The organism is Pseudomonas sp. USHLN015 (assembly GCF_037153275.1).
Taxonomy (GTDB): domain Bacteria; phylum Pseudomonadota; class Gammaproteobacteria; order Pseudomonadales; family Pseudomonadaceae; genus Metapseudomonas; species Metapseudomonas tohonis.
This window is the reverse complement of record NZ_JBBCKP010000008.1, coordinates 57,672-170,969: the sequence shown is the minus strand read 5'-3', so window position 1 is coordinate 170,969 and position 113,298 is coordinate 57,672. Positions and strand designations below refer to the sequence as shown.

Annotated in this window: 99 protein-coding genes and 1 pseudogene (2 of these 100 running past the window's edge); 52 read left to right on the top strand and 48 right to left on the bottom strand. The window is 67.3% G+C overall.

The annotated features are described in order from the left end of the window. Both treS and WFQ67_RS17605 read right to left on the bottom strand, forming a co-directional pair. Positions 1-2,067 carry the 5' portion of a maltose alpha-D-glucosyltransferase gene (gene treS, locus WFQ67_RS17610; RefSeq protein ID WP_337057711.1) on the bottom strand. 1,254 nt of this gene lie to the left of the window's left edge, so 2,067 of the gene's 3,321 nt are visible here — the first part of the coding sequence; its start codon is at positions 2,065-2,067; the stop codon falls past the left edge of the window. A 10-nt stretch (positions 2,068-2,077) separates the two neighbouring features. Then, a complete protein-coding gene (locus WFQ67_RS17605; protein WP_337057709.1) occupies positions 2,078-4,087 on the bottom strand; it encodes an alpha-1,4-glucan--maltose-1-phosphate maltosyltransferase in 2,010 nt (669 codons plus the stop codon). Positions 4,088-4,299: 212 nt separating this feature from the next. Here WFQ67_RS17605 and WFQ67_RS17600 point away from each other — a divergent pair, with 212 nt between their 5' ends. The 6 genes from WFQ67_RS17600 to WFQ67_RS17575 all read left to right on the top strand — a co-directional run bounded on the left by WFQ67_RS17600 (position 4,300) and on the right by WFQ67_RS17575 (position 13,525). Then, a complete protein-coding gene (locus WFQ67_RS17600; RefSeq protein WP_337057708.1) occupies positions 4,300-5,820 on the top strand; it encodes a sigma-54-dependent transcriptional regulator in 1,521 nt (506 codons plus the stop codon). 521 nt (positions 5,821-6,341) lie between these two features. Next, positions 6,342-6,716 (top strand): glycine cleavage system protein GcvH, encoded by a 375-nt coding sequence (gene gcvH / locus WFQ67_RS17595; RefSeq protein WP_173179622.1) that lies wholly within the window; start codon positions 6,342-6,344, stop codon positions 6,714-6,716. An 11-nt stretch (positions 6,717-6,727) separates the two neighbouring features. Next, on the top strand, positions 6,728-9,592 hold the full coding sequence (gcvP, locus tag WFQ67_RS17590) for an aminomethyl-transferring glycine dehydrogenase (protein ID WP_337057707.1): 2,865 nt from the start codon (positions 6,728-6,730) through the stop codon (positions 9,590-9,592). A 181-nt stretch (positions 9,593-9,773) separates the two neighbouring features. After that, positions 9,774-11,150, top strand: a complete 1,377-nt coding sequence (locus WFQ67_RS17585) for an L-serine ammonia-lyase (RefSeq protein ID WP_213630280.1) — start codon at positions 9,774-9,776, stop codon at positions 11,148-11,150. Between the two features lie 106 nt (positions 11,151-11,256). Then, positions 11,257-12,372, top strand: a complete 1,116-nt coding sequence (gene gcvT, locus WFQ67_RS17580) for a glycine cleavage system aminomethyltransferase GcvT (RefSeq protein ID WP_213630278.1) — start codon at positions 11,257-11,259, stop codon at positions 12,370-12,372. Positions 12,373-12,970: 598 nt separating this feature from the next. After that, entirely contained in the window at positions 12,971-13,525 is a 555-nt protein-coding gene (locus WFQ67_RS17575; protein WP_111262645.1) for a hypothetical protein, read from the top strand. Positions 13,526-13,871: 346 nt separating this feature from the next. Here the strand turns inward: WFQ67_RS17575 and feaR are convergent, their stop codons facing one another. The 3 genes from feaR to paaY form a co-directional block, all read right to left on the bottom strand. Beyond that, positions 13,872-14,792 (bottom strand): transcriptional regulator FeaR, encoded by a 921-nt coding sequence (gene feaR / locus WFQ67_RS17570; protein ID WP_337057705.1) that lies wholly within the window; start codon positions 14,790-14,792, stop codon positions 13,872-13,874. 151 nt (positions 14,793-14,943) lie between these two features. Further along, complete coding sequence (gene paaX, locus WFQ67_RS17565; protein WP_337057704.1) at positions 14,944-15,867, bottom strand: phenylacetic acid degradation operon negative regulatory protein PaaX; 924 nt, start codon at positions 15,865-15,867, stop codon at positions 14,944-14,946. A 67-nt stretch (positions 15,868-15,934) separates the two neighbouring features. After that, positions 15,935-16,531, bottom strand: a complete 597-nt coding sequence (paaY, locus tag WFQ67_RS17560) for a phenylacetic acid degradation protein PaaY (RefSeq protein ID WP_337057703.1) — start codon at positions 16,529-16,531, stop codon at positions 15,935-15,937. 418 nt (positions 16,532-16,949) lie between these two features. Here paaY and paaF point away from each other — a divergent pair, with 418 nt between their 5' ends. The 6 genes from paaF to paaK all read left to right on the top strand — a co-directional run bounded on the left by paaF (position 16,950) and on the right by paaK (position 23,119). Beyond that, positions 16,950-17,723, top strand: a complete 774-nt coding sequence (gene paaF, locus WFQ67_RS17555) for a 2,3-dehydroadipyl-CoA hydratase PaaF (RefSeq protein ID WP_337057701.1) — start codon at positions 16,950-16,952, stop codon at positions 17,721-17,723. A gap of 38 nt (positions 17,724-17,761) precedes the next feature. Then, complete coding sequence (gene paaG / locus WFQ67_RS17550; protein WP_213630270.1) at positions 17,762-18,553, top strand: 2-(1,2-epoxy-1,2-dihydrophenyl)acetyl-CoA isomerase PaaG; 792 nt, start codon at positions 17,762-17,764, stop codon at positions 18,551-18,553. Positions 18,554-18,557: 4 nt separating this feature from the next. Next, on the top strand, positions 18,558-20,081 hold the full coding sequence (gene paaH / locus WFQ67_RS17545; RefSeq protein WP_337057700.1) for a 3-hydroxyacyl-CoA dehydrogenase PaaH: 1,524 nt from the start codon (positions 18,558-18,560) through the stop codon (positions 20,079-20,081). Next, on the top strand, positions 20,068-20,517 hold the full coding sequence (gene paaI, locus WFQ67_RS17540; RefSeq protein WP_337057699.1) for a hydroxyphenylacetyl-CoA thioesterase PaaI: 450 nt from the start codon (positions 20,068-20,070) through the stop codon (positions 20,515-20,517). The genes paaH and paaI overlap by 14 nt, the downstream gene beginning before the upstream one ends. Then, complete coding sequence (gene pcaF / locus WFQ67_RS17535) at positions 20,510-21,715, top strand: 3-oxoadipyl-CoA thiolase (RefSeq protein ID WP_337057698.1); 1,206 nt, start codon at positions 20,510-20,512, stop codon at positions 21,713-21,715. Before paaI ends, pcaF begins: the two co-directional genes overlap by 8 nt. Positions 21,716-21,805: 90 nt before the next feature. Further along, positions 21,806-23,119, top strand: coding sequence for a phenylacetate--CoA ligase PaaK (gene paaK / locus WFQ67_RS17530; protein ID WP_337057697.1), 1,314 nt, complete (start codon positions 21,806-21,808; stop codon positions 23,117-23,119). 119 nt (positions 23,120-23,238) lie between these two features. On the opposite strand, the gene WFQ67_RS17525 is transcribed toward paaK, so the two are convergent. Beyond that, on the bottom strand, positions 23,239-23,805 hold the full coding sequence (locus WFQ67_RS17525) for an NAD(P)H-dependent oxidoreductase (protein ID WP_337057696.1): 567 nt from the start codon (positions 23,803-23,805) through the stop codon (positions 23,239-23,241). Between the two features lie 87 nt (positions 23,806-23,892). Here WFQ67_RS17525 and WFQ67_RS17520 point away from each other — a divergent pair, with 87 nt between their 5' ends. Together WFQ67_RS17520 and WFQ67_RS17515 are read left to right on the top strand one after the other, a co-directional pair. Further along, complete coding sequence (locus tag WFQ67_RS17520) at positions 23,893-24,780, top strand: LysR family transcriptional regulator (protein ID WP_337057695.1); 888 nt, start codon at positions 23,893-23,895, stop codon at positions 24,778-24,780. Between the two features lie 190 nt (positions 24,781-24,970). Next, a complete protein-coding gene (locus tag WFQ67_RS17515; RefSeq protein ID WP_173179653.1) occupies positions 24,971-25,324 on the top strand; it encodes a DUF1428 domain-containing protein in 354 nt (117 codons plus the stop codon). A 172-nt stretch (positions 25,325-25,496) separates the two neighbouring features. On the opposite strand, the gene WFQ67_RS17510 is transcribed toward WFQ67_RS17515, so the two are convergent. Both WFQ67_RS17510 and WFQ67_RS17505 read right to left on the bottom strand, forming a co-directional pair. Further along, complete coding sequence (locus WFQ67_RS17510; RefSeq protein ID WP_337057694.1) at positions 25,497-25,679, bottom strand: hypothetical protein; 183 nt, start codon at positions 25,677-25,679, stop codon at positions 25,497-25,499. A gap of 12 nt (positions 25,680-25,691) precedes the next feature. After that, on the bottom strand, positions 25,692-25,916 hold the full coding sequence (locus WFQ67_RS17505) for a hypothetical protein (protein ID WP_213630258.1): 225 nt from the start codon (positions 25,914-25,916) through the stop codon (positions 25,692-25,694). Positions 25,917-26,457: 541 nt separating this feature from the next. On the opposite strand from WFQ67_RS17505, the gene paaA reads away from it, so the two are divergent. From paaA to WFQ67_RS17430, 15 genes are all read left to right on the top strand, one after another. Next, on the top strand, positions 26,458-27,450 hold the full coding sequence (gene paaA, locus WFQ67_RS17500) for a 1,2-phenylacetyl-CoA epoxidase subunit PaaA (protein WP_337057693.1): 993 nt from the start codon (positions 26,458-26,460) through the stop codon (positions 27,448-27,450). Between the two features lie 50 nt (positions 27,451-27,500). Further along, positions 27,501-27,782, top strand: a complete 282-nt coding sequence (gene paaB, locus WFQ67_RS17495) for a 1,2-phenylacetyl-CoA epoxidase subunit PaaB (RefSeq protein WP_111262632.1) — start codon at positions 27,501-27,503, stop codon at positions 27,780-27,782. Positions 27,783-27,792: 10 nt separating this feature from the next. Then, positions 27,793-28,554, top strand: a complete 762-nt coding sequence (gene paaC / locus WFQ67_RS17490; RefSeq protein WP_337057692.1) for a 1,2-phenylacetyl-CoA epoxidase subunit PaaC — start codon at positions 27,793-27,795, stop codon at positions 28,552-28,554. Next, on the top strand, positions 28,541-29,074 hold the full coding sequence (gene paaD, locus WFQ67_RS17485; protein WP_337057691.1) for a 1,2-phenylacetyl-CoA epoxidase subunit PaaD: 534 nt from the start codon (positions 28,541-28,543) through the stop codon (positions 29,072-29,074). Before paaC ends, paaD begins: the two co-directional genes overlap by 14 nt. A 76-nt stretch (positions 29,075-29,150) precedes the next feature. After that, entirely contained in the window at positions 29,151-30,227 is a 1,077-nt protein-coding gene (gene paaE, locus WFQ67_RS17480; RefSeq protein WP_337057690.1) for a 1,2-phenylacetyl-CoA epoxidase subunit PaaE, read from the top strand. A gap of 165 nt (positions 30,228-30,392) precedes the next feature. Then, complete coding sequence (locus tag WFQ67_RS17475) at positions 30,393-30,701, top strand: DUF485 domain-containing protein (protein WP_173179668.1); 309 nt, start codon at positions 30,393-30,395, stop codon at positions 30,699-30,701. Continuing rightward, positions 30,698-32,344 carry a cation acetate symporter gene (locus WFQ67_RS17470; protein WP_337057689.1) on the top strand — a complete coding sequence of 549 codons (1,647 nt, stop codon included), beginning with the start codon at positions 30,698-30,700 and terminating at the stop codon, positions 32,342-32,344. The genes WFQ67_RS17475 and WFQ67_RS17470 overlap by 4 nt, the downstream gene beginning before the upstream one ends. A 75-nt stretch (positions 32,345-32,419) precedes the next feature. Continuing rightward, positions 32,420-34,474: a phenylacetic acid degradation bifunctional protein PaaZ gene (gene paaZ, locus WFQ67_RS17465; protein ID WP_337057688.1), complete on the top strand. Its 2,055-nt coding sequence runs from the start codon at positions 32,420-32,422 to the stop codon at positions 34,472-34,474. Between the two features lie 274 nt (positions 34,475-34,748). Further along, positions 34,749-36,086: a hypothetical protein gene (locus tag WFQ67_RS17460; RefSeq protein ID WP_337057687.1), complete on the top strand. Its 1,338-nt coding sequence runs from the start codon at positions 34,749-34,751 to the stop codon at positions 36,084-36,086. A 45-nt stretch (positions 36,087-36,131) separates the two neighbouring features. Further along, the gene (locus WFQ67_RS17455) at positions 36,132-38,276 is read left to right on the top strand and encodes a methyl-accepting chemotaxis protein (protein WP_337057686.1); all 2,145 of its coding nucleotides are present in this window, start codon (positions 36,132-36,134) and stop codon (positions 38,274-38,276) included. Between the two features lie 367 nt (positions 38,277-38,643). After that, positions 38,644-39,789: an amine dehydrogenase large subunit gene (locus WFQ67_RS17450; protein WP_337057685.1), complete on the top strand. Its 1,146-nt coding sequence runs from the start codon at positions 38,644-38,646 to the stop codon at positions 39,787-39,789. 9 nt (positions 39,790-39,798) lie between these two features. Further along, positions 39,799-40,338 carry a MauE/DoxX family redox-associated membrane protein gene (locus tag WFQ67_RS17445; protein WP_173180356.1) on the top strand — a complete coding sequence of 180 codons (540 nt, stop codon included), beginning with the start codon at positions 39,799-39,801 and terminating at the stop codon, positions 40,336-40,338. 3 nt (positions 40,339-40,341) lie between these two features. Beyond that, positions 40,342-40,959, top strand: a complete 618-nt coding sequence (gene mauD, locus WFQ67_RS17440) for a methylamine dehydrogenase accessory protein MauD (RefSeq protein ID WP_173180355.1) — start codon at positions 40,342-40,344, stop codon at positions 40,957-40,959. A 15-nt stretch (positions 40,960-40,974) separates the two neighbouring features. Continuing rightward, complete coding sequence (locus WFQ67_RS17435; RefSeq protein ID WP_021217250.1) at positions 40,975-41,496, top strand: methylamine dehydrogenase light chain; 522 nt, start codon at positions 40,975-40,977, stop codon at positions 41,494-41,496. A gap of 14 nt (positions 41,497-41,510) precedes the next feature. Beyond that, complete coding sequence (locus WFQ67_RS17430) at positions 41,511-42,032, top strand: cytochrome c (RefSeq protein ID WP_263154313.1); 522 nt, start codon at positions 41,511-41,513, stop codon at positions 42,030-42,032. Positions 42,033-42,517: 485 nt separating this feature from the next. Here WFQ67_RS17430 and WFQ67_RS17425 read toward each other — a convergent pair whose 3' ends face one another. From WFQ67_RS17425 to WFQ67_RS17400, 6 genes are all read right to left on the bottom strand, one after another. After that, entirely contained in the window at positions 42,518-43,117 is a 600-nt protein-coding gene (locus WFQ67_RS17425; RefSeq protein ID WP_337057684.1) for a LysE family translocator, read from the bottom strand. A gap of 93 nt (positions 43,118-43,210) precedes the next feature. Further along, entirely contained in the window at positions 43,211-44,047 is an 837-nt protein-coding gene (locus WFQ67_RS17420) for an AraC family transcriptional regulator (protein WP_271103003.1), read from the bottom strand. 126 nt (positions 44,048-44,173) lie between these two features. Further along, positions 44,174-44,791, bottom strand: coding sequence for an isochorismate family cysteine hydrolase YcaC (gene ycaC, locus WFQ67_RS17415; protein WP_337057683.1), 618 nt, complete (start codon positions 44,789-44,791; stop codon positions 44,174-44,176). 98 nt (positions 44,792-44,889) lie between these two features. After that, entirely contained in the window at positions 44,890-46,728 is a 1,839-nt protein-coding gene (locus tag WFQ67_RS17410; protein WP_337057823.1) for an amidohydrolase, read from the bottom strand. Positions 46,729-46,881: 153 nt separating this feature from the next. Beyond that, a complete protein-coding gene (locus WFQ67_RS17405) occupies positions 46,882-47,448 on the bottom strand; it encodes an antibiotic biosynthesis monooxygenase (protein WP_337057682.1) in 567 nt (188 codons plus the stop codon). 49 nt (positions 47,449-47,497) lie between these two features. Next, positions 47,498-47,935: a DoxX family protein gene (locus WFQ67_RS17400; RefSeq protein WP_337057681.1), complete on the bottom strand. Its 438-nt coding sequence runs from the start codon at positions 47,933-47,935 to the stop codon at positions 47,498-47,500. Between the two features lie 263 nt (positions 47,936-48,198). On the opposite strand from WFQ67_RS17400, the gene WFQ67_RS17395 reads away from it, so the two are divergent. The 3 genes and pseudogenes from WFQ67_RS17395 (at position 48,199) to WFQ67_RS30425 (ending at position 51,948) form a co-directional block, all read left to right on the top strand. Then, the gene (locus tag WFQ67_RS17395; protein ID WP_337057680.1) at positions 48,199-49,620 is read left to right on the top strand and encodes a mechanosensitive ion channel family protein; all 1,422 of its coding nucleotides are present in this window, start codon (positions 48,199-48,201) and stop codon (positions 49,618-49,620) included. 435 nt (positions 49,621-50,055) lie between these two features. Continuing rightward, a pseudogene (locus tag WFQ67_RS30430) lies at positions 50,056-51,090 on the top strand (HAMP domain-containing protein); the annotation flags it as partial. A gap of 93 nt (positions 51,091-51,183) precedes the next feature. Then, a complete protein-coding gene (locus WFQ67_RS30425; protein ID WP_442969605.1) occupies positions 51,184-51,948 on the top strand; it encodes a methyl-accepting chemotaxis protein in 765 nt (254 codons plus the stop codon). 178 nt (positions 51,949-52,126) lie between these two features. Here WFQ67_RS30425 and WFQ67_RS17385 read toward each other — a convergent pair whose 3' ends face one another. Together WFQ67_RS17385 and WFQ67_RS17380 are read right to left on the bottom strand one after the other, a co-directional pair. Further along, positions 52,127-52,480 (bottom strand): winged helix-turn-helix transcriptional regulator, encoded by a 354-nt coding sequence (locus WFQ67_RS17385; protein WP_337057678.1) that lies wholly within the window; start codon positions 52,478-52,480, stop codon positions 52,127-52,129. A gap of 243 nt (positions 52,481-52,723) precedes the next feature. Beyond that, entirely contained in the window at positions 52,724-53,608 is an 885-nt protein-coding gene (locus WFQ67_RS17380) for a LysR family transcriptional regulator (RefSeq protein ID WP_337057677.1), read from the bottom strand. Positions 53,609-53,707: 99 nt separating this feature from the next. Here WFQ67_RS17380 and WFQ67_RS17375 point away from each other — a divergent pair, with 99 nt between their 5' ends. Both WFQ67_RS17375 and WFQ67_RS17370 read left to right on the top strand, forming a co-directional pair. Beyond that, the gene (locus WFQ67_RS17375; protein WP_337057676.1) at positions 53,708-54,694 is read left to right on the top strand and encodes a cyclase family protein; all 987 of its coding nucleotides are present in this window, start codon (positions 53,708-53,710) and stop codon (positions 54,692-54,694) included. Positions 54,695-54,822: 128 nt separating this feature from the next. Beyond that, entirely contained in the window at positions 54,823-55,668 is an 846-nt protein-coding gene (locus WFQ67_RS17370; protein WP_173178124.1) for an EamA family transporter, read from the top strand. 4 nt (positions 55,669-55,672) lie between these two features. Here the strand turns inward: WFQ67_RS17370 and WFQ67_RS17365 are convergent, their stop codons facing one another. The 5 genes from WFQ67_RS17365 to WFQ67_RS17345 form a co-directional block, all read right to left on the bottom strand. Beyond that, entirely contained in the window at positions 55,673-56,329 is a 657-nt protein-coding gene (locus tag WFQ67_RS17365; RefSeq protein ID WP_173178123.1) for a DUF2848 family protein, read from the bottom strand. 249 nt (positions 56,330-56,578) lie between these two features. Then, positions 56,579-56,920, bottom strand: a complete 342-nt coding sequence (locus WFQ67_RS17360; RefSeq protein ID WP_213630222.1) for an I78 family peptidase inhibitor — start codon at positions 56,918-56,920, stop codon at positions 56,579-56,581. Between the two features lie 166 nt (positions 56,921-57,086). Continuing rightward, a complete protein-coding gene (locus WFQ67_RS17355; protein ID WP_337057675.1) occupies positions 57,087-58,346 on the bottom strand; it encodes a type II toxin-antitoxin system HipA family toxin in 1,260 nt (419 codons plus the stop codon). Beyond that, positions 58,339-58,656, bottom strand: a complete 318-nt coding sequence (locus WFQ67_RS17350; RefSeq protein ID WP_244863042.1) for a helix-turn-helix domain-containing protein — start codon at positions 58,654-58,656, stop codon at positions 58,339-58,341. Before WFQ67_RS17350 ends, WFQ67_RS17355 begins: the two co-directional genes overlap by 8 nt. 187 nt (positions 58,657-58,843) lie before the next feature. Then, entirely contained in the window at positions 58,844-59,272 is a 429-nt protein-coding gene (locus WFQ67_RS17345) for a hypothetical protein (RefSeq protein WP_337057674.1), read from the bottom strand. Positions 59,273-59,740: 468 nt separating this feature from the next. On the opposite strand from WFQ67_RS17345, the gene WFQ67_RS17340 reads away from it, so the two are divergent. Together WFQ67_RS17340 and lpdA are read left to right on the top strand one after the other, a co-directional pair. After that, complete coding sequence (locus WFQ67_RS17340; protein ID WP_337057672.1) at positions 59,741-60,628, top strand: pseudouridine synthase; 888 nt, start codon at positions 59,741-59,743, stop codon at positions 60,626-60,628. A 537-nt stretch (positions 60,629-61,165) separates the two neighbouring features. Beyond that, positions 61,166-62,566 (top strand): dihydrolipoyl dehydrogenase, encoded by a 1,401-nt coding sequence (lpdA, locus tag WFQ67_RS17335; protein WP_337057671.1) that lies wholly within the window; start codon positions 61,166-61,168, stop codon positions 62,564-62,566. A gap of 359 nt (positions 62,567-62,925) precedes the next feature. Here the strand turns inward: lpdA and WFQ67_RS17330 are convergent, their stop codons facing one another. Continuing rightward, positions 62,926-64,212 carry a sigma-54-dependent transcriptional regulator gene (locus tag WFQ67_RS17330; protein ID WP_173178116.1) on the bottom strand — a complete coding sequence of 429 codons (1,287 nt, stop codon included), beginning with the start codon at positions 64,210-64,212 and terminating at the stop codon, positions 62,926-62,928. Positions 64,213-64,528: 316 nt separating this feature from the next. Between WFQ67_RS17330 and WFQ67_RS17325 the strand changes: the two genes are divergently transcribed. The 5 genes from WFQ67_RS17325 (at position 64,529) to WFQ67_RS17305 (ending at position 72,076) form a co-directional block, all read left to right on the top strand. After that, positions 64,529-66,406 carry a di-heme-cytochrome C peroxidase gene (locus tag WFQ67_RS17325; protein ID WP_213630211.1) on the top strand — a complete coding sequence of 626 codons (1,878 nt, stop codon included), beginning with the start codon at positions 64,529-64,531 and terminating at the stop codon, positions 66,404-66,406. A 69-nt stretch (positions 66,407-66,475) separates the two neighbouring features. Then, positions 66,476-67,639 (top strand): catalase family protein, encoded by a 1,164-nt coding sequence (locus WFQ67_RS17320; protein WP_337057670.1) that lies wholly within the window; start codon positions 66,476-66,478, stop codon positions 67,637-67,639. 208 nt (positions 67,640-67,847) lie between these two features. Further along, complete coding sequence (locus tag WFQ67_RS17315; protein WP_337057669.1) at positions 67,848-70,247, top strand: SIR2 family protein; 2,400 nt, start codon at positions 67,848-67,850, stop codon at positions 70,245-70,247. A gap of 324 nt (positions 70,248-70,571) precedes the next feature. Further along, positions 70,572-71,081: a BRO-N domain-containing protein gene (locus tag WFQ67_RS17310; protein ID WP_337057668.1), complete on the top strand. Its 510-nt coding sequence runs from the start codon at positions 70,572-70,574 to the stop codon at positions 71,079-71,081. A 368-nt stretch (positions 71,082-71,449) separates the two neighbouring features. Beyond that, on the top strand, positions 71,450-72,076 hold the full coding sequence (locus tag WFQ67_RS17305) for a hypothetical protein (RefSeq protein WP_337057667.1): 627 nt from the start codon (positions 71,450-71,452) through the stop codon (positions 72,074-72,076). Positions 72,077-72,354: 278 nt separating this feature from the next. Here the strand turns inward: WFQ67_RS17305 and WFQ67_RS17300 are convergent, their stop codons facing one another. From WFQ67_RS17300 to WFQ67_RS17255, 10 genes are all read right to left on the bottom strand, one after another. Then, the gene (locus tag WFQ67_RS17300; protein ID WP_337057666.1) at positions 72,355-72,732 is read right to left on the bottom strand and encodes a cupin domain-containing protein; all 378 of its coding nucleotides are present in this window, start codon (positions 72,730-72,732) and stop codon (positions 72,355-72,357) included. 75 nt (positions 72,733-72,807) lie between these two features. Further along, positions 72,808-73,617, bottom strand: coding sequence for an AraC family transcriptional regulator (locus tag WFQ67_RS17295; protein WP_213630202.1), 810 nt, complete (start codon positions 73,615-73,617; stop codon positions 72,808-72,810). After that, a complete protein-coding gene (locus WFQ67_RS17290; RefSeq protein WP_337057665.1) occupies positions 73,614-74,039 on the bottom strand; it encodes a DUF1801 domain-containing protein in 426 nt (141 codons plus the stop codon). Before WFQ67_RS17290 ends, WFQ67_RS17295 begins: the two co-directional genes overlap by 4 nt. Positions 74,040-74,098: 59 nt before the next feature. Continuing rightward, on the bottom strand, positions 74,099-74,692 hold the full coding sequence (locus WFQ67_RS17285; RefSeq protein ID WP_263154287.1) for a GNAT family N-acetyltransferase: 594 nt from the start codon (positions 74,690-74,692) through the stop codon (positions 74,099-74,101). A 374-nt stretch (positions 74,693-75,066) separates the two neighbouring features. Continuing rightward, positions 75,067-76,107 (bottom strand): hypothetical protein, encoded by a 1,041-nt coding sequence (locus WFQ67_RS17280; protein WP_337057664.1) that lies wholly within the window; start codon positions 76,105-76,107, stop codon positions 75,067-75,069. A gap of 107 nt (positions 76,108-76,214) precedes the next feature. Next, complete coding sequence (locus WFQ67_RS17275; RefSeq protein ID WP_213630194.1) at positions 76,215-76,991, bottom strand: APH(3') family aminoglycoside O-phosphotransferase; 777 nt, start codon at positions 76,989-76,991, stop codon at positions 76,215-76,217. 145 nt (positions 76,992-77,136) lie between these two features. Then, entirely contained in the window at positions 77,137-78,657 is a 1,521-nt protein-coding gene (locus tag WFQ67_RS17270) for an MFS transporter (RefSeq protein ID WP_337057663.1), read from the bottom strand. Further along, a complete protein-coding gene (locus WFQ67_RS17265) occupies positions 78,654-80,078 on the bottom strand; it encodes an efflux transporter outer membrane subunit (protein ID WP_213630190.1) in 1,425 nt (474 codons plus the stop codon). The genes WFQ67_RS17270 and WFQ67_RS17265 overlap by 4 nt, the downstream gene beginning before the upstream one ends. A 5-nt stretch (positions 80,079-80,083) precedes the next feature. Next, entirely contained in the window at positions 80,084-83,215 is a 3,132-nt protein-coding gene (locus tag WFQ67_RS17260) for an efflux RND transporter permease subunit (RefSeq protein WP_337057662.1), read from the bottom strand. A gap of 27 nt (positions 83,216-83,242) precedes the next feature. Beyond that, positions 83,243-84,391 (bottom strand): MexC family multidrug efflux RND transporter periplasmic adaptor subunit, encoded by a 1,149-nt coding sequence (locus tag WFQ67_RS17255; RefSeq protein WP_337057661.1) that lies wholly within the window; start codon positions 84,389-84,391, stop codon positions 83,243-83,245. Between the two features lie 169 nt (positions 84,392-84,560). Here WFQ67_RS17255 and WFQ67_RS17250 point away from each other — a divergent pair, with 169 nt between their 5' ends. Next, on the top strand, positions 84,561-85,124 hold the full coding sequence (locus WFQ67_RS17250) for a TetR/AcrR family transcriptional regulator (RefSeq protein ID WP_213630184.1): 564 nt from the start codon (positions 84,561-84,563) through the stop codon (positions 85,122-85,124). 224 nt (positions 85,125-85,348) lie between these two features. On the opposite strand, the gene WFQ67_RS17245 is transcribed toward WFQ67_RS17250, so the two are convergent. Beyond that, positions 85,349-86,479, bottom strand: coding sequence for a M14 family metallopeptidase (locus tag WFQ67_RS17245; RefSeq protein WP_337057660.1), 1,131 nt, complete (start codon positions 86,477-86,479; stop codon positions 85,349-85,351). Positions 86,480-86,578: 99 nt separating this feature from the next. Further along, positions 86,579-87,232, bottom strand: a complete 654-nt coding sequence (locus WFQ67_RS17240; protein WP_173178100.1) for a YceH family protein — start codon at positions 87,230-87,232, stop codon at positions 86,579-86,581. A 378-nt stretch (positions 87,233-87,610) separates the two neighbouring features. Here WFQ67_RS17240 and WFQ67_RS17235 point away from each other — a divergent pair, with 378 nt between their 5' ends. Beyond that, positions 87,611-88,174, top strand: coding sequence for a hypothetical protein (locus WFQ67_RS17235; protein WP_337057659.1), 564 nt, complete (start codon positions 87,611-87,613; stop codon positions 88,172-88,174). A gap of 130 nt (positions 88,175-88,304) precedes the next feature. Here the strand turns inward: WFQ67_RS17235 and WFQ67_RS17230 are convergent, their stop codons facing one another. Continuing rightward, positions 88,305-88,793: an Lrp/AsnC family transcriptional regulator gene (locus WFQ67_RS17230; RefSeq protein ID WP_442969604.1), complete on the bottom strand. Its 489-nt coding sequence runs from the start codon at positions 88,791-88,793 to the stop codon at positions 88,305-88,307. Positions 88,794-88,891: 98 nt separating this feature from the next. Here WFQ67_RS17230 and WFQ67_RS17225 point away from each other — a divergent pair, with 98 nt between their 5' ends. Then, positions 88,892-89,512: a LysE family translocator gene (locus tag WFQ67_RS17225; RefSeq protein WP_173178097.1), complete on the top strand. Its 621-nt coding sequence runs from the start codon at positions 88,892-88,894 to the stop codon at positions 89,510-89,512. Here the strand turns inward: WFQ67_RS17225 and WFQ67_RS17220 are convergent. From WFQ67_RS17220 to WFQ67_RS17210, 3 genes are read right to left on the bottom strand one after another with little or no spacing between them, the layout of a single operon-like run. Beyond that, positions 89,509-90,633 (bottom strand): ABC transporter permease, encoded by a 1,125-nt coding sequence (locus WFQ67_RS17220; protein ID WP_337057658.1) that lies wholly within the window; start codon positions 90,631-90,633, stop codon positions 89,509-89,511. The genes WFQ67_RS17225 and WFQ67_RS17220 overlap by 4 nt on opposite strands. 3 nt (positions 90,634-90,636) lie before the next feature. Further along, complete coding sequence (rbbA, locus tag WFQ67_RS17215; RefSeq protein ID WP_337057657.1) at positions 90,637-93,366, bottom strand: ribosome-associated ATPase/putative transporter RbbA; 2,730 nt, start codon at positions 93,364-93,366, stop codon at positions 90,637-90,639. Then, on the bottom strand, positions 93,366-94,436 hold the full coding sequence (locus WFQ67_RS17210) for an HlyD family secretion protein (RefSeq protein WP_271103028.1): 1,071 nt from the start codon (positions 94,434-94,436) through the stop codon (positions 93,366-93,368). The genes rbbA and WFQ67_RS17210 overlap by 1 nt, the downstream gene beginning before the upstream one ends. A 219-nt stretch (positions 94,437-94,655) precedes the next feature. Between WFQ67_RS17210 and WFQ67_RS17205 the strand changes: the two genes are divergently transcribed. Beyond that, entirely contained in the window at positions 94,656-94,844 is a 189-nt protein-coding gene (locus WFQ67_RS17205; RefSeq protein ID WP_213630172.1) for a hypothetical protein, read from the top strand. Between the two features lie 63 nt (positions 94,845-94,907). On the opposite strand, the gene WFQ67_RS17200 is transcribed toward WFQ67_RS17205, so the two are convergent. Together WFQ67_RS17200 and WFQ67_RS17195 are read right to left on the bottom strand one after the other, a co-directional pair. Then, the gene (locus WFQ67_RS17200; protein ID WP_173178092.1) at positions 94,908-95,204 is read right to left on the bottom strand and encodes a hypothetical protein; all 297 of its coding nucleotides are present in this window, start codon (positions 95,202-95,204) and stop codon (positions 94,908-94,910) included. A gap of 174 nt (positions 95,205-95,378) precedes the next feature. Further along, the gene (locus WFQ67_RS17195; RefSeq protein ID WP_416367113.1) at positions 95,379-95,822 is read right to left on the bottom strand and encodes a bleomycin resistance protein; all 444 of its coding nucleotides are present in this window, start codon (positions 95,820-95,822) and stop codon (positions 95,379-95,381) included. Between the two features lie 132 nt (positions 95,823-95,954). On the opposite strand from WFQ67_RS17195, the gene WFQ67_RS17190 reads away from it, so the two are divergent. Then, positions 95,955-96,185, top strand: a complete 231-nt coding sequence (locus tag WFQ67_RS17190) for a DUF2789 domain-containing protein (protein WP_337057656.1) — start codon at positions 95,955-95,957, stop codon at positions 96,183-96,185. Positions 96,186-96,278: 93 nt separating this feature from the next. Here WFQ67_RS17190 and WFQ67_RS17185 read toward each other — a convergent pair whose 3' ends face one another. Beyond that, positions 96,279-97,022 carry an SDR family oxidoreductase gene (locus WFQ67_RS17185; protein WP_173178090.1) on the bottom strand — a complete coding sequence of 248 codons (744 nt, stop codon included), beginning with the start codon at positions 97,020-97,022 and terminating at the stop codon, positions 96,279-96,281. A gap of 138 nt (positions 97,023-97,160) precedes the next feature. Here WFQ67_RS17185 and WFQ67_RS17180 point away from each other — a divergent pair, with 138 nt between their 5' ends. Further along, complete coding sequence (locus WFQ67_RS17180) at positions 97,161-98,075, top strand: LysR family transcriptional regulator (RefSeq protein WP_213630168.1); 915 nt, start codon at positions 97,161-97,163, stop codon at positions 98,073-98,075. 93 nt (positions 98,076-98,168) lie between these two features. Here the strand turns inward: WFQ67_RS17180 and WFQ67_RS17175 are convergent, their stop codons facing one another. Beyond that, positions 98,169-99,173, bottom strand: a complete 1,005-nt coding sequence (locus WFQ67_RS17175) for a zinc-dependent alcohol dehydrogenase family protein (RefSeq protein ID WP_337057655.1) — start codon at positions 99,171-99,173, stop codon at positions 98,169-98,171. 230 nt (positions 99,174-99,403) lie between these two features. Between WFQ67_RS17175 and ptrC the strand changes: the two genes are divergently transcribed. After that, positions 99,404-99,595 carry a type III secretion system co-regulatory protein PtrC gene (gene ptrC / locus WFQ67_RS17170; protein ID WP_173178088.1) on the top strand — a complete coding sequence of 64 codons (192 nt, stop codon included), beginning with the start codon at positions 99,404-99,406 and terminating at the stop codon, positions 99,593-99,595. A 24-nt stretch (positions 99,596-99,619) separates the two neighbouring features. Here the strand turns inward: ptrC and WFQ67_RS17165 are convergent, their stop codons facing one another. From WFQ67_RS17165 to WFQ67_RS17150, 4 genes are all read right to left on the bottom strand, one after another. Then, positions 99,620-101,857, bottom strand: coding sequence for a xanthine dehydrogenase family protein molybdopterin-binding subunit (locus tag WFQ67_RS17165; protein ID WP_337057654.1), 2,238 nt, complete (start codon positions 101,855-101,857; stop codon positions 99,620-99,622). Between the two features lie 11 nt (positions 101,858-101,868). Continuing rightward, the gene (locus tag WFQ67_RS17160; protein WP_213630162.1) at positions 101,869-102,327 is read right to left on the bottom strand and encodes a (2Fe-2S)-binding protein; all 459 of its coding nucleotides are present in this window, start codon (positions 102,325-102,327) and stop codon (positions 101,869-101,871) included. 139 nt (positions 102,328-102,466) lie between these two features. Then, complete coding sequence (locus WFQ67_RS17155; RefSeq protein ID WP_213630160.1) at positions 102,467-103,393, bottom strand: AraC family transcriptional regulator; 927 nt, start codon at positions 103,391-103,393, stop codon at positions 102,467-102,469. Between the two features lie 218 nt (positions 103,394-103,611). Then, positions 103,612-104,631: a zinc-dependent alcohol dehydrogenase family protein gene (locus tag WFQ67_RS17150; protein WP_111262690.1), complete on the bottom strand. Its 1,020-nt coding sequence runs from the start codon at positions 104,629-104,631 to the stop codon at positions 103,612-103,614. Between the two features lie 166 nt (positions 104,632-104,797). On the opposite strand from WFQ67_RS17150, the gene WFQ67_RS17145 reads away from it, so the two are divergent. The 4 genes from WFQ67_RS17145 (at position 104,798) to WFQ67_RS17130 (ending at position 112,123) form a co-directional block, all read left to right on the top strand. Further along, positions 104,798-105,715, top strand: a complete 918-nt coding sequence (locus WFQ67_RS17145) for a LysR family transcriptional regulator (protein ID WP_228723450.1) — start codon at positions 104,798-104,800, stop codon at positions 105,713-105,715. Between the two features lie 575 nt (positions 105,716-106,290). Continuing rightward, the gene (mexE, locus tag WFQ67_RS17140) at positions 106,291-107,532 is read left to right on the top strand and encodes a multidrug efflux RND transporter periplasmic adaptor subunit MexE (protein ID WP_173178082.1); all 1,242 of its coding nucleotides are present in this window, start codon (positions 106,291-106,293) and stop codon (positions 107,530-107,532) included. Positions 107,533-107,543: 11 nt separating this feature from the next. Beyond that, positions 107,544-110,732, top strand: a complete 3,189-nt coding sequence (locus WFQ67_RS17135) for an efflux RND transporter permease subunit (protein WP_213630158.1) — start codon at positions 107,544-107,546, stop codon at positions 110,730-110,732. Then, complete coding sequence (locus WFQ67_RS17130) at positions 110,729-112,123, top strand: efflux transporter outer membrane subunit (RefSeq protein ID WP_213630157.1); 1,395 nt, start codon at positions 110,729-110,731, stop codon at positions 112,121-112,123. The genes WFQ67_RS17135 and WFQ67_RS17130 overlap by 4 nt, the downstream gene beginning before the upstream one ends. A 436-nt stretch (positions 112,124-112,559) precedes the next feature. Here WFQ67_RS17130 and WFQ67_RS17125 read toward each other — a convergent pair whose 3' ends face one another. Together WFQ67_RS17125 and WFQ67_RS17120 are read right to left on the bottom strand one after the other, a co-directional pair. Continuing rightward, positions 112,560-113,183, bottom strand: coding sequence for an NIPSNAP family protein (locus WFQ67_RS17125; protein WP_271103035.1), 624 nt, complete (start codon positions 113,181-113,183; stop codon positions 112,560-112,562). 82 nt (positions 113,184-113,265) lie between these two features. After that, positions 113,266-113,298: the 3' portion of a 3-hydroxybutyryl-CoA dehydrogenase gene (locus WFQ67_RS17120; protein WP_442969601.1), read on the bottom strand. 957 nt of this gene lie beyond the right edge of the window; the window shows 33 of its 990 coding nt (coding positions 958-990); the start codon falls outside the window, past its right edge; the stop codon is at positions 113,266-113,268.

The window sequence follows — 113,298 nt, the reverse complement described above, 5'->3', positions numbered from 1 at the left end:
CAGGCCGACCTGGCGCCCCCGGCGCAGGCGCGCCAGGGCCAGTTGCTCGGGCACGGCGCTGCCCGCCTGGTGTTCGGCGACGAAAGCCAGCGGCAACTGGTAGTGCTCGCGGCGCTCGCCGTCGCGGCTTTCCACCTCGGCCAGCACGCAGAGCTCGTCCGCCTCGCCGAAGGGCACGGCATAGAGCAGGCGCACCTCGCCCGCGCCGTCGCCGGAGAACCAGCGGCGCTTGGGCAGGTAGGCCGGCAGGGATTCCCGCGCCAGGGTGCCGCCGGCAGCGCCGCGCAGCAGCTCCTGCAGGTCGTGCTTGATGACCAGGGTGGGCAGCTCGGGCAGCCGGTCCACGGGGGGTACGTGCCAGGTGGGCATTTGCGCCTCGTCTGCGAGCAGGAACCAGTAGAAGCCGTACGGCGGCAGGGTCAGCAGGTAGTTGAGCTGGCCGATCGGCGGGAATGGCGAGCCACCGACCATCTCGACCGGCACCTTGCCGTCGTAGGCGGAGAGCTCGAGTTCGGCGGCCTGGGCGGCGCGGGACAGGTTGGCCACGCAGAGGACGATCTCGTGGCGGCCGTCGGGCCCGGTGTACTCGCGCAGGTAGGCGAGGATGCGGCGGTTGGCCGGTGACAGCATCTTCAGGCTGCCGCGCCCGAAGGCCTTCTGCTGCTTGCGCACGGCGAGCATGCGCCGTGTCCAGTTGAGCAGCGAGTGCGGATCGCGCGCCTGGGCCTCGACGTTGATGGTCTGGAAGCCGTAGAGCGGGTCCATGATCGGCGGCAGCACCAGGCTCGCGGGGTCGGCGCGGGAGAAGCCGCCGTTGCGGTCGATGGACCACTGCATGGGCGTGCGCACGCCGTCGCGGTCGCCGAGGAAGATGTTGTCGCCCATGCCGATCTCGTCGCCGTAGTAGAGGGTCGGCGTGCCGGGCATGGACAGCAGCAGGCTGTTGAGCAGCTCGATGCGCCGGCGGTCGCGCTCCACCAGGGGCGCCAGGCGCCGGCGGATCCCCAGGTTGATGCGCGCGCGGCGGTCGGCGGCGTAGTAGTCCCAGAGGTAGTCGCGCTCCTGGTCGGTGACCATTTCCAGGGTCAGCTCATCGTGGTTGCGCAGGAAGATGGCCCACTGGCAGTTGGCGGGGATGTCCGGGGTCTGCCGCAGGATGTCGGTGATGGGGAACCGGTCTTCCTGGGCGATGGCCATGTACATGCGCGGCATCAGCGGGAAGTGGAAGGCCATGTGGCATTCGTCGCCCTCGCCGCTCTCGTTGCCGCCGAAATACAGCTGGGTGTCCTCGGGCCACTGGTTGGCCTCGGCCAGGAGCATGCGGTCGGGGTACTTGGCGTCCAGTTCGGCGCGGATGCGCTTGAGCACCTGGTGGGTCTCGGGGAGGTTCTCGTTGTGGGTGCCGTCGCGCTCGATCAGGTACGGGATGGCGTCCAGGCGCAGGCCGTCGACGCCCAGGTCGAGCCAGAAGCGCATCACGGCGAGCACTTCGCGCATCACCTGGGGGTTGTCGAAATTGAGGTCGGGCTGGTGGGAGTAGAAGCGGTGCCAGAAGTACTGCCCGGCCACCGGGTCCCAGGTCCAGTTGGACTTCTCGGTGTCGAGGAAGATGATCCGCGTGCCCTGGTAGTGCTGGTCGGTGTCGGACCAGACGTAGTAGTCCCGCGCCCGGGAGCCCTTCTTCGCCTCGCGGGCGCGCTTGAACCAGGGGTGCTGGTCGGAGGTGTGGTTGATGACCAGCTCGGTGATCACCCGCAGGCCGCGGCGGTGGGCTTCGGCGATGAAGCGGCGGGCGTCGGCCATGCTGCCGTAGTCGGGGTGCACGCCGCGGTATTCGGCGATGTCGTAGCCGTCGTCGCGCCGTGGCGAAGGGTAGAACGGCAGCAGCCAGATGGTGTTCACGCCCAGCTCGGCGATGTAGTCGAGCTTGTCGATCAGGCCGGGGAAGTCGCCGATGCCGTCGTTGTTGGAGTCGAAGAACGACTTCACGTGCACCTGGTAGATCACCGCGTCCTTGTACCAGAGCGGGTCGTTGAGGAAGGCGGCGGGCCGCTGTCTCTTCGCCATGGCTCTGCCCTCAGGTCGCGGCGCGGATGCGCCAGATGCCGAAGGGCTGGTGCCAGGGCTCGATGCGCATCCACTGGGTCTTGCCGTGCCAGGTCCAGGTGTGGCCGTTCATCAGGTCCTCGCCGTGGGTGGCGGCGTCCTCGGGCAGGCCCAGTTCCCACAGCGGCAGCTCGAAATGCGCCTCCTGGGCGTTGTGCGGGTCGAGGCTGATGGCGATGAGGATGAAGTTGGAGCGGTCGGCGGTGCGCTTGCCGAAGTACAGGATATTGTCGTTCCAGGCGTTGTAGACCTGCAGCCCCAGGTGGGTCTGCAACGCCGGGTTGGCGCGGCGGATGCGGTTGAGCTGGGCGATCTCGCTGACGATGTTGCCGGGGGCCCGGTAGTCGCGCTGGCGCAGCTGGTACTTCTCCGAATCCAGGTACTCCTCCTTGCCCGGCACCGGTGCCGACTCGCAGATCTCGAAGCCCGAGTACATGCCCCAGAGGCCGGAACCCATGGTCGCCAGGGCGGCGCGGATGAGGAAGGCGGCGCGGCCCTGGCCGTGCAGCGGGAAGGGGTTGATGTCCGGCGTGTTGACGAAGAAGTTCGGCCGGTAGCAGTCGCACAGGGGCGGCTGGTTGAGCTCGGTGAAGTACTGGGCGAGCTCCTCCTTGGTGTTGCGCCAGGTGAAGTAGGTGTAGCTCTGGGTGAAGCCGACCTTGCCCAGGCGCGCCATGACCGCCGGCCGGGTGAAGGCCTCGGCGAGGAAAATCACCTCGGGATGGGCGGCGCGGATGTCGGCGATCAGCCATTCCCAGAACGGCAGCGGCTTGGTGTGAGGGTTGTCGACGCGGAACAGGGTCACGCCCTGCTCCACCCAGCCCTTGACCACGTCGCGCAGGGCCAGCCACAGGTCGGGCTGGGCATCCCGGGCGTAGAAGTCGACGTTGACGATGTCCTCGTACTTCTTCGGCGGGTTCTCGGCGTGGCGGATGCTGCCGTCGGGTCGCCAGCTGAACCAGCCGGGGTGCTGGGCCAGCCAGGGGTGGTCCGGGGAGCACTGGATGGCGAAGTCGAGGGCGATCTCCAGGCCGTGCTCGCGGGCGGCCTGGACCAGGGCCTGGAAGTCCTCGCGGCTGCCCAGTTGCGGGTGGATGGCCTCGTGGCCGCCCTCGGCACTGCCGATGGCGTAGGGGCTGCCGGGGTCGTCCGGGCCGGCCTTGAGGGAATTGTTCGGCCCCTTGCGGTGGGTACGGCCAATGGGGTGGATGGGTGGGAAGTAGAGCACGTCGAAGCCCATGGCCTGGATGTCCGGCAGCCGCGCGATGACGTCGCGGAAGGTGCCGTGGCGCTTGCCGTCGTTGGCCGCCGAGCGCGGGAACAGCTCGTACCAGCTGGCGAACTCGGCCCGCTTGCGTTCCACGTCCAGCGGGTACAGCGGGCTGCGCACACGGTGGGGATGGGCCTCGACCCGAGTCACGGCGGCCACGGTCCCGGGCGCCAGCAGCAGGGCCACGCGCTCGTCGATGGACGGGGTCTCCTCCAGGCGCGTGAGCAGCGCCTGCAGCTCGTCCACCAGGGCCGCCGGGGCCTGTTCCAGGGCCTGGCGCAGCAACAGCTCGCCTTCCTGCAGCTCCAGCTTGATGGGCACGCCGGCGCCGTGCTTCTTCGACAGCTCGTAGCAGTAGCTGCCGTAGAGGTCCCACCAGGCTTCCACGGCGAACACCATGCGGCCCACGCGCGGCGGCACGAAGCTGGCCTGCCAGTGGTCGTTGCCGAGGAACTCCAGGGGCACGCGCTGCCACTCGGGGTCCTCGACCAGGCGCCAGAGCACCTGGCCGGCGAGCTTGTCGTGGCCATCGGCGAAGATCACCGCCGTGACGGTGCGGGCCTCGCCCTCGATGGCCTTGGCGGCGAAGCGGCCGCCCTCCAGCTGGGGCTCGACGGACTCGATGGCGATACGCGGGAAGGCCAGGGCCTCATCCAGTTGCAGCGCCCCGGAAAGGCGCGCGGCGGACTCGGCTGGGGTGTTCAGGGACATCGGTCTGGCTCCTTCTGACCGGCGCATGGAGGCCGGCTGGGGCCGCGCCGGGTTGCGGAAGTGGTGTGCTAGTTCCGAACCCCCTCGCGGGGCAAAGTTCGAACTTTCTCCGGGGCCACCGGCGGCCGGTTCCGCTGCACGGCACAAGCCATGGCCCCGCACCACCCCGAGCGGGCATAATCTGCGGCTTTCATCCAGCGGCTCCGCCTTCCATGCGCATTCACGTCACCTTCATCGATCGCGTCGGCATCACCCAGGAAGTCCTCGCCCTGCTGGGCGGGCGCAACCTCAACCTGGATGCGGTGGAGATGGTCCCGCCGAACGTCTACATCGACGCGCCCACCCTCAGCGCCGAGGTGCTGGACGAGCTGCGCGGCGCGCTGCACAAGGTGCATGGCGTGCAGGAGGTGACGGTGGTGGACATCCTCCCCGGCCAGCGCCACCGGCTGCAGCTGGATGCACTGCTGGCGGCCATGACCGACCCGGTGCTGGCGGTGGACCGGGACGGCCGCGTGCTGCTGGCCAACCCGGCGCTGCTGGCCCTGCATGGCGGTGAACTGGAAGGCGCGACGCTGGCCCAGCTGTTCGCCGACGACAGCCTGCACAACGTGCTGCGCGAGCAGGGTTTCCGCCTGCCGCTGCGCGAGGTGACGCTCAAGGGCCAGGCGCTGATGCTCGACGCCGTGCCCATCACCGAAGGCGAGCACCTGGCCGGTGCGCTGCTCACCCTTTACCTGCCCAACCGCATCGGCGAGCGCCTCTCGGCCCTGCACCACGATCACGCCGAAGGCTTCGACGCGCTGCTGGGCGACTCCCAGCCCATCCGCACCCTCAAGGCCCGCGCCCTGCGCGTGGCGGCCCTGGACGCGCCGTTGCTGATCAACGGCGAGACCGGCACCGGCAAGGAGCTGGTGGCGCGGGCCTGCCACGCCGTCAGCGCGCGGCACAACCAGCCGTTCCTGGCGCTGAACTGCGCGGCATTGCCGGAGAACCTCGCCGAAAGCGAGCTGTTCGGCTATGCCCCGGGCGCCTTCACCGGCGCCCAGCGCGGCGGCAAGCCGGGGCTGCTGGAGCTGGCCAACCAGGGCACGGTGTTCCTCGACGAGATCGGCGAGATGTCGCCCTACCTGCAGGCCAAGCTGCTGCGCTTTCTCAGCGATGGCTGCTTCCGCCGGGTGGGCGGCGATCGCGAGGTGAAGGTGGACGTGCGCATCCTCAGCGCCACCCACCGCGACCTGGAGAAGATGGTGGCCGAGGGCAGCTTCCGCGAGGACCTGTTCTACCGACTCAACGTGCTCAACCTGGACGTGCCGCCGCTGCGCGAACGGGGGCAGGACATCCTCCTGCTGGCACGCTTCTTCATGCAGCAGGCCTGCACCCAGATCCAGCGCCCGCCCTGCCGCCTGGCGCCGGGCACCTATCCGGCGCTGCTGGGTAACCGCTGGCCCGGCAACGTGCGCCAGTTGCAGAACGTGATCTTCCGCGCCGCGGCGATCTGCGAGAGCAGCATCGTCGAGATAGGCGACCTGGACATCGCCGGCACCGCCGTCGCCCGCCAGAACGACGGCGAGGTGAACAGCCTGGAAGAGGCCGTGGAGAACTTCGAGCGCGCGCTGCTGGAAAAGCTCTTCACCCGCTACCCCTCCACGCGCCAGCTGGCGGCACGGCTGCAGACCTCGCACACCGCCATTGCCCACCGCTTGCGCAAGTACGGGATACCCGGCAAAAATTGATGTAACACCTCAATATATTTCCATATCCAACTGTTTTAATTGACTATTTTAAAAAGAATCGCCACGTAGGATGGGTAGAGCGAAGCGAAACCCATGCTGGCTCCCGGCACCTTCTCGATGGGTTTCGCTTCGCTCTACGCCATCCTACGGCTTAAAACCTCATATTTCTTCTACAAAACAATACTAATTTATTGATTTATATGGATTTTAATTCATGACAATCTTGACCCGTAGCGAATTCGCTACAGCGTAACGACTCCGTAACATCCGGCCCCGCACCCCGCCGTTCCTGACACGCCCCCTGCGCCCCGTGGAAAACCCTCATTTTCTGTAGCGTTTTCGCTACACCCATCTTCGTGCAAGACCTCTCGAATCACCTCCAACCCCTTGTTTTATCTGGCCATGACCATCCTGGCACCACCCTTGCTAACTAGCCGACCAGACAGCACGGGACGTCGTTCCGTGCGGGGGTCCATAGAGCGCCCGGCAAAGAACCGGGCCAAAGCATCGAGGAGTTCCGAATGAGCGAGTTGCGTTTCACCGCCGAACACGAATGGCTGCGCCTGGAGGCCGATGGCCAGGTGACCGTGGGCATCACCGAGTACGCCCAGGAGGCGCTGGGTGACGTGGTCTTCGTGCAGCTGCCGGAGCTCCAGGCCTATGCGCAGGGCGCGGAAGTCGCGGTGCTGGAATCGGTCAAGGCCGCCAGCAACATCGTCATGCCGCTGGACGGCGACGTGCTCGAAATCAACGAAACCCTCAACGACAGCCCCGAACTGGTCAACGAAGACCCGCTCGGCAAGGGCTGGTTCTTCCGCATGCGCCTGGCCGACAACGCCGTGCTGGCCGACCTGATGGACCGCGCCGCGTACGAAGCCCTGATCAAGAACGCCTGAGGAGCCCGACCATGCCCACCCAGACCAACGCCCTCGGCACCACCAACGAATTCATCGCCCGCCACATCGGCCCGCGCGACGCCGATACCCAGGCCATGCTCGACCTGCTCGGCTACGCCGATCTGGAAGCCCTGAGCACCAGCGTCATCCCGGACAGCATCAAGGGCACCAGCGTGCTCGACATGGGCCCGGGCCAGAGCGAGGCCGACGCCCTCGCCGCGATCAAGGCCATCGCCGGCAAGAACCAGCTGTTCACCAACTACATCGGCCAGGGCTACTACGGCACCCACACGCCCTCGCCGATCCTGCGCAACCTGCTGGAAAACCCCGCCTGGTACACCGCCTACACCCCGTACCAGCCGGAAATCTCCCAGGGCCGCCTGGAATCGCTGCTGAACTTCCAGACCCTGATCAGCGACCTCACCGGCCTGCCGATCTCCAATGCCTCGCTGCTCGACGAAGGCACTGCCGCCGCCGAGGCCATGACCTTCTGCAAGCGCCTGTCGAAGAACAAGGCCGGCAATGCCTTCTTCGCCTCCCGCCACTGCCACCCGCAGACCCTCGACGTGCTGCGCACCCGCGCCGAGCCGCTGGGCATCGAAGTGGTAGTAGGTGACGAGCGCGAGCTGACCGACGCCAGCCCCTACTTCGGCGCGCTGCTGCAATACCCGGCCAGCAATGGCGACCTGTTCGACAACGCCGAGCTGGTGGAGCGCTTCCACGCCGCCGGCGCCCTGGTGGCCGTGGCCGCCGACCTGCTGGCCCTGACCCTGCTCAAGGCCCCGGGCGAGTTCGGTGCCGACGTGGCCTTGGGCAGCGCCCAGCGCTTCGGCGTGCCGCTGGGCTTCGGCGGCCCGCACGCGGCCTACTTCGCCACCCGCGACGCCTTCAAGCGCGACATGCCGGGCCGCCTCGTCGGCGTCTCCATCGACCGCCACGGCAAGCCGGCCCTGCGCCTGGCCATGCAGACCCGCGAGCAGCACATCCGCCGCGAGAAGGCCACCAGCAACATCTGCACCGCGCAGGTGCTGCTGGCCAACATCGCCAGCATGTATGCCGTGTACCACGGCCCGCAGGGGCTGACCCGCATCGCCAAGCGCGTGCACCAGCTCACCGCCATCCTCGCCCAGGGCCTGGCCAAGCTGGGCGTCACCGTCGAGCAGCAGAGCTTCTTCGACACCCTGACCCTGGCCACCGGCGCGCGCACCGCCGAGCTGCACGCCAAGGCCCGCGAGCACCGCATCAACCTGCGCGTGGTCGACGACCAGCGCCTGGGCCTCTCCCTCGACGAGACCACCACCCAGGCCAGCGTCGAAGCGCTGTGGGCGATCTTCGCCGACGGCCAGGCACTGCCCGCCTTCGCCGAGCTGGCCGCGACCATCCCCAGCCGCCTGCCCACCGCGCTGCTGCGCGAGTCGGCGATCCTCGCCCACCCGGTATTCAACCGCTACCACTCCGAAACCGAGCTGATGCGCTACATGCGCAAGCTGGCCGACAAGGACCTGGCGCTGGACCGCAGCATGATCCCGCTGGGCTCCTGCACCATGAAGCTGAACGCCGCCAGCGAGATGATCCCGGTCACCTGGGCCGAGTTCGGCAACCTGCACCCCTTCGCCCCGGCCGAGCAGTCCGAGGGCTACCAGCAGCTGACCACCGAGCTGGAAGCCATGCTCTGCGCCGCCACCGGCTATGACGCCGTGTCGCTGCAGCCCAACGCCGGCTCCCAGGGCGAGTACGCCGGCCTCCTGGCCATCCGCGCCTACCACCTGAGCCGTGGCGACGACCAGCGCGACATCTGCCTGATCCCGCAATCGGCCCACGGAACCAACCCGGCGACCGCCAACATGGTCGGCATGCGCGTGGTCGTGACCGCCTGCGACGCCCGCGGCAACGTCGACATCGCCGACCTCAAGGCCAAGGCCGAGGAACACCGCGACCGCCTCGCCGCGATCATGATCACCTACCCCTCCACCCACGGCGTGTTCGAGGAAGGCATCCGCGAAATCTGCGAGATCATCCACGCCAACGGCGGCCAGGTGTACATCGACGGCGCCAACATGAACGCCATGGTCGGCCTCTGCGCCCCGGGCCAGTTCGGCGGCGACGTGTCCCACCTGAACCTGCACAAGACCTTCTGCATCCCCCACGGGGGCGGCGGCCCGGGCGTCGGCCCGATCGGCGTCAAGGCCCACCTGGCGCCCTTCCTGCCCGGCCACGGCCATCTGGCGCGCAAGGAAGGCGCGGTCAGCGCCGCGCCCTTCGGCAGCGCCAGCATCCTGCCGATCACCTGGATGTACATCCGCATGATGGGTGGCGCCGGCCTGCGTCGCGCCTCGCAGATGGCGATCCTCAACGCCAACTACATCGCCCGGCGCCTGGAAGAGCACTACCCGGTGCTCTACACCGGCACCAACGGCCTGGTGGCCCACGAGTGCATCCTCGACCTGCGCCCGCTCAAGGACAGCAGCGGCATCAGCGTCGACGACGTGGCCAAGCGCCTGATCGACTTCGGCTTCCACGCCCCCACCATGTCCTTCCCGGTGGCCGGCACGCTGATGATCGAGCCGACCGAGAGCGAGTCCAAGGAAGAGCTGGACCGCTTCTGCGACGCCATGATCCGCATCCGCAACGAGATACGCGCGGTGGAGACCGGCGCCCTGGACGCCAACGACAACCCGCTGAAGAACGCCCCGCACACCGCGGCGGAGCTGGTCGGCGAGTGGACCCACCCCTACAGCCGCGAACAGGCCGTGTACCCGACCGCCAGCCTGGTGGACGGCAAGTACTGGCCGCCGGTGGGCCGTGTCGACAACGTCTTCGGCGACCGCAACCTGGTCTGCGCCTGCCCGTCCATCGAGGCGTACCAGGACGCCTGACCGACCCAGCGGGTTCCCGCCTGCGCGGGAATGACGATGCACGGGGCGCCTTGCGGGTGCCCTGTCACTCCCGCGAACGCGGGGGCCCACCGAACGACCGTCGGGCCGCGAGGCCCGATATCCCCCAGTGTCTACGCTGACCCAATAACAACGAGCACGATCCAGGCTCAGGAGCGACACCATGTCCCTCAGCGTCTTCGACCTGTTCAAGATCGGCATCGGCCCTTCCAGCTCCCACACGGTCGGCCCGATGCGGGCGGCCGCGCGCTTCGTCGACGGCCTGCGCCGCGAAGGCCTGCTGGCCGCCACGGAAGTCCTGCGGGTGGAGCTCTACGGCTCCCTCGGCGCCACCGGCAAGGGCCACGGCAGCGACAAGGCCGTGCTGCTCGGCCTGGAAGGCGAACAGCCCGACACCGTGGATACCGAACACATCGACACCCGCCTGGCGCGCATGCGCAAGGACGGCGAGCTGCGCCTGGGTGGCGAGAAGGCCATCCGCTTCGTCGAGAAGGACCACCTGGCGATGATCCGCCGGCCCTTGCCCTACCACCCCAACGGCATGATCTTCCGCGCCTTCGATGCCGCCGGGCTGCAGCTGCGCTCGCGCGAGTACTACTCGGTGGGCGGCGGTTTCGTGGTGGACGAGGAAGCCGCCGGGCACGACCGCATCGTCGAGGACCAGACCCCGCTCGCCTACCCCTTCAAGACCGGCAAGGAACTGCTCGCCCACTGCGCCGCCAGCGGCCTCTCGATCAGCGCACTGATGCGCGAGAACGAAAAGGCCTGGCGCAGCCCCGAGGAGACCAGCGCCGGGCTGCAGCGCATCTGGCAGGTGATGCAGGACTGCGTGAAGGCCGGCTGCCGCAAGGAAGGCATCATGCCCGGCGGGCTCAAGGTCAAGCGCCGCGCCGCCGCCCTGTTCCGCCAGCTCAGCGAGCGCCCGGAGGCCGCCCTGCGCGACAGCCTGACGGTGCTCGACTGGGTCAACCTCTACGCCCTGGCGGTGAACGAGGAGAACGCCACCGGCGGGCGCGTGGTCACCGCGCCCACCAACGGCGCGGCCGGCATCGTCCCGGCGGTGCTGCACTACTACGCACGCTTCGTCCCCGGTGCCAATGACGAGGGCGTGGAGCGCTTCCTGCTCACCGCCGCCGCCATCGGCATCCTCTACAAGGAGAACGCCTCCATTTCCGGCGCCGAAGTGGGCTGCCAGGGCGAAGTCGGCGTGGCCTGCTCCATGGCCGCCGGCGCGCTGTGCGAAGTCATGGGCGGCAGCGTGCAACAGGTGGAGAACGCCGCCGAGATCGGCATGGAACACAACCTGGGGCTGACCTGCGACCCGGTCGGCGGCCTGGTCCAGGTGCCCTGCATCGAACGCAACGCCATGGGTTCGGTGAAGGCCATCAACGCCGCCCGCATGGCCTTGCGCGGCGACGGCCAGCACTTCATCTCCCTGGACAAGGTCATCCGCACCATGCGCCAGACCGGGGCCGACATGAAGAGCAAATACAAGGAAACCGCTCGCGGCGGCCTAGCCGTGAACATCATTGAATGTTGATAGCAGCGGCAAGTTTCAAGCCGCAAGCTTCAAGTGAAAACACCGTTTTGCTGCCACCTGCTTGCGGCTTGCCGCTTGTGGCTTGCAGCTTCCGAAGGAGATTTACATGACCCTCGCCAAGACCCCGCTGCACAGCCTCCACCTCGAACTCGGAGCGAAAATGGTTCCCTTCGCCGGCTACGACATGCCGGTGCAGTACCCGCTGGGCGTGATGAAGGAGCACCTGCACACCCGTGAGCAGGCCGGGCTGTTCGATGTGTCCCACATGGGGCAGATCCGCCTGCGTGGCAGCGACGCCGCCAAGGCCCTGGAGACCCTGGTGCCGGTGGACATCATCGACCTGCCGGTGGGCCTGCAGCGCTACGCCGTGTTCACCGATGCCAACGGCGGCATCCTCGATGACCTGATGGTGGCGCGCCTGGGGGCGGACGAGCTGTTCCTGGTGGTCAACGCCGCCTGCAAGGACCAGGACCTGGCCCACCTGCGCGCGCACATCGGCGACCGTTGCGAGATCGAGCCGCTGTTCGAGGAACGCGCCCTGCTCGCCCTGCAGGGCCCGGCGGCAGTCACCGTGCTGGCACGCCTGGCGCCCGAGGTGGCGAAGATGACCTTCATGCAGTTCGGCAGCGCCCGCCTGCTGGGCGTCGAGTGCTACGTCAGCCGCTCCGGCTACACCGGCGAGGATGGCTACGAGATCTCCGTGCCCGCCGACAAGGCCGAGGCCCTGGCCCGCGCCCTGCTGGCCGAGCCGGAAGTCCAGGCCATCGGCCTCGGCGCCCGCGACTCGCTGCGCCTGGAGGCCGGCCTGTGCCTCTACGGCCACGACATGGACACCGCCACCACCCCCATCGACGCCAGCCTGGCCTGGGCCATCTCCAAGGTGCGCCGCGCCGATGGCGAGCGCGCCGGCGACTTCCCCGGTGCCGAGCGCATCTTCGCCCAGCAGCGCGAGGGCGTGGCCGCCAAGCGCGTCGGCCTGCTGCCCCAGGAACGCGTACCGGTGCGCGAAGGCGCCGAGATCGTCGACGCCGACGGCACCGTCATCGGCCGCGTCTCCAGCGGCGGCTTCGGCCCCACCCTGGGCGGCCCGGTGGCCATGGGCTACGTCAACGCCGCCCACGCCGCGCTCGACAGCGAGATCTGGGCCGTGGTGCGTGGCAAGCGCGTGGCGATGAAGGTCGCCAAGACCCCCTTCGTGCCGCAGCGCTACTACCGCGGCTGACCCTTTACCCTCGATGCCCCGCAGGCTCCCCCAGCCGAACGGGCCCTCAAGGCGACGGTGCGAACCGTCGCCTTTTCTTTTTCTCAGAACAGGGCCTGCCCCGGAATGCAGGATGGAGGTCGCTCCTTACCTCCACCGGCGATGCCTGGTGTCACAACCCAATCCCGGGCCGTGCCACACCGCCGTAGGTTGGCGCCGAGCGTAGCGAGGCCCAACGGTGGTCAATGGGAGGGTGCCAGGGCCATTCGCGAGCAGAGCTCCCTCCTACGGGTCTCGCTCCGAAGGACGATTCATGGCACGAATCCGCGTCGCCTGTGTGCTTCTTCGCGAATGAATTCGCTCCCACAAAAGCGGGCACAGGCGGGCCTCCGCAGGTCGCTCGATTCATCACACGCAAGATTACAAATCGCTCGCAACCCATTGATTCATATGGAATTGAAAAATATAGAATTTACTTTAACTTTTGCCTGCATGCGTTTGAAAACAGGCGTATCCGGCGCCGAAACCTTGCCGTAATACTTCTGGCATATCGCCGTCATCTCGCCGTCACACGACTCGGGCAGATTCGCGTCTCACCAATCCTGGGGAGGACCATGAAATGCCCTACAAGAAAACCCTGATCCAATCGCTGACCCTGGCCGCGCTGGCCATCGCCGTTTCCGCCTGCAGCACCCAGCCGGCCGCCCCGGCCAAGGTCGAGGCGCTGAACAACGAGGACTGGTATCAGATCCGGACCGAGAAGGAGCTGTTCGTCTTCGACGACTACGCCACCTATCGCGGCTTCATGCAGAACGGCACCGCCCCGCTGAAGAAAGCCACCGGCAAGAAGGACGGCTTCGACCGCGACATCACCCTGATCCTCAAGGCCGACGACCAGGGCAAGGAAGCCAAGACCAGCGCCCAGCGCTTCCTGGACGTCAGCCTGCCGCCGGCCCAGCCGTTCTACGGCGAGCTGCGTGACGAAGAAGGCATCATCTACGTGTTCAGCCGCTACGGCGACATGATGGACATGTACAAGATCGGCGAGCCCACCTTCAGCTACGTCGACATCGGCGGCGGCCCCGACGGCCAGCGCGTGGTCTACGTCCTGACCAAGGAAGAGCCCAAGCCGGAGAAGCTGATCGCCCAGTTCCGCCGCAACTACGGCATGTGATCCGCTAAGCACGGTCACCCGACGGCAGCGCCAAGGCGCTGCCGTTTTCATTTGCGCAGAAAATGCGCCGCTCTTGTGGGAGCGAATTCATTCGCGAAGAAACCCGGCACCCACCCGCCCGGGAACGCCCGTAGGGGCGAATTCATTCGCCCAAGGGCAACGGAGTTGCCCGCCATGCCGCCACCCGCACCGCCCTCTTGGCCACACCTGCACCTGCACCCGCATCCACGCCCGCATCACCGCCCGCAATCCAAACAGGAAACGGAGCGGATCGGGACCCTGTGGCAGCGCTGCGCGCTGCCTGGGCGAATGAATTCGCCCCTGCAGTCGCGCAGCCCAGGATCGTCTAGTGCTGATAGCGCTTGCGGTACTCGCCGGGAGAAACGCCGAAGCGCGCCTTGAAGGCGGTGGAGAAATAGCTGGAATCCGAGAAGCCCCAGGAATAGCCGAGGGCGGAAAGCTTCTGCTCGGCGCCGCCCAGGCGCAGGGACTCGGCGCAGAAGTCCAGGCGGCGGTTCTTGATGTATTGCGCCACCACCAGCCCCTTGCGCGAGAACATGCGGTACAGGCCGCGCACCGAAACCCCCACCTCGCGTGCCAGCAGCTCCGGGCACAGCTCCTCGGAACGGATGTGCGCATCGATGAAGTCCAGAGTCTTGCGGAACACCCGCTCATGCACGTCGCCCTCGGCATCGACGGCGCTGATGGCCGGGCGCAGCAGGCTGACCACCGCATCCAGGGTCGCCTCGCTCTCGTGCTGGCTGAGGCACTCGTGCTGGCTGGCCTCCAGCACCAGGCGATGGGTGAGCAGCGCGATCGGCGAGGTGGCGGCGATCTTCTGCGCGCAACGCACGCTGCCGTAGCGCAGGTTCTGCTCCACCAGGTGGCGCGGCAGGATCAACGACAGCTGCCGGGAATTGGCGCCGTAGGTGAAGTCGCTGGGCAGCGAGGAGTCGATCAGGGTGATGTCGCCGGGCGCCAGGCGCACGCGGCTGCCGCCCTGCTCCATGTTCGCCTCGCCCTGCAGCTGGAAGGCGGCGAAGAAATGCCGGCTGTCGCTCTGCGCCACCTCGTGCTCGGTGCGATAGAGCCGGGCCTGGGCGACATCGACGAAGCTCAGCTTGATGGCGCCGGACTTGTATTCGCGGACCGCCCCGGAGAATTCATCCCCGAGGGTCTTGGCGCAGAAGCGTCCGCATACCTGGTTGATCCGCTGCAGCCATTCGTCGAAGCGGTCGGTTCTCAGTGCACGTGCAGTCATGACCATGGAGCCTCTGGCTAGCTTTCTTATTGTTATTCAAGGCCGCATCGAGGCGACCTTCGTTCATTCTTCCTCCGTGCCATCCCGCAACCTGCGGTGCGGCCCGGCGGGACACGCCAAGCACTTCGCCCTCCGGGGCATTTCGAGACAGGGAGCCCTATTTAAGCCCGCCGAATCGCCGATAGAAACTTTCGCCGACATCCGGCAGGGGTCCGTCTGCGGTTTCCAGTGCGCCATTGAGCCATTCCTCGGCCTTGGCTTGCACCAGGCGATAGATATTGCGGCACAGCTGGCGCGCCGCACGCCCTTCCCAGTCGCCCGGCAACAGTTCGTCGGGCAGCTGCGGGTCGCGCAGCAGCAATTTGCGGTACTCGTGTATCAGCAGGGTTCGTGCCAGGAAGCAGTCCTGCGGCTGCAGCGCCTCCTGTTCGCGCAGCACCTGCCACAGCGGGCGGAACAGCTGGATGAATTCGCTGTAGTGCGCCGCCAGCTCGTCGATGTTCCAGCTCTCGCGAACCTGCATGCGCAGGGCCCTGGAGGCGAGTACATCCTGGGCGGTGGTCTCGAAGACGATGGTTTCCTCCAGGGCCTCGAGGTCCTGCAGGGTGGCGTTCACATCCATGCGGTCGCAGCGCGGGCAGGCCAGCACGATGGGAGAAATCGCACCAAAACCTTGCCACTCCAGCTCCTCGCGCACCTGTTTGCGCTTCTCCTGGGGCAGTTGCGAGAGCATCACCAGGCACCAGGAACCGTCCCAGGCCGGCAGGCTGGAGCTGTACACCCGCTTGAAGGCCTTCTCGAAACGCCGCCGCCCGGTGCCGGTGAGGCTGTAGTAGCTGCGCCGGCCGACCTTCTCGGCGGTGAGCCAGCCTTCCTTGGTCAGGCGGAAGATCGAGGTGCGGATCAGCCGCTCATTGACGCCGATCGGCTCCAGCAGCTGGATCAGGCTGCCCAGCCACACGGTGCCGCCATGGGGCTCGATGGCATCGCCGTAGAGGGTGATGATCAGGGAGCTGGCGCGCAGCGGCGTCTGCTCCTGGAAACGGGTGATGAGGTGCTGCAGGGGAGCGAGGGACGTCATGGGCGAACCGGGCGCTGGAAAGTTGCCGAATATACCCGTCGCATCGGCGCGCTGACCACAGCCGCACTCATGCCGACGCCCCCTTCGGACGCAGGCCATCGACACGGTTGCGCGGGCGACCGGCCTCCACCGCCGCCAGCGGCTCGCAGGCCACCAGGCTGGCCATGCAGCGCCGCGCCAGCACCTGGTACTCCCGGGTGCCGCGCTGCTTCCAGGCCACTTCCTCGTCGCTGAGGCGGCGCTTCACCTCGGCCGGGGCGCCCATGACCAGGGACTGCTCCGGGCACGCGAAGCGCGCCTTGACGAAGGCCGCGGCGGAGACGAAGGAGCGCGCACCGATATGGGCGCCATCCATCACCACCGCATTCATGCCCACCAGGGCGTCCTCGCCGATGCGGCAGCCGTGCAGCACCGCGCCGTGGCCGATATGGCCATTGCGCTCCACCACCGTGTCGCTGTCCGGGAAGCCGTGCATCACGCAGGTGTCCTGGATGTTGGCGCCCTCCTCCAGGACGATCCGCCCGAAGTCGCCGCGCAGGCTGGCCAGCGGGCCCACATAGCAGTTGGGGCCGATGATCACGTCGCCGATCAGCACCGCCGACGGGTGCACGTAGGCGCTCGGGTCGACCACCGGAACCAGGCCGTCGAGGCTGTAGCAGGTCATGGCGCAACACCCCGCGCGATGGGTTGAAGCAGGAAAAGGTGGCTCATGGTCGATCCTCGCAAGCGGATACCGCAACAAAAAGCGATGCGGCAGACGGCTCAACTTGTATCACATCATTTTTATCGGATAAAGCCAGCGATCGCGTATCGGTTGACGCAAAGCCACTGACTGCCGCCTGAAACCCGCATGAATACTGAAAAACAACCGCACGCGCAGACGAAAGGCCAACACCTTCCACGCCAGGAAGCGCAAGAAGACACTCCATTAAAGACACACAAATACAATTCAATACTTATTGTTTTGTATCGCTTCATGCGTATACTCCGGCAAACGCCAGCCCGCCCCTCGGACGGATGCCTGGCAATCCAACAACAAATGCCGGCCCAGATGCCGTGCGTGCGCCGTGAGGGCCCCTTCCATGCCCCAGACTCTCGTCGTCCTGCCACCGGATAGAGGCGTGCGCCTCATCACCCTGCAACGCCCGGAGGCGCTCAACGCCCTGAACACCCAGCTGCTGGGCGAACTGGCACTGGAACTGGACGACGCCGAGCGCGACCCGCAGACCCGCGTGGTGGTGCTCACCGGCAGCCGCAAGGCCTTCGCCGCCGGTGCCGACATCAACGAGATGGCCGAGCGCGACCTGGTCGGCATCCTCGACGACCCGCGCCAGGCCCACTGGCAACGCATCGCCCGCTTCCCCAAACCCCTGATCGCCGCAGTCAACGGCTTCGCCCTGGGCGGCGGCTGCGAGCTGGCCATGCACGCCGACATCCTCATCGCCGGCGAGGACGCCCGCTTCGGCCAGCCGGAAATCAACCTCGGCATCATGCCGGGCGCCGGCGGCACCCAGCGCCTGCTGCGCGCCGTGGGCAAGTCCCTGGCCATGCAGATGGTGCTCAGCGGCGAGGCCATCGACGCCCGCCACGCCCAGCGCGCCGGCCTGGTGAGCGAAGTGACCCAGCCGGAATTCACCGTCGAGCGCGCCCTGGCCATCGCCCGCGTCATCGCCAGCAAGGCACCCCTCGCCTTGCGACTGGCCAAGGAGGCGCTGCTCAAGGCCGAAGACACCGACCTCGCCAGCGGCCTGCGCTTCGAGCGCCACGCCTTCACCCTGCTGGCCGGCACAGCCGACCGCGAAGAAGGCCTCGCCGCCTTCCGCGAGAAACGCACCCCCGAATTCACCGGCCGCTGACCCGGCCGCCCACCACTCGACTCCATAGAGCGCACGCCATGAATTTCGAGCACATCCTGTTTTCCATCGAGGCGGGGGTCGCCACCCTCAGCCTCAACCGCCCCGAACAGCTGAACAGCTTCAACGCCGCCATGCACGGCGAGGTCCGCGAGGCCCTCAAGCGCGTGCGCCAGGACCCGGAGGTGCGCGTATTGCTGCTCACCGGCGAAGGCCGTGGCTTCTGTGCCGGGCAGGACCTGGCCGACCGCAATGTCGCGCCGGGCGCCGAGATGCCCGACCTGGGGCTGTCCATCGAGCGCTTCTACAACCCGCTGATCCGCGCCCTGCGCGACCTGCCGCTGCCGGTGATCTGCGCGGTCAACGGCGTGGCCGCCGGCGCCGGCGCCAACCTCCCGCTGGCTTGCGACCTGGTGCTGGCGGCGCGTTCGGCCAGCTTCATCCAGGCCTTCTGCAAGATCGGCCTGGTCCCCGATTCCGGCGGCACCTGGAGCCTGCCGCGCCTGGTCGGCATGGCCCGTGCCAAGGCCCTGGCCCTGCTGGGCGAGCGGCTGAGCGCCGAGCAGGCCGAGCAATGGGGGCTGATCCACCGCGTGGTGGACGACGCCGCACTGCGCGACGAGGCCCTCAAGCTGGCGCGCCACCTGGCCACCCAGCCCACCTACGGCCTGGCCCTGATCAAGCGCGCCCTCAACGCCAGCCTGGACAACGGCTTCGACCAGCAGCTCGAGCTGGAGCGCGACCTGCAGCGCCTGGCCGGGCGCAGCGAGGACTACCGCGAGGGCGTTGGTGCCTTCATGGAGAAACGCACCCCGAGCTTCAAAGGACGCTGAGCCCATGCACGCCCTGAACAAGGAAACCCCGGTGGCCGTGATCGGCGCTGGCGCCATGGGCGCCGGCATCGCCCAGGTCGCCGCCCAGGCCGGGCACCCGGTGCGCCTGTACGACACCCGCACCGGCGCCGCCGCCCAGGCCATCGCCGGCATCGACCGGCAGCTCGCGCGCCTGGTGGAGAAAGGCAAGCTGGACGCCGCCACCCACGTCGCCACCCTCGCCCGCCTGCGCCCGGCCGATGAGCTGGAGGAACTGGCCGACGCCGGCCTGGTGATCGAGGCGATCGTCGAGAAGCTGGAGATCAAGCGCGAGCTGCTGCAACGCCTGGAAGCGCTGTGCGCCCCGGACTGCATCCTCGCCAGCAACACCTCGTCGCTGTCCATCACCAGCCTCGCCGCCGGCCTGCGGCACCCGGGCCGCGTGCTCGGCATGCACTTCTTCAACCCGGCACCACTGATGGCGCTGGTGGAGATCGTCTCCGGCCTCGACAGCGACCCGGCGCTGGCCGGCTGCCTGTTCGAAACCGCCCGCGCCTGGGGCAAGCAGCCGGTGCACGCGCGCTCCACCCCCGGCTTCATAGTCAACCGCGTGGCGCGCCCCTTCTATGCCGAAAGCCTGCGCCTGCTGCAGGAAGGCGCGGCCGACTGCGCCACCCTCGACGCCCTCATGCGCGAGGCCGGCGGCTTCCGCATGGGCGCCTTCGAGCTCACCGACCTGATCGGCCACGACGTCAACTACGCCGTCACCTGCTCGGTGTTCGACGCCTACTACGGCGACTTCCGCTTCCAGCCCTCGCTGATCCAGAAGGAGCTGGTGGAAGCCGGCCGCCTGGGACGCAAGAGCGGCCGGGGCTTCTATGACTACAGCGAAGGCGCCGAACGTCCGCAGCCCCCGACACTCGCCAGCACGGCGACGGTGGAGACCTGCGCCCTGGAGGGCGACCTCGGTATCGCCCAGCCCCTGGCACAGCGCCTGGAACGGGCCGGCGTGCAGGTCACGCGCCGCGACGGTGCCGGGCTGCTGAGGGTCGGCGACGCCACCCTCGCCCTGAGCGACGGCCGCCTGGCCGCCCAGCGCGCCCGCGAAGACGGCCTCGACAACCTGGTGCTGCTGGACCTCGCCCTCGACTACGGCCGCGCCGAACGCCTCGGCATCAGTTGGGCGGCCGGCACCCGCCAGGCCGCCATCGACGCCGTGGTCGCCCTGCTCGCCCGCGCCGGCATCGCCACCAGCCCGCTGGCGGACGTCCCCGGCCTCGCCGTGCTGCGCACCGTGGCCATGCTCGCCAACGAAGGCGCCGACGCCCTGCTCCAGGGGGTCGCCAGCGCCGCCGACATCGACCTGGCCATGTGCGCCGGGGTCAATTACCCGCACGGCCCGCTGGCCTGGGCCGACGCCATCGGCCTTCCCCAGGTGCTGCGCACCCTGGACAACCTGCAGGCCGCCTATGGCGAGCCGCGCTACCGCCCCTCGCTGGCCCTGCGCCGCCGGGTGGCCGAAGGGAGGACCCTGCATGACCAACCGTGAAGCCCTGTCGCTGGCCGAAGCCTGCGCCAGCACCCTGTACGAGCGCGACGCCGCCAGCCAGGCCCTGGGCATGCGCCTGCTCTCGGTGGCCCCTGGTGCCGCGCGCGTGGGCATGAGCGTGCGCGCCGACATGCTGCAAGGCGTGGGCACCTGCCACGGCGGCCACCTGTTCGCCCTGGCCGACTCGGCCTTCGCCTTCGCCTGCAACACCTACAACGAAGTCACCGTGGCCATCGGCTGCAGCATCGACTACGTGGCCCCGGCGCACCTGGGCGACACCCTCACCGCCCAGGCCACCGAACAGAGCCGCAGTGGCCGCACCGGCAACTACCACGTGCGCATCGAGAACCAGAACGGGCAGCTGATCGCCCTGTTCCACGGCAAGTCCTACAAGGTGCGCGGCACCCTGCTCGACGAGGAATCCCTGCATGAATGACGCCCTGATCATCGACGCCGTGCGCACGCCCATCGGGCGTTATGCCGGCGCCCTGTCCTCCGTTCGCGCCGACGATCTCGGCGCGGTGCCGATCCGTGCCCTGATGCAGCGCCACCCCGAGCTGGACTGGAGCGCCGTCGACGACGTGATCTACGGCTGCGCCAACCAGGCCGGCGAGGACAACCGCAACGTCGCGCGCATGGCCGCCCTGCTCGCCGGCCTGCCGGTCACGGTGCCCGGCACCACCCTCAACCGCCTGTGCGGCTCGGGGCTGGATGCCATCGGCAGCGCCGCCCGCGCCCTGCGCTGCGGCGAGGCCGGGCTGATGCTGGCCGGCGGCGTGGAATCCATGTCCCGCGCGCCCTTCGTGATGGGCAAGTCCGAGCAGGCCTTCGGCCGCAGCGCGGAGCTGTTCGACACCACCATCGGCTGGCGCTTCGTCAACGGCCTGATGAAGCGCCAGTACGGCATCGATTCCATGCCCGAGACGGCGGAGAACGTCGCCGAGCAGTTCGGCATCAGCCGCGCCGACCAGGACGCCTTCGCCCTGCGCAGCCAGCTCAAGGCCGCCGCCGCCCAGGCCAGCGGCCGCCTGGCGAAGGAGATCGTCCCGGTGGAGATCCCCCAGCGCAAAGGCCCGTCGAAGTGGGTGGAGCAGGACGAGCACCCGCGCGGCGACACCACCCTGGAGCAGCTCTCGCGCCTCGGCACGCCCTTCCGCGAAGGCGGCAGCGTCACCGCCGGCAACGCCTCCGGGGTCAACGACGGCGCCTGCGCCCTGCTGCTGGCCAGCACCGATGCCGCCCGGCGCTTCGGCCTCAGGCCACGCGCCCGGGTGGTGGCCATGGCCTGCGCCGGCGTCGAGCCGCGCATCATGGGCATCGGCCCGGTGCCGGCCACGCGCAAGGTGCTGGCCCTCGCCGGCCTGTCGCTCGCCGACATGGACGTGATCGAACTCAACGAAGCCTTCGCCGCCCAGGGCCTGGCCGTGCTGCGCGAGCTGGAACTGGCCGACGACGATCCACGGGTCAACCCCAACGGCGGCGCCATCGCCCTGGGCCACCCGCTGGGCATGAGCGGCGCGCGCCTGGTCACCACCGCGCTGCACGAACTGGAAGCCCGCTCCGGCCGCTACGCCCTCTGCACCATGTGCATCGGCGTCGGCCAGGGCATCGCCCTGATCATCGAAAAACTGTAACCGCCACACCGGGCCGGGAAGGCCGGGAGTATCCTGCCTTCCTGCACTCAGGCGCCCAGCGCCACGCACAAGAACAATACGAGTGATGAAATGAACATGATCGCCAATGCCGCCTTGCTCGACCCGATGGAAACCGCCAGCGTCGACCAGCTCCGCCAGCACCAGCTGGAGCGCCTGCGCTGGAGCCTCGACCACGCCTACCGCAACGTGCCCCTGTACCGCCAGCGCTTCGACGAACTGGGCGTGCACCCGCAGGACCTGAAGAGCCACGACGACCTCGCCCGCTTCCCCTTCACCGGCAAGTCCGACCTGCGCGACAACTACCCCTACGGCATGTTCGCCGTGCCCCAGGAAGAGGTGGTGCGCATCCACGCCTCCAGCGGCACCACCGGCAAGCCCACCGTGGTCGGCTACACCCAGAACGACATCGACACCTGGGCCAACGTCGTGGCGCGCTCGATCCGCGCCGCCGGCGGCCGCAAGGGCGACAAGGTGCACGTCTCCTACGGCTACGGCCTGTTCACCGGCGGCCTGGGGGCCCACTACGGCGCCGAGCGCCTGGGCTGCACCGTGATCCCCATGTCCGGCGGCCAGACCGAGAAGCAGGTGCAGCTGATCCGTGACTTCCAGCCGGACATCATCATGGTCACCCCCTCCTACATGCTCAACCTGGCCGACGAGATCGAGCGCCAGGGCCTGGACCCGCACAAGCTGGCCCTGCGCCTGGGCATCTTCGGCGCCGAACCCTGGACCGCCGAACTGCGCCGCGCCATCGAGGAGCGCCTGGGCATCACCGCCCTGGACATCTACGGCCTCTCGGAAATCATGGGCCCGGGCGTGGCCATGGAATGCGCCGAGACCAAGGACGGCCCGACCATCTGGGAAGACCACTTCTACCCCGAGATCATCGACCCGGTGACCGGCCAGGTGCTGCCGGACGGGCAGATGGGCGAGCTGGTGTTCACCTCCCTGTCCAAGGAGGCGCTGCCGATGATCCGCTACCGCACCCGCGACCTCACCTGCCTGCTGCCGGGCACCGCGCGCCCCATGCGGCGCATCGACAAGATCACCGGGCGCAGCGACGACATGCTGATCATCCGCGGCGTCAACGTCTTCCCCACGCAGATCGAGGAGCAGGTGCTCAAGGTCCGCCAACTGGCCGAGACCTACGAGATCCACCTCTCGCGCACCGGCAACCTCGACAGCATGGAAGTCCATGTCGAACCCCGCCATGGTCTGGAGCCGCTGGATGAGGCGCAGGAACTGGCGCTGTGCAGCGAGCTGGGCCGCCACATCAAGACCTACATCGGCATCACCTCGCGCGTCGTGCTGCGCCCGGCCTATTCGCTGAAGCGCTCCGAAGGCAAGGCCTGCCACGTCTACGACAACCGCGCCAAGGCGTGAGCCGCAACACCGCATGGGTTTCGCGCAGCTCTACCCATCCTATGGAGGCCGCTCCGTGGGATGGGCGTGCCGTGCCTACGACAGCCCCGCGCAGGCGGGGCTTTTCATTCCACGATGACTCAGGCCATCGGCTTGGCGGAGCGGGCGATCCAGTGGGCGAGCGTGCCTGCGTAGTTCGCGGCGGCAGCCTCGGCTTCCTCGGGCGAGAGCTTGTCGGCCTGGTACAGGATGAAAGGTTCCGCCCAATCCAGGCCGCAGCGATGTGCCGTGGCGCGCAAAGGGGCCAGCAGATCTGCCATCGGGAACAGATTGCGGCCGCCCACCGTATAGGCGTCGGCCGTGTTGCCGGCGGTGGCCGCGATCATCAGTGGGGTGCCCTCCAGGCGGCGGCCTTCGGCCTCATAGGTGATGTAGAACATCCGCGTCAGCACCGCGTCCTGCCAAGCCTTCAGCTGCGGCGGGGTCGAATACCACTGCACCGGGAATTGCAGCACGATCCGGTCGGCAGCAAGCAGCCGCGCCGCCTCGCGCTCGCCGTCGCGGTAAATGTCGAGTCCATCGGGATACGCAGAGACCATATCCACCACCTCTACGCCAGGCAGCTGGGCAGCGGCCCCAGCCATGGCGGCGTTGGCCTTCGAGCGGGACAGATCAGGGTGGAAAAGCAGCAGAAGAGTCTTGTTCATCGCCATCTCCGGGGTTGGATGAGGGGATGATGGTTGCCGCCAAAAAATTAATCTAATCGATTAGTTATCTACTCTATTATCCACTCCATGAATTTACGCTCACTGGACCTGAACCTGCTGGTGATCCTCGACGCATTGCTCGACGAGGCGCACGTCAGCCGTGCCGCTGACCGGCTTTGCCTGTCTCAGCCCGCAGCATCAGCCGCACTTCAACGCTGCCGCCATCTGTTCCAGGACGAACTGCTGGAGCGCGGGCGCGGCACCATGCGCCTGACGCCCAAGGCGCTCGCCCTGCGCGCGCCGCTGAAATCGCTGCTGGCGGACGTGATCGACCTGGTCGATCCGCCCGAAGTGCCCTTGAACGAAACCATCCAGACACTGCGCCTAGCGATGGCGGACTATCCGGCGCTGGTCGTGATCAACCCGCTACAACGTGCCCTCGGCGAAACCGCACCGGGGATCGACCTGGTGATCCAGCCCTGGCAAGGCGCCGAAGCCGCGCGCATTGCGCTGATCGACGGCGCGACCGACATCGCGATCTCGGTCTTTCCCGACGAAAGCGAGGACCTCCATCGGGAGGAATTGCTGCACGAGGAATACGTCATCGCGCTGCGCTCAGGCCACCCGGCCATCGCAGGCTTCGACCTCGACAGCTGGCTGGCCTACCCGCACATCATCACCTCGGGCCGGGGCGAGGCGCGCACCCCGCTGGACACCGAACTGGCGCGGCTCGGGCGCAACCGTCGCGTTGGGCTGGTCGTGCCTTCCTTCGGGATGGTTCCCGACCTGCTGCGCGGATCGGACATGATCGCCATGCTGCCCTCGCGCATCGTGCCTGCCGACGGCGATCTGGCCGTCCTCCCGCCCCCTATCCCGGTCAGCGGATTCCCGCTTCACCTCGCCTGGCATCGCCGCAGGGAAAAAGACGCGGCACTGCGGCATGTCGCCCGCCTGCTCGCCGGGTTGCTGGAATAGCGCATCGCGCGTCGCGGGATGACGCCAGATAGAGAAGACGACACGGCGACTCTGGAGGTCGCACGCGTTGCGGTACTGCCAACCGTCCGTCGGTACTCACCCAGGGCCTGTCTCAATCGCCAATCCTGAAACGACTACCGAACGAGAGCGGCACGCGGATCGCCGCGCGCCACGAACCAGGAGATCGCTCATGAGCTATGTAGATGGATTCGTCGTCCCCGTGCCCACCGCCAAGCGCGAGGCCTATATCGCCCTCGCCCGCACCGCCGCCCAGGTGTTCAAGGACCATGGCGCCCTCAGCGTCGTCGAGTGCTGGGGCGACGACGTGCCGGAGGGCAAGGTGACCTCCTTCCCCATGGCGGTGAAACGCAAGGACGACGAGACGGTGGTGTTCTCGTGGATCACCTGGCCCTCCCGCCAGGCGCGCGACGAGGGCATGAAGAAATCCATGGACGACCCGCGCCTGCACCCCGATCCCGAGAAGATGCCCTTCGACGGGCAACGCATGATCTATGGCGGCTTCGAGGTGATAGTCGACGCCTGATGGGCACGGGTAGCCCGGGCTTCAACCCGGGACTTCTTCGCGAATGAATTCGCTCCCACAGGGGCGGCGCTATGCGCCGCTTGGCGACTGAAGTCGCCCCTACAAAAAGCGGCCAGCTCCGGCGTTAGGGCGAGATGAGCGGTGGGCTGAAGCCCACCCTACGCACACCCGATCAGGGCTCCAGCATTGGGGATTGCAGGGCCACCAGCACCCCGTCCGCCCAGCGCAGGCGCGAGGCGAGGCGGCCCGAGTCCTCGCGCGCGGGTGCGGCCAGCTCGGTGGCGCCTTCCGCCAGGGCCTGGGCATGCAACTCGGTCACATGCGGGGTGACCAGCAGTACTTCGATGGCTTCCATCAGTCCCTCGCCTCATCGGTTACCGTGGACGAGCCCGCGCAGCGAGCGCACCAGCCAGGCGACGGCCATCAGCTCCAGCGCCACCACCACCCCCACCAGCTCGCCGAGCTCGGCCGAGAACAGCGGCAGGCACAGCCCGCCATCGGCGCAGGCGAAGAACGGACGCAGCACCGCCACCAGCACCACCATCCCCAGCCCACAGGCCAGCAGCGCCAGTGCCAGGCGTCCGAGCGCCACCGACGAAGGCACCGCGAACGACCACGACCCCGGCCCCCGCCAGGCCACCAACGCCGTGCCGGAACCCGGACGGAAACAGAAGGAAGAACACCCGCGCCTGAACATGAAGGCCTCCAATGCCGATGGCAGGCCGGCAGTATGCAAAGGCGCGCAGCGCCGGTCTTTTAAGCTTTGGAAGGCAATTGTTAAAAACAGTAAAGGGAACGGAACCTCCGTTTTTTTTTGAAATATTGAATCTCTTTTCCTTAGCTGGAAGCTGGAAGCCGGAAGCTGGAAGAAAAAGCCAACAAGCGCCCAGCCCCAGCCCACCGCTTTGGTTCCAACTTCAGCTATGGTCTGGCCCTAGCCCTAGCCCTGGCCCTGGCTCTCAGCTTCCAGCTTCCAGCTTCCGGCTTCCGGCTTCTAACTTGCCGCTTGCAGCTCACCACTTGCCGCTCCTTTAATCTGACACCTATTTTTTAATTTGATATTTATTTTTGTATCATTTAAAACTAGCGCCATGGCCAAGCCACCCCACGAACCCGCATGGCTGGAGAACGGCATGTACGCACAATTGGTAGAGACCGGCGTGAAGCGCGTGAAGGCGCTGGAGGAGATGTCCCCGGAAGAGCGCGCCTTCCAGGAAAAGATCGATGCGGAAATCAAGATCGAGCCGAAGAACTGGATGCCGGACGCCTACCGGCAGACGCTGATCCGGCAGATTTCCCAGCATGCGCATTCCGAGATCGTCGGCATGCTGCCGGAGGGCAACTGGGTGACCCGCGCACCCACCCTCAAGCGCAAGCTGCAGCTGATGGCGAAGATCCAGGACGAGGCCGGCCACGGCCTCTACCTCTACAGCGCCATGGAAACCCTGGGCGCCTGCCGTGACGAGGAAGTCGCCAAGCTGCACAGCGGCCGTGCCAAGTACTCGAGCATCTTCAACTACCCGACCCTGAGCTGGGCCGACATGGGCGCGGTGGGCTGGCTGGTGGATGGCGCCGCCATCGTCAACCAGGTGGTACTGCAGCGCACCTCCTACGGCCCCTACTCCCGCGCCATGATCCGCATCTGCAAGGAAGAGTCCTTCCACCAGCGCCAGGGCTACGAAATCCTCCTGCACATGATGCGCAACGGCACCCAGGCGCAGAAGGACATGGTCCAGGACGCCATCAACCGCCTCTGGTGGCCCTCGCTGATGATGTTCGGCCCCAGCGACGAACACTCCCCCAACAGTGCCCAGTCCATGGCCTGGAAGATCAAGCGCCAGGGCAACGACGAGCTGCGCCAGCGCTTCATCGACCAGACCGTGCCGCAACTGAAGCTGCTCGGCTGCACCGCGCCGGACCCGCACCTGAAGTGGAACGAGGAACGCGGCCACTACGACTTCGGCGAGATCCAGTGGGACGAGTTCTACGAAGTGCTCAAGGGCAACGGCCCCTGCAATCACGAGCGCATCGCCACCCGCCGCAAGGCCATCGAAGACGGCGCCTGGGTCCGCGAAGCCGCGGTGGCCCATGCCCGTAAACAACAACAGAAGCGCGACGCCGCCTGACCAACAAGAAGCGGCCTGACACGAGCAGGCCCACGCGAGGAGATAAAACCATGTCTGAATGGACCCTTTTCGAGGTCTTCGTGCGCAGCAAGCACGGCCTCAACCACAAGCATGTCGGCAGCGTGCACGCCGCCGACGCCGCCATGGCCATCGAGAACGCCCGCGAGCTGTACACCCGCCGCAACGAGGGTGTGAGCCTCTGGGTGGTGCCCTCCGCGCTGATCACCGCCTCTTCCCCCGACGAGAAGGAGCCGCTGTTCGACCCGGCCGAGGACAAGGTCTACCGGCACGCCAGCTTCTACGAGCTGCCGGCCGAAGTCGGCCACATGTGAGGCGCCTGCCATGACTGCCAAGCACGACCTGATCGAATACCTGCTGCGCCTCGGCGACAGCGCCCTGGTGCAGGGCCAGCGCCTTTGCGAGTGGTGCGGCAAGGCCCCGGCCCTGGAAGAGGAGCTGGCGCTGATGAACGTCGGCCTCGACCTGGTGGGCCAGGCCCGCAACTGGCTGGAATACGCCGCCGAGCTGCAGGGCGAGGGCCGCGACGCCGACCACCTGGCCTACCGCCGTGACGAGCGCGCCTACCGCAACCTGCTGCTGGTGGAGCAACCCAACGGCGACTACGCGGTGACCATCACCAAGCAGTTCCTCTACGACGCCTGGCATTTCCAGGTGCTCCACGGCCTCAGCAACTCCAGTGACGAACGCATCGCCGGCATCGCCGCCAAGGCCCTCAAGGAAGTCACCTACCACCTGCGCCGCTCCAGCGAATGGGTGCAGCGCCTGGGCGACGGCACCGAGGAAAGCCACCGGCGCATGCTCGCGGCGACCCGCGAGGTGTGGCGTTTCACCGTCGAGCTGGTGAACGGCGACGAGGTGGAGCAACGCCTGGCCGCCGCTGGCATCGCACCGGAGCCTGCGGAAGTCGCCACTGCCTGGCGGGCCAGGGTCGCCGATATCTTTGCCAGCGCCACCCTGCCGCTGCCGGAGCCGGCCAGCCACTTCTACCTCTCCGGTCGACGCGGCCTGCACACCGAGCACCTGGGCCTGCTGCTGGCCGAGATGCAGTTCCTGCAGAGGGCCCATCCCGATGCGTCCTGGTGAGCTGATCACCAGCGACCGTGGCGCCCGCCCCGGCGTGCCCGCCGACCTGGCACGCGCCTGGTCGGTGCTCGGCGCGGTGATGGACCCGGAAGTGCCGGTGGTCAGCGTGGTCGACCTCGGCATCGTCCGCGCCCTCGACTGGCAGGGCGGCCACCTGCACGTGGTGGTCACCCCCACCTACTCGGGTTGCCCGGCCACCGAGGTGATCGAGCGCGACATCGAACGGGCGCTGGAAGGCGCCGGTTTCGCCGCGCCGAACCTGGAACGCCGCCTGGCACCGGCCTGGACCACCGACTGGATCAGCGACGAGGGCCGCGAACGCCTGCGCGCCTACGGCATCGCCCCGCCCAGCGGCAGCGCCAGCAAGCGCGCCCTGCTGGGGGACGCCCCGGAAATCCGCTGCCCGCAGTGCGGCAGCGTGCATACCGAACAGTTGAGCGAATTCGGCTCCACGGCCTGCAAGGCCTTGCACCGTTGCAAGGCGTGCCTGGAGCCGTTCGATTACTTCAAGTGCATATAGGAGAGCGAACACAGTCCGTTGCCACTGGCACCGGTTGTATTCGTCCTCCATGCGGCAAAGCCGCGGGAGAACAACAATGAGCAAGTTCCATAGCCTGACCATCAAGGACGTGCGCCCGGAAACCCGAGACGCCGTATCCATCGCCTTCGACATTCCCGCCGCGCTGCGCGACAGCTTCCGCTTCACCCAGGGCCAGCACCTGGTGGTGCGCACCCAGCTGGACGGCGAGGAAGTGCGCCGCTCCTACTCCATCTGCACCGGCGTCAACGACGGCGAGCTGCGCGTCGCGGTCAAGCGCGTGGCGGGCGGGCGCTTCTCCAGCTGGGCCAACGAGCAGCTCAAGGCCGGCCACAGCCTGGAGGTGATGCCCCCGTCCGGCCACTTCAACGTGCCGCTGGACCCGGTGCGCCGCGGCCACTACCTCGCGGTCGCCGCCGGCAGCGGCATCACGCCCATCCTCTCCATCGTCAAGACCACCCTGGAAACCGAGCCCCACAGCCGCGTCACCCTGCTCTACGGCAACCGCTCCAGTGCCTCCGCACTGTTCCGCGAGCAGTTGGAAGACCTGAAGAACCGCTACCTGCAGCGCCTCAACCTGATCTTCCTGTTCAGCCGCGAGCAGCAGGACGTGGACCTCTACAACGGCCGCATCGACGCCGACAAGTGCGGCCAGCTGTTCCAGCGCTGGATCGACGTGCGCGCCCTGGACGCCGCGTTCATCTGCGGCCCGCAGGCGATGACCGAGACCGTGCGCGACCAGCTCCGCGCCAACGGCATGCCGGCCGAGCGCATCCACTTCGAGCTGTTCGCCGCTGCCGGCAGCGAGCACAGGCGCGAAGCCCGCGAGGCCGCCCAGGAGGCAGGCAGCGCGCAAAGCCGGGTGACGGTGATCAGCGACGGTCGCGAAGTGAGCTTCGCGCTGGCGCGCAACAGCCAGAGCCTGCTCGACGCCGGCAACGCCCAGGGCCTGGAGCTCCCCTACTCCTGCAAGGCCGGCGTCTGCTCCACCTGCAAGTGCCGGGTGGTCGAGGGCGAAGTGGAGATGGACAGCAACTTCGCCCTGGAGGACTACGAGGTGGCCGCCGGCTACGTGCTGTCGTGCCAGTCCTATCCGGTGAGCGACACAGTCGTTCTCGACTTCGACCAGCTCTGATCCAACCAGCCAGCACAAACCGTAGGAGCGAGCTCTGCTCGCGAACAGACGCACACACGCGACCACGGCTTCGCGAGCAGAGCTCGCTCCTACAGGAAGCACCAGCTCCACCCGCTTCACTTGCGCTGCACCGCCTCGACAACCACAAGAAAAGAGAGAGCAACCATGACCCCGCACGACCTCGATCGCATCCGGCAACACCCGGACTTCATCCAGCTGGTCCGGCGCAAGCAGCGCCTGACCTGGTCCCTCACCGCCGCCATGCTGGCGATCTACTACGGCTTCGTGCTGCTGGTGGCCTTCGCCCCGGAGCTGCTCGGTCGTTCCCTCAGCGGCGGGGTCACCAGCGTCGGCATGCTGGTGGGCGTGGTCATCATCCTGCTGGCCTTCGGCCTCACCGGCATCTACGTGGCGCGCACCAACCGCGTGCTCGACCCGCTGAACGACAAGCTCAAGCAGGAGTGCGCGCCATGAAGCCCCTCCTCGCCCTCTGTGCATCCGCCGCCCTGCTGGCCTCGGGCACTGCCCTGGCAGCCGATGCCGGCGCGCGGCCGTTGAACTGGAACGCCATCTACATGTTCCTGGCGTTCGTCCTCTTCACCCTCGGCATCACCCGCTGGGCCGCCCTGCGCACCCGCTCCACCGCCGACTTCTACACCGCCGGGGGCGGCCTCAGCGGCTTCCAGAACGGCCTGGCGATCGCGGGCGACATGATCAGCGCGGCATCCTTCCTCGGCATCTCCGCGATGATGTTCATGAACGGCTACGACGGCCTGCTCTACGCCCTGGGGGTGCTCGCCGGCTGGCCGATCATCCTCTTCCTGATCGCAGAACGCCTGCGCAACCTGGGCCGCTTCACCTTCGCCGACGTAGTCTCCTACCGCCTCGACCAGAGCCCGATCCGCATCACCGCGGCCTTCGGCACCCTCACCGTGGCCCTGCTCTACCTGGTGGCGCAGATGGTCGGCGCCGGCAAGCTGATCGAGCTGCTGTTCGGCCTCAGCTACCTGCAGGCCGTGCTGCTGGTGGGCGTGCTGATGGTCTGCTACGTCACCTTCGGCGGCATGCTCGCCACCACCTGGGTGCAGATCATCAAGGCGGTGCTGCTGCTCTCGGGCACCAGCTTCATGGCCTTCATGGTGCTCCGGCACTTCGGCTTCAGCACCGAGGCGATGTTCGCCGCCGCCACCTCGGTGCATGCCAAGGGCACCGCGATCATGGCCCCGGGCGGGCTGCTGTCGAATCCCGTCGATGCCATCTCCCTGGGGCTCGGCATGATGTTCGGCACCGCCGGCCTGCCGCACATCCTCATGCGCTTCTTCACCGTCAGCGACGCCAAGGAAGCGCGCAAATCGGTGTTCTATGCCACCGGCTTCATCGGCTACTTCTACCTGCTGCTGATCGTGGTCGGCTTCGGCTCCATCGTCATGGTCGGCACCAACCCCGAATTCCGTGACGCCGCCGGCGCCATCATCGGCGGCGGCAACATGGTCGCCGTGCACCTGTCCCACGCCGTGGGCGGCAGCCTGTTCCTCGGCTTCATCTCCGCCGTGGCCTTCGCCACCATCCTCGCGGTGGTCGCCGGCCTGGCGCTCTCCGGTGCGTCGGCGGTGTCCCACGACCTCTACGCCTGCGTGGTGCGCAAGGGCCAGGCCAGCGAGCGCGAGGAGATGCGCGTATCCCGCCTCGCCACCCTGGGCATCGGCGTACTGGCGGTGATCCTCGGCATCCTCTTCGAGTCGCAGAACATCGCCTTCCTCTCCGGCCTGGTGCTGGCCATCGCCGCCTCGGTCAACTTCCCGGTGCTGTTCCTCTCCATGTTCTGGAAGGGCCTGACCACCCGGGGCGCCGTCGCCGGCAGCCTGGCAGGCCTGGCCTCGGCCATCGCCCTGCTGGTGGCGAGCCCGGCGGTCTGGGTCAACGTGCTGCACCACGAGCAGCCGCTGTTCCCCTACGCCAACCCGGCGCTGTTCTCCATGACCCTGGCCTTCTCCAGCGCCTGGCTGTTCTCGGTCACCGACCGCTCCGAACGCGCCACCCGGGAACGTGGCCGCTACCTGGCCCAATTCATCCGCTCCATGACCGGCATCGGCGCGGCCGCCGCCAGCCGCCACTGACTCCTCGGCCGCCCCGTGCTCCTGCCGGAGCCGGGCGGCCCCTACACCTCGGACACCGCCTCAAGGAGAACCACCATGAGCAACCTCACCACCCTGCAGAGCCTCATCGCCGGCCGCTGGATCGGCCAGCACGGCGCCCAGACCCTGCGCAGCGCCATCGACGGCCGTGCGCTGTTCCGCACCCATGAAGAGCGCCCGGATTTCGCCGAGGCCGTCGAGTTCGGCCGCCGCCGCGGCATCCCCGCGCTGATGGCACTGGACTTCCAGCAACGCGCCGCGCGGCTCAAGGCCCTGGGCCTCTACCTCAACGAGCGCAAGGAGCAGCTCTACGCCCTGTCGCGCCACAGCGGTGCCACCCGCGCCGACAGCTGGATCGACATCGAAGGCGGCAGCGGCACCCTGTTCGCCTATGCCGGCATCGGCACCCGCGAGCTGCCCTCGGGCAACGTGGTGCACGAAGGCCCGGCCATCCCGCTGGGCAAGCAGGGCCTGTTCGCCGGCAGCCACATCCTGGTGCCGCGCGGCGGCCTCGCCGTGCACATCAACGCCTTCAACTTCCCCATCTGGGGGATGCTGGAGAAGTTCGCGCCGAGCTTCCTCGCCGGCATGCCCTGCATCGTCAAGCCGGCCACCGCCACCAGCTACCTGACCGAGGCCGCCGTGCGCCTGATGCACGAGTCCGGCCTGCTGCCCGAAGGCAGCCTGCAACTGGTGATCGGCGGCACGGGCGATCTGCTCGACCGCCTCCAGGGCCAGGACGTGGTGACCTTCACCGGCTCCGCCGACACCGCCGCCAAGCTGCGGGTGAACGCCAACCTGGTGCGCCACTCGATTCCCTTCAATGCCGAGGCGGACTCGCTCAACTGCGCCATCCTCGCCCCGGAAATCACCCCGGACGACCCGGAGTTCGACCTCTTCGTCAAGGAAGTCGCCCGCGAGATGACGGTCAAGGCCGGGCAGAAGTGCACCGCCATCCGCCGCGCCATCGTCCCGGCGAAGCACATCGACGCCGTGGCCGAGCGCCTGCGCGAGCGCCTGGCCAAGGTGGTGATCGGCGACCCGGCCGTCGACGGCGTGAAGATGGGTGCCCTGGCCTCCCACGCCCAGCAGGCCGACGTCGCCGCGCGGGTGGAAAGCCTGCTGGCCGGCAGCGAACTGCTGTTCGGCGCCCGCGACGGCTTCGCCCCGCAGGGTGAAGGCGTCGCCGAAGGTGCCTTCTTCGCCCCGACCCTGCTGCGTGCCCGCGACCCGCATGCTGAAGGCGGCGCCCACGACATCGAGGCCTTCGGCCCGGTGAGCACGCTGATGGCCTATGACGACATCGACGAAGCCATCGCCCTCGCCGCCCGTGGCAAGGGCAGCCTGGTGGCCAGCCTGGTGACCCGCGACCCCGCCGTCGCCGCCCACGTGGTGCCGCGCGCCGCCGCTCTGCACGGGCGCCTGCACATTCTCGATCGCGAATCCGCCGCCGAATCCACCGGCCACGGCTCGCCGCTGCCGATGCTCAAGCACGGTGGCCCCGGCCGCGCCGGCGGTGGCGAGGAGCTGGGCGGCCTGCGCGCGGTGAAACACTACCTGCAACGCACCGCCGTGCAGGGCTCGCCGACCATGCTCGCCGCCGTCACCGGCGAATACGTGCGTGGCGCCAAGCTGATCGAGACCGAGGTGCACCCGTTCCGCCGCTGGTTCGACGAGCTGCAGGTCGGCGAGTCCCTGCTCACCCACCGCCGCACCGTCACTGAGGCCGACATCGTCAACTTCGGCTGCCTCTCGGGGGACCACTTCTACATGCACTTCGACGAGCTGGCGGCCAGGGACTCCCAGTTCGGCAAGCGCATCGCCCATGGCTACTTCGTGCTCTCCGCCGCCGCCGGGCTGTTCGTCTCCCCGGCCCCGGGCCCGGTGCTGGCCAACTACGGCCTGGATACCCTGCGCTTCATCAACCCGGTGGGCATCGGCGACACCCTCCAGGCGCGCCTGACCTGCAAGCGCAAGATCGACCAGGGCAAGAAGAGCGCCAAGGGCGAACCCCAGGGCGTGGTGGCCTGGGACGTGGAAGTCACCAACCAGAACGGCGAGCTGGTCGCCAGCTACGACATCCTCACCCTGGTGCTCAAGCGCCCTGCCTGAGTCCTATACCGGGCATTGCACAGCATGGGTTTCGTACCTCTACCCATCCTACGGGGGCTCGATCGTAGGATGGGTAGAGCGAAGCGAAACCCATCACTTTCGCCAATCCCTCCCCACCGCGATACCCGAACGATTCCCACGCAATCTGGCATGCACAGCCAAGCGGTTGGCAAGCAGGCACAAGGCTCGCGCGAGGGCGATACGTACCATCGCCGCATGGGCCGATCCGCGTAGAGCCCCCACGCCAACACCAACAACAACGGGAATCCCACGCATGCAAACTCTCACCCGCGTCACGCCGCTGTTCCGCCTTTCGACCCTGGCCCTGCTGGTGGCCTGCGCCACCCAGGCCGGGGCCTACGAGCTCTACGCCGACGAGGACACCCACCTCAACGCCGACCTGGAAGCCGTGTTCGGCGTCTTCCACAGCCAGAAGAACTACGCCACCACCGGCACCAAGGACAAAGGCTCGTCCAGCTGGCGCGAGGGCTACATCAAGTACGGCATCAGCGGCGACCAGGGCCTGGGCGGGGCCGGCACCGGCTATGGCGCGCTCAACCTGCTCAGCTCCGCCACCTGGGGCGATGGCGACGCGGCGGGCTTCACCGACGGCGACGAGCGCACCACCAAGATCGAGGACGCCTACCTCGGCTGGCGCTCCGGCAGCCTGTTCGAGGCCCTGGGCGAGGACGGCATCGATGTCTCCTTCGGCCGCCAGAACATCTCGGTGGGCGACGGCTTCCTGATCAACGGCGACGCGCTGAACCTGGGCAACGGCCCGGCCGATGGCGAGTTCGACCGTGGCGGCGCCTACTGGCTGGCGGCGCGCAAGGCCTTCGACCAGACCGCCGTGCTGCGCATCGGCGGCAAGGACGGCTGGCGCGGCGACCTGATGTGGCTGAAGTCCGACAACCGCTCCCAGGCCAGGCCCGAGCTGTTCGTCGGCACCCTGGAGCATGTGGCCGAGGAAGGCACCGTGGGCCTGACCTGGATCGACATCCGCGACGTCGACGAGGAATACGCCTCCCCCATCCAGCTCGACCGCGACGGCATGAAGACCTACAGCCTGCGCGCCCAGGGCAACACCGGCGTGGAGAACCTGTTCCTCTCCGGCGAATACGCCTGGCAGGACAAGAAGACCGCCGACAACGAGGACGCCTGGTACCTGGAAGCCGGCTGGACCTTCGCCGACGTGCCCTGGAGCCCCAGCGTCAGCTACCGCTACAGCCGCTTCTCCGAAGCCTTCGACCCGCTGTTCTTCGGCTTCAACCGGGGCTACGGCACCTGGTTCCAGGGCGAGGTCGCGGCCAACTACGCCGGCCCCTTCAACAGCAACACCCGCGTCCAGCACGTGGCGCTGAAGGCCACCCCGCTGGAGAGCCTGAGCATCGGCGCGCTGTATTTCGACTTCGACACCATCGACCGCAACCTGGGCAACTTCGACGGCCGCGAGCTGGACCTCTACGCCGAGTGGGCGGTCAACGACAACCTGGTGATCATGCCGGTGGTGGGCCTGTTCGAGCCCAGCCGCAGCGCCGACAACGGCGGCACCCAGATCGGCAGCAACGACCGCAACCTCTACACCCAGCTGGTCTTCGCCAGCCACTTCTGAGCCCCTGGCGGCGGGCCTCCCGCCGCCCTTCCCCCCGAGCACGCCATGCGTACACCTTCCCTGAGCATCCAGAGCCGCATCACCCTGCTCGCCAGTGCCTGCCTGATCCTCGTAGTGGCGCTGCTGGTGGGGCTTTCGCTGTACCAGACCCGGCTCAGCACCGAACGCGTCAAGGCCTCCAGCAGCCGCATGCTGGCCAACGCCGCCGAAGCCCACATGCAGGCCCAGGCCCGCGTACAGGCGCTGCAGATCCAGCGCACCTTCCTGCAGACCTACGAGTACGGCCAGGGCCTGTCGCGCTTTGTCCTCTACCTGCGGGCGCGGGCGACGGCCGGCGAGCTGACCGCCGCCGAACTGCGCCAGCGCGTGGCCGAACAGATGCGCAGCGCCGTCCTCGCCAAGCCCGACCTACTCGGGCTTTTCGTCATCTTCGAGCGCGACGCGCTGGACGGCGCCGACAGCCAGTTCGTCGGCCAGGACCAGGCCTTCGGCAACGACGCCGGGCGCTTCTCGCTGTACTGGGTGCAAGGCAAGCCCGGCGAGCTGCAACCGGTGGTCGGCCCGGAGCAGATCCTCACCGACACCTCGCCCGGCCCCAGCGGCAGCCCCTACAACGCCTTCTACACCTGCCCCCGGGACAGCCGCCGGGCCTGCCTGCTGGAACCCTATTTCGACGACGCCTCCGGCACCCGTCGGCTGGTCACCAGCGTCGCCTTCCCGCTGATCGAGAACGGCAAGGTGATCGCCGTGGTCGGCCTCGACATCAGCCTCGACGCCCTGCAGCGCAGCGCCCTGGACGGCAGCGCCCAGCTGTTCGACGGCGCCGGCCAGCTGGGCATCCTCAGCAACGGTGGCGTGGTCGCCGGCTACAGCGCCGATGCCAACGCCCTGGGCAAGCGCCTCGACCAGGCCCTGCCCGACGGCGCCGACGCGGTGCTCGGCAGCCTGCGCGAGGCCAAGGCACGCAGCCTGGTGGACGAGCAGCGCATCCGTGTCCTGGAGCCACTGGAGCCCATCCCCGGCGCCGCGCCCTGGGGTGTGCTGGCGACGGTGCCGCAGCGCGTGCTGCTGGCCCCGGCCGAAGCCCTGCAGAAGGAGCTGGACGCCGAGCGCCTGGCCAGCTCCGCCCTGGAGTTCGGCCTGGGCAGCGGCGCCGCCCTGCTCGGCGTGCTGCTGATCTGGTTCGCCGCCTTCCGCATCACCCGTCCGCTGCAAGGCCTGACGCGCATGCTCGAAGCCATCGCCCAGGGCGAAGGCGACCTCACCGGTCGCCTGGCCGTGCACTCGCGCGACGAGCTGGGCAAGCTCGCCGCCGCCTTCAACCGATTCGTCGAACGCATCCATGCCTCCATGGGCGAGGTGGCCTCGGCCACGGGGCGGGTCAACGAGGTCGCACAACGGGTGCTGGCCGCCTCCAACGCCTCGCTGCGCAACTTCGACGAGCAGGCCCAGCGCACCAACAGCGTCGCCGCCGCCATCAACGAACTGGGCGCCGCTGCCCAGGAGATCGCCCGCAACGCCGCCGACGCCTCGCACCAGGCCTCCGATGCCCGCGAACTGGCCGGGGAAGGCAAGCAGGTGGTCGGCAGGACCCTCACCGCCATGCACGAGCTGTCCAGCAAGATCAGCGCCTCCAGCGCCCAGATCGAGACCCTCGCCGGCAAGACGGTCGACATCGGCCAGATCCTCGACGTGATCAAAGGCATCTCCGAGCAGACCAACCTGCTCGCGCTCAACGCCGCCATCGAAGCGGCCCGCGCCGGTGAGGCCGGCCGTGGCTTCGCCGTGGTCGCCGACGAGGTGCGCAACCTCGCCCACCGCACCCAGGTGTCGGCCCAGGAGATCCACCAGATGATCGAGGAACTGCAGGTCGGCTCCCGCGAGGCGGTCGGCACCATGACCGAGAGCCAGCGCTACAGCCAGCAGAGCGTCGAGATCGCCAACCTGGCCGGCGAACGCCTCTCCAGCGTCACCCAGCGCATCGGCGAGATCGACGGCATGAACCAGTCCGTCGCCACCGCCACCGAGGAACAGACCTCCGTGGTCGAAGCGCTGAACATGGACATCACCGAGATCAACACCCTCAACCAGGAAGGCGTGGAAAACCTCCAGGCCACCCTGCGCGCCTGCGCCGACCTGGAACAACAGGCCGAACGGCTCAAGCACCTGGTGGGCAGCTTCCGCATCTGAGCCGTCGGGTTGCACCCGACCTACAGGCTGCTTTTCGTGGGAGCGAATTCATTCGCGATGCGGCGTATCCCGGTGGCATCAGCGCATCGGCTTCACACCGCTCGGTGGAGGTAAAAAGCGACCTCCACCCTACGCCCTGCACCACCTCGTAGGGCGGGTGAAACCCGTGTGGCCGGCACTACACTTCCACCTGTCCGCTGCACCTGTACGCACCCCCCTGGCACGCCGGCACAACGGCTGGCACAGGCAGACAACGGGTTGGCAGACAGAGCAATTTCCCTGGCACAGCCACAAGGCAGACTGGTACTGCAGAATTCTGCCAACGTACCCGCGATCCGCCAGACCAATAATTCAGGGAGCCCCCCTAATGCGAATAAACAGGATCCTCGTCCACTCAGCGCTGAGCCTCGGCCTTGCGCTGGCGGGGCTGAACGCCCATGCGGACCTTCCCGCCGACACCATCGGCCAGGTGACCTTGCCCTTCCCGCCCGAACCGCACCGCGCCTACATCGTCGACGTGGAGTTCGAGAACTTCGTCGCCGGCCGCGTGACGGTGGTGGACCCGGAGAAGAAGAAGATGCTCGGCATGGTCAGCACCGGCTTCGCCGCGCCCTCGACCCTGAGCCGCGACGGCAAGCGCCTGTACACCGCCGACCTGTTCTATTCGCGCGGCACCCGGGGCACCCGCACCGACGTGCTGACCGCCTGGGACACCTCGACCCTGTCGCCGTCCTGGGAAGTGCTGATCCCCACCAAGCGCGCCGAGATGCTGACCCAGCGCTACGCCCTGGGCACAAGCAGCGACGACCGTTTCGTCTACGTCTACAACTTCACCCCGTCCACCTCGGTGACCGTGGTCGACACCCAGGCCAAGGCGGTGACTGCCGAGATCGCCATCCCCGGCTGCGTGCTCAACTACCCGGTGGGCAAGCGCGCCTTCGCCTCGCTGTGCGGCGACGGCAAGCTGCAGGTGATCACGCTGGACGAGAGCGGCAAGGAAGCCTCGCGCACGCAGACGCCGTTCTTCGACCCCAACGCCGAGAAGCTGGTGGAGCGCGGCATCGCCGTGGGCGACCGCTACTATTTCACCACCACCGAGGGCGAGGTGCGCGGCGTGGACTTCTCCGGCGACACGCCGAAGATGCTCGAACCCTGGTCGCTGACCACCGACGCCGAGCGCAAGGCCGGCTGGGCACCGGGTGGCTGGCAGCTGCTGGCCGTGGCACCGAAGCTCAACCGCCTGTACGTGCTGATGCACGACGCCCACGAGCCGATGAAATGGGAAGACCCGAGTCCCTTCGTCTGGGTCTACGACCTGAAGACCGGCAAGAAGGTCGCCACCCTGGAAGCGCCCAACCCGATCTGGAGCCTGGCCGCCACCAACGACGACAAGCCATTGCTGCTGGGCACCAACATCACCGGCGGGCTGGAGGTCTTCGACCTGGCCAGCGGCAAGCACACCGGCACCATGGAAAAGATCGCCAAGACCCCGATCCAGATCCTCAGCCACTAGGAGGTCCGCATGTACAGCGACCCGATCTTCATCATCGCCAGCGCCCTCGCCGTCGCGGTGATCCTGGCCAGCGCCGCGACTCACAAGTTGCGCGCCCCGGCCCGGTTCCGCGACCAGGTGGAGGCCTATCAGCTGCTGCCCAAGGCGCTGCTCAAGCCCTTCGCCCGGCTGCTGCCGCTGCTGGAGGTGGCCCTGGCCTTCGCCCTGCTGGTGCCCGCCAGCCGCAGCGTCGCCGCCCTCGGTGCGGCCCTGCTGCTGGCCGCCTATGCCGGCGCCATCGGCCTGAACCTGTGGCGCGGCCGTCGCGACATCGATTGCGGCTGCTCGGGCCCGGACCAGTCCCAGCCCATCCGCCCGCAGCTGCTGCTGCGCAACGCGGTCCTGGTGGCCCTGGCGCTGGTCGCCACCCTCACCCCCGGCGCCCGCGAACTGGGCGTCTTCGACGGCTTCGTGGTGATCGCCGCGGCCGCCGTCGCCCTGCTCATCTATGCCGCGGCCGATGGCCTGCTGGCCAACAGCCCCCGTCTGCTCAAACTCATTGGAAGGTGAAATATGGAAGGCCTGATCGTTTCCAACATCCTGCTCTGGTGCCTGCTGCTCGCCCTGGCCTTCGCCGTGATGGGCCTGGTGCGCCAGATCGGCGTCCTCCACGCACGCCTGGCCCCGGCCGGCGCGCTGATGATGGACAAGGGCGTCGCCGTCGGTGACGCCGCGCCCAAGGTGACCGCCGCCGACCGCAACGGCCGCCCGGTGAACTTCGGCTACGCCGGCGAGAAGGCACAGCTGCTGTTCTTCCTCTCGCCCACCTGCCCCATCTGCAAATCCCTGCTGCCGGCCATCCGTTCCATCGCCAGGGAACAGGCCGACCGCCTGGAGGTGGTCTACGTCAGCGACGGCGACATGGATGCCCAGGCCGCGCTGATCCGCGAGCACAAGCTCGAAGACGTCACCTACGTGGTCGGCCCGGAAGTGGGCATGACCTACCAGATCGGCAAGCTCCCCTACGCCGCGCTGATCGACAAGGCCGGCACCCTGCGCGCCAAGGGCCTGGTCAACTCCCGCGAGCACCTGGACAGCCTGTTCGAGACCGAACACCTGGGCAGCGCGACCCTGCAGCAGTACCTGCACGGCGGCCATTCCCATGGCCACTCGCACTCCGCACAACAATAAGGAAGGGAGACTTCCATGAAACTGCTCGACCTCCTGTTCGAACGCTCCGCCCGGCACGTCGCCGACACCACCTCCCGGCGCAAGCTGCTGGCCCGCTTCGGCTCGCTGATGGTGGCCGGCGCAGCGCTACCGGTGCTGCTGCCCATCGACCGCACCGCCAAGGCCCTGGCCGCCGAGGCGCCCCAGGCCGGCGACCCGGGCGACCCGACCAGCTGCGACTACTGGCGCTACTGCTCCATCGACGGCTTCCTCTGCAGCTGCTGCGGCGGCACCGTCACCTCCTGCCCGCCGGGCACCGAGGTGTCCCAGGTGACCTGGATCGGCACCTGCCGCAACCCGGCGGACGGCAAGGACTACATCATTTCCTACAACGACTGCTGCGGTAAGCACAGCTGCGCCCAGTGCGCCTGCACCCGCAACGACAGCGAGGAGCCGGCCTACCGCCCCTTCAACAACAACGACGTGAACTGGTGCCTGGCCGCCAAGTCGCACATCTACCACTGCACCATCTCGGTGATCCGCGGCGTGGCGATATGAACGGAGGGGTTGTCATGCGAGCACTGTTGGTCGCCGCGCTGGCCTGCGCCATGGCAGCCCCGCCGGCGTTCGCCCGGGCCATCCCCGACCCGCACCAGCGGGCCGCGCCCGGCAACGAGGCGCAGCAGAAGCCGATCTCCCAGGCGGGCTATAGCACGCCGGTGAACTACCAGCTGCAATGCGCCGGCTGCCACCTGGGCGACGGCACCGGCTCGAAAGCCAACGACACGCCACGGATGAAGGATTTCGTCGGCAACTTCCTCAAGGTCGAGGGCGGCCGCGAGTTCCTCGTGCGCGTGCCGGGCATGTCCCAGTCCGCGCTCAACGACGCGCAACTGGCCGACCTGCTCAACTGGCTGATGCGCGAGGACGGCATGGCCGGCAAGAGCATGCCCGCGCGCTACGTGCCCTACAGCGCCGAGGAAGTCACCCGCCTGCGCAAGGTGAACATGCTCAACCTGCCCGGCACCCGCGCCGAGCTGATCGCGCGGATGCGCGAACAGGGCATCCCCATCGAGGACGGCATGGACTATTGAGTACCCCGCTCCACCTTCGAGCCCGCCTTCATGGCGGGCTTTTTATTGGGCTGCGGTGGCCCATTGTGGGAGCCGATGGAGTGCCTGCTCACTCGCAGCAAGGTGCCGGCGGGGGGGGCTTTCGCGGCTGAAGCCGCTCCCACAAGGGAGGCCCGCAGCGAGGCCGGACATCGCTGTGTTGGGCCTCGCTGCGCTCGGCGCCAACCTACATGCCCTGCCTGATCGACGGAGCCGACCGGGGCGTAGGGTGGATGGCGCTCTTTCATCCACCAAGCGACCTTCCAGCCCACACGCATGCCACGCCTCGTGGGAGCGAATTCATTCGCGATGGATCATCCGGCCATTCGAAGCCAGGTGCCGGCGGTAGGTCTTTCGCGGCTGAAGCCGCTCCCACAGGGACAGCCCGCGGCGAGGTCGATGGGCGAATGAATTCGCCCCTACAGGTGCCATGTGGGGCATCGTGCCGGCGTACCCGACAATGCGCGCTAGACCACCAGGCTGAGCCAGGCCGAGGCCAGGAGCAGCAGCGCCATGGCCTGGTTGAAGCGCTTCTGCGCGGTGGCGCTGCGCCACAGGCGGGCGCTGCCGAAGCCGAGCAGCGCCCAGGCGCCCATGCAGGGGATGGACACCAGCAGGAACACCAGGGACAGCGTCACCACCCGCGCGGCCTTGTCGGCGCCCTCCCCGGCGAATACGCCGACCACCGCCAGGGCCATCATCCACACCTTGGGGTTGACCAGCTGCAGGCCGATGGCGCCGCCCAGGCCGAGGCGTGCGCCGGGGTCGGCCGGGTCGTCCAGCGAACGCGCCTCGCTGCGCAAGATCTGCCAGGCCAGCCAGCTCAGCCAGGCGATGCCCGCCCAGGCCATGGCGCGTTGCAACAGCGGGTGGCTGGCCAGTGCCTCGCCCAGGCCCAGCCCCACCAGCAGGACGATGGCCGCAGCGGCGCAGCAGGCGCCGAGGACGATGGGCAGCGCCGCACCCAGGCCGAAGCGCGAGGCGTTGCTGAGCACCAGGATGTTGGTGGGCCCCGGGGTGATGGAGGCGACGAAGGCGAACAGCAGGAAAGGCAGCAGCTGTTCCATGGTCAGCCCCCGCAATGAGGGTGAAGCGAGAGGGAACGGGACATCGGCGAGGCTCCTGTGAAGACGAGCTCCATGTTCACCGCCGCGCCCGGCTCAGTCTGGAAGCTTTGAGCAGCGCTTGCGGTAGTCCGCCGGGGTCAGCCGGTAGGCGCGGCGGAACCAGCGCCCGAGGTGGCTCTGGTCGGCGAAGCCGAGGGCGCTGGCGACCTGTGCCGGCGTGTCGCCCCGGGCCAGCAGGGTGCGGGCGCGGGCGAGGCGCAGCTGGATCAGGTAGGCGTGCGGGGCCAGGCCGAAGGCGGCCTTGAAGGCGCGGGTGAGGCGGAAGCGGTCGACGCCGGTGACGCGGGCCAGGTCATCCAGGCCGATCTCCTCGTCCAGGTGCGCGTGCAGGTAGTCCCGCGCGCGCAAGGCAACCCGGGGCAGGCGCGGGTCCTGTGGCTGGCACAGGCGCCAGTGCAGGTGCCCGGTCATCTTCGCCAGCAGGTTGTCGATGGCAGCCTGGCGCAGCATGCGCACCTCGTTGCCGTGCAGGGCGTTGAAGGCCTGCAGGGTGGCATGCGCCAGGGTCGGGTCGTGGGCCAGGGTGTCGGCGAAGCTCGGCTGGCAGCCGGCCGGGGCGTCCTCGAACAGCGCGTGCATCTCGCGCCCGATCCAGTGCGGGTCGAGGTAGAGCGTGGAATAGGTGAAGCCTTCCTCGGTGGGCGCGTGGCCGTCATGGATCTCGCCCGGCTCCAGCAGGAACACCTGCCCCGGCGTGCTGACGTTGCGCCGGCGCCGGCAGTTGAACTGCTGCACCCCCTGTTCGGTGACGCCGACCAGGTAGCTGTCGTGCCAGTGCGGGTCGTAGGCGTGGCCCTGGAAATGGGCGCGGATGGTCTCGATGCCCGTGTCACCGTCCTGCGCGAGATCGATCCAGTTGCGATGTTCCAAGGGGCTCTCCAGGGGCCAGGGTGCAGGCCTGCACCGGGCGCGGTCGGAAGGCCATTATCGGTCGTCGGAAAAAACGCGTCTGGAAGATTCGTGCAGCAAACGGCCCCTTGCGGGGCCGTCGGCGGATCAGGGCTTCTGGCTGTAGCTCTGGATCAGGTTGGCGTAGGCCGGCAGATGGCCCCCGAGGATGCCGCCGAAGCCCTCGATGTCGTTGCGCCAGTCACGGTGCAGCTCGCAGCCGACACTGAACCAGTTCATCAGTTGGGCACCGGCCTGGCTCATGCGATCGAGGGCGGCGTCGCGCACCACCGGGTTGAAGGTGCCGGAGGCATCGGTGACGACGAAGACCTCGAAGCCCTCCTCCAGCGCCGACAGGGTCGGGAACGCCACGCAGACGTCGGTCACCACGCCGGCGATGATCAGCTGCTTGCGGCCGGTGGCCTTCACCGCGCTGACGAAGTCGGCGTTGTCCCAGGCGTTGATCTGGCCCGGGCGCGGAATGTAGGGCGCATCCGGGAACAGGGCCTTGAGCTCCGGCACGATGGGGCCGTTGGGGCCGTTCTCGAAGCTGGTGGTGAGGATGGTCGGCAGGTTGAAGAACTTGGCGATGTCGGCCAGGGCCAGCACGTTGTTCTTGAACTCGTCGGGGGTGAAGTCACGCACCAGCGACAGCAGGCCGGCCTGGTGGTCGACCAGCAGCACGGCGGCGTTGTTCTTGTCGAGGCGTTTATAGCGGTAAGCCATGGCATTTCTCCTTGCTTCGGTTGGACGCCGGCCACGTGGGGCCGGCGGAAGGTTGTCGGGGCGGCTTCAGTCGCCCGGGGCGGCGCAGCCGTCCTGAATCAGAAGGCGAAGCACGAGCAGCCGAAGGCGCCCCAGAAGCCCTGGAAGTCACTCACCGGCACGCTGGAGAGGCGCGCCCGCTCGTGGCTGTGGGCGTGCACGCCGCACGGGCCGACGCACTGGTGCACCTGCGCCACCAGCGGCGCACTCGGGCGCCAGTGCCCGGGCACCTTGGCCACCGGCGACCAGTCCGGCAGCACCGGCACGGTCGGCGGCGCGAGGTCGTCGAACTCGGCGGCGGCGTGCACCACCTTGCCGTCCACCACCGTGAGCACGGATTCGATCCACTTGATGGCTTCCTCGTCGACGCTGAAGTAGTCCGCCGAGAGCGCCACCAGGTCGGCCAACTGGCCCACCTTGATCTGGCCCTTCTTGCCCTGCTCCGAGGAGAACCAGGCGCTGCCGTGGGTGAACAGCTCCAGCGCGTTGGCGCGGCTCAGGCCCTGCGGGTACAGCTCCAGGCCGCCGACGGTGCGGCCGCTGACCAGCCAGTAGAGCGAGGTCCAGGGGTTGTAGCTGGAGACGCGGGTGGCGTCGGTACCGGCGCCCACGGGCACGCCCTCGGCGAGCATGCGCTGGATCGGCGGGGTCTTTTCGGCGGCCTTGGAGCCGTAGCGCTCGACGAAGTACTCGCCCTGGAAGGCCATGCGGTCCTGGATGGCGATGCCGCCGCCCAGGGCGCGCACGCGCTCGATGTTCCTGGGTGTGATGGTCTCGGCGTGGTCGAAGAACCAGGGCAGGCCGTTGAAGGGGATGTCGCGGTTGACCTTCTCGAACACGTCGAGCATGCGCGAGATGGATTCGTCATAGGTGGCGTGCAGGCGGAAGGGCCAGCGCTGCTCCACCAGGTGGCGCACCACCGGTTCCAGCTCCTGCTCCATGGTCTGCGGCAGGTCCGGGCGCGGTTCGAGGAAGTCCTCGAAGTCGGCGGCGGAGAACACCAGCATCTCGCCGGCGCCGTTGTGGCGGAGGAAGTCGTTGCCCTGGCCGTACTTCACCGAACCGGTCCAGCGCTTGAAGTCCTCGAGCTCTTCCTTGGGCTTCTGGGTGAACAGGTTGTAGGCGATGCGCACGGTGAGCTGGTCCTCCTTGGCCAACTGCTCGATCACCTGGTAGTCCTCCGGGTAGTTCTGGTAGCCGCCGCCAGCGTCGATGGCGCTGGTGACGCCCAGGCGGTTCAGCTCGCGCATGAACTGGCGGGTGGAGTTGACCTGGTATTCGAGCGGCAGCTTCGGGCCCTTGCTCAGGGTCGAGTAGAGGATCATCGCGTTGGGCCGCGCCACCAGCATGCCGGTGGGCTCGCCACGGCTGTCGCGGACGATCTCGCCGCCCGGCGGGTTGGGCGTATCCCTGGTGTAGCCGACCACCTTGAGCGCGGCGCGGTTGAGCAGCGCGCGGTCGTAGAGGTGGAGCACGAACACCGGGGTGTCCGGTGCGGCCTTGTTCAACTCCTCAATGGTCGGCATGCGCTTCTCGGCGAACTGGAATTCGTTCCAGCCACCCACCACGCGCACCCACTGCGGCGTCGGCGTGCGGTCGGCCTGCTCCTTGAGCATGCGCAGGGCATCGGCCAGGGACGGCACGCCTTCCCAGCGCAGCTCCAGGTTGTAGTTGAGGCCGCCGCGGATCAGGTGCAGGTGCGAGTCGTTGAGGCCGGGGATGACGCTGCGTTTCTTCAGGTCGACGACGCGGGTGGCGTCGCCGCGCAGGGCCATGGCCTCGGCGTCGCTGCCGACGGCGATGAAGCGGCCGTCCCTGATGGCCACGGCCGTGGCGCTGGGGTTGTCGCGATCCACCGTGTGCAGGCGGCCATTGAAGAGGATGAGATCAGCTTTCATATCGGTTCCCGAAGTGGCGGCGAAAGAGGCGCCGGGCATGCCGGCGAAAGGCAGGGCGGACCAGAGCGCACCCGCCGCGCCCAGCACGGAGCTGTTGGCGAGGAAGCGGCGGCGGCCCCGGTTGGTGTCGTCGTTGTCCATGGTGTTCTCCGATCAGCGGGCGTTGAGCCAGCCGGCGAACAGCCGGGTGGCACGGGGCATGAAGAGGTAGACGACCAGCAGCACGATGCTCGCGGTGATCACCAGGTTGCTGCCCAGGTAGCTGCCCAGCCAGGGCAGGCGCGCGAAGGCCGGCTGCCACAGCAGCGGCACCACCAGGCTCAGCGGCAGGATCACCAGGAAGGTCACGCAGGCCTGCTTCCAGCGCGGCGGCTGGGGGGCGTCCGGTGCCTGCGGGGTGAACCAGAACTCGCGTTCGTCCTGCACCTCGATGCGGTCGCCATCGGCCAGCAGCGGCTCGGCTTCGGCGATCAGGGCGCGGCGTTCGCTGGAGTCCAGCCAGTCCTGCAGCTGCCTGGTGCTGGCGAAGCGCAGCACGCAGGTGAACAGTGCGAGGCCGGCCTCGTGGCCGCGCATCACGTCGATGCCCAGGTGCCCGGGGTAGCCCCGGGCGGTGGTGATGGTGCGGCGCAGCCAGGCTTCGTAGTCGGCCTCGCTACCCGCGCGGATACGGTGGCGTACCAGCAGGGTGACGACTTCCCGCGTAAGTTCATCGGGCATGTCCAGCTCCTGTCGAGAGGTTGAGCGCCGGCAGCCGGCGCCGGAAAAATCAGCGTAGCAGTGCCGTTGCGCCCCGCCCGGAAAGGCGCGGCAGGGGCCAGGCGAGCGCCCCCGGGCCACTGATCAGCAAGGTGGTGAAGACGATCAGCAGCAGCCAGGCGAACTGGCCTTCAGCGATGGACCAGCCCGGGTGCACGACGACGAGCGAGACCAGCAGCACGACCAGGATCGGCACGCAGGCCAGGCGGGTCAGGGCGCCGCAGAGGATCGCCAGCGGGCAGGCCACCTCGGCGAGGATCGCCAGCAGCAGCGTCGGCAGCGCGCCCAGGTGCAGCGGGTCTTCGATCACCTTCAGCTCCTGGCTGAAGCCCAGCAGCTTGGGCAGGCCGTGCACCCAGAGCAGCAGCAGCGCGCCGCTGGCACGCAGGAACAGCAGGCCCCAGTCACTCGGCCCAGCCGGCGGCAGTGTCGTGGCGGCGTTCGCCATGGTGTCGCTCCGGTCGGGTTGATTGACGGCCATGGTGCCGCGCCGGGCGGTAAGCGACTTGTATGGATGTGCTGGCTTGGTCCCGATGTGCCCTGGCGATGGCCAGGCTCTCTATCACGGCACATCCAGGGGCTGCCCTGCACCGCACGGCATGCCAGGATGGCAGTTGTCGCGACGCCGTCGTCGCCCCTCTTGCGCCGGTGGCACCGCGGCGAGATGCTGCGCGCCGGATTCCGCCACCGACATCGCCCACGAGGCCCCGAATGCCCGACATGTTGCAGCACTACCCGTTGATCTTCGGCATCGCCCTGGTGCTGGCCGACCTGATCGCCTGGCGCCTGCTGCCGGCCAACCCGGCGGCGTGGCGGGTGCTGGCGCGACTCGGGCTGTTCCTCGCCTACAGCGCGCTGATCATCAACGCCGGGCTCAGCCCGCTGCTGCCGCCGCCCGGCGCCGACACGGCCCAGGCACTGACCGGCACGCTGCTGGAGATCGTCTGGTGGCTGTACTGCGCGCGCACCCTGACCGTGGTGCTGGGCCTGCTGCTGATCTCCCGCAGCGGCCACACCGGGCGCCTGCTGCAGGACGTGATGGGCGCGGTGATCTTCCTCGTCGCCATCGTCGCCGCTGCCGGCTACGTGATGCAGCTGCCGGTCAAGGGCCTGCTGGCCACCTCCGGCGCCATGGCGATCATCGTCGGCCTGGCATTGCAGAGCACCCTGGCGGACGTGTTCTCCGGAATCATCCTCAACACCACCAAGCCCTATCAGCTGGATGACTGGATCTCCATCGACGGCACCGAGGGCAAGGTCATCGAGATCGACTGGCGTGCCACCCATCTGCTCACCAGCCAGGGCAGCACAGCGGTGATCCCCAACTCGGTGGCGGCCAAGGCGAAGATCCTCAACAGCAGCCGCCCCAACGACGCCCACGGGGTTTCCATCAGCCTGGAGGTGCCCGCCAGCGTGCGCCCGCGCCGGGTGCTGGACGCCCTGGAGAAGACCCTGCAGGGCTGCAGCGCCCTGCTCGCCGTCCCCGCGCCCAAGGTGGCGATCAAGAGCGCCGGCGCCTCGGTCAACGTCTACGAGGCGAGCGGCTTCGTCGGCCCGAAGACCAGCAAGGTGGAGGTGCGCAACCTGATGTTCGACCTCGCCCATCGCCACCTGGAAGCCAGCGGCGTGGTGTGGAAGGCCGATGCCCTGCCCCAGGCGCGCCAGCGCCTGTTGCTGGACGAGGTGAAGATCTTCCGCGCCCTCGGCAACGAGGAAAAGGACCTGATCGCCCAGGCCATGGACGCCCGCGACTACCTGGCCGGCCAGGTGGTGCTGGATGTCGGCGAGGTGGCCGGGCACCTGCTGGTGATCGGCACCGGGGTGATCTCGGCGGCGGTGCCCGACGGCGACGCCTGGGTCGAGGCCGGGCGCATGGGCCCCGGCGAGATCATGGGCGAGGAAGGCATCATCGACGACGCCCCCTCCAGCGCCCGCTTCACCGCCCTCACCTCCTGCCGCCTGTACCGCATCGACCGCGACAACATCCGCACCTGCCTGGAACAGCGCAGCGAAATCCGCACCGCCCTCAACCGCCTGCATGCCTTCCGCGAACAGGCCAGCCACTCCCTGCTGCTGCAAAAGCCCACCGCCATCCGCAAGGGCGGCTTCCTGCAGTGGCTGCAGAAGCGCTGACACGAGCCCATCCCAGGGACTGCGCCCACGGGAGCCAGGGAGCGGGTAGCACCCGGTTGCACCCGCTCGTCCGGCTCATGCTGCAAAAGTGACCGAGGGGGATTCACCAGTCACATCCAAAATGCCATCATGCGCGCCGCCCGGCGCCAGGCTTCCCGCGCCGGCACGTTCGGCGATGGAATGCCCGCAGATACAAAGGCCCGCAACCCGGCCTCATGCCCCACGGCGCCAACGCGCCCGGGCTCTTCTCCGCGTCCTGCGGAACCCCCACAGCGTCCAGCCAAGGCCCGCCTCGTGCGCCGGCCAGGCCCTGGCTGTGTTCGCGGCCAGACGGCGACCCCGTACTCCGCGCTGTAACGACTATCCCGCAGCCTGGCAAAACCCGGCTGACGAATAACAGGCACACCCGCTGCCAGAACACGTGGATACCTTGCAATGCCCAACAACCTGAAATTCAGCCACAAGATCCTCCTGGCAGCGTCCCTGGTGATGATCACCGCCTTCGCCTGCTTCGTCCTGTTCAACGACTACCGCCAGCGCCAGACCCTGCGTAACGATGTGCACAACTCGCTGCAGGACCTCGGCGCGCTGACCACCAGCAACATCAAGAACTGGCTCGAAGGCCGCATCCAGCTGCTCGAATCCCTCGGCCAGCAGGTCGCCGCCAACGGCACCGAGAAGGAACAACTGGCCCGCTCCATCGGCCTGCCGGTCTATGGCCAGCGCTTCCAGCTCAGCTATTTCGGCGGTGAAGACGGCCTGATGTTCTCGGTGCCCGCCGGCAACCGCCCCGCCGACTACGACCCGCGCCAGCGCGGCTGGTACAAGGCCGCCAGCGCCGCCCAGGGCACCATCCTCACCGAGCCGTACATCGCCGCCTCCTCGGGCAAGCTGGTGATCACCATCGCCACCCCGGTGCGCGTCGATGGCCGCTTCGTCGGCGTCGCCGGTGCCGACATGGACCTGGACAGCATCACCCGGCTGATCAACTCGCTGAACTTCAAGGGCAACGGCCACGCCTTCCTGGTCAGCGCCCAGGGCAAGGTGCTGCTGCACCCGCAGAACCAGTACATCCTCAAGAACCTCGGCGACCTCTACCCCGGCGCCACCCCGGCCATCCGCCCGGGCGTATCCGAGATCGAGGTGGACGGCCGCACCCAGTTCATCTCCTTCACCCCCATCGAGGGCGTGCCGTCGACCGACTGGTACATCGCCCTGGTGCTGGACCAGGACGCCGCCTTCTCCATGCTCGGCGAGTTCCGTACCTCGGCCATCATCGCCACCGTCATCGCCGTGGTGCTGACCTTCATCCTGCTGGGCATGCTGATCCGCGTGCTGATGCAGCCGCTGCTGGTGATGGGCCGCGCCATGGGCGACATCGCCGAGGGCGAAGGCGACCTGACCCGCCGCCTGGAGGTGCATTCCCAGGACGAATTCGGCGAGCTGGCCCAGGCCTTCAACCGCTTCGTCTCGCGCATCCACGCATCGATCCGCGAGGTGTCCTCGGCCACCATCCAGGTCAACGAAGTGGCCAAGCTGGTGGTCAACGCCTCCAACTCCTCGATGCACAACTCAGACGAGCAGGCCCAGCGCACCAACAGCGTCGCCGCCGCCATCAACGAACTGGGCGCCGCTGCCCAGGAGATCGCCCGCAACGCCGCCGACGCCTCGCACCAGGCCTCCGATGCCCGCGAACTGGCCGAGGAAGGCAAGCAGGTGGTCGGCAGGACCCTCACCGCCATGCACGAGCTGTCCAGCAAGATCAGCGCCTCCAGCGCCCAGATCGAGACCCTCGCCGGCAAGACGGTCGACATCGGCCAGATCCTCGACGTGATCAAAGGCATCTCCGAACAGACCAACCTGCTCGCGCTCAACGCCGCCATCGAAGCGGCCCGCGCCGGTGAGGCCGGCCGTGGCTTCGCCGTGGTCGCCGACGAGGTGCGCAACCTCGCCCACCGCACCCAGGTGTCGGCCCAGGAGATCCACCAGATGATCGAGGAACTGCAGGTCGGCTCCCGCGAGGCGGTCGACACCATGACCGAGAGCCAGCGCTACAGCCAGCAGAGCGTCGAGATCGCCAACCTGGCCGGCGAACGCCTCTCCAGCGTCACCCAGCGCATCGGCGAGATCGATGGCATGAACCAGTCCGTCGCCACCGCCACCGAGGAACAGACCTCCGTGGTCGAAGCGCTGAACATGGACATCACCGAGATCAACACCCTCAACCAGGAAGGCGTGGAAAACCTCCAGGCCACCCTGCACGCCTGCGCCGACCTGGAACAACAGGCCGAGCGCCTCAAGCACCTGGTGGGCAGCTTCCGCATCTGACCGGCAGCGCCGCGCCCGCCGGCTTGAGTGGTTCCCCGCGTTCGCGAGGATGACGAGGGGGCACACACCATCCCCCCACACCGTCCCCCCCCCCCCGCGCACGCGGGGGCCCACTGAACAGGTGCAACCCTGCCCTACGCCCGGCGCAACCTCGTAGGCCGGGTGGAACCCGCGTGCCCTATTCGTCCTCCATCACCCTCGGTGGCAGGCCGATCTGGCTGCCGTGGCGCCGCCCCCAGTCGTCGAGGACCTTGAGCGCGTCCACCAGGGAGGCGCCCAGCGGTGTGATGCGGTATTCGACGCGAGGCGGCACCTGCTGGTAGTCGCGGCGCAGCACCAGGCCTTCCAGCTCCAGCTCGCGCAGTTGCAGCACCAGCATCTTTTCGCTGATGCCACCGACCTGCCGGCGCAGCTCGCCGAAGCGGCGTGCCCCGTCGCCGAGGCTGTAGAGGATCTGCGCCTTCCACTTGCCGCCGATGACCTTCATGACGGCATCCAGGCCCGGGTTGCCATGTTTTTCGAAGCTGCTCATGAGCGCGGCCCCCTGCTGCCGGGGCCCACGCGGGCTATTGAGGACATCGCCTGCCCCCTCCGTAGGAGATTTCTTAAATGACAGCTATTGGGCAGCAATAGGCGAGTGACGACCCTGACTTCAGTCAAATCGCACGCACAAAAACACCGGTACTCACCATCCGGGTGGTGCCGGGCCGTTTTCGGCGCTCGGTGCACAACGCCCGACATTCAGACGATCAGTGCAACCCGCTGTGAAACGCCCTCAGCCGGCCAGCCGTTGTGCCAGGAAGTCGACGAACACCCGCACCTTCTGCTGCAGATGGCGGTTGCTGGCGTACAGGGCGTAGATGGTGCGCCGGGCCAGTTGCTGTTGCGGGAGCACCCGTTGCAACTGGCCGCTGGCGAGGTGCGGGTCGGCGATGAAGGACGGCAGCGCGCCGATGCCGGCGCCGGCCAGCAGCAGGTCGCAGAGCATCAGGCTGTTGTCCACCGAGAGCCGGGTGCGCAGTTCCACGCCACGCCCCTTGGGGCCGTCCAGGCGCCAGCCGCCGGGGTTGTCGGCCAGGCGGTAGGCGAGGCAGTCGTGCCCGCACAGGTCCTCCACCTGCCGGGGCGTGCCCCGCGCCGCGAGGTAGCCGGGGGCGGCGCAGATCACCTGCTCCACCTCGCCCAGGCGCCGGGCGATGAGGCTGGAGTCGGGCAGGCTGGAGCGGATGCGCAGCGACACGTCGAAGCCTTCGGAGACCGGGTCCAGCAGGTGGTCGTCCAGGGTCAGCTCCACGTTCAGTTGCGGGTACAGCGCCATGAACTCCACCAGCAGCGGCGACAGCACCTTGAGGCTGAACGACAGCGGTGCGTTGACCCGCAGGCGCCCGCTCACCTCACCCGTGCCCAGGGCGGTGGCGCTTTCCAGGGCATCCAGCTCGTCCAGCAGGCGGCAGCACTCGGCGAAGTAGGCGCGCCCGGTATCGGTGAGGCTCATGCGCCGGGTGGTGCGTTGCAGCAATAGGCTGCCCAGGCGCGCCTCCAGCTGGCGCACCTGCTTGCTCACCGCGGCGGTGGACTGGCCCAGGTCGACGGCGGCCTTGCTGAAGCCATCGAGTTCGACGACGCGGCGGAAGGTCCGCATGGCAACGAGCAGGTCCATATTTTCCCTCGGGTTGAATGTCTTTCAGCGGAGGCGGAGATTATCTCTTCAGGGCTGACAAATACCATCGCGGCATCCATCACCACGAGGAATACCGCCATGCCCCTGCCACGCCCCCTTTCCCGCCTCGCCGCCCTGCCCCTGCTGCTGTCCCTGGCGCAGGGCGCCTTCGCCGCCGAGGAAGTCGGCAAGAGCCCCTGGGGGCCGAAGGACGAGATCGGCCGCCTCAACCTGATCACCCCCGAGTCCCGCGCCGCCATCCTCGGCCGCCTCAGCGGCGGCAAGGCCTACGACCTGGCCGTGGAGTACTTCATCGGCATGCCCAGCTGGCAGGCGGCGGGCGACCCGCCCTACCAGATGTGGATGACCCACACGCCCCACGGCAACCTGCTGGCCGACCCGATGGGCGTCGGCGAGGCGATGAACCGCCACGTCAGCTACACAGGTTCGGCGGTGTCGATGTACGCCCACATGGGCACCCATATCGACGCACTCAACCACTTCGGCCTGGAGGGCAGGATCTGGAACGGCTACGCCGCCGCCGACCACCTGGGCGACCGCGGCTGGAACGTGACCGGCGCGGAGAAGCTGCCGCCCATCGTCGCCCGTGGCGTGCTGATCGACATCCCCGCCGCCAAGGGCGTGGAGCTGCTGCCGGACAGCTACCGCGTAACCCGCCAGGACCTGCAGCAAGCATTGAACAAGCAGGGCGTAAGCCTGCAGAAGGGCGACGTGGTGCTGATCCGCACCGGGCGCATGCGCGACTACGAGGACGCCCAGCGCTACATGACCAACCCACCGGGCCTGAGCCTGGACGCGGCGAAGTTCCTCGTCGAGGACGGCGGCGCCATGGTGGTGGGAGCGGACAACCTCAGCTTCGAGACCTTCCCCACCGAGGTACCGGACAACTACATCCCCGTGCACACCTACCTGCTGGCCCAGCAGGGCGCGCCGATCATGGAGCTGGTGGACCTCGAAGGCCTGTCGCGGGACAAGGTCTACGAATTCGCCTTCATCGGCGCCTCGCTGAAGTTCCGCGGCGCCGACGCCGCCCCGATCCGCCCGGTGGCGCTGCCGATCGACTGAGGCGCTTCCCGGGCCACGGAGAAGGCACGGAGGTTTCACAGCAGTGCGCGGGCTGTGTCACTATCGCGCCTCCTTCGCGGCGCCCCTCGCTGGGCGCCGCACCTCCGTCGGTACAAGGAACGTCGCGTTTGGACACCTCGGTATTTCTCGTGGTGATGGCGGCCGCCGCCCTCCACGCGGGGTGGAACGCCCTGCTGAAGATCGGCCTCGACCGCCTGCTCACCGCCACCCTGATCCAGATGGCCGCCGGCCTGGTGGCGATGCTCGCCCTGCCCTTCGTGGCCTTCCCGGTCGCGGCCGCCTGGCCCTGGATCATCCTCTCCGCCGTGCTGCACATCGGCTACAACAACTTCCTGTCCCGCGCCTACCAGTACGGCGACCTCGGCCAGGTGTACCCGCTCTCGCGCGGCAGCTCGCCGCTGATCGTGGCGCTGCTGTCGGTGCTGTTCCTGCATGACGGGCTCGACCATGCCGAGCTGCTTGGCCTGCTGACCCTGGTGATCGGCATCTGGCTGATGGCCTGGCGTGGCGGGCGCAGCAGCGCCGGGCTGAGCCGGCCGATGCTGTTCTGCTCGCTGATGACGGCGGCCTTCATCGCCGGCTACACCCTTTCCGACGCGGTCGGCGCACGCAGCAATGGCGACGCGCTGTCCTACGCCGCCTGGCTGTTCGCGGTGAATGGCTGGGTGATGGCTCTGGTGATCGCGGTGCAACGCGGGCCACGCGTGTTCCTGCAGCTGGGCCCGTACTGGAAGAGCGGCCTGGCGGGCGGCGCCATGTCGTTGCTGGCCTACAGCATCGTCATCTGGGCCATGACCCGGGCACCGGTGGCGCTGGTCTCGGCATTGCGCGAGACCAGCGTGGTATTCGCCCTGCTGATCGGCTGGCTGGCGCTGAAGGAGCCGATGCCGGCGATCCGCCTGCTGGCCTGCCTGGTGATCGCCATCGGCGTGGTGGTGATGAAGCTCGGCTAGCCGGCTAGTCCAGCGCCTGCACCCGGTAGCTGTGGCTGAGGCTGCGCCCGAGCACGGGGTCGTGCAGTTCCACGCTGAAGTGCTCCCCGGGCACGGGGTCGCCGATGAAGGGCAAGGTGCCGCAGAACATCGCGGTGCCGGCCGGCAGGCTGGCATCGCCGGTGCGCAGGGCGATCAGCTCGCGCGGGTCCAGCAGCGTCGCGGCGAGCCCGGCCTGGTACAGCTCGTCACGCCCCTCGACATGGCGCCAGCAACGCAGGCGCAGCTGGTCCCAATGCCCCGCCACTTCATGGAAACGCCACAGTTCGCGGCCCACCGGCTTGAGGCAGAGCTGCCGCGAGACGGCGATGTCGTACCCCTCGACGCGACGGTCCGCGTGGTCGGAACCGATGCCGACATAGAGCGCCGTGCCCGTGGAGAAGAGCACGCACTCGACCTCGGCCGAGGAGTCCCTGCCCGGCACCTGGAAGCCGTCGTCGGTGCACAACAGGTCGGCGGACAGTTCATAGAAGCAGGGCAACGTCTCCGGCGAGCGCGCGCCAAGCTCGCGTACCTGCGCGGCGACGCTGTCGGCATCGCGCCCCGTCCAGCCGGCGACCACCAGGCTGCGTACATCGAACGCGAGGGATTCCCCGCCGGCCACGGTGAAGTGCAGTGTCATGGCTAACTCCTGTCGAACTGATGCGAGTGTTCCCGCGCAGCGTCGCGCCGGAGCGACGGAAGACGTCCGGGCAGGCGGGAAGCGGTGGAAGCCACGATGCTAGAGCGTGCGCACGGAGGGGCACAGAGGAAGAATCCGCAACCTGTGAAGGACGGCACCACAACGTGTGTGGACAGAAACCCGAGTTGGCGAAAGGGAGAAAGCGGGGAAGGAAACGGGCCCGCAGGCACGGGCCCGGAGGGGGGCGGTTCAACCGCAGCTGACGCCCTTGATCAGGTTGGCGTCATCGGTGTCGATGTTCAGGCGGCGGGAGTTGTATTCCAGGGTCATCACGCTGCCCGGCTTGAGCACGCGCACGTCGCTGGCACCGGCGGCCTTCTTCGCCTGTTCGACCAGGTCCGGGGTCGCGGCCTTGCCCACCAGCGAACGCACGGGGCCGGACGAGCAGCGGCCATCCTCGGAAGGCGCAGCGGCCGGCAGGCTCTCGCTGGCAACGGCGGCGGGCTTCTCCGCCGGCGCGTCGGTGGAGCTGCAACCGGCCAGCAGAGCGCCCATGAGCGCCAGGCCGAAGGTGATGGAAGTGCGAGACATACTGCGATCCTCATAGTGAAAACGAAGCTGAAATCGGTGGCAGGGAAAGGCCCGGGCCGCGTGCATGGGACACGCGCCGCCGCCTCGCCGTTCCCGACGCAGGCGCGCATTGTAGCGCGGCGCCGGCCTTGTGCAGGCGTGGCGCATCCGTGGTGCGGTTCGCGACTCAGCCGAGCCGCGCGATGTTGTCGTCGATGCGCGCCTGGATCGTGCGCAAGGTGTCACGGGTGATGCCGTGGGGGAACCGGCCCTCGGCGCGGGCACTGAAGCCACTGGCCACATGGCGGATCCGCTCGATGATGTCAGCAGCGTCCCGGGCCGTAAGATCCGCCTCCTCCGCTGCGAGCTTGAGCAGGTGCTGCCGGGTGATGCGCAGCGCCTCTCCCATCACGTCCATCTGGTGGTAGCCACCCGGTCCTTCGCAGAAGGTCACGTCGTAGGCTGGGGCCAGCGTCCATTGGCCGCTGGCGGACATCAGGTAGGCGAAGTTCTTGGGGTGATCGTCACGGTTGTTGAACACCACGTTGAACACGATCCGTTCGAAGGCGATCGCTTTCTCCCGCACGTCATTGCAGCAGTACTGGGTCGCCCGCAGGAAATGTGTGTAATCCAGCGCACCGGCTATGCGGAAGTCCGCGCCGGTGAAGGCGGCCAGGCTCTGCATGGGCACGCGCATGCCCCCCTGCCGGTCGAAGCGGCGGCTGGCGAAGGCAGCCCGCCCGTTCGGTAGCTCGAAGTGCTCGGTGTCCGGGGTTTCGATGGCGCATTCGCGCAGGCATTGCGCGTAGAGCGCTTCGACGGCGCACACCTCGGGGTGCTCCCAGGCCGCCGGGAACTTGATCAGCCAGGCTTCCAGGCCAGGCGCCGCCGCCGTGCTGAAGCGACCGCTCACAGGGTCGCGATAGAGCAATACCTTGGGCCGCGCTCCATGGGGCGAGCCGCCCATGAGCATCAACTGCTGCAGGAATTCCCCGCCCTCGCCATCGAGCACCGCCTGGACTTCCGCCGCCAGTTGCTCGAGGGGAACCTCTTCACAGGACAGGGGCGACTCCGCCGCCGGCTCGAACGACATCGCCCCCATGGCATGCGAGCCTATGTAGGTCAGGCGTTCCAGAGGGCCGATTTGCGCGGGGTTGAGCCCACGTCGCTTGAACAGGCGATCCATCAGCAACATGCCCCAACCATCGGGCAGCGAGTCGTAGACCGGCCCCGGCAGCGACAGCTGATGATCGGGAAAATCCCTGCGCAGCCGTGGCCCCTTGAGGGGCAGGCGCAAGGCTGACAGTTCCAGCCCCGACTCCAGCGCTTCTTCGCTGAACTCGAAGGCGATCAACGGACGGCCTGTGAGCGCGGTCGAGGAAACCAGCGATCCCCAGCGCCAATGGGCACCCCAGCCGTCGTAGTAGACGTCGACCCGTCTAGACATCGCCGGTTTTCCTTTTGACCCGCTGGCGCTGGGCGCCCTGTTCATAGCGGAGGATGTCATCCAGGCTTTCCAGCTGCGGCATGAACAGCCGCTCCAGCTCGCCGAGACGCCCCAGGACCATGGCCACGCGCACCACGCTATCGAACGCCACGCTGCGCCCGGCCTCCAGATTCGACAAGGTTCCCACACCGATGCCGGCTCGGGCGGCCACCTCCGCCTGGGTCATCTGCTGGGACAGGCGCTCCTGGCGCAAACGCGTGCAGAGCAGCTCGACCACTTCGCCGGGCTTGATCAGACCTAAATTCATCATATCGAGTGTTAAACCCGGATAAAGCCGTTAATACTCTGAATTATAGAGTTATACGCGGCTGTGCAAATATAAATTAATTTCATGAAACCACGCTTTATCCACGAATAACCCATATAAGAATCGGAAAAATGGACTTATATGAAAATAGCCCGGTACTCGGGGCGCGCCCTCTCGAAGCATCGGCGGTTCAGCCCAGGCAGCGCTGAATACTGGCTCCCAATTGCAGGATGCTCGCGTCCTGGCCGCCCAGGCCACAGACGCCAAGGGCGATACCGGGGTGCTTCGGCAGCGGGATCGACAGCGCGCAGCCGTCGATGAAGTTGACCACGCTCGGGTTGGCCAGCACCCGCGCGTCGGTGCGGTGGTAGGCGTCCTCGTCGAGGATGTCCGCCAGGCGCGGCGGGGATACGGACACGGTGGGCATGAGCCAGGCATCGTCGCCCCGCAGCACCTCGGCGGCGCGGGCGCCCTCCTCGTCCAGCTCGATGAACGCGTGGCCGCCGGAGGCGAAGTGCCGCTGGGCGCGCTCCAGCATGATCTCGGTCAGCTCGCGGCTGCTGATGCGCCCCCTGGTGAGGCGCGTGGACCACTCCGCCAGGGTGATGAGGGGATTCATGCGTCCACCTCCACCTGCACGCGGCAAGCATGGCCCGGGGTCCGATGGTGCACCGGGTGCTGCAGTCCGACGGTACGGGCCTCGCCGTCACCCCCGGCCCGGCCGGCGACCGGCATTCCATTGGGTTCGACGGCCAGGCGACGCTCGCCCGCGATGATGAAATCCAGTGCCGTGGTCAGTCTCCTTGCTTGCGTTGTTCGTCCCACCGGCCCCGCCTCGGATACCCATCCCGACAGCGGGGACGAGCACGCCCCCCCCCCGAAAAGCGTGGGTTGCCTTGGGCGATGCCCGTGCGGTGAAGTGGCCGTGATCCTAGGCTCAAGCCCGATGGGCTCGACAGGTGAAAGGGTCCGCTTGCCCTGCCGGATGACGCCACGCCGGGTGGAGGGAAACCGACACGCCCGGGTTTGACCGCCCGCGCCCGCTGCGGCCTAATGCGCGCCCCGCCAGGCTTGACCGGAGATGGCCATGAGCACCGAACCCAATGTGCGCCCCAGCACGCTGCACCTGCCCCAGGGCCCCTGGGCGACGGTGCTCGACTGCCTCTGCGCGCACTTCCCGGCCATCGACCGCGCCACCTGGCTCGACCGCATGGCGCGTGGGCGGGTGACCGATGGCGAGGGCCGCCCGGTGGATGCGCTGCGCCCCTACCAGGTGGGGTTGTGCGTGCGCTACTACCGCGAGGTGGCGCAGGAGCGCGAGATCCCCTTCGAGGAGCACGTGCTCTACCAGGACGAGCGCCTGGTGGTGGTCGACAAGCCGCACTTCCTGCCGGTGATGCCCGCTGGCGAATACGTCGAGCAGACCCTGCAGGCGCGCCTCACCCGGCGCCTGGGCATCCCCGGCCTGGTGCCGCTGCACCGCATCGACCGGCACACCGCCGGCCTGGTCCTGTTCTCCCGCGAGCCGGCCACCCGTGGCGCCTACCAGGCGCTGTTCCGTGAGCGCCGCGTGCACAAGCGCTACGAGGCGGTGGCCGCGCCGCTGCCGCAGCTGGAATTCCCGCTCACCCTGCGCACCCGCCTGGAGCCGGGCGAGCCCTTCTTCCGCATGCAGCAGGTGGACGGCGAGCCCAACACCGAAACCCGCCTGGAGGTGATCGAGCGCGGCTCGCAGCTGTGGCGCTACGCCCTGCACCCCGTGACCGGCCGCAAGCACCAGCTGCGCGTGCACATGGCCGCCCTCGGTGCGGGCATCCTCAACGACGGCTTCTACCCTGACCTGCACGACACCCAGGCCCCCGACGACCATGCCCGCCCCCTGCAACTGCTGGCCCGCGAACTGGCCTTCGTCGACCCCATCAGCGGCGACGCCCTGCGCTTCGAAAGCACCCTGCGGTTGATGGCTATCGCGTAACGGGGCCCAACTCCGCCATGTTGGGTTTCGTACCTCTACCCAACCCACGAATGCCGGGCGCCCACCACAGCCCCACCAACGCAACCCGCGTCCCCCCTGTAGGGGCGAATTCATTCGCCCATCGGTGCGCAGCGCTGCATCCGGTACCCAGCCCCTGGCTCTACTGCGTTGGGCTTCGTGCCTCAGCCCAACCTACGGATGCCGGGCGCCACTCTCGTGGGAGCGAATTCATTCGCGAAAGACCCGAGTCCCTCGCCCGGTGCATTGTCCAGTGGATCCCCGCGTTCGCGAGGATGACGAGGGGCTTGGGAGGCCTCGCCCATCCGTCACCCCCGCGAACGCGGGGGGGCACTCGAGCGCGCCGCTCCGTTCGCGAATGAATTCGCTCCCACAGCGCCCTGACCCCCACGAACTTTTCTTGACCGCTCATTCAGGCGCGAGGATATTACGCCCGTCATCCAAAGCCGATGGACGCGCCGTGAAGCTCCACTACGCTTGCTGGGTCGATAGACATCAACAGAGATAGAGGAAAAGTTCATGAGCCAATACGACGTGGTAGTGATAGGCGGCGGGCCGGGTGGTTACAACGCGGCGATCCGCGCTGGCCAGCTCGGCCTGAAGGTGGCCTGTGTCGAGGGACGCGAGACACTGGGCGGAACCTGCCTGAACGTCGGTTGCATGCCGTCCAAGGCGCTGCTGCACGCCTCCGAACTCTACGAGGCCGCTGCCGGCAAGGAATTCGAACTGCTCGGCATCGAGGTCAAGCCCACGCTCAACCTCGGGCAGATGATGAAGCAGAAGGCCGACAGCGTGAGCGCGCTGACCAAGGGCATCGAATTCCTCTTCCGCAAGCACAAGGCCGAATGGATCAAGGGCTGGGGGCGCATCGACGGCCCGGGGCGCGTCGTGGTCAAGGGCGACGATGGCAAGGAGCAGGTGCTGGAAGCCCGGCACATCGTCATCGCCACCGGTTCCGAGCCCACGCCGCTGCCGGGCGTGGAGATCGACAACAAGCGCATCCTCGACTCCACCGGCGCCCTGTCCCTGCCCGAGGTACCCAGGCACCTGGTGGTGATCGGTGCCGGCGTGATCGGCCTGGAGCTGGGCTCCGTCTGGCGCCGCCTGGGCGCCGAGGTCACGGTGGTGGAATACCTCGACCGCATCTGCCCCGGCCTGGACGTGGAAACCGGCAAGACCCTGCAACGCGCCCTGGCCAAGCAAGGCATGAAGTTCAAGCTCGCCTCCAAGGTCACCCGCGCCAAGAGCGGCAAGAGCGGCGTCGAACTCAGCGTCGAGCCGGCCGCCGGTGGCGAGGCCGAAACCCTCCAGGCCGACTACGTGCTGGTGGCCATCGGCCGCCGCCCCTACACCCAGGGCCTGGGCCTGGAGACGGTGGGCCTGAGCGTCGACAAGCGCGGCATGCTGGCCAACGAGAAGCACCAGAGCGCCACGCCCAACATCTGGGTCATCGGCGATGTCACCTCCGGCCCGATGCTCGCGCACAAGGCCGAGGACGAAGCCATCGTGTGCATCGAGCGCATCGCCGGGCACAAGGCCGAGGTGAACTACGAGGTCATCCCCAACGTCATCTACACGCGCCCGGAAGTGGCCACCGTGGGCAAGACCGAGGAGCAGTTGAAGGCCGAGGGCCGCGCCTACAAGGTGGGCAAGTTCCCCTTCACCGCCAACAGCCGCGCCAAGATCAACCACGAGACCGAAGGCTTCGTGAAGGTGCTGGCGGACGAACGCACGGACGAAGTGCTGGGCGTGCACCTGGTCGGCCCCAGCGTCAGCGAGATGATCGGCGAGTACTGCGTGGCGATGGAGTTCTCCGCCTCCAGCGAAGACATCGCGCTGATCTGCCATCCGCACCCGACCCGCTCCGAAGCGCTGCGCCAGGCCGCCATGGATGTCAGCGGCTGGGCGATGCAGAGCTGACGGCCCGATGCCCATGAAAAAGGCGCCTCTCCGGCGCCTTTTTCATGTGAGCCTCGCCAACCACGCCCCCTGGGCGAGGTGGCCTGTGAAGAGCTGAGCCCCCGCAGGATGAACACCGTGCGCACCTCCGCACGGTGCCTCCGGCGGACTCCCAGGTGCGCGCGGCGCACCCTACATCCACACTCCGAAGCCTGGCCAAGCCCCTTGCCAAGAGGGCAGGTTGTGACCATTCGAATTGAAGCCCCAGAGGATGAACACGTGCCGTAGGGTGTGCCGTGCGCACCTCCTCACGGAGCTTCCGACAGCCCCTCCCGTGTGCGCGCAGCACACCCTACGTCAACACTCCGGAGTCTGGCTGCCTAAAGAAGCTGGTGCTTGTGCAGCAGCCGGTAGAAGGTCGGCCGCGAGATGCCCAGCACCCGTGCCGCCAGGCTGAGGTTGTTGCCGTAGCGCGCCAGCGCGTCGCACAGCGCCTGGTACTCCGCGCGGCGCTTGTAGTCGTCCAGGGTGCCGATCAGCACGCTGTCCATCGGCACGCTGTGCAGCCCCAGGTCCGCCGCCTCGATCTGCTCCCCCTCCGCCAGCGCATAGCCGCGCCGCACCCGGCTGGCCAGCTCGCGCACGTTGCCCGGCCAGTGGTGGCGCACCAGCGCGGTCAGCGCCTCCTCGCTGAACTGCCGCGGCTTGTGCCCGGACTCCAGGCTGTAGAGATCGGCGAAGTAGTTGGCCAGCAGCGCGATATCGCCCTGGCGGCGGCGCAGCGGCGTCAGGCGCACCTGGTGCGGCGCCAGCAGCTGGTAGAGCTCCGGGAGGAAGCGCCCCTGCTCGGCCATCAGCTCGATGTCGCGGTCCGAGGCCACCAGCAGGCGCACGTCCAGGCTGCGTGCCGGGCCCTGGGGCTGCGGCAGCTTGCGGGTACGCAGGCAGTGCATCAGGGTGCGCTGCACCTCCAGCGGCAGCTCGCTCACCGCGTCGAGGAACAGGCTGCCGCCGCTCGCCGCCTGCAGGCGCCCCGCCGGGCCGAACAGCGCGGCGCTGCAGCCGGCCTCGTCCAGCACCCCGCAGTTGAAGGCCACGAAGGGCCCGCCCACGCGGCGTGAATAGCGATGCAGCGTGCGCGCCACCAGTTCCTTGCCGGTGCCGCTCTCGCCGAGGATCAGCACCGGCCGGTCCAGCGGCCCGAACTTAGCCAGTTGCTTGCGCAGGTCACGCAGCGGCCGGCTCTGCCCCAGCAGCTCGTGGTCGGCACCCTGGCGGCTGCCGAGGCCACGCAGCCGAGCGATGCCGAAGGCCCGGCCGAGCAGCCCTTGCAGGCGCGCGGAATCCACCGGGACTTCCACCGTGTCGAAGAACCATTCGCCGGCGAAATCCTCCACCCGCTCCTGGGGCGCGATGTCCCGCCCCAGCAGGCCGATCCACTCGGTGCCGCTGCTGCTGATGAGCGTCTTGATGCGTTCGGGGTTGTCCAGGTGCTCATGCCGCAAGCACAACAGGCCGACGTCATAACCGCCCGCCTGCGCCTGCTGCGACTCGCGGCTCTCCACCGTCCAGCCGCTGGCCTGAAGGCGCGGCAGCAGCTGTCGGCACTCCTCACAAGGGTCGATCATCAGCACGCGGCGAGCAGTCGGGGTGATGGTGTCCAACATGTCCCATCCTTGGCGCCAATTTTTTGATTAATGCAATAAAAACAATGGTTTGGCGCTTCTAACTGTAACGCTAGCAATATCTTTGACGGGCTATGGAACCATTTCTTATAGGCATCATCGCGAAGGGTTCTTAAAACGCCGAAGCGATCGGGCGCAGGCCCTGCGCAGTGAAAAAGCCCGGAGAATCGGCCTCTCGAAAACATGACGCAGCCGACAAAACGCCCCGTGCCCAAGACATTGGTAATAGCACCTTGCCAATAGCCGTATTGATTGGCATAACGTAGGCTTTTCCCCACTAGTTACAAGGATGTATCTGATGCGAATCCTGCGTCGCACGCTGGTGCTTCTGCTCGTTCTGATCCTCCTGGGCCTGGCCGTCGTCCTTTATTACGTCGCCAACCCCAACCTGCCGACCTACAAAGCCCCCGAGCAGCTGCACTACCTCAATCAGTGGGACGAACAGGCTCGCCAGACCTACTACTACACGCCCCAGGGCACCACGGTTAAGGGCCTGCGCTACGACTGGTTCACCGCGCTCGAACTGCCCTTCTCCAGCGACAGGTTCGCCCGCCCGGAATACCTCGCCCGCTTCGGCTTCCTCGTCGACCCGCTGCAGAAGGCCACCGAGATCAACCCCGGCAACCTGCCCGTCGGCTTCGCCCGCCATGAAGACGACGACACCGGCCAGCAGTACCTCGACATCACCTGCTCCGCCTGCCACACCGGCGAGCTGCACTACAAGGGCCAGGCCGTGCGCATCGACGGCGGCGCCGCCCTGCACTCCCTCGCCTCCACCGTGCCCACCCTCAGGGGCGGCGGCTTCGGCCAGGCGCTGGGCATGAGCATGGCCTTCACCTACTACAACCCCTTCAAGTTCAACCGCTTCGCCAAGACCGTGCTCGGCAGCGAATACCCCAAGGGCAAGGACGAACTGCGCAGCGACTTCAAGGACGTGCTCGACCGCCTGCTCGGCACTGCCTGGAACGACACCCACCGCGGCCTCTACCCCACCGAGGAAGGCTTCGGCCGCACCGACGCCTTCGGCCGCATCGCCAACAGCGTGTTCGGCGACGCCATCGACCCCGCCAACTACCGCATCGCCAACGCCCCGGTGAGCTACCCGCAGCTGTGGGACATCTGGAAATTCGACTGGGTGCAGTGGAACGGCTCCGCCATGCAGCCCATGGCCCGCAACATCGGCGAATCCCTGGGCGTCGGCGCCAGCCTCACCCTGCACCAGGAGAACGGCCAGCCGGTGCCGCTGGACCAGCGCTACGCCTCCAGCGTGCGCGTGCGTGACCTGCACACCCTGGAAGAAACCCTCAAGACCCTGAAGCCGCCGACCTGGCCGGAAGAGGTCTTCGGCAAGATCGACCTGCCCCGCGCCAGCCAGGGCCGCGCCCTGTTCGCCGAGAACTGCGCCTACTGCCACGCCCCCAACCCGCAACCGGTGGACAAGCGCCTGGCGCCCGACCGCGACCCGGAGTGGAAGATGCGCATGATCGCCACCGACAAGATCGGCACCGACCCCACCACCGCCGACAACATCGCCGACCACCGCTTCGACATCACCAAGCTCGGCTGGACCAAGGAGCAGCTCTCCAAGCTCGACGTCGTCCTGTTCAGCAAGCCGCCGCTGCAGGACCTCGACTTCAGCAAGATCTCCAGCGCCAAGGGCCTGGCCTACCTCACCGCTTACGTCGAAGACCGCGCCTACGAGCAGGCCGGCATCAGCGGTGAAGAACGCAAGCAGATGGACGGCTACGGCCTGAAGATCGGCGTGCGCGAACTGCGCGCCTACAAGGCGCGCCCGCTGGACGGCATCTGGGCCACCCCGCCCTTCCTGCACAACGGCTCGGTGCCCACCCTCTTCCAGCTGCTCTCCCCCGTGCCCGAGCGCGCCAAGGAGTTCTACGTCGGCAACTTCGAGTACGACCCGCAATTCGCCGGCTTCAAGCACGACAAATTCCCCGGCGGGTTCCTGTTCAAGACCTCCGTCACCGGCAACAGCAACCAGGGCCACGAGTTCCGCGACGGCTGCCGCCAGAACGGCGTCATCGGCCGCGCCCTCTCGCCGGACGAACGCCTCGCGCTGATCGAATACCTCAAGGTCATGGGCAACCAGAGCCTGGAAGAAAAGCTCAGCCCGGTAGCGCCCAAGCCCTGGACGCCCGGCCCCGCCTGCGAAGGCTGATAGACCGCTGTCACACCCCTCCCCGCCACGGGGAGGGCCTGGGAACGAACAACAAGGACTCCAGCTCCCATGCTCAAGCGCTTCTGGCTCTGGCTCGGCCGCCTCCTCGGCAAGCTCACCCTCACCCTCCTCGTCGTCGGCCTGCTGGGCTGGGGCATCGGCTCGCTCTACTACAGCTGGAAATTCTCCGGCCCCGTCTCCGCCGACGAACAGATCCCCCCGACCGAGGCCAGCGACGCCAAGGCCATCATGGAATCGGCCGTGCGCGTGGTCGAACAGCACCGCGACAACACCCGCGTGATGCGTGACGCCCACGCCAAGGCCCATGGCTGCGTGAAGGCCGAAGTCACGGTCGCGAAGGACCTGGCCAGCGACCTGCGCGCCGGCGTGCTCGCCGAACCGGGCAAGACCTGGCAAGCCTGGATGCGCCTCTCCAACGGCAACGCCTACCCGCAGTTCGACAGCGCCCGCGACGCACGCGGCATGGCCATCAAACTGCTCGACGTGCCCGGCCAGAAACTGCTCAACGCCCTGGACCACGCCAACGAACAGGACTTCGTGATGTTCAACCACGACGTCTTCTTCATCCGCGACGTGGCCGAATACCGCAGCAACTTCGAAGCCCAGGCCAACGGCCAGAAGGTCGGCGCCTTCTTCCCCAGCCTCGACCCGCGCACCTGGGAGATCCGCCACATGCTGATCGCCCTGCAGACCCTCGCCCCGGCCCCGGACAGCCCGACCGACACCGTCTACAGCTCCGTCTCCCCGTACAAGCTCGGCCAGGCCAACATCAAGTACCGCGTCATCCCCGACCCGCAATCCTGCCCCGAGTACAAACTGCCCAAGCAGAACACCGACCTGCCCAACTTCCTGCGCAACGCCCTGTACCAGCGCCTCTCCCTGGACCGCGTACCGGCCTGCTTCGCCCTCCAGGTGCAGGTGCAGAACCCGCAGTACTACATGCCCATCGAAGACACCAGCGTAGCCTGGAGCGAGAAGATCTCCCCCTTCCAGACCGTCGCCACCATCAAGGTGCCCGCGCAGGACTTCGATAGCCGCGAGCAGAACGAATTCTGCGACAACCTCTCCTTCAACCCCTGGCACGCCCTCCCCGAACACCGCCCCATTGGCGGCATCAACCGCCTGCGCAAGGTGGTGTACGAAACGGTGAGCGTGTACCGGCATGAACGGAATGGTGTGGCGCAGCCGCAGGCTGAGGTGAAAGGACAGTAAAGGTGATCCTTAGCCGAGTATGGCTAATAGATAATCAGTCATTGGGGGTATCAACTCCCCCAATGAATTTAAAATCTCAAGATAGCCAACTACGTCTCCCAGGCTCGAATCTTCTACACATGTCGAAGACATTGCCACGCGATAGAGTGCGGAGACTAGGTCATATTCCAAAGATCCATCCCACAACTGGGCGCCTTAAGGAAGAGCCATGAAATATCGCCAACTAGAAGACAAAGAAACAGAAGACTTCCTCCTAAATCTAATTTCATCCGGCCGAAACATCCCCTTCATTGGCACTGGTTTCACCAGGGGCGAGAAAGCAAAAACAAAGAAAGTCCCAGATGGCAGAGAGTGGATGAAAATAATGCAAGCGCAAATTAGCGCAAGCAAAGCCGAGATGAAACCCTCTGCAGAAAGACTCAAAACCTATAACTTCCAAGACCTATCTGATATATATTTTGGCGACGAAATCGTTCCACTAAACACAATAAAAATCACATTAGACGAACATTTTTCCGGTGTAAAAATATCAACACCCTCAAAAATAACATTTCTTTCACTACCCTGGCCGTATATCTACACACTAAATATTGACGACGGCATCGAAAACACAATAAATGGCGTCAAGGTAATTCCCTACGAACCGTTCTCTCGAGGCTCAGAGAGAAAGTACGTATACAAACTACACGGTGATGTTTTTACAGCACTTAAAGCCTCAAATCGCGACGACCTCAAGTTAATATTCGGAAAGGGAGACTACATCAAGAGCCTTACGAAAAACCGACCACTTATTGATGAGTTAAAAAACGACATTGCCGAGAACAACATACTTTTCATAGGCTGCAGCCTGACCGATGAACTTGATATCCTGCACGCTCTCGCGGGCCAAGAGTTCACATCAAAGCAAAGCGAATCAAAACGTGTATATATAACCTCAAGTGAGCCCCAAGACTACGACACAATAAAACGACTCCGAGATTATAAAATCACAGATGTAATAATCTGTGATTATGATTTGTTTTATTTAAAATACGCAGAACTGAGCCACCGCAACACCCCGACAGACTCACTGATCGAGTCATTTTCTTTTACACCTACTCACAAAGCGCTATTTAGCGAAATTCACTTTCTCAATTATTTCCTGCAAATCAACTGGAAAGGTGGAGATAGCAGCCACCTATCAATTCCTAGGACAACGGACGGCAGCATAATCAAGTCCGCCACCAACAACCCGATAACTGCAATAACTGGCGCAAGGTTTTCCGGAAAGACATCCTCACTTTACAAGGCGCTCCGGAATCTCTCATCTAAGAAGCCTTACTTCATAACATCCGAATCAGCAGTAACTGATGAAACGCTCAACAACATCTTAAATCTGAAAAACAGCCTCATCGCAATCGACACAGAAGCTCTGAACTTCACTCAACTCCGCAAGATATTCGCATCAAGCGAGAGAATAACAGCCGCAAAATCAACAATAATAATTGCACTAAATAAGCACGAGCTAGTAACAGCTGAAAAGCTAGATGAAGCGTCCATAATACAACTTAAAAGCAGATTCGAAAGTGAAGAGCGAAGCAGAGTCAATAAAATTCTCGACTCCGTAGGGACATCACGCCTCGGATCACAAGGAACAATTCTCGACAACATCTACACAGTTGCAAATAGCGCTGTAATAACAAGACTACTTGGCAACCAAACAACCCTAAAACACAGAATTGATGAACGAGTCAGATTTTTAGGTAAAGCTCAAATTAGCAAGCCTGAATTCGGACTGATATATATCTTAGCAGCCAAGCAAAAAGTCCTTTCAGTTACTTATCGCGCCATACTAGAGCGCAACGGCTACACATCTACATCGGAGGACTTTATAAACACCTTTGAGAAGCACTGGTCTCCCTTTATCGAAAAAACAGAAACAGACAAAAACACATTTAAAGCAACCCACTCTAGCTTCTCTCTCACCAGCAATTCACAGGCATGGGTTCTATATGCGCTGCAATCAATATCAGCAGCGATAGGGACAAAAAAATCAGCAGAACTTATAGTCGAAACTGTTGCCGCAACAAAAGAAAACCCCAATTATTATGAACTCATTATGTTTGACGTATTAAATTCACTGTTTTCCACAACTACATCGGGCGCCAACCCAAACAGAGCCCTCATTGGCGAAACCTACAAAAAACTAGCAGAAATTTTATCTAGCGAGCCAAATTACTGGCTTCAAAGAGCAAAAAGTATTTACCACGACCACGAAGCCAACGACATATCAACCGTACTTGCAGCAATTGAGCACGCCAACAAAGCCATCACCGAAACAGAGAAAACAGTAACAGTCAACGCAAAATTGACCCGAGCCAATCTATACGGACTACTCTGCAAACTAGACAATTACAACAACACCGAATACTACATAAAAGCTATAGACGCATACCATGAAGCCATTGAAGACTACAGCGCCAACGCCAAATATATTGACGAGCTAATCGCAAAAAACAAAGCAGGAAGAGGCTATCTAAACAAAATAATCAACAACACTCCAAACTCTGATACCGAGATACTTCGTATAAGAGAGAAAATTTCACACCTAAGAAATATTATCTCTTAATTGATAGCCAACCTTACACCCCCCTTGCCCTCCCCGCCGCACCTCCCTATCCTTCGCCGGTCGCGGTAAATCCCGCGACCGGGTTTGACAGCCCGTTCCGATAGGCGCGATTGCGCCGCAAGGTGCATGCGAGAAACGGCGAACGTTTTTTGCAGGCACGTGCTCGCATGCAGGTTTAACTGCACTGCTTTATGGCAGATCGCGTGGGGAGACCCTCGGGTCTGCCGGGTCCTATCGCCGGTCTGTCAACCCTGCGCGGTCTGCCACCCTTCGTTTGACAGCGGATGGCGGCAGCTCCTGAACCGACTGATAGGAGCTACACCCATGCACGAAGCACACACCCCTCTGTTCTTCCACCGCAACAGCTACCCCCTGCGCGCCGTGATGATCGACAACCAGCCCTGGTTCGTCGCCGTGGATTTCGCGCGGATGATCGGTGCGCTGCGCCCCTACCGCCTGCCCCAGCGCATGGACCCGTACCAGAAGCGCTGGGTGCTGCTGGAATACGGCACCGGGCTGCGCGAGGAGCTGGAGGTGATCAGCGATGCCGGTGCCTACAAGGCGCTATACCGGTTCAACCACCCGGAGCACCGCAACATCGGCCGCTGGCTCAGCGAGGCGGTGTTGCCCACGCTGTACGACCACCACCGCGACGAAGGGGCCACGCCGAAGCGGGCCTTCATGAGCTGGGCGAACCAGCAGGTGCATGTGCTCAAGTGGCAGGGCGAGATCTGGCTCGCCCGGGGTGACCTGCCGGTGTTCCTCGCCGTGCACGACGAGCCGGCGCTGCGCGAGTTGCCGAGCTGGAAGCGCATGCCGCTCGAGGAGTTCTAGCCGCCGGCGTGAACAAGGAACGGGCCCTGCGGGGCCCGTTTTCGTGCGGCGTAGGTTGGGCTGAGGGACGAAGCCCAACGTGGCGGGGGGCGTGGTTGCACCCTGCCCCCGGCTATCGCGGATGAATTCGCTCCCACGGAGGCGCGATGCCGGGCATCGCCGGGCGACTGAAGTCGCCCCTACACCCTGTTCGCGATCGCGTGCGCAGCCTGGGTTTCAGCCTCACCGGAGGCATCGAGCGGAGGTGCGCGCGGCACACCCTACAGCACCTGGCCATCCTGTCGGGATCAAGTGAACTACCCTCGTGATGACAAGCACCGCTGCATGCGGCACACGATGGTCGGATCGGCACAGCCAAGGACGACGGAATGGAATCCAGCACAAGCAATTGGCAGAAACTCGACTACATCAGCAAGGCCATCGCCGCAGTATTCATCCCCATCACTTTGGCCATCCTTGCCAACGTAGTTGCCACCGCGAACAAGCAGCGGGACGCGGAGGTGAAGTTCGTGGAGCTGGCCGTCGCCATCCTGACCGAGGACCCACGCGACAACACAAACCCGGAGGCGGACCAGAAGATAAGAGGCTGGGCCGTGAAGATACTCGACAAGTATTCGGGAGTGCCCATGTCGGAGGATGAAGCGAAGGCGGCGATCACCACCATCGCTCTTCCGGCCATTTCCTCCAGCGCGGCCGCTACACCCTCTGCAGCCAGCCCGGCGGATACATGGGGCGTGATCCTGGGCGGAGACACCTCCCTGGATAACGCGCAGAGAACCGTCGGGACAATCAAAGAGCGCATAAAGATGGATGCGCAGATATTTCGCCGGGCCGGTTCGTTCCGCAGCGTGAAGATCTACGTCAACAACGACGAGGCCAAGCAGGCGCTGAGCCAGGCCAAGACGCTCAACCCCACGGCCTATCTGGTCAACATGGCGAAGTGGTGCCCTTCGAGCACGCAACTGGATGGCTATTTCGAGTGCCTGCTCCCCTGAAGCACGGTCTCGTAGGTTGGGCTGAGGGACGAAGCCCAACGTGGCGGGGTTGAGCTTCAGCGCTGGGGTTGGCTTCGATCGCGAATGAATTCGCTCCCACAGGATTGCCGGGCTGTGAGCTGCGGCGATGCGGTGCATCGCTGGGCGACTGAAGTCGCCCCTACATCAGATCCCGCCACAGGCTTGTAGCCCGGGCTTCAGCCTGGGGATGCCGGCGACTCCGGTCCCGTGCTGAAGCACGGCTACGGGGTGTGGTTCGTGTTCGCGGGGTGGCGCGATCAGATCCAGACGTCGTTCTGCGCGGTGCGGTCGCCGCCCTCCTCGCCGGTGTTGAGCACGCCACGGGGCTCGATGAGCATCATCTTCACTTCACGTTCGGCATAGGGTTTGTGCTCGACGCCCTTGGGCACCACGTAGAGCTCGCCGGGGCCGAGCAGGACGGCGCCGTCGCGCAGATCGATGCGCAGCTGGCCTTCGAGCACCAGGAAGGCTTCGTCGGTGTCGGCGTGGGCATGCCAGATGAAGTCGCCTTCGATGCGCACGACCTTGAACTGGTAGTCGTTCATCTCGGCGACGACCTTGGGGTTCCACTGCTCGCTGAACAGCGAGGTCTTCTGCAGCAGGTTGATGCTCTGGTATTCGGGCTGAAGGGCCATGGTGCGGCTCCGGGTTGGGAATGAGCCGCCAGACTAGCGAGCCCCGCCGCGCCGCTCTTGTACGATCCTGCAGCTTCAGCGGGCGTGCATGCGCAGCCAGCGCGACGGCGGCAGGCCGTAGCACTGGGTGAAGTGGCGGGTCATGTGGCTCTGGTCGAAGAAGCCGGCGGCCAGGGCGGCGTCGGCGAGGCTGAAGCCGTCGAGCAGCATGCGCCGGCAACGGTCGAGGCGGCGCAGGGTCAGGTAGCGGTAGGGGCTGGTGCCGTAGAGCGCGCGAAAATCGCGGGACAGGCTCCAGCGTTCGCGGCCGCTGGCGCGCTCCAGTTCCTCCAGGCTGAGGTTGCTGCCGAGGTGGCTGTGGATGTAGTCCCGCGCACGCTCGGCCGAGGCGAAGTCGAGGGCGCGGCGCCCTCGCCGCTTGCCGCCCACGGCCTGCAGCGCCTGGGCCAGGTCGAAGATGGCGTCCTGCTCCTCCAGCGCCTGCAGCGGGTGGTCGATGGCCTGCATGAAGGTTTCGGTCGCCCGGCGCAGGCGTGGGTCGTCGGAGAGGCCGCCGGGCACGAAGGGCAGCGGCTTGCCGCCGAGCACCTGCTGGATCAGCACCGGCTCGACGTAGACCATCCGGTAGTGGAAGCCGGCCTCGGTGCCGGCCATGCCGTCGTGGAGTTCGTCGGGGTGCAGCACCAGGGTGCCGCCGGGCAGGCTGTGGCGCAGGCTCTTCTGGTAGCTGAAGCTCTGCACCCCGGAAAGGGTGCGGCCGATGGCGTAGGTGTCGTGGCGGTGCGGGTCGTAGCCGTGGCCACCGAAATAGGCCTCGATGCGCTCGATCCGCGCCGGGTGGTCGCTGCGCCGCACCCAGTCCCGCGTGCCGGGCAGCTCGGTCATCCGGCGCGCTTCCGGGGCTTGGCCGGGCGCTCGGTATTGAGCGCCACGGCGGCGAGGAACAGCGCCTGCAATGCGGCCTCGTCGATGCGCTCGCCCGGGTGGATGTCGATGGCGCGGCGCGTGTTGCCTTCCAGGCTCGCGTTGAACAGCCCGGCCGGGTCGGCCAGCGCGGCGCCCTTGGCGAAGGTGAGCTTCACCGCGCTCTTGTAGGTCTCCCCGGTGCAGACGATGCCGGCGTGGGACCACACGGGCACGCCGCGCCACTTCCACTCCTCGACCACCTCCGGATCGGCGGCGCGGATCAGCTCGCGCACCCTGGCCAGGGTTTCGCCGCGCCAGTCGGCGAGCTCGGCGATGCGGGCGTCGATCAGGCGGGACGCGTCGAGGGCGCCCTCTTCCACCTTGCTGCTGTCCTTGCTCATCGGGTTGTCTCCATGCGTCGAGGGTTGGTGCCAGGGTGGAGAGTGAAGACCAGCCGGCGTCAGCGCGCCATACGGTGCAGCAGGCGCGCCCTCACCTCGGGCCACTCGGGGTCGATGATGCTGAAGCGCACGGAATTGCGCTTGCGCCCGTCGGGCATGATCCGTTCGTGGCGGACGATGCCCTCCTGTTGGGCGCCGAGGCGCAGGATGGCGGCGCGGGACTTCTCGTTCAGCTCATCGGTGGTGAACTGCACGCGCACCATGTCCATCACCTCGAAGGCGTGGCTGAGCAGGAGGAACTTGGCCTCGGTGTTGGCGCCGGAGCGCTGGGCCGACTCGCTCAGCCAGGTGTGGCCGATCTCCAGCTTTCGGTTGAGGCGGTCGAGCTTCCAGAAGCGGGTGCTGCCGATGACCCGGCCATCCTCGCGGCGGACGATCACGAAAGGCATCACCGTGCCCTGCTCGCGGCCCTGCAACGCGGTGGCGATGTAGGCGTCCACCGTTTCCCGCCCCGGCACCACGGTGAACTTCAGGTTCCACAGCTCGCCATCGGCGGCTGCGTCCAGCAGCGCCTGGCGGTGTTCCACCTGGAGGGGAATGAGTTCGACGAGCTGGCCGCTGAGGGTCGGCTGCCGGGCGGCCTGGCTGGACATCGGGGGGACTTCCTGGGCGTTGGGACGGCAAGCGTAACGCAGCGCCCTTGCGGGCCGGAATAGCGGGCGCGGAAGTTACCACCCGTATTCGAGCCGTGACCGAAGCTGATCCTCAATCCCTATGAGGACATCGTGCTGGTGGCGTGCGAGGTCGACAGCGTAAAGGCCCAGCAGGCGGTGTTTTCCGAAGGGACGGCCATTCCCATGCGGAGGTCTGCACCTTCACCCTGGTCCGGCAGGATGCCTGCCGCCGGGCGTAGGGTGGGCCGCGCTTCATCGGTCCACCATTCGGGCTCGCCGGTCACACCCCGGGTGGATGGAAGGAGCGCCATCCACCCTGCGCAGCGCTGCGATCGCGCCCCCGCTGGGCAGCTTCACCGGGTCAATGACAGCGGCACGCCCCAGATCGGGTCTTCCTTGCCCTGGTGGCGCAGCGGGGTGAGTTGCAGGGGCTGGATGCGGGACAGCATCTGCTGGTGCGCATCGCTCAGGTAGCGCGGGGAGATGACGGAGGTGGCGAAGTCCATGGGCGCCGGCCAGGTGTAGACGGTCAGGTTTTGCAGCGGGCACTCGATCTTCTGCGCATCGGTCGCCCGGCACTTCGATTTCTGGAAGGCATAGCTGGGGCTCTTCAGGTGCATGCGCGGGGCCAGCACCAGTTGCCCGCCCTGGACGGTGAAGCTGGCGAGCGCCTTGTCCGCCGGCAGGCGCGCCTGGACCTTGATCGAGGGTACGTCCCGGGAGTCGGTCTGCTGGTAGTAGCCGGCCCCCGCGCCCTGGGTGGTCTGGCTGTACTGCTGCTCGCCCCAGGCCACGCAGGCGCCGCTGGCCACATGCACGGCGGTGCAGACTTGCTGGGTCTTGATTTCGCTGCCGTAGGTGGCGTCCTTCCACACCTCTTCGCGGTAGTACTCGCGGTACAGCTCGGTGGAGAGGTACGCGGTGCCATTGGGGCCTTTGCCCGAGCCGACGGGGCCGCTGCGGGCGCCGACCTCGTCGAGCACGCCGCGGATCTGGTAGTCGTCGCCACCGGTGAGCAGGTACTTGCCGGGCGGCAGGATGTGCACCTCGAAGGCCGTGAACAGGTTGTTGGGCTTGGGGTCGCGCTGCAGCTGGTTGGTCTTGAAGCGGCGCCCAAAGGTGATGTTCGGGTCGTTTTCGTTCTGCCAGATCACCGTGGGCGTCCATTGGGTCATGGTCAGCGCATCGTTCAGCGTCTTGTGCGGCATCACGTCGGCCACCAGCACCACGGCCATGTTCGCCTTCAGCGCGGCGTCGATCTTGTCCAGCATTGGCCCGTTGCTCGGGTCGTCCATGCCGTAGCCGCTGGTGTAGGGCTCGGGCACGCAACCGGCGAGGGAGAAGGCGAGCAGCAAGGCGGAAGACAGGGCAAGAAGCGGGCGCGGCAGTCTCATGCATCGATCCTTGATAGAGGGACCGGCGATTGTCACCGCCCCGACGCGCCAGCGAAATAGTGCGGATGGGCTAGGCCGGCACGCTCGGCGAGCGTGCCGGGCGCTGCTCAGAACATCTCGTCCAGCTGCTCGAAGAACAGGCGCCTGGCCGGCTGGTCCGGAATGCCCATGCGGGCGATGAAGCGGTCGGCGGTTGCCGGCGACAGCTCCTCGGCGATGTTGCGGTGGGCGAAGGCGATGTCCAGCCAGCGATCCGCCAGGCCGCCGCGCCCCAGGTCGATGAAGTGCAGGCGTTCACGGGCGTCGATGAACAGGTTGGCGTCGCACAGGTCGCCATGGGAGAAGACCCGGTCCTCGGTCGGCACGCTGGCGTGCAGGTGGGCGATCAGCGCCTGCGGGGTCGGCAGCTCGGGCCAGGTGTCCGGGTCCCAGTCATCGGCGATCAGCCCCTGGTCGACCAGGTACTCCAGCTCGTGCAGGCGCACGGCGGCCGAGGAATCGAACGGGCAGCCGTCGACCGGCACCGCCTGCAGCAGGCGCAGGGCCTCGGCGAAGGCCTGGTACACGGAGGGCTCGTCTTCCATCAGCTCGGCGAGCGGCCTGCCGGGCACCGCGCGGGTGATCATGAATTCATGCCCGTCGCCGGCGGCGCAGGCCACCACCTCGGGCACCTGGAGCTTGCCGTCTAGCCACTGCAGGACGCTGGCCTCGCGCATCACGCTGTAGGTGGTGGGCGCGTAGATGGCGGCGCTCGCCTTGAGGAAGAAGCGATCGTTGCCACGCTCGAACGCGTGGACTTCGCATGGGGACTCACCGACGCAATCCCGCGTCAGGGGGGCGCCGTCGATGAAGCGCGCGATGCTCCGGGGCAGTACGAATGGCATGGAACCCGCCTGTCGTGGATGGAAAGCGCGCAACGATAGCGCAGCCGGCGGCTTCGGGATGAGTGGAAATTGTGACAGGCCTTGAATGCGGAACCCCGGCACGGGGCCGGGGTTCAAGAGGCGGCGCGAGGCGCCGGCGCAGCCTTCAGTGCCCTGCCGCTGCGGGCTCGCGCCCCTCCCTGCCCAGCGACAGGAACACCACCAGCGCCAGGCCGGCGAGCAGCACCGCAGCGGACAGCAGCACCGTACCGTGGGCCGCGGCGAAGGCTTCGCGCCCGGCGTGGGCCAGTGTCGCGGCCAGGCCGGCGTCGAGGTGCCCGGCGGTGACCAGGGTGTCCGCGAGCGAGCGCACCGCCTGGTCCCCCAGGGCCTCGGGCAAGCCGCCCGGCAGCTGGATGGCGGCACCGTAGACGCTGGAGAGCAGAACGCCGAAGGCGGTGATGCCCAGCCCCGTGCCCATCTCGTAGCCGGTGGCCTCCAGCGCGCCGGCGGCCCCTGCCTTGCTGGCCGGCGCGGCGCCCATGATGGCGATGGACGATGCGGTGAGGCCGGTGCTCAGGGCAAGGCCCAGCAACACCAGCAGGCCAGCCACCCACACGCCGTCGTTCAGGTTGCTCAACCCCAGGCCCGCCAATGCCGTGGCCGAGCACAGCAGCGTGGTGGTCGCCACCCGGCGCAGGCCGACCAGGGCGACGAGGTAGCCGGCCAGCGGCCCGCCGACGCCGGCGGCGATCATCAGCGGCAGCAGGAACAGGCCCGCTTGCAGCGGCGTGCGGCCGAGTACCAGCTGCAGCTCCTGGGCGATGGTCAATTCGGTGCCGGCCAGGGCGCCGGAGACCACCAGCGCCATGATCAGGCCGGAGCGGATGGCCGGCCGCGCGAACAGGCCGAGGTCGAGCATCGGCTCGGCACTGGTGAGCTGGCGGCGCACGAAGTCGGCCAGCAGCGCGAGGCCCAGCAGCAAGGTGGCGCCGCTGGCCCAGGACGGGCCGCCGGGCGTGAGGCCGGACTTGAGCGCATGCACGGTAGCGATGATGCCGGCGATCAGCAGCAGCGCCTGGCCGATCTTCCAGCCGCCAACGGCGCTGCCTTCGTCACGGGGCACCAGAACATGGGCCAGGGGCCAGATGAGCACCATCAACGGCAGGTTGATGAGAAACACCGAGCCCCACCAGTAGTGCTCCAGCAGCGCGCCGCCCACCAGCGGGCCGAGGGCCGCACCGGCGGAGGCGACGGTGCCCCACAGGCCCAGGGCGATGCCCCGCTCCCTGGGCGATTCGAAGGCGCGACGGATGATCGCCAGGGTGCAGGGCAGCACCATGGCACCGCCCACCGCCATGCCGGCGCGGGCGGCGATCAGGGCCACGGCCGTGGGTGCGTAGGCGGCCGCACAGGACATGGCGACGAACATCAGCAGGCCGGCGAGCAGCATGAAGCGGCTGCCGATGCGGTCCGCCAGGGTGCCCATGGGCACCAGCAGGCCGGCCATGATCAGCGGGTAGATGTCGATGATCCACAGCACCTGCTCGCCGCTGGCCCCGAGGGACAGGGTCAGCGACGGCACGGCGATGTGCAGCACCGTCATGTCGATGACGATGGGCAGGTAGGCCAGGACCACCACCAGCAGGACCAGCCAGCGGTTGCCCGGTGGGTGGCCCGCTCTCATCGGCTCTCCACGGCGGCGTCGGCACCGCTCCAGCCGCCACCCAGGACGCGGAACAGGTCGACCAGGGCGAGCTGCCGCTGGGTGCTGGTCTCGATCAGCGTCGAGTCGTTGAGGAAGGCGCTGCGCTGGGCGTCGAGGTAGCGCAGGTGGCTGTCGACGCCGCCTTCGTAGCGGGCCTTGGCCAGCTTCAGGGTCTCGTTGCTGGTGTTGGCCAGGGCGCGGCGGGCCGCTTCCTCGCGACGCAGGGTGTCGGTGGCGGCCAGGGCGTCGGCCACTTCGCGGAACGCGGTCTGGATGCTGCCTTCGTAGGCGGCCACGGCGGCGTCCTTGCGCACTTCGGCCAGGTCCAGGTTGGCGGCGTTGCGGCCCGCGTCGAAGATCGGCAGCGTCAGGGTCGGCATGAAGCTCCAGGAGCGCGAGCCGCCATCGAACAGGCCGGACACCTCGGCGCTGGAACTGCCGAAGCTGCCGGTGAGGCTGATGCGCGGGAAGAACGCCGCACGCGCCGCCCCGATATCGGCATTGCGCGACTTCAGCCGGTGCTCGGCGGCGAGGATGTCCGGGCGCCGCTCCAGCAGCGCCGAGGGGGCGCCGGGGGCGATGTCCTGGATCAGCAGCGGCTCGTCACGGGGCGTCTCGGGCAGCGACTTGGCGGCATCCGGGGTGCCGACCAGCAGCACCAGGGCGTTGAGCGCCTGCTGCTTCTGGCGCTGGTTGGCTTCCAGCTCGGCACGGGACTGTTCCACCAGCCCGAGGGCTTCCTGGTGGTCCAGCGCGGTGGCGGCACCGGCGGCGCGGCGCTGGGCGGTGAGGTCGAGGGAGTCCTCGCGGCTGGCCAGGGTCTGCCGGGTCAGGGCCAGGCGGCGCTGGGCACCGTCGTAGGTCAGGTAGGCCTGGGTGACTTCGGCGACCAGGGCGATGCGCGCGCTGCGGCCCGCCTCCTCGGTGGCCAGGTACTGCTCCAGGGCCGAGTCGGTGAGGCTCTTCACCCGACCGAACAGGTCCAGCTCGTACTCGGGCAGGGACAGGCCCGCCTGGTAGCTGCTGGTGACGGTGGAGGCACCGGTGCCGGAGAGGTCCCCCGGCACCCGCTGGCGGCTGCCCGAGGCGCTGGCGGAAAGCCCCGGCACACGATCGGCGCGCTGGATGCGGTATTGCGCGCGGGCCTGCTCGATGTCCAGCAGGGTCTGGCGCAGCGAGCGGTTGTTGGCCAGCGCCTCCCCCACCAGCCGGCGCAGGTCGGCGTCGACGATGAAGGTGCGCCAGTCCAGCTCGCTGGCGGCCTGGCCCTGCCTGGCGGCGGGGCCGGTCCATTGCACGGCCACCGGCGCTTCGGGGCGTTCGTAGGTGGGGGCCATGGAGCAGCCGCCCAGGGTCAATGCGATCAGGAGCGCCGATGCGCTGAAGGCGTTTCTGTGCATGGCGATCACTCCAGGACCTTGGTGGTTTCTTGGCTGGCCGCCGGGCGGCTGCGCAGCAGGGACAGCACCCAGACGAAGCAGATGGGCACGAAGATGACGCCCAGCAGCGTGGCGCTGAGCATGCCGCCGATGACGCCGGTGCCCAGGGCGCGCTGGCTGGCCGCACCGGCGCCGGTGGCGAGGGTCAGCGGCACCACGCCGAGGATGAAGGCCATGGAGGTCATGATGATCGGGCGGAAGCGCAGGCGCGCGGCCTCGATGGCGGCCTCGCGCAGGCTGTGGCCCTGCTCTCGTAGCTCCTTGGCGAACTCGACGATGAGGATCGCGTTCTTCGCCGCCAGGCCGATGATGGTGATCAGGCCGACCTTGAAGTACACGTCGTTGGGCATGCCGACCGAGGTCACCGCGAGCACCGCGCCGAGGGCGCCGATGGGCACGATGAGCATCACCGACAGCGGGATCGCCCAGCTCTCGTAGAGCGCCACCAGCAGCAGGAATACGACCAGGATGGCCAGGGCGAACAGCTGCACCGCCTGGCCGCTGGCGACCTTCTCCTGGTACGACAGGCCCGTCCACTCGTAGCCGATGCCTGCGGGCAGCTGGCCCACCAGGTGTTCGAGCTCGGCCATGGCCTCGCCGGTGCTGACGCCGGGCGCGGCGTCGCCGGAGATGCGGATGGTCGGGTAGCCGTTGTAGCGCACCAGTTGCACCGGGCCTTCTTCCCAGCGGGTGGTGACGAAGGCGGAGAGCGGCACCTGCTCGCCCCTGGCGTTGCTGACGTAGAGCTTGAGCACGCTTTCCGGGGTCATCCGCTCGCCCTGCTCGGCCTGTACCACCACGCGTTGCTGGCGACCGGCGTTGGAGAAGTCGTTGATCACCGAGGAGCCGAACGCCGTGGACAGCGCGCTGCCGATGGTCTCGAAGCTGACGCCCAGGGTGCGGGCCTTCTCGCGGTCGATCTCCAGGCGCAGCTGCGGCGCCTCGGCCAGGCCTTCCATCATCGCGTAGAGGAACTTCGGGTTGCCGTTGACCTGGCCCAGCAGCTGGTCACGGGCTGCCAGCAGCGCTTCGCGGCCGAGGCCGCCACGGTCCTGCAGGCGCAGGGCGAAGCCGCCGGAGTTGCCCAGGCCGTCGATGGGCGGCGGGGTCACTGCCATGATCGCGCCGTCGCTGACGCCGGCGAGGTTCTGGTTGGCCAGCATCGCTTCGACCTCGGCCGATTGCTCGTCGCTGCGCTCGGACCAGTCCTTCAGGGTGGGGAACGCCAGCGCGGCGTTCTCGCCCATGCCGGAGAAGCTGAAGCCCATGACCAGGAAGGTGTTGGCCACGGCCTCGCGGGAGCCCAGGTACTGCTCCAGCTGCTGGCCGGTGACATCGGTGCGCGCACGGGTGGCGCCCGGCGGCAGTTGCACGTCGACGATCATGTAGCCCTGGTCTTCGACCGGGACGAAGGATTCCGGCAGGCGCAGGTAGAAGTAGCCGAGCAGCGCCACCAGGCCGGCGTACACCAGCATGAAGCGCCCGGCGCGCTTGACCAGGCCGTCGTTGAGGCGGGTGTAGCCCTGGGTGAGGCCGGTGAAGCCGCGGTTGAAGGCGCCGAAGAAGCCGCGCTTCTCGTGGTGCCCCTTGGGGATCGGCCTGAGCAGCGTGGCGCACAGGGCCGGGGTGAAGGTCAGGGCGAGGAAGCCGGAGAACAGGATCGACACCGCCAGCGACAGGGAGAACTGCTGGTAGATGACGCCCACGGAGCCGGCCATGAAGGCCAGCGGCAGGAACACCGCCGAGAGCACCAGGGTGATGCCGACGATGGCGCCGGACACCTGGCCCATCGCCTTGACCGTGGCGGCGCGCGGCGACAGGCCCTCCTCGGCCATGATCCGCTCGACGTTCTCGACCACGACTATGGCGTCGTCCACCAGGATGCCGATGGCCAGCACCATGCCGAACATGGTCATCATGTTCACCGAGAAGCCCAGCAGGTACATGACGCTCAGCGTGCCCGCCAGGCACACCGGCACCACGATGGCGGGGATCAGGGTGTAACGCACGTTCTGCAGGAACAGGAACATCACCAGGAACACCAGCACCATGGCTTCGAGCAGGGTGTGGATGACCTTCTCGATGGCCACGTCGACGAAGCGCGAGGTGTCGTAGGGCACCGAGTATTCGACGTCGTCGGGGAAGTTCACCGACAGCTCGGCCAGGCGCTGCTTGATCGCCCCGGCGGTCTGGATGGCGTTGGCGCCCGGGGACAGCTGGATGGCACCGGCCACCGAGGGCTTGCCGTTGAGGCGCGAGGAGAAGTTGTAGCTCTCGCTGCCCACTTCCAGGCGGGCCACGTCCGCCAGCTTCACCGAGGAACCATCGGGGTTGGCGCGCAGCACGATGCGGCCGAACTCCTGCGGGTCGTCCAGGGTGCCCTTCACCGCGAGGGTGGCGGTCAGCTCCTGCTGGGTGCTGCCCGGCGAGCTGCCGAAGGCACCGGCCGGCACCTGCACGTTCTGCCCACGGATGGCGGCGCCCACGTCGTCGATGGACAGGCCGTAGCCCACCAGCTTCTGCGGGTCGATCCAGACGCGCATCGCCGCTTCCGAGGAGAAGAACTGCAGCTTGCCGACGCCGGCCACCCGGCGCAGCTCGTTGTTGATGTTGCGCGCGGCGTAGTCGCCCAGGAACGTGGTGTCGCTGCGCTGGGCACCTTCCTTGTAGTTGAGGGCGTAGATGAGCAGGAAGCCGGCGCTGGTCTGCTCGACCTCCACCCCCTGGGTGAGTACGGCCTGGGGCAGGCGCGACTCGGCCTTCTTCAGGCGGTTCTGCACGTCCACCTGGGCCAGCTCCGGGTTGACGCCGGGCTGGAAGGTGACCACCACCTCGCCAGTGCCGTTGGAGTTGCTGGTGGACTCGAAATACAGCAGGCCCTTGGCGCCGTTGAGCTCCTCCTCGATCACGCTGGTGACCGAGTCCACCAGCACCTGCGCCGAGGCGCCCGGGTAGGTGGCGGTGATGGTGATCTGCGGCGGCGCGACGTCGGGGTACTGGGCCACCGGCAGCATCGGGATGACCAGCAGGCCGGCCAGGGAGATGAACAGCGCCACCACCCAGGCGAAGTTGGGGCGCTTGATGAAGAACAGAGACATGGACGTTTCCTCGCGGCGATACCGGCCTTACTGGCGGGCTGCCTGTTGCTCCTGGGTGGGACGCGCTTCGACCTTGGCGCCCGGCTGCAGGCCGGTGAGGCCGCCGACGATCACGCGGTCGCCGCTGGCCAGGCCCTGGCTGATCTGCCAGCGCGCGCCCTGCATGGCACCGGTGTGCACGGGACGGGCCTCGACGCGCTCGTCAGCGCCGATCACCAGTACCAGGGCGCTGCCATCGGCCGCACGCTGCACGGCACGCTGGGGCACCAGGATGGCGTTGGCATCGCTGCCCTGGGGCGCGCTCACCCGGACGTACATGCCGGGCAGCAGCACGCCGTCGGGGTTGGCGAACTTGCCACGCAGGGACACCTGGCCGGTGCCCGGGTCCACCGAGACGTCGGTGAACAGCAACTCGCCCTGGCGTGCGTAGTCGGTGCCGTCGACGTGGATGCGCAGCGCCTGGCTGTCGTCGGCGGAGAGCGTGCCGCCCTTGAGCGCTTCACGCAGGCGCAGGGCGTCGGCCACCGGCTGGGTGAAGTCGGCGTAGATGGGGTCGAGCTGCTGGATGCGCGCCATGAGCGTGGTCTCGCCCTGCCCCACCAGAGCGCCTTCGGTGACCAGCGCGCGGCCGATGCGACCGGAGATGGGCGCCTTGACCGAGGCGTAGCCCAGGTTCAGGCGCGCGGTCTCCAGGTCCGCCTGGGCCGTACGCACCGCCGCCTTGGCGCTGCGCAGGTCGGCGGTGGCGGTGTCAAAGTCCTGCTGGCTGACCGCCTCGATCCTGGCCAGGGGCTCGTAGCGCTTGACCCGCGCCTGGGCCTCGAAGAGGGTCGCCTCGGCCCGCGCCAGCTCGCCCTCGGCGCGGGAAACCGCCGCCTTGAGCGGTGCCGGGTCGATCTGGAACAGCAGGTCGCCGGCCTTGACGTCCGCACCCTCCTCGAAGCGCTTGTGCACCACGATGCCCGCCACCCGGGCACGCACCTCGGCCACACGCATGGGCTCGATGCGCCCCGGCAGCTCGCTGGTCAGGACCAGCGGCTCGGCCACCACCGCCACGACGTCCACCGGCCTGGCCACCTCGGCAACCGCCTCCGGCTCGCCCGATGCCCCGCAACCGGCCAGCACCATGGCTGCAACCCATACCGAGACGATTCCTACTGCACGCAATCTGCCCATGTTTCACCCGGACCCTAGACTGGAAAGGCGCGAATGATCTTTCATTGATCTAAATGAGTCAACATTGTCTCATTTGAATCTTTTGTTATTAATCATGTCTTTCACCGTTGAAGACTGAGGGTTTTTCTGCACAATGCGCCCAATCCGAAATTCAAGACGGGACCCTTCCATGTCGCTGACAGCCCAAGACGAACGACTCATCAAGGCGCTGGCCGTCGCCTTCGTCGAGCGTCCGCGCGCCACGCTGAAGGAGCTGGCGGAAGCGGCCGGCGTGAGCAAGGCCACGCTGCACCGCTTCTGCGGCACCCGGGACAACCTGGTGGAGATGCTCATCACCCACGGCGAGACGGTGATCGGCCAGATACTCTCCGCCGGCGACCTGCAGCACGCCGAGCCGCTGGACGCGCTGCGCAGGCTGATCGGCGAACACCTGATGCACCGCGAGCTGCTGGTGTTCCTGATGTTCCAGTACAACCCCGACACCCTCGATCCGAAGGCCGAGGACGACCGCTGGCAGAGCTACTGCGTCGCCCTGGACAAGTTCTTCCTGCGCGGCCAGCAGGAGGGGGTGTTCCGCATCGACATCAGCGCGGCGGTGCTCTCGGAGCTGTTCCTCTCGCTGATCTTCGGCATCGTCGACGCCGAACGCCGCGGCCGCATGGCCCGATCCGGCTCGGCGGCGATCCTCGAGCAGATCTTCCTCCACGGTGCGGCGGCGCCCGCCCGCGCCTGACGGCGAGAGTGGTCGCAGGTTGCTCCAGCTCTAATGGATCCCCGCGTTCGCGAGGATGACGGGTTTGCCTGGCCGCCCACGCCCTCACCGTCACCCCCGCGAACGCGGGGGCCCACTGAAGAGCGAGCCGCCCCAGCAGCACTCGCGATCGGAGGGCCGCACAACGAAAAACGCCGCCTCCCCGGCAACGGGGAGGCGGCGTTTTAGCAGGGGCGCGGCGGCTGTCAGCGCAGCGTGTCGACCATCGCGGCGGCGACGCTGAGCACGTCCTGGCCGAGCTTCATGGAGCGCTTGCCGTCCCAGCCCGTTTCCGGGTTGGGGTTGTCGTCGTGGTCCTTGAACGGCATCTCGATGGTGAACGACAGGCAGTCGAACTCCATGCCGACGGCGTTGCAGGCCAGGGTGGTGTTGGCCTTGCCGGGCTCGTCCTTCGCATAGCCGTAGCGGGTCTGGAAGTCGGCGCCCATCTCCACCAGGCGACGGCGGAATTCCTCTTCGAGGCGTTCCAGACGCGGGGTGTAGCCCGGGTTGCCTTCGCAGCCGGCGGTGAACACGTGGGGGATCTCCTCGTCGCCGTGGATGTCGAGGAACAGGTCCACGCCGACCTTGCGCATCTGCTGCTGGACGAAGAACACCTCGGGGCTCTCGGCCTCGCTGGCCGATTGCCAGGCGCGGTTGAGGTCCTTGCCGGCGGCGTTGGTACGCAGGTGGCCACGGAAGGCGCCATCGGGGTTCATGTTCGGCACCAGGTAGAGGTCGGCCTTGGCCAGCAGCGCGTTCAGCTCGGCGTCGTCCTTGTTCTTCAGGCGCTCGATCACGCCCTCCATGTACCACTCGGCCATGTGCTCGCCGGGGTGTTGCTGGGCGATGATCCAGATCTTGCGCTGGGCCGCCGGGTTGCGGCTGACCCGCAGCAGCTGGATGTCGCGGCCCTCGATGCTCTTGCCGGTGGCGAACAGCTCGGCGCCGGCGTTGGCCAGGGCGTCGGCGATCAGGCGGTCGTGGCGTTCGCGGCTGTAGGGCTCGAAGTAGGCGAACCAGATCTGCCCCTCGCGCGGTTGCAGGCCGAAGTGCAGGCCTTTCTCGTCGAAGTGGCTGGGTACGCGGAACCAGTTGACGTGGTCATAGGACGCGGCGGCGTTGTAGCCGGTCCAGGCGTGGGCGTAGGCCGACTGGCCGGCGTTCACCAGGCTGAAGTCGTGGCGTTGGCCGGGGGTCATGCCCTCGACCTTGAAATGGAACCACTGGAAGTGGTGGCTCTTGAGGTCCGGGCGCATCGCCAGCAACAGGTGCTGCGGATTGCTGGCGTCCTTCACCTCGATATTGCCGCTATCGAAGTCCGAGCTGATTTTCATGGCTACCTCAGGCGTGGGTATCAGGGTTGCGCGAAAGGATGGCAGGTCGCCCGGGACGGCGAAACGCGCCAGGCGACAAAGAGTTGCGCAGAAGGGTAATCAGCGGGCTTCGAGGCGCGCCAGGCGCTCTTCGAGTTCGGCGACACGGGCCTCCAGCTGCTCGATGCGCGAGTCGCTGGCGGCACGGCTCTCGCTGCGCTCCGGGGCACTCTGCCGCGCGGCCAGCAGCTCTTCGAGGTCGGCCTTCTCGCCCAGCAGGTGCATGTAGCGATCCTCGCGCTGGCCCGACTGGCGCGGGATCAGGGTGACGAGGCCACGCGCGGCGAGGCGTTCGAGGTTGTGCTGCACCTGCTCGACGTCGTCGAACTCATGCATGCGGCCGCTGCGGGTCAGCAGCTCGTTGAGGGTCTGCGGGCCGCGCAGCAGCAACAGGCCGAGCAGGATCAACTGGCCGTGCACCAGCTCCAGGGTCTTCTCCGCGCGCTGCTCCCAGCGGTCGGCCCGGCTGCCCATCACCAGGCGCGCGAGCCCGCGCCCCTCGAGCACCCGCATGCCCTGCCCCACCTGGCCTGCAGTCAGGTTCATCACCGGCTCGCGGCTGGTCTTCTGGTTGCTGGCCAGGACCAGCGCGTTGAGGGTCAGCGGGTAGGACTCCGGCGTGGTGGCCTGCTTCTCGATCAGGCTGCCGAGCAGGCGGACCTCGACGGCGGAAAGGGGCTCGTTGCTGAAGGGGGTTTCGATCTCGCTGGACATGTCGCCATCCGATGGTGGGAAAGGGCCATAGCCTAGCGTGACTCCCCGCTCCTTTGCACCGCGTTGCGCCCCTGGACTCAGCTGTTCGCTTCCCTGAACAGCCCAACCGGCGCGACGCCCGGAAAGTGCCGTGATCAACCAAATCAATCGAATTAATAGATTGTTATCATTTGGCGAAAAAGTCTTTTACGTAAGGTTTCAACGGCCTTAAAACACCCCATTTCATGGCGTAAACCATTGATTTAAAAGCATGCCAATTCAACTATCGACGGGATCGATGTAGACCATTACCGATATCCACTTCTTTATCGATTTTTCATCCGTAACATTGGCCCCGTGTTCACTTTCAACCCCACTTGAAATCACGAGGCACCCAAAATGAAAAAGCAAATCCTTGCCAGCCTGTTCATCGCTTCCCTGTCCGCTACCGCGTTCGCCCTGCCCCAAGGCGCCGCGCAGACCCAGCAGACCGTCGCCAGTGGCGCCGAACGCACCATCAATCGCCTGGCTGAAGATGGCTCCGAGCGCACCCCGGGCTTCCGCGTTGCCGAAGACGGTTCCGACCGCACTCCCGGCTTCCGTGTCGCCGAAGACGGCTCCGACCGCACTCCCGGCTTCCGTGTCGCCGAAGACGGTTCCGACCGCACTCCCGGCTTCCGCGTTGCCGAAGACGGTTCCGACCGCACTCCCGGCTTCCGCGTTGCCGAAGACGGCTCCGACCGCACCCCGGGCTTCCGCGTTGCCGAAGACGGTTCCGACCGCACTCCCGGCTTCCGTGTCGCCGAAGACGGCTCCGACCGCACTCCCGGCTTCCGCGTTGCCGAAGATGGTTCCGACCGCACTCCCGGCTTCCGAGTTGCCGAAGACGGCTCCGACCGCACCCCGGGCTTCCGTGTCGCCGAAGACGGCTCCGACCGCACCCCGGGCTTCCGCTTCTCCTGACAGGCCGCTGCACAGGTTGCAATCCGACCCAGGAATCCCGTGCGAGGTCTGAGCGATGTACCCAGCCCGTAAATGCTGAAGGCGCCCTTGAGGCGCCTTCAGTGCTTCTACCCTTCCGCTTTTCCAGCCGTCACTCCGACGCCGTAGCCGGTGGCTGCAGAGGGCGCAGCGGAATCGGCGCCGACATCACGATGGACGTCCGCGTCTCGCCGAAGTGGTTGATGCTGCCGACGAAGCGTTCCAGGTGGCGGATGTTGCGCGTCACCACCCGCAGGATGAACGAGTCCTGCCCCGTCACATGCAGGCATTCCAGCACCTCCGGCATCTGTTGCAGCAGCGCCACCAGGCGCGCCTTGTCCGGCTGGGGCGTGGTCATGCCGATCAACGCCATCACCTCGTAGCCGGCATGCTCGGCGGACACGCAGGCGCGATAGCCCTCGATCACCCCGGACTCTTCGAGGCGCTTGAGGCGCTCCGATGTCGCCGGCAGCGAAAGCGCCACCCGGCTGGCCAGTTCGGTGAGCGAAATACGCCCTTCGTCCTGAATGGCCTGGAGGATTTTCCAGGATTTGGCATCGAGCTCCATTTTTAAGGCCCCTATCGACATACACCTAATCAATTCAGGCAAAGCCAGATAATTACCATAGTTACTGCATTCAAAGATCGGCTGCAGCTCCGCAGAATAATGCCATCCCCATGACCTGACCGGTGGCCCGGATGGACCTCACGCTGTTCTTCAAATCCGCCCTGATCGGCCTCTCGATCGCCGCACCCGTGGGCCCCGTGGGCCTGCTCTGCATCCAGCGCAGCCTGGACCACGGCGCCCGCATCGGCTTTCTCAGCGGTCTGGGCGCCGCGCTGGCGGACGCCTGTTTCGGTGCCCTGGGGGCGTTCGGGGTGCAGGCGCTGATCCAGGCCTTCGTCGCGCTGGCCACGCCCCTGGCGCTGGTCGGTTCGGGCTTCCTCGCCTGGATGGGCCTGCGCCTGCTGCGCGCCACGCCGGCCCGCCGCGCCGCCGCCCTGGTCGAGCCCGGCAATGGCTGGAAGGCACTGGCATCGGTCTTCGCGCTGACGCTCACCAACCCCATGACGATCCTCGCTTTCATCGCGGTCTTCGCCGGCCTCGGTGCCGGCGCGACGCCCGGTACGGCGAGCGCGCTGCTGATGGTCGCCGGGGTGTTCTGCGGCTCGGCGCTGTGGTGGCTGGCCCTGGCGCTGGGCGTGGCCGCCGTGCGCCACCACCTGGACGCCGGCCTGCTGCGCCGTGTCGACCAGGCGGCCGGGCTGTTCCTGCTCGGTTTCGCCGCCTGGCAGCTGGCGCGGGTCCTGGCCGCCTAGGCCATCTGGGTGATGGTCCGGCGGAACCGGGCCAGGGCAGCGAAGAAGAAGGCGCTGCCGATGCCGATGATGGCCAGGAATTGCGGCCAGACGATGTCCAGCCCCGCGCCGCGATAGAGGATGCCCTGGGCCAGGGCGACGAAGTGGGTGGTGGGCGCCGCCAGCATGATCTGCTGCACCAGCTCGGGCATGCTTTCGCGCGGGGTGGTGCCCCCGGACAGGATCTGCAGCGGCATCAGCACCAGGATGGTCAGCAGCCCCAGCTGCGGCATGGAACGCGCCACGGTGCCGAGGAAGATGCCCATCGACGTGGTGGCGAACAGGTGCAGCGCCGCCGCCACCAGGAACAGCCCCAGCGAGCCCTCGATGGGCACCGCCAGCCAGCCGCGCACCACGAACACCAGCGACAGCGCGGCGGCCACCAGCACCACCGCGCCCATGGACCAGACCTTGGCCAGCATGATCTCGAACGCCGACAGCGGCATCACCAGCAGGTGCTCGACGGTGCCGTGCTCGCGCTCGCGGATCAGGGCCGCGCCGGTGAGGATGATCGACAGCATGGTGATCTGGTTGATCACCTCCATCACTCCGCCGAACCAGGCCTGGGTCAGGTTGGGGTTGAACAGCGTGCGCACCGTCAGCTCCGCCGGCATCGCCTTCGCCCCCCGGTAGCGGGCGACGAACTCGTTGACCTCGGTGAAAACGATGTTCTGGATGTAGCCCGCGCCGCTGAAGGCCTGGCCGATCTGCGTGGCGTCGACGTTGAGCTGCACCGCCGGGTTGCGGCCGGCGAGCACGTCGCGCTGGAAGTCGGGCGGGATGTCCAGGGTGAAGGTGTAGAGGCCGGTGTCCATGCCCCGGTCCATGCGCCCCTGGTCGATCAGCTCGGGAACGCGGAAGTACGGCGGCTGGAAGGCGTTGACCAGGCGCGTGGAGAGCTGCGAGCGGTCCTCGTCGACCACCGCGATGGGCGCATGGTGCAGGGTTTCCGGGATGCCGGTGGCGGAGCTGTACACGCCCAGGCTGAAGGCCCAGAGGATCAGCACCAGCATCGCGTAGTCGCGCTGCAGGCTGCGGAATTCCTTGAGCCCGAGGTTGAAGATGTTGGCCAGGCTGCGCATGGGTCAGGCCTCCTGCTTCTTCAGCGCGAGCACGCTGAACAGGGTGAGCAACGGGATGGTCAGCAACAGCGGCACGAAGTAGTAGGCCAGGTCGGCGAAGCCCAGCGCCTTGGAGAACACGCCCCGGCTGATGATGAGGAAATGGGTGGCGGGATAGGCCTGGCCGATCAGCGCCGCCGCGCCTTCCAGGGACGACACCGGGTGCACCAGCCCGGAAAACTGGATGGCCGGCACCATGGTGGCGATGGCGACACCGAATACCGCAGCGATCTGGCTGCGCATGAAGGTGGAGAGGAACAGGCCGAGCCCGGTGGCAGCCGTGACGTAGCACAGCGCGGCGAGCACCAGGGTCGGGAAGCTGCCCTTGAGCGGCACGCCGAACACAAACACCGCCAGGGCCACCATCAGCAGGAAGCTGACCATGCCCATCGCCACGTAGGGCAGCTGCTTGCCCAGCAGGAACTCCAGCCGCGTGACCGGCGTGACGTAGAGGTTGGTGATCGAGCCCAGCTCCTTCTCGCGCACCACGCCCAGGGCGGTGAGCATCGCCGGGATCATGATCAGCAGCAGCGGGATCACCGCCGGCACCATGGCCTTGAGGCTTTCCACATCCGGGTTGTAGCGGTAGCGCACCTCGACGCTGGCGGCACTCTGGCCGCCCCCTTCGGGCGACTGCCGGGCCAGCTCGGCGAGGTAACCCAGGTGCATGCCCTGCACGTAGCCGGCGACGGTGTTGGCGCGGGTCGGCATGGAGCCGTCGATCCAAACGCCGATGGCGGGGCTGGCGCCACGCTTCAGGTCACGGCCGTAGCCGGGCGGGATTTCCACGGCCAGGCTCAGCTCGCCGCTGCGCATGCGCCGGTCCAGTTCCGCGTAGTCCTGGATCGGCGCGCGCTCGATGAAGTAGCGCGAGCCGGAGAGGTTCAGTGCGTAGGCCTGGCTGGTGGTGGTCTGGTCGCGGTCGAGCACCGCATAGGAGAGGTCCTCCACGTCCATGCTGATGCCGTAGCCGATGATGAACATCAGCAGCACGGTGCCGAGCAGTGCCAGGGTCAGGCGGATCGGGTCGCGGCGCAGCTCCATGGCCTCGCGCCGCGCATAGCTGAACAGCCGCTGCGCTCTGAAGCCGCGCCCGGCACGGGCGGCTTCCGTCGGCCGGGTCGCCGGGGCCGCCTCGGCAGGGGCCTGGCCGGCGATGCCGGCGGCCTCCTCCAGGTAGGCGATGAAGGTCGCCTCCAGGCTCGGCAGGCCGCGAGCGGCCACCAGGTTCGCCGGGGTGTCGCTGGCCAGCACGCGGCCGGCGTGCATCAGCGAGATGCGGTCGCAACGCTCGGCCTCGTTCATGAAGTGGGTGGAGATGAAGATGGTCACGCCATCGTTGCGCGACAGGTCGATCATCAGCGCCCAGAAACCGTCGCGGGCCACCGGGTCGACCCCGGACGTGGGCTCGTCGAGGATGAGGATCTCCGGCTCGTGGATCACCGCGACCGCCAGGGACAGGCGCTGGCGGATGCCCAGCGGCAGCGCGTCAGGCAGCTCGTCGGCCACGCCCGCCAGGTCGAAGCGCTGCATCATCGCCGCCACCCGCGCCTCGATGCGCTCGGCCGGCAGGTGAAACAGCCGCGCATGCAGCAACAGGTTCTGCCGCACCGTCAGCTCGCGGTACAGGGAGAACGCCTGGGACATGTAGCCCACGCGCCGCCGCGTGGCCATGTCGCCGGCATCCACCGGCTGGCCGAACAGCGCGCAACTGCCTTCGCTCGCGGGCAGCAGGCCGGTGAGCATCTTCATGGTGGTGGACTTGCCGCAGCCATTGGAGCCGAGGAAACCGAAGATCTCCCCGCGCTCGATGCGGAAGCTGACGCGGTCGACGGCGACGAACTCGCCGAAGCGGCAGGTCAGCCCGTCCGCCTCGATGGCCACGGCGCGCTCGCCTTCCGGCAGCGGCGGGATCACCAGGCGGCGGTGGTCGCGGCGCTTCTCCTCCGGCAGCAGGGCGATGAAGGCTGCTTCCAGGCTGTCGGTGCCGGTCTGGGTGCGGATCTCCGCGGGGCTGCCGGTGGCCAGGACCCGCCCGGCGTCCATCGCCACCAGGCTGTCGAAGCGCTCGGCCTCTTCCATGTAGGCGGTGGCCACCAGCACGCTCATGCCGTCGCGGCCCTGGCGGATGCGGCCGATCAGCTCCCAGAACTGGTTGCGCGACAACGGGTCGACGCCGGTGGTGGGCTCGTCGAGGATCAGCAGGTCCGGGTCGTGGATCAGTGCGCAGCACAGGCCGAGCTTCTGCTTCATGCCACCGGAGAGCTTGCCCGCCGGGCGCTCGCGGAACGGGTCGAGGCCGGTGCTGCGCAGCAGGTCGTCGATGCGTCGCTCGCGCTCGGCGCGGTCGTGGCCGAACAGGCGGCCGAAGAAATCCAGGTTCTCGACCACCGTCAGCGTCGGGTAGAGGTTCTTGCCCAGCCCCTGGGGCATGTAGGCGACGCGCTGGCAGATGGCGCGGCGGTGGCGGGCCGAGCGCATGTCGCCGCCCAGCACGTCGATCTCGCCCTGCTGCATCTTCCGCGCGCCGGCCAGCAACGCCAGCAGGCTGGACTTGCCGACGCCGTCCGGACCGATCAGGCCCACCATGCGGTTGGCCGGGATCACCAGGTCGACCTCGCGCAGGGCGAAGGTCTCGCCGTAGGCCAGGCTGACCCCGGCCAGGCGGGCGACGCTGCCGTCGGAGGCGTTCATCAGGGCACCTTCACCTGCAGGTGCTGCGGCCATTGCCGTTCGGCATCCAGGCGCAGGTAGGCCATCCCGGGCACGCCGGTCTTCACGGCGGTCATGTGCTGCTTGAGCAGCGCCGGGTCGATGCGCGCCTTGACGCGGAACATCAGCTTCTCGCGCTCGCTGGCGGTCTCCACGGACTTCGGCGTGAACTGGGCGACGCTGGCCACGTAGGAGACCTTGGCGGGGATCACGTACTGCGGCACCGCGTCGATGATCAGCCGCACCTCGTCGCCCAGGTGCACGCGCCCGGCCTGGCCGGCGGGCAGGAAGAAGGTCATGTAGACGTCGCCCAGGTCCACCAGGTTGAGCAGCTTGCCGCCGGCCGGCAGCACTTCGCCCGGCTGCGCCACGCGGTACTGCACGCGGCCGGCGCGGGGGGCCTTGAGCAGGCTGTCGTCGATGTCCGCCTGCAGGCGGGCGACGCTGGCATTGGCCGCCTCGATGGCCGACTGCGCCTCGATCACCTGGGACTTGGCCGCCTCGATGCCGGCCTGGGCGGAGATCACCTGGGAGCGCGAGGCGGCCAGTGCCGCCTGGGCGCTCTGCATCACCGCGCGGTCGTCGTCCAGTTGCTGCTGGGGCATGGCGTTGCGCTTGACCAGGGTCTCGGTACGGGCGAAGCGCTTCTGGGTGGCCACCAGTTCCGCCTCGCGCTGGCTGACCACCGCCTTGGCCGTGGCCTGCTCGCTCTCACGCTGGGCCACCAGCGCCTGGGCGGTGAGCCGCGCGTTCTCGGCCTGGCGCACCTGCGCCTGGGCCTGGGCCAGCTGCGCCTGCAGCACCTGGGTGTCCATCTGCGCCACCGGCTGGCCGGGGGTGAGGAAGTCGCCCTCGTCCACCATGATCTCGGCCACGCGACCGGCGAGCTTGGTCGCCACGTCCACCTCGGTGGCTTCGATCCGCCCGTTGCCGCTGGCAAAACCCTCGCCCAGGCCGACCGGCCGCAACACCCACCAGGCGCCGGCGGCCACCGCCACGGCGGCCAGCAGTGCCGCCGCCCAGGTCAGTTTCTGCTTGCTTGGCTGCTTCATCTTGGTATCCCGAATGGCTGGATTTCGATGGGGGAGATCATCCGCCAAACGGCAATGAGTCACTTTGACTCATGTCAGGTCGGGCCTTTTCCGGCCTCTTCCGGCTCGGTTTCCATCCAGCCGAAGCCACGGCAGTCACAGACGACTTGATGTATGATTGCGCGCCTCGAACACGGCCAACCACGATCAAACCGGCGCCCATGCGCCCCCGGACCGACCATGAACACCAGCGAAACCACCAGCCCCGAGCAACAGGCCCAGACCGAAGGCAGCGCCGAGGCGGCCGCCCCGGCCAAGGCCGTGAAGAAGCAGAACGTGCCCTGGTACCAGACCCTCAAGACCCACGACCGCGGCCAGCGCCCCGGAGCGGCACCGCGCGGCTCGCGCCGTTCGATGGGCAAGCGCTGATCCGGCGCACCGGCACAAAAAAAGCCAGCGTGATGCTGGCTTTTTTGTGGGCGCCCGCCGGGCTTACTGGCTGTTCTTCACCAGGCTCATGCGCTTCTCGGTGAACACGCAGATGACGCCTGCGTTGTTGTACATCACCTCGTGGTTGAAGTTGCAGTACGCCGCGGCAACGCTCAGGGGCAGCTGCTCGTTGCTCCAGCGGGCCGGCTTGAACCAGGACAGCTCGCCTTCCTTGCACTGGCGCGCCTCGGCATCGGAGCTGTAGGTGCAAAGCACCGACTGGTCGACTTCGCCCTTGAAGCAACCGGCCAGGGGAAGGAAGCAAAGGCCTGCCAACAGAAGTTTGGTGTGGGTACGCATGACAGCTCCGGAATCGGCATGTGAAGGAATCAGTGCCGATTTGAACCAGCGCAGCGGCGCGGGTTCCGTGGCGTCGGCAAAGAATTCCCGCTTCGCGAGGCAGCACACACCCGCCACAAACCGTAGGAGCGAGCTCTGCTCGCGAAGCCCTTGGCTCATGTACCGCAGCCTTCGTCACCCCTGCGCCGGCAGAACCCCGCCGAACGCGCGCATCCCCAGGCTCTGGTGGAAGCGCAGCAGGTAGCCGTCCGGGTCCTGCAGGAGGAAGTTGAGTTCACCGTGCGCCTGCTCGTCCTGGCGGTACCAGCGCTCCTCGGCTCCGCGCCGCAACCTCACCCCGGCCGCCTCGATGCGCGCGATCAACGCCAGCGCGTCGGCGCAGCGGATCGACAGGTTGAGTCCGCGCCCGAACGGCGCTTCCAGGGGCTCGACCCGCCACTCCGAGGCCTCGCCGTCGTCCTCCTCCAGCATCAGCTGGGCCTCGCCGAAGCGCAGGTAGGCGAAGCGGTGCTCGGGGCGCTGGTACGCCACTTCGAACCCCAGGACACGGCAGTAGAAATCCAGGCTGCGGGCGAAATCGACGACCAGCAACTCCGGGACCAGGGCATTGAAATGCATGATGGGTTCCTTCCTCGGGTGCCCACCCCGCATGGGCGGGCGCGCCACCTTAGCGTAGGATTCACCGACACTAAAAGCGTGGGGCGTGGGTCTATAGTCCCTGCATCTTTCCCATCCGTAACGGAGCCCTCCATGGATACGACCCCGCACAACCTCGCCACCCTCTTCGAGCAGCTCGGCCTGGAATCCGGGCACGACAGGATCGAGTCCTTCATCGCCGACCACCCCCTCGCCGACGGGCAGAAGATCCACGAAGCGCCCTTCTGGAACGACGCCCAGAGCGCCTTCCTGCGCAACGCCCTGGTGCAGGACGCCGACTGGGCCGTGGAAGTGGACGAGCTGGCGGTGCGTTTGTCGAAGTGAATCGGCGAACAGCCAGGGAAGCACGTCCACGTTCAAATGAAAAACGGCCCCATGGGGGCCGTTTCGTTTTGCTGCGCAGGTACGCCCGCTCGATCAGAAGTCCTGCACGGTCGGGCGCAGCACCACTTCGCTGATGTCCACGTCCGCCGGTTGTTCCACCGCGTAGGCGATGGCCCGGGCGACGGATTCGGCGGGGATCGCCAGCTTGTAGAACTCGCCCAGGGCCTGGCGGCTCTCCTCGTGGGAGCTGCCCAGCTTCAGTTCCGAATCCACCGCGCCGGGGGAGATGACGGTGACGCGGATGTCGCCGCCCACTTCATGACGCAGGCCGTCGCTGATGGCCCGCACGGCGAACTTGGTGCCGCTGTACACGGTGCCGCCCGGGCTGAACACCTTGTGGCCGGCCACCGAGGCGACGTTGATGAACTGACCGCTGCGCTGTGCCTGGAACACCGGCAGCGCCGCCGCGATGCCGTAGAGCACGCCCTTGATGTTGATGTCGATCATGCGGTCCCACTCCTCCACCGGGGTTTCGGAGAGCGGCGCGATGGCCATCAGTCCGGCGTTGTTGACCAGTACGTCGATGCGGCCGAAGGCATCGATGCCGCCCTGCACCAGGGCGCGGACCTGCGCCGGGTCGGTGACGTCGGTGGCGAAGGCCACGGCCTTGCCGCCGGCAGCGGTGATTTCGCTGACCAGCGCGTCGAGACGATCGACGCGGCGTGCACCGAGCACCACCGAGGCGCCCAGGGCGGCCAGGTGGCGGGCGGTGGCTTCGCCGAGGCCGCTGCTGGCGCCGGTGATGACGATGACTTTGCCGTTGATGTTGCTGCTCATGTCGGGTTCCTCAGGTTGGCTGCCGGCAGGAGGGGTTCCTGCTGCTGGAGGCCAGTATGGAAATCCGATGACACTCAGGGAATGGAAGGATTAGGATTGCGGAATTCCAGAATCAGGAACAATCCGAAGGCCGCCGACATGCTCAACCGAATGGAAATGCTGCGCATCTTCTGCATCGCCGCCGAGTCCGCCAGCTTCCGCGAAGCCGCCACGCGCCTCGGCGCCTCCCCGCAGACGGTGACCCGGGCGATCAAGGACCTGGAGCAACTGGTGGGCGAGCCGCTGTTCCATCGCAGCACGCGCCAGGTGCAGATCACCGCCTACGGCGAACTGCTGGCAGCCCAGGCGCGGGAGACCCTGGGCAGCTTCGACCAGCTGTTCCAGCGCCACGTCCGCCGCGGCCGGGACGAGATGGCCGGCCGCGTGGGCGTCACCGCACCGCGCTCCATCGGCCGGCGCTTCGTGCTGCCGCTCTTGGCCGAGTTGCAGCGCGAGCACCCGGAGATCGTGCTGGACATGCGCCTCTCGGACCAGATGACCGACTCGGTCGACGAGCAGATCGACATCGGCGTGCGCATGGGCTTCATCCGCGACCGCCGCTACATCGCGCGACCCACGGCGACCGTGCCGCTCTACGTGGTGGGGGCGCCGGCACTGGTCGAGCGCGTCGGCGCCCCGGAAGACATCGACGCCCTGAACCGGCTGCCGACCACCGCGCTGATCGACGGCAACACCGGGCGCCTCTGGCCCTGGACCTTCGCCGAGGGCCGCCAGCTGCAACCGCAGCGTGCCGCCTTCACCACCGACGACCAGGAGTGCGAGTGCGAGGCGGTGCTGGCGGGCGTCGGCTTCGGGCAACTGCCCAGCTACCTGGTGACGCCGCACATCCGCAGCGGACGCCTGGTGCGGGTGCTGGTCGACGACGAATCGCCGTCCTGGGAGATGTTCGTCTACCGGCCCCAGCGCGGGCCGGTATCGCCACGGGTAAGGCGGGTGTTCGACCGCCTGGTGGAACGGCTTTCCGACCCGCAATGGGTGCCGCTAGAACCGTAGGATGGCGTAGAGCGCAGCGAAACCCATCGATCCGTGGTCCCCACGGCATGGGCTTCGCACGGCCCTAGCCATCCGACGGCTGCAGTTGCGGGATCACTCGGCGATATCGATGACGATCTTGCCGAAGGCCGTGCCCTGCTCCACCGCGTCGTGGGCGTCGTGGGCCGTGGCCAGGGTGAAACGGCGCGGGTCGAGGATGGGCTTGAGCTTGCCGGCCTCCACCAGGCGCGTGGCGTCGGCGAGGACTTCGCCGTGGTGGGCGCGGCCTTCACCGGTGAGCATCGGCAGCAACACGAACACGCCATTGACGGTCGCCGCCCGCAGCGAGGATGGCGCCAGGCTGTGGGTGCCGAAGGCGGCACAGCTGACCACATGGCCGCGGATGCGCACCGACTCCAGGGCGTCGTCGAGGGAGCTGCCGCCCACGGTGTCGTAGACCACGTCGAAGCCCTTGCCACCGGTGAAGGTCGCAACGTAATCGGCCGCCTTGGTGGTGTGGTAGTCGATGGGCGTGGCGCCCAGCCCGCGCACCATCTCGTGCTTGGCCGGCGAGGCGGTGGCGAAGACCTCGGCGCCGAAGGCCTTGGCGATCTGCACGGCGATATGGCCCACGCCGCCGGAACCACCGGTGACCAGCACCGTCTGCCCGGCGTGCAGGCGCGCGCTGTCCACCAGGCCTTCCCAGGCGGTGAGGAACACCAGCGGCAGTGCCGCGGCTTCGCGCATGCTCAGGTTCTTCGGCTTCAGCGCCAGCAGGCGCCAGTCCACCGCGGCGAATTCGGCCAGGGTGCCTTGCAGGCCGCGCACGCCACCGACCAGGCCGTAGACCTCGTCACCGACCTTGAAGCGGCTGACGCCCGCGCCCACCGCCTCGACCACGCCGGCCAGCTCGGTGCCGAGCACCGCCGGCAGCACCGGGTCGGCATAGGGCGCCCGGCCGGTGCGGATCTTGTAGTCGATGGGGTTGACCCCGCTGGCCTCGATACGCACCAGGACCTGTCCCTCGCCGGCGACCGGGCGGGCGATCTCCTGCTGGGTGAAACGGCCGCTCTGGTAATCCTCGAGCACGAGGGCGCGCATGGTGACGGGGTTGGACATGGTTTCACTCCTTGCAATCAGTCTCGCCGGGGTCTGCCCCGGCATCCGGCGCCCACTATAGAGCCGCCGCGAGGGCGAGGAAACAAGGACGCCGCCCCACCGGGCGTCAGCGCAACGGCAAGCATCGACATCACTGATACTCACCATCAGCCCCTTTCAATTCTCCGATTGCCAGCGCACCGGCAAGATTCGCTCATCGGCCTTGTGCCCCATGAACCGAGATGCCAGCCATGACCGCCCACTCGAAATTCGTCGACAGCAGCTACCTGGTCACCCACGTCACCCTGGATGAATTCCATCTGCACTTCGAAACCGAAGTCGCCGTGTGCCAGGAGGACGGCACCTTCGAGATGCTCCAGGCCCCGACGCCCATCGCCGAGCGTCGTGCCCTGCGCCAGCTGATCCGCAACCAGGCCGCCTGATTCCGGCGGCCCGGTCGCGCCGCCTCAGGCCTTGACCTGGGCGGGGAACGGCAGGGTCCGCAAGCGCACGCCCACCGCCGCATGGAGGGCGTTGGCCAGTGCCGGCGCCAGGGGCGGCACCCCGGGTTCACCCACACCGGTGGGCTGCTCGGTGGACGGTAGGATGTGCACCTCCACGGCCGGCATCTCGTTGATCCGCAACACCTGGAAGTCGTGGAAGTTGGATTGCTCCACCACTCCGTCCTTCAGCGTCACCGCGCTGTGCAGCGCCGCCGCCAGGCCAAAGCCAATACCGCCCTCCATCTGCGCCCGGATCACGTCGGGGTTGATCGGCACGCCGCAATCCACGGCGCAGACCACGCGATCCACCTTGTAGGCGCCATCGGCCTTCACCGTCACCTCCACCACCTGCGCCACGTAGCTGCCGAAGGATTCGTGCACGGCGATCCCGCGACCGCGCTTCTCGCCCTCGCCACCGGCCTTGAGCGGCTGCTTCCAGCCCGCCTTGTCCGCCACCAGTTCCAGCACGCCACGATGGCGCGGATGCTTCTCCAGCAGCGCATGGCGGTAGTCGTAAGGGTCCTTGCCGGCGGTGGTCGCCGCTTCGTCGATCAGCACCTCGGCAGCGAAACCGGTGTGGGTATGGCCCACCGAGCGCCACCACTGCACCGGGACGTGGATGTCCTCGGGGGTGGCCAGCTCCACCTGCAGGTTGGGCACGGCGTAGGAGAGGTTCGCCAGCCCTTCCACCGAGGTGTTGTCGATGCCGTCCTTGATCAGGAAAGACTCCATGCCGGTGCCCTTGATGATGGACTGGCCGACGATGCGGTGATGCCAGGCCAGCAGCTTGCCCTCGGCGTCCAGCGCCAGGCGCGCGCGGTGCAGGTAGGCCGGGCGGTAGTAGCCGCCCCGGGTATCGTCCTCGCGGGTCCAGACCAGCTTCACCGGCGCCTTGATGCCCTTGTCGCGCGCAGCCTTGGCCACCGCCACCGCCTCCAGCGGGTAGTCGGAAAGCGGGTTGGCGCGGCGACCGAAGCTGCCGCCGGCGTAGAGCTGGGTGATGGCGACCTTCTCCACGGGGATGCCCAGGTATTTGGCCACGGTCACCTGGTCACCGGTCTGCCACTGCTCGCCGTTCCACAGCTCGCAGGCACCGTCGGAGAGCCGGACCAGGCAGTTCATCGGCTCCATCGCCGCATGGGCCAGGTAGGGGAATTCGAAGTCCGCCTCGATCAGCTTCGCCGGCTTGGCCAGCGCGGCCTCCACGTCACCGGTGCGCGCGGCCATCAGCCCGGGCTTGCCAGCGCTTTCGCGGTATTTGGCGAAGATCTCGGCGCTGCCCAGCTTGAAGGCCTTGCTCTCGTCCCATTCGATGACCAGCGCGTCGCGCCCCTGGCGCGCGGTCCAGGTGTTCTTCGCCAGCACGGCGACCCCGGCGCGGCCATGGGGCAGGTCGCGGAACTCGACCACCTCCACCACACCGGCGATGGCCTTGGCCTTGCTCGCGTCCACCGTCTTCGGCACGCCGCCGAAGCGCGGCGGGTAGGCGACCACCGCCACCAGCATGCCGGGCAGCTTGAAATCCTGGGTGAAGACGGCACTGCCGTTGGTCTTGTCGTGGCTGTCCTTGCGCTTGGCGGTCATCTGGCCGATGAGCTTGAAGTCCTTCGGCTGCTTGAGCTTCACCTCGGTGGGCACCGATTCCTGCGCGGCCGCCTCGGCCAGCTCGCCGAAGCCGGCCTTGTTGCCGGAGGCGGCATGGGCGACCACGCCATCGCTGACGGTGATGGCCTCCGCCGGCACCTTCCACTTCTTGGCGGCGGCGGCCACCAGCATGGCGCGTGCGCTGGCACCGGCCTTGCGCATCTGCTCGAAGGAGTTGGCCATGGCGCTGCTGCCACCGGTGCCCTGCAGGGTGCCGAAGGCCAGGTTGTTGTAGACGGCGGCGTTGGCCGGCGCGCCTTCGACCACCACACGGCTCCAGTCGGCGTCCAGCTCCTCGGCCACCAGGGTGGCGAGGCCGGTGTAGGCGCCCTGCCCCATTTCCACGTGCTTGGCGACCACGGTCACGGTGCCGTCGCGAGCGATGCGCACGAAGGCGTTGGGTTCGAAGCGCGCATCGGCGGCGAACATCTCGGCAGCGTCCAGGAGCGGCGAGAAGAGCACGCCCAGGGCCAGCCCGCCGCTGCCCTGCAGGAAGGTCCGCCGGCTGATGTTGAGGATGCCGTTGCCCGGCGTGCTCTGGGTTTCGATCTTGCCCATGTCGTCGTTCCTCAGGCCAGCTGGCCGGCTGCTTCGTGGATGGCCGCACGGATGCGCACATAGGTGGCGCAGCGGCAGATGTTGCCGCTCATGGCGGCATCGATGTCGGCGTCGCTGGGTTTGCGGTTGCCCGCCAGCAGAGCCGTGGCCGCCATGATCTGCCCCGACTGGCAGTAGCCGCACTGCACCACGTCGAGCTTGCGCCAGGCTTCCTGTACCGCCTTGCCCACTTCGCCCTCGCCCACCGCCTCGATGGTGGTGATCTTCTTGCCCACCAGCATGGATACCGGCGTGATGCAGGCCCGCGTCGGCTGGCCATCCACGTGCACGGTGCAGGCCCCGCACAGGGCCATGCCGCAGCCGTACTTGGTGCCGGTCATCTCGGCGACGTCGCGCAATGCCCAGAGCAGCGGCATGTCGGGGGCGATATCGAGTTCCTTGTCTTGACCATTCAGGTTCAGGGTGATCATCGGCTTTTCCACCTCTACGGGTATGGATTCATGGGGCGCCGGCCACGGTCGGGCCGGTTCAGGGCACGGTTGTTTCAGGGTAGAAGCTCGCCGGCCGTCCCTGCGCCTTTGCGGCGACGGGACGACCAGCGGAGCGGTATCAGGCGCTCTGGCGCAGGCGGGCGATATCGCGCTGTGGCGGCTCGCCGAACAGACGGCTATATTCGCGGCTGAACTGCGAGGGGCTCTCGTAGCCCACGCGGCTGCCGGCGGTGGCGGCGTCCAGGGCCTCGGAAAGCATCAGCCGGCGCGCCTCCTGCAGGCGCAGCTGCTTCTGGAACTGCAGCGGACTCATCGCGGTGACCGACTTGAAGTGATGGTGCAGCGCCGAGGTGCTCATGTTCACCTCACCGGCCAGGGCACCGATCTGCAGCGGGCGGTGATAGTTGTTCTTCAACCAGCTGACGGCCTTGGCGATGCGCTGGGTGTGGCTGCCGACGCAGGCGATCTGGCGCAGTTGCGCGCTGCGCTCGCCCAGCAGCAGGCGATAGAGGATCTCGCGCTCGACCAGCGGCGCCAGCACGGCGATGTCATCCGGGGTGTCGAGCAGGCTCACCAGGCGGATCAGCGCATCCTGCAGCGGCTCGTCCAGGCTGCACACCGAAATGCCGCGCGCGGAGCTGGTGACCATGGGCGAGCGCTCCATCTCCAGGAGCATCTGGCTGATGAGCGCGGGCTCCAGGTTCAGGCGCAGGCCGAGGTAGGGCACCTCGGGGCTGGCATCGAGGATCTGGCCGATCACCGGCAAATCGAGGGAGACGATCAGGTACTGGGATTGGCCATAGATGTAGGTCTCGTCGTTGAGCATGGCCTGCTTGCGGCCCTGCACCACGATGCCCAGGGCGGGCTCGTAGAGACAGTGGATGGGCTCGGTGGCGGTGCTGGCGCGGAACAGCGACAGGCGCGGGATGGGCGTCTCATGGATGCCGTCCTCCCGGGTGAATCGTTCAATCAATCGTGCGAGGCGTGCCTGCGCGCCCAGGGGAGCGCTGTGCCCCTGCTCTTCGAGGGTTGCGGGTGTGGTCATGGTTTCAGCCCTCCGGATCAGGCGACAACTCTACTTGCGCGCGCGGGGCGCGTCTCGGGCCCGGAAACACTTCGGCAGGATCAGGCAATAATTCTGCAGAATCCTGCTACCGAAGCGGCCACCGGCAGTCGCAGACTGGCGCCCCTTCGACCCCGGGCCGATTCCGCCCAAACGAAATCCGGCGCACGAGGCGCCGGATCGGGTACAGCAGTCGCGGTTCAGTCGGCGACGTGGATGACCACGCGGCCACCGGCCGGGCAGGTTTCCATGTAGCGGCTCGCCTCGACGAAGTCAGCGAACTCGAAGACCCGGTCGATGCTCGGCTTGAGCAGGCGGTCACCGGTCATCTGGTTGATGTGCGCCAGGGCCCGCTGCACGGCAGCCTCGTCACGCTCCAGGCCGGTTTCCGGATCACCGGTGAAATCCATCACGCAGTGGCGGAAGAACTGCAGGTGCTTCTTGAAGGCGGCGCAGGCCGGGAAGGCCGCATCGTTGCCACCGTTGATGCCATAGAGGATCAGCTTGCCGCGCGGCGAGGCGACATCGCCCAGCAGCTTCATCTGCGGGCCGGCGCACTGGTCCAGCACCACTTCGACGCCCTTGCCGGCGGTGAAGCGCTCGACCTCCAGGACCAGATCCTGCTCCTCGGTGACGATGACCTTGTCGGCGCCCAGCTCTTTGAGGAACGGGCGGCTCTCCGGGTAGCTGGTGGAGGCGATGACGATCGCCCCCAGCGCCTTGGCCAGCTGCACCGATTGCGGCGCCAGGCAATGCCCGGCCTCGGTGATCAGCACGTGCTGCCCGGGCTTGACCTTGGCCAGCTCGACCAGGGCGAAGTAGCCCAGCAGCAGCGGCGTGTAGTGCACGGCGGCCTCGACCGGGGTCAGCACGTCCGGGTAGCGGGTCAGGGCGCGGCGCGGCATCAGCACGATGTCGCCCCAGGCCGGATAGGTATTGGGAGTGGCGGACGGAAAGCTGGCCACGGCCATGCCGGGCTGCAGGTCGTCGACGCCTTCGCCGACGGCCTCTACCACACCGGCCAGCTCGAAGCCGAGCCCGGCAGGCAGCCGGGCCTGTTCGGAGGCCAGGTTCTGCCGCCAGAGCACGTCTTTCCAACTGACGCCCAGCGCCTGGGTGCGCACCAGAACTTCGCCGAACCCCGGTTTGGGGGTGGGCAGCTCTTCCAGCTTGAGCACATCGGCCTCGCCGAATTGATGAAAACGGATCATGCGGGACATCACACACCTCGCCTGTGACTCTGTCATGGCCATGGACTCTATCCGGGCTTTATCCCTAAAACCACCCGCGCGCATCAATAGTTGTCATAAACACGGATGATGTGAGCCTTGACGACCGCGCTGCAGAGCCTCATTTTTCACACACTCATTTCGGAAGTAGCCCTGCATGAACAGGAACGACCTACGTAGAGTTGACCTCAATCTACTGATCGTGTTCGAGACGCTCATGCATGAGCGCAGCGTGACACGGGCGGCGGAGAAGCTCTTCCTCGGCCAGCCCGCCATCAGTGCAGCCCTCGCGCGGCTGCGTACCCTCTTCGATGACCCGCTGTTCGTGCGCACCGGCCGCAGCATGGAGCCGTCCGCCCGCGCGGTGGAGATCTTCGCCCTGCTCTCCCCGGCCCTGGACTCCATTTCCACGGCCGTGAGCCGGGCCGCCGATTTCGACCCGGCCACCAGCAACGCGGTGTTCCGCATCGGCCTTTCCGACGACGTCGAGTTCGGCCTGTTGCCCGCCCTGCTCCGCCGCCTGCGTGCCGAAGCGCCGGGCGTGGTGCTGGTGGTGCGCCGCACCAACTACCTGCTGATGCCCAACCTGCTCGCCTCCGGCGAGATCTCCGTGGGTGTCAGCTACACCGACGAGCTGCCGGCCAACGCCAAGCGCAAGACCATCCGCCGCTCCAAGTCCAAGCTCCTGCGTGCCGACGCCGTACCCGGGCCGCTGAGCCTGGAGGACTACTGCGCGCGCCCCCACGCGCTGGTGTCCTATGCGGGCGACTTGTCCGGCTTCGTCGACGAGGAGCTGGAGAAACTGGGACGCAAGCGCCGCGTGGTGCTGGCCGTGCCCCAGTTCAACGGCCTCGGCGCCCTGCTCGCCGGGACCGACATCGTCGCCGTGGTGCCGGACTACACCGCCGCCGCCCTCACCGCCGCCGGTGGCCTGCGCGTGGAGGACCCGCCCTACGGCAGCCGCGCCTTCGAACTGTCCATGGCCTGGCGCGGCGCCCAGGACAACGACCCCGCCGAGCGCTGGCTGCGCTCGCGCATCCAGATGTACTGCGGCGACCCGGACAGCCTGGAGTGATCCGCACCCGCGTGCACAGCGCTCCCCGCGCCACCGAACCCGTAGGGCGGGCCGGGCGGCGTTCCGCTTCAGCCCACCCATGGTCGCCGCGCCAAAGCTTCGCGAGCAGAGCTCGCTCCTACAGCACCGCTTGGCGACTGAAGTCGCCCCTACAGCCCCGCCGCACGTACGCGACCGCTGCGTAGGGTGGATGACGCTTTTTTCATCTACCAGCGGAGCCCGCCATGACACTGACGGGAGCGGTTTCAACCGCGAAAGGCTTCGCGAATGAATTCGCGCCTACAAGAAGCACCCGCGCGCGCCCCGAATCGATGAAAAGCAACAGCCATTCGCTTCTATCGATAGAACCGCCCCGATTCGCCGTTGCAAGCAATCCCGTGAATGCTCGAAAACCGTGCGGCGGACCGCTGAAATCCCCATTCCAGTGCGGTTTTCCAGGGCAAGCCACTTACTATCAATGGAAAAAAGCGATTCATCACTGACGGTGATATTTATCTTCGTGGCGTTCGATTCGTGCACGAACGAGCCAGCCAGCAGACTCCGCCCATCTACAAATCCAATTGGCGGAGCTACACATGGAACAGTCCACGAAATCCACCTGGCGAACCGGCCTCACCCTCGCATCCCTGCTGGTGCTGGTGGCGTGCGGTAAAGCCCCCGAAGCCACGCTTGCACCCGCTGCCGCCAAGGTCAGCGTGGCCGAAGTGCTGCAACAGCCGATCAACGAATGGGACGAATTCACCGGCCGCCTGGAGGCACCGGAATCCGTCGAGATCCGCCCGCGCGTCTCCGGCTACATCGACAGCGTGTCCTTCCGCGAAGGCAGCCTGGTGAAGAAGGGCGACCTGCTCTTCCAGATCGACCCGCGCCCCTTCCAGGCCGAGGTGAAACGCCTCGAAGCCCAGCTGCAACAGGCCCGCGCCAGCCAGACCCGCGCGCTGAACGAAGCCCGTCGCGGTGACCGCCTGCGCCAGAGCAACGCCATCTCCGCCGAGCTGGCCGACGCCCGCAGCAGCGCCGCCCTGGAAGCCCAGGCCGCCGTCGCCGCCACCCAGGCCGAGCTGGACAACGCCAAGCTCAACCTCAGCTTCACCCGCATCACCTCGCCCATCGACGGCCGCGTCAGCCGCGCCGAGATCACCGAAGGCAACCTGGTCAACGCCGGCCAGTCGCTGCTCACCTCGGTGGTGTCCACCGACAAGGTCTACGCCTACTTCGATGCCGACGAGCGCGTCTTCCTCAAGTACGTCGAACTGGCCCGCCAGGCCGGCGGCGACGCCCGTGGCGCCAGCCCCGTCTACCTGGGTCTGACCAGCGAGACCGGCAACCCGCATCTGGGCCAGCTGGACTTCCTCGACAACCAGGTCAACCCGCGCACCGGCACCATCCGTGGCCGCGCCGTGTTCGACAACAAGGACGGCCGCTTCACCCCCGGCCTCTATGCGCGCATCAAGCTGGTGGGCAGCGAGACCTACCCCGCCGCGCTGATCAAGGACGACGCCATCGGCACCGACCTGGGCAAGAAGTTCGTGCTGGTGCTGGGCGAGAACAACACGGTCGCCTACCGCTCCATCGAGCTCGGCCCGAAGGTCCAGGGCCTGCGAATCATCCGCAACGGCCTGGCCAAGGGCGAGAAGATCGTGGTCAACGGCCTGCAGCACACCATGCCCGGCGCCACCGTCGATCCGCAGTCCGTGCCCATGGCCGACGAGAGCACCCTCGCCGAGCTGGCCCGCCTGCGCCAGAGCGTGGAAAGCCGCGACGCGCCCCGCGTCGCCGAACAGAACGCCAAACCTGCCGTCGCTCCGCGCGGTTGAGGTAGCACGACATGAATTTTTCCCAGTTCTTCATCCTGCGGCCGATCTTCGCCGCCGTGCTGTCGCTGCTGATCCTGATCGGCGGCGCCATCTCGCTGTTCCAGCTGCCCATCAGCGAATACCCCGAAGTGGTTCCGCCCACGGTGGTGGTACGCGCCAACTTCCCCGGCGCCAACCCCAAGGTGATCGGCGAGACCGTGGCATCCCCCCTGGAGCAGGCCATCGTCGGCGTCGAGGGCATGCTCTACATGTCCTCCCAGTCCACCAACGACGGCAAGCTGACCCTGACCATCACCTTCGCCCTGGGCACCGACCTGGACAACGCCCAGGTGCAGGTGCAGAACCGCGTCACCCGCACCATGCCCACCCTGCCCACCGAGGTGCAGCGGCTCGGCGTGACCGTGGACAAGGCCTCCCCGGACCTGACCATGGTGGTGCACCTGACCTCGCCCGATAACCGCTACGACATGCTCTACCTGTCCAACTACGCCGCGCTCAACGTGAAGGACGAGCTGGCGCGCCTGGACGGCGTGGGCGACGTGCAGCTGTTCGGCATGGGCAACTACTCCCTGCGCGTCTGGCTGGACCCGAACAAGGTGGCCTCGCGCAACCTCACCGCCACCGACGTGGTCAACGCCATCCGCGAGCAGAACCGCCAGGTCGCCGCCGGCGCCCTCGGTGCGCCGCCGTCCGATGCCGGCAACAGCTTCCAGCTCTCGATCAACACCCAGGGCCGCCTGGTCACCGAGGAAGAGTTCGAGAACATCATCATCCGTGCCGGCGACGACGGCGAGATCACCCGCCTGCGGGACGTGGCGCGCATCGAGCTGGGCTCCAGCCAGTACGCCCTGCGCTCGCTGCTGAACAACCAGCCGGCCGTGGCCATCCCGGTGTTCCAGCGCCCCGGCTCCAACGCCATCGAGATCTCCGACTCCGTGCGCAGCCGCATGGCCGAGCTGAAGAAGAGCTTCCCCCAGGGCATGGACTACGAAATCGTCTATGACCCGACCATCTTCGTGCGCGGCTCCATCGAAGCGGTGGTGCACACCCTGCTCGAAGCCATCGTGCTCGTCGTGCTGGTGGTGATCCTGTTCCTGCAGACCTGGCGCGCCTCGATCATCCCGCTGGTGGCCGTACCGGTCTCGCTGATCGGCACCTTCGCGGTGATGCACCTGTTCGGCTTCTCCCTCAACGCCCTGTCGCTGTTCGGCCTGGTACTGGCCATCGGCATCGTGGTGGACGACGCCATCGTCGTCGTAGAGAACGTCGAGCGGAACATCGGCCTCGGCAAGTCGCCGGTTGACGCCACCCGCCAGGCCATGAAGGAAGTGACCGGCCCCATCGTCGCCACCGCCCTGGTGCTGTGCGCCGTGTTCGTGCCCACCGCCTTCATCTCCGGCCTCACCGGGCAGTTCTACCAGCAGTTCGCCCTGACCATCGCCATCTCCACCGTGATCTCGGCCTTCAACTCGCTGACCCTGTCCCCGGCGCTGGCCGCCGTACTGCTGAAGGACCACCACGCGCCCAAGGACCGCTTCTCGCGCATCCTCGACAAGCTCTTCGGTGGCTGGCTGTTCGGCCCGTTCAACCGCGTCTTCGAGCGTGCCGGCAATGGCTACGTCGGCACCGTGCGCCGCGTGCTGCGCGGCAGCTCGGTGGCCCTGCTGATCTACGGCGGCATCCTGGTACTCGGCTACATGGGCTTCTCCAGCACCCCGGCCGGCTTCGTGCCGCAGCAGGACAAGCAGTACCTGGTGGCCTTCGCCCAACTGCCCGACGCCGCCACCCTGGACCGCACCGAGGCCGTGATCAAGCGCATGTCCGAGATCGCCTCCAAGCACCCGGGCGTGGAAAACACCGTGGCCTTCCCCGGCCTGTCGATCAACGGCTTCACCAACAGCCCCAACAGCGGCATCGTGTTCACCCCGCTCAAGCCCTTCGATGAGCGCCGTGACCCGTCCATGTCCGCCGGGGCCATCGCCGCCGAGCTGAACAAGGAGTTCGCCGGCATCCAGGACGCCTACATCGCCATCTTCCCGCCGCCGCCCGTACAAGGCCTCGGCACCATCGGCGGCTTCCGCCTGCAGGTGGAGGATCGCGGCAACCTGGGCTACGAGGAGCTGTACAAGCAGACCCAGAACATCATCAACAAGGCGCGCCAGCTCCCCGAGCTGAACCCCATGTCGGTGTTCACCAGCTACCAGGTCAACGTCCCGCAGGTGGATGCCAACATCGACCGCGAGAAGGCCAAGACCCATGGCGTCGCCATCAGCGACATCTTCGACACCATGCAGGTCTACCTCGGCTCGCTGTATGCGAACGACTTCAACCGCTTCGGCCGCACCTACCAGGTCAACGTCCAGGCCGACCAGCCGTTCCGCCTCGAACCCGAGCAGATCGGCCAGTTGAAGGTGCGCAACAACCGTGGCGAGATGATCCCGCTGTCCACCTTCGTCAAGGTCGACAACGCCTCCGGTCCCGACCGCGTGATGCACTACAACGGCTTCATCACCGCCGAGATCAACGGCGCTGCGGCCCCCGGCTACAGCTCCGGCCAGGCCGAGGCGGCGATCGCCAAGCTGCTGCAGGACGAGCTGCCCAACGGCATGACCTACGAATGGACGGACCTGACCTACCAGCAGATCCTCGCCGGCAACACCGCGATCTTCATCTTCCCGCTCTGCGTACTGCTGGCCTTCCTGGTGCTGGCCGCCCAGTACGAAAGCTGGAGCCTGCCGCTGGCGGTGATCCTGATCGTGCCGACCGTGCTGTTCTCCGCCATCGTCGGGGTGATCCTCGCCGGTAGCGACAACAACATCTTCACCCAGATCGGCCTGATCGTACTAGTGGGCCTGGCGTGCAAGAACGCCATCCTCATCGTCGAGTTCGCCAAGGAGAAACAGGAAGAAGGCCTCGACCGCCTGGCCGCGGTACTGGAAGCCTGCCGCCTGCGTCTGCGCCCGATCCTGATGACCTCCATCGCCTTCATCATGGGCGTGGTGCCCCTGGTGCTGTCCTCCGGTGCCGGCGCCGAGATGCGCCACGCCATGGGTGTAGCGGTGTTCAGCGGGATGATCGGCGTGACCTTCTTCGGCCTGCTGCTGACCCCCGTGTTCTATGTGCTGATCCGCGGCTTCGTCGAGAAAGGCGAAGCCCGCAAGGCGGCCAAGGCCCAGAAACTCAAGGAACTGCACGCATGATCAACAAGGCTTTCGCCCCTGCCCTGCTGGCCCTCGCCTTGAGCGCCTGCGCCGTGGGCCCGGACTACAAGGCCCCCGACAGCGAGCCCGCGCGGCTCGCTGCCGCGGACGCCGGCCACTACGACCGCGCCCGCTTCGAAACCCTCTGGTGGCAACAGTTCGACGACCCGACCCTGAACCAGCTGGTGCAGCAGTCCCTCGAACAGAACCGCGAGCTGCGCGTGGCCTTCGCCCGCCTGCGGGCCGCCCGCGCCATCCGCGACGACGTCGGCAACGACCAGCTGCCGACCATCACCAGCCGCGCCAGCGCCGAAGTCGGCAAGGGCCAGCAGCCCGGCCAGACCGAGCAACGGGTCAACGCCGAGCGCTACGACCTGGGCCTGGACATGGCCTGGGAGCTGGACCTGTTCGGCCGCATCCAGCGCCAGATCGAAGCCAGCGATGCCGAGATCGGCGTCGCCCAGGCCGAGCTGCAACAGCTGCAGGTCAGCCTGATCGCCGAGCTGGTGGACGCCTACGGCAACCTGCGCGGCGCCCAGTTGCGTGAACGCATCGCCCGCGAGAACCTGAAGAACCAGCAGGAATCCCGTGGCCTGACCGAGCAGTTGCGTGACGCCGGCGTCGGCAACGAGCTCGACGTGCTGCGCGCCGACGGCCGCCTGGCCGCCACCGAGGCCACCCTGCCGCAACTGCAGGCCCTCGAAGTGCGCTCGCGCAACCGCATCGCCACCCTGCTCGGCCAGCGCCCGGAACAGCTGACCGTGGACCTGGCGCCCAAGCCGCTGCCGGTGATCGCCAAGGAACTGCCCATCGGCGACCCCGCCGAGCTGCTGCGTCGCCGCCCCGACGTCGCCGCCGCCGAGCGCCAGCTGGCCGCCGCCACCGCCAATGTCGGCGTGGCCACCGCGGACCTGTTCCCCCGCGTCAGCCTCTCCGGCTTCCTCGGCTTCACCGCCGGGCGCGGCTCGCAGATCGGCTCCTCCGCCGCCCGTGCCTGGGGCGTGGCGCCGACCATCAGCTGGGCCGCCTTCGACCTCGGTAGCGTGCGGGCCCGCCTGCGCGGCGCCGAAGCCGAAGCCGACGGCGCCCTGGCCGGTTACGAGCAGCAGGTGCTGCTGGCCCTGGAAGAGTCCGAGAACGCCTTCAGCGACTACGCCAAGCGCCAGCAACGGCTGATCTCCCTGGTCCGCCAGTCGGAAGCCACCCGCGCCGCCGCCCAGCAGGCCGCCGTGCGCTACCGCGAAGGCACCGTGGACTTCCTCGTGCTGCTGGACGCCGAACGCGAGCGCCTGGCTGCCGAAGACGCCCAGGCCCAGGCCGAAGTGGAGCTCTACAGCGGCATCGTCGCCATCTACAAGGCCCTCGGCGGCGGCTGGCAACCCCAGGCCTGAACCTCTCCTCCTGGCTCGGCCGCCCCCCGGCCGACCTCTCGCCCCGCGACGGTGCCCCTGTCGCGGGGCTTTTTTTGCCTGAAGAAATCCACCGGCTCCCTCGCTGGTTTTTGTAGGGTGGATGGCGCTCTTCCCATCCACCAGGCGGTGCCGCCCAGAAGCACCGAGCAATGGCAGCCCTGCGGCCTGCTTGGCGACTGAAGTCGCCCCTACATGCCCTGAGCAACCCGACACCCCGGCACACCCCTGTGGGTGCGAATTCATTCGCGATGGAGCATCCGCCCACCCACAGCCCTGTACCTGCTGCAGGTCTTTCGCGGCTGAAGCCGCTCCCACAAAGAAAGCCCGTAGGAGCGAGCTCTGCTCGCGAAGCTCTTGCTGCACGCTGTAGGGGCGAATTCATTCGCCGAGCGGTGCGCAGCACCGCCAGACACCCTCACCGCAACGGCGAGAAGCGCGCCGGCAGGCATGCGGTGGAGTGCATGTCGCGCAGCTGCGGGCCGGAGTTTTCCGGCGGCCAGACGCCATCGGCAACGGCGCGGGTGCGCACGTCGAGGCGCTGCTCGAGGCTCGCGTAGGGCCAGATGTGCAGGTAGCGCGGGGTGCGCCCGTCGGTGGCGTAGAAGGCCGCATAGACCTGGGAATAGCCCGCACCGGTACGCGGGCCGACCGCCTTCCTCCAGCCCTCCAGGGTCGGCGCCAGGCCGGAGGGAATCAGGTCGTACACCCGCAGCTCGTAGAACGGCCCGTGTGCGCCCGGCGCCAGGGGTTCGAGGAAGGGAAACAGCGTGTAGTTCTCCACCTTCATGTCGGTCATGAAGCCTTCGATGCCGAAGGCATCCCGCGCCAGCAGGTAGCGCTCGCGCTCGGCCTGGCGGGCCTGCTCGTCGGCGAAGCCGCGCAGCACGATGACCTGGTTCAGCGGGCCGATCTCCGAGGCCCAGCAGCCCATCAGGGTGCAGCCGGGGCTGCCGACGGCCAGGGTCTCTTCCAGGCGCGCCAGGGCATCGGCCGTGGTGCGCACGCGCAGGGTGAAGGTGATCAGTTCGAACAATCGCATGGGTGCCTCGTGGTCCGTGGTTCATGGAAGTACGCCGGCGGGCCCGTGCCCGCCGCCTTGGAACCGGGGCCACGAGGCGCGCTCACGCCTCCTGCAGCGCCCCGTTGAAACGCGG

Bases quoted from the DNA above. Each gene is read 5' to 3' on its own strand.
- WFQ67_RS17605 (WP_337057709.1), bottom strand. From the start codon at position 4,087: ATGTCCCTGAACACCCCAGCCGAGTCCGCCGCGCGCCTTTCCGGGGCG.
- WFQ67_RS17600 (WP_337057708.1), top strand. From the start codon at position 4,300: ATGCGCATTCACGTCACCTTCATCGATCGCGTCGGCATCACCCAGGAA.
- gcvH (WP_173179622.1), top strand. From the start codon at position 6,342: ATGAGCGAGTTGCGTTTCACCGCCGAACACGAATGGCTGCGCCTGGAG.
- gcvP (WP_337057707.1), top strand. From the start codon at position 6,728: ATGCCCACCCAGACCAACGCCCTCGGCACCACCAACGAATTCATCGCC.
- WFQ67_RS17585 (WP_213630280.1), top strand. From the start codon at position 9,774: ATGTCCCTCAGCGTCTTCGACCTGTTCAAGATCGGCATCGGCCCTTCC.
- gcvT (WP_213630278.1), top strand. From the start codon at position 11,257: ATGACCCTCGCCAAGACCCCGCTGCACAGCCTCCACCTCGAACTCGGA.
- WFQ67_RS17575 (WP_111262645.1), top strand. From the start codon at position 12,971: ATGCCCTACAAGAAAACCCTGATCCAATCGCTGACCCTGGCCGCGCTG.
- feaR (WP_337057705.1), bottom strand. From the start codon at position 14,792: ATGGTCATGACTGCACGTGCACTGAGAACCGACCGCTTCGACGAATGG.
- paaX (WP_337057704.1), bottom strand. From the start codon at position 15,867: ATGACGTCCCTCGCTCCCCTGCAGCACCTCATCACCCGTTTCCAGGAG.
- paaY (WP_337057703.1), bottom strand. From the start codon at position 16,531: ATGACCTGCTACAGCCTCGACGGCCTGGTTCCGGTGGTCGACCCGAGC.
- paaF (WP_337057701.1), top strand. From the start codon at position 16,950: ATGCCCCAGACTCTCGTCGTCCTGCCACCGGATAGAGGCGTGCGCCTC.
- paaG (WP_213630270.1), top strand. From the start codon at position 17,762: ATGAATTTCGAGCACATCCTGTTTTCCATCGAGGCGGGGGTCGCCACC.
- paaH (WP_337057700.1), top strand. From the start codon at position 18,558: ATGCACGCCCTGAACAAGGAAACCCCGGTGGCCGTGATCGGCGCTGGC.
- paaI (WP_337057699.1), top strand. From the start codon at position 20,068: ATGACCAACCGTGAAGCCCTGTCGCTGGCCGAAGCCTGCGCCAGCACC.
- pcaF (WP_337057698.1), top strand. From the start codon at position 20,510: ATGAATGACGCCCTGATCATCGACGCCGTGCGCACGCCCATCGGGCGT.
- paaK (WP_337057697.1), top strand. From the start codon at position 21,806: ATGAACATGATCGCCAATGCCGCCTTGCTCGACCCGATGGAAACCGCC.
- WFQ67_RS17525 (WP_337057696.1), bottom strand. From the start codon at position 23,805: ATGAACAAGACTCTTCTGCTGCTTTTCCACCCTGATCTGTCCCGCTCG.
- WFQ67_RS17520 (WP_337057695.1), top strand. From the start codon at position 23,893: ATGAATTTACGCTCACTGGACCTGAACCTGCTGGTGATCCTCGACGCA.
- WFQ67_RS17515 (WP_173179653.1), top strand. From the start codon at position 24,971: ATGAGCTATGTAGATGGATTCGTCGTCCCCGTGCCCACCGCCAAGCGC.
- WFQ67_RS17510 (WP_337057694.1), bottom strand. From the start codon at position 25,679: ATGGAAGCCATCGAAGTACTGCTGGTCACCCCGCATGTGACCGAGTTG.
- paaA (WP_337057693.1), top strand. From the start codon at position 26,458: ATGTACGCACAATTGGTAGAGACCGGCGTGAAGCGCGTGAAGGCGCTG.
- paaB (WP_111262632.1), top strand. From the start codon at position 27,501: ATGTCTGAATGGACCCTTTTCGAGGTCTTCGTGCGCAGCAAGCACGGC.
- paaC (WP_337057692.1), top strand. From the start codon at position 27,793: ATGACTGCCAAGCACGACCTGATCGAATACCTGCTGCGCCTCGGCGAC.
- paaD (WP_337057691.1), top strand. From the start codon at position 28,541: ATGCGTCCTGGTGAGCTGATCACCAGCGACCGTGGCGCCCGCCCCGGC.
- paaE (WP_337057690.1), top strand. From the start codon at position 29,151: ATGAGCAAGTTCCATAGCCTGACCATCAAGGACGTGCGCCCGGAAACC.
- WFQ67_RS17475 (WP_173179668.1), top strand. From the start codon at position 30,393: ATGACCCCGCACGACCTCGATCGCATCCGGCAACACCCGGACTTCATC.
- WFQ67_RS17470 (WP_337057689.1), top strand. From the start codon at position 30,698: ATGAAGCCCCTCCTCGCCCTCTGTGCATCCGCCGCCCTGCTGGCCTCG.
- paaZ (WP_337057688.1), top strand. From the start codon at position 32,420: ATGAGCAACCTCACCACCCTGCAGAGCCTCATCGCCGGCCGCTGGATC.
- WFQ67_RS17460 (WP_337057687.1), top strand. From the start codon at position 34,749: ATGCAAACTCTCACCCGCGTCACGCCGCTGTTCCGCCTTTCGACCCTG.
- WFQ67_RS17455 (WP_337057686.1), top strand. From the start codon at position 36,132: ATGCGTACACCTTCCCTGAGCATCCAGAGCCGCATCACCCTGCTCGCC.
- WFQ67_RS17450 (WP_337057685.1), top strand. From the start codon at position 38,644: ATGCGAATAAACAGGATCCTCGTCCACTCAGCGCTGAGCCTCGGCCTT.
- WFQ67_RS17445 (WP_173180356.1), top strand. From the start codon at position 39,799: ATGTACAGCGACCCGATCTTCATCATCGCCAGCGCCCTCGCCGTCGCG.
- mauD (WP_173180355.1), top strand. From the start codon at position 40,342: ATGGAAGGCCTGATCGTTTCCAACATCCTGCTCTGGTGCCTGCTGCTC.
- WFQ67_RS17435 (WP_021217250.1), top strand. From the start codon at position 40,975: ATGAAACTGCTCGACCTCCTGTTCGAACGCTCCGCCCGGCACGTCGCC.
- WFQ67_RS17430 (WP_263154313.1), top strand. From the start codon at position 41,511: ATGCGAGCACTGTTGGTCGCCGCGCTGGCCTGCGCCATGGCAGCCCCG.
- WFQ67_RS17425 (WP_337057684.1), bottom strand. From the start codon at position 43,117: ATGGAACAGCTGCTGCCTTTCCTGCTGTTCGCCTTCGTCGCCTCCATC.
- ycaC (WP_337057683.1), bottom strand. From the start codon at position 44,791: ATGGCTTACCGCTATAAACGCCTCGACAAGAACAACGCCGCCGTGCTG.
- WFQ67_RS17410 (WP_337057823.1), bottom strand. From the start codon at position 46,728: ATGAAAGCTGATCTCATCCTCTTCAATGGCCGCCTGCACACGGTGGAT.
- WFQ67_RS17405 (WP_337057682.1), bottom strand. From the start codon at position 47,448: ATGCCCGATGAACTTACGCGGGAAGTCGTCACCCTGCTGGTACGCCAC.
- WFQ67_RS17400 (WP_337057681.1), bottom strand. From the start codon at position 47,935: ATGGCGAACGCCGCCACGACACTGCCGCCGGCTGGGCCGAGTGACTGG.
- WFQ67_RS17395 (WP_337057680.1), top strand. From the start codon at position 48,199: ATGCCCGACATGTTGCAGCACTACCCGTTGATCTTCGGCATCGCCCTG.
- WFQ67_RS30425 (WP_442969605.1), top strand. From the start codon at position 51,184: ATGCACAACTCAGACGAGCAGGCCCAGCGCACCAACAGCGTCGCCGCC.
- WFQ67_RS17385 (WP_337057678.1), bottom strand. From the start codon at position 52,480: ATGAGCAGCTTCGAAAAACATGGCAACCCGGGCCTGGATGCCGTCATG.
- WFQ67_RS17380 (WP_337057677.1), bottom strand. From the start codon at position 53,608: ATGGACCTGCTCGTTGCCATGCGGACCTTCCGCCGCGTCGTCGAACTC.
- WFQ67_RS17375 (WP_337057676.1), top strand. From the start codon at position 53,708: ATGCCCCTGCCACGCCCCCTTTCCCGCCTCGCCGCCCTGCCCCTGCTG.
- WFQ67_RS17365 (WP_173178123.1), bottom strand. From the start codon at position 56,329: ATGACACTGCACTTCACCGTGGCCGGCGGGGAATCCCTCGCGTTCGAT.
- WFQ67_RS17360 (WP_213630222.1), bottom strand. From the start codon at position 56,920: ATGTCTCGCACTTCCATCACCTTCGGCCTGGCGCTCATGGGCGCTCTG.
- WFQ67_RS17355 (WP_337057675.1), bottom strand. From the start codon at position 58,346: ATGTCTAGACGGGTCGACGTCTACTACGACGGCTGGGGTGCCCATTGG.
- WFQ67_RS17350 (WP_244863042.1), bottom strand. From the start codon at position 58,656: ATGATGAATTTAGGTCTGATCAAGCCCGGCGAAGTGGTCGAGCTGCTC.
- WFQ67_RS17345 (WP_337057674.1), bottom strand. From the start codon at position 59,272: ATGAATCCCCTCATCACCCTGGCGGAGTGGTCCACGCGCCTCACCAGG.
- WFQ67_RS17340 (WP_337057672.1), top strand. From the start codon at position 59,741: ATGAGCACCGAACCCAATGTGCGCCCCAGCACGCTGCACCTGCCCCAG.
- lpdA (WP_337057671.1), top strand. From the start codon at position 61,166: ATGAGCCAATACGACGTGGTAGTGATAGGCGGCGGGCCGGGTGGTTAC.
- WFQ67_RS17330 (WP_173178116.1), bottom strand. From the start codon at position 64,212: ATGTTGGACACCATCACCCCGACTGCTCGCCGCGTGCTGATGATCGAC.
- WFQ67_RS17325 (WP_213630211.1), top strand. From the start codon at position 64,529: ATGCGAATCCTGCGTCGCACGCTGGTGCTTCTGCTCGTTCTGATCCTC.
- WFQ67_RS17320 (WP_337057670.1), top strand. From the start codon at position 66,476: ATGCTCAAGCGCTTCTGGCTCTGGCTCGGCCGCCTCCTCGGCAAGCTC.
- WFQ67_RS17315 (WP_337057669.1), top strand. From the start codon at position 67,848: ATGAAATATCGCCAACTAGAAGACAAAGAAACAGAAGACTTCCTCCTA.
- WFQ67_RS17310 (WP_337057668.1), top strand. From the start codon at position 70,572: ATGCACGAAGCACACACCCCTCTGTTCTTCCACCGCAACAGCTACCCC.
- WFQ67_RS17305 (WP_337057667.1), top strand. From the start codon at position 71,450: ATGGAATCCAGCACAAGCAATTGGCAGAAACTCGACTACATCAGCAAG.
- WFQ67_RS17300 (WP_337057666.1), bottom strand. From the start codon at position 72,732: ATGGCCCTTCAGCCCGAATACCAGAGCATCAACCTGCTGCAGAAGACC.
- WFQ67_RS17295 (WP_213630202.1), bottom strand. From the start codon at position 73,617: ATGACCGAGCTGCCCGGCACGCGGGACTGGGTGCGGCGCAGCGACCAC.
- WFQ67_RS17290 (WP_337057665.1), bottom strand. From the start codon at position 74,039: ATGAGCAAGGACAGCAGCAAGGTGGAAGAGGGCGCCCTCGACGCGTCC.
- WFQ67_RS17285 (WP_263154287.1), bottom strand. From the start codon at position 74,692: ATGTCCAGCCAGGCCGCCCGGCAGCCGACCCTCAGCGGCCAGCTCGTC.
- WFQ67_RS17280 (WP_337057664.1), bottom strand. From the start codon at position 76,107: ATGAGACTGCCGCGCCCGCTTCTTGCCCTGTCTTCCGCCTTGCTGCTC.
- WFQ67_RS17275 (WP_213630194.1), bottom strand. From the start codon at position 76,991: ATGCCATTCGTACTGCCCCGGAGCATCGCGCGCTTCATCGACGGCGCC.
- WFQ67_RS17270 (WP_337057663.1), bottom strand. From the start codon at position 78,657: ATGAGAGCGGGCCACCCACCGGGCAACCGCTGGCTGGTCCTGCTGGTG.
- WFQ67_RS17265 (WP_213630190.1), bottom strand. From the start codon at position 80,078: ATGCACAGAAACGCCTTCAGCGCATCGGCGCTCCTGATCGCATTGACC.
- WFQ67_RS17260 (WP_337057662.1), bottom strand. From the start codon at position 83,215: ATGTCTCTGTTCTTCATCAAGCGCCCCAACTTCGCCTGGGTGGTGGCG.
- WFQ67_RS17255 (WP_337057661.1), bottom strand. From the start codon at position 84,391: ATGGGCAGATTGCGTGCAGTAGGAATCGTCTCGGTATGGGTTGCAGCC.
- WFQ67_RS17250 (WP_213630184.1), top strand. From the start codon at position 84,561: ATGTCGCTGACAGCCCAAGACGAACGACTCATCAAGGCGCTGGCCGTC.
- WFQ67_RS17245 (WP_337057660.1), bottom strand. From the start codon at position 86,479: ATGAAAATCAGCTCGGACTTCGATAGCGGCAATATCGAGGTGAAGGAC.
- WFQ67_RS17240 (WP_173178100.1), bottom strand. From the start codon at position 87,232: ATGTCCAGCGAGATCGAAACCCCCTTCAGCAACGAGCCCCTTTCCGCC.
- WFQ67_RS17235 (WP_337057659.1), top strand. From the start codon at position 87,611: ATGAAAAAGCAAATCCTTGCCAGCCTGTTCATCGCTTCCCTGTCCGCT.
- WFQ67_RS17225 (WP_173178097.1), top strand. From the start codon at position 88,892: ATGGACCTCACGCTGTTCTTCAAATCCGCCCTGATCGGCCTCTCGATC.
- WFQ67_RS17220 (WP_337057658.1), bottom strand. From the start codon at position 90,633: ATGCGCAGCCTGGCCAACATCTTCAACCTCGGGCTCAAGGAATTCCGC.
- rbbA (WP_337057657.1), bottom strand. From the start codon at position 93,366: ATGAACGCCTCCGACGGCAGCGTCGCCCGCCTGGCCGGGGTCAGCCTG.
- WFQ67_RS17210 (WP_271103028.1), bottom strand. From the start codon at position 94,436: ATGAAGCAGCCAAGCAAGCAGAAACTGACCTGGGCGGCGGCACTGCTG.
- WFQ67_RS17205 (WP_213630172.1), top strand. From the start codon at position 94,656: ATGAACACCAGCGAAACCACCAGCCCCGAGCAACAGGCCCAGACCGAA.
- WFQ67_RS17200 (WP_173178092.1), bottom strand. From the start codon at position 95,204: ATGCGTACCCACACCAAACTTCTGTTGGCAGGCCTTTGCTTCCTTCCC.
- WFQ67_RS17195 (WP_416367113.1), bottom strand. From the start codon at position 95,822: ATGCATTTCAATGCCCTGGTCCCGGAGTTGCTGGTCGTCGATTTCGCC.
- WFQ67_RS17190 (WP_337057656.1), top strand. From the start codon at position 95,955: ATGGATACGACCCCGCACAACCTCGCCACCCTCTTCGAGCAGCTCGGC.
- WFQ67_RS17185 (WP_173178090.1), bottom strand. From the start codon at position 97,022: ATGAGCAGCAACATCAACGGCAAAGTCATCGTCATCACCGGCGCCAGC.
- WFQ67_RS17180 (WP_213630168.1), top strand. From the start codon at position 97,161: ATGCTCAACCGAATGGAAATGCTGCGCATCTTCTGCATCGCCGCCGAG.
- WFQ67_RS17175 (WP_337057655.1), bottom strand. From the start codon at position 99,173: ATGTCCAACCCCGTCACCATGCGCGCCCTCGTGCTCGAGGATTACCAG.
- ptrC (WP_173178088.1), top strand. From the start codon at position 99,404: ATGACCGCCCACTCGAAATTCGTCGACAGCAGCTACCTGGTCACCCAC.
- WFQ67_RS17165 (WP_337057654.1), bottom strand. From the start codon at position 101,857: ATGGGCAAGATCGAAACCCAGAGCACGCCGGGCAACGGCATCCTCAAC.
- WFQ67_RS17160 (WP_213630162.1), bottom strand. From the start codon at position 102,327: ATGATCACCCTGAACCTGAATGGTCAAGACAAGGAACTCGATATCGCC.
- WFQ67_RS17155 (WP_213630160.1), bottom strand. From the start codon at position 103,393: ATGACCACACCCGCAACCCTCGAAGAGCAGGGGCACAGCGCTCCCCTG.
- WFQ67_RS17150 (WP_111262690.1), bottom strand. From the start codon at position 104,631: ATGTCCCGCATGATCCGTTTTCATCAATTCGGCGAGGCCGATGTGCTC.
- WFQ67_RS17145 (WP_228723450.1), top strand. From the start codon at position 104,798: ATGAACAGGAACGACCTACGTAGAGTTGACCTCAATCTACTGATCGTG.
- mexE (WP_173178082.1), top strand. From the start codon at position 106,291: ATGGAACAGTCCACGAAATCCACCTGGCGAACCGGCCTCACCCTCGCA.
- WFQ67_RS17135 (WP_213630158.1), top strand. From the start codon at position 107,544: ATGAATTTTTCCCAGTTCTTCATCCTGCGGCCGATCTTCGCCGCCGTG.
- WFQ67_RS17130 (WP_213630157.1), top strand. From the start codon at position 110,729: ATGATCAACAAGGCTTTCGCCCCTGCCCTGCTGGCCCTCGCCTTGAGC.
- WFQ67_RS17125 (WP_271103035.1), bottom strand. From the start codon at position 113,183: ATGCGATTGTTCGAACTGATCACCTTCACCCTGCGCGTGCGCACCACG.